Origin of the sequence: Pseudochryseolinea flava, from assembly GCF_003286915.1 — a bacterium.
Taxonomy (GTDB): domain Bacteria; phylum Bacteroidota; class Bacteroidia; order Cytophagales; family Cyclobacteriaceae; genus Ohtaekwangia; species Ohtaekwangia flava.
Genome location: NZ_QMFY01000004.1, coordinates 288358 through 403700, shown reverse-complemented (window position 1 = coordinate 403700; position 115343 = coordinate 288358). Strand labels below are relative to the sequence as shown.

The window sequence follows — 115343 nt, the reverse complement described above, 5'->3', positions numbered from 1 at the left end:
TTGGCTTGAAATATCGGAAGCGATCCGACCATACAGCAAATGCAAAAGAAGGCTGCTAAGAAATGCCAATCTTTGGAAAGTCCTTCGCGAATTACATACATAGGTCCGCCTTGAAGTTCGCCCTCTTGGTCTTTGCCACGGTAAAGGCAAGCCAGGGTGCTCGTAAAGAAATTGGTTGCCATTCCGATCAGTGCAGTAACCCACATCCAGAATAGGGCGCCAGGTCCACCGAGTGCAATCGCAGCGGCTACTCCCGATAGGTTTCCCATGCCTACCGTCGAAGCTAATGCTGTTGACAACGCCTTGTATGAACTGATTTGCCCGGGTGCATTTTGGTCGTCGTATTTTCCGCGAAGAACGTCAATGGCGTGAAAGAAATATCGGTAAATAATGAAGCGAGAGTATAGTAGAAAGAATACACCGCCGCCAATAATCAAGAATAAAACAGGCCACCAAATGTAACCAGCCAGTGCACCTAAAAACACATTAAACTCACTCAAAATCGTAACTGGATAAGGGCCTAAAAGTAGATAAAAAAATTGTCGGAACGATATATTTAAATTTTTCGATGCGCTACCTGCGCGTGCCGTTCATGGAGGTCGGAGTCATTATGGCATCGCTAAAACGATTGAATAAAATAGATGACGCAATTTGCAATGGAGCGGAAACCGATCGCTTGTCGCGTGTGTTATGATGATGCGATCTTAAACCTAGGCTCGTTTCTGTCGGATGTAGTATGCTGCCCTGCACATTTACTAAGGAGATAACACACCATCAACATGTTGGGGGTGTTTTTCCTGATCACTAAATAGGAGACACAAACTAAGTATCCAATTTTTAGTTTTTACGTTCAGTGTTGCAACTACGGCTTTAATCTTTTAAAAATGGCTTTTTATCGCAACCAGAGAAGATTTTTGGATCTAAACAGCATTCGTAACCGAGACTATGTGTTACATGACAAACGTATTGTGATGTTACTCAAACTGAATTGAGGGGTCTGATTTAAACTTTATCTAACGACATTTTGGTATGACAATGCTGGAACATGCGGAGGTAGCCGTGTGGCAAGATCTATTTACGTCAATTATAGAAGATGCCGATTCGAATATTCTCCTGCTCGACGAAGATTTTAAAGTGATCAATCTCAATGCCGGATTCTATTGGGTTTTTATGGAAACCTATGGAATTGAGTTGAGAAAAGGCGCGTCGCTTCTTGAAAGTATGGAAGCCGTGAATCATGAACTTACGCACGAGTGGAAAGATCGTTGCATGATTGCGTTGAGCGGAACACCGATCAAAGTTGAAGATGAATTTGAGATCGATGGCCGTATCTACTATTGGGAGATTCATTTTAAGTCGAGTACCCGACCTGATGGCGTTCAAGTCATCTCTGTTTTTAGCCGCGACATCACGGTTCGAAAGGCCTATCAGAAAAAAATTGTAGAGAGTGAGGCAAATCTTCGGTCAATCCTCAATACAATCGACGATAGTATTTGGCTCGTCAATGCCGATAATGAGTTAATCGATTTTAATAAAGAGTTTTACAAAAGATACAAAAGTGCATATGGCGTTCGTTTAAAGAAGGGCGCAAATATCTTGGCATTAATCCCCGACGGGCTTGTTGAGCTTCGCGAAACCTGGAGAGCACGCTATGAGCATGGTTTGAAAGGACGACCGGGGAAGTATTTTGATACTTATACGATTGAAGAGGAGTTGCGCACATTTGAAATTAAAACATACCCCATCGTGGAGAACGGAAAAGTGACAGGCCTTACGGTGTATTCGAGGGATATTACGAATCAAACAAAGGCAGAAGATTTATTAAAGAGACAAAATGAAGAGTTGATCAAAATCAACGCCGAGCTCGATCGATTTGTATATAGTGCTTCGCACGATCTACGGGCACCCTTGATGTCGGTGAAAGGGTTGTTGAATATGATCAAGCTTGATCCCGATAAAAAGAACCAAGAAAACTATCTCGCCCTCATCGAGAAGAGCGTAACCAAACTCGATAGTTTCATCTCAGACATCATTCTTTATTCACGCAATTCGCGCATGGACATCATGCCGAAAGAAATTGATTTCCACGAATTGCTACAAGAGTCGATTGATTCTTTAAAATACATGGAAGGAGCGGAGGCCGTGCGGAGTATTCGGAAGGTGGAAATTAAAGGGGCGTTCTATTCCGATTACAGTAGACTACTCATTATTTTCAATAACCTGATCTCAAACGCCGTGCGCTATCGCGATGCTTGGAAGAAGGATCAGTTTTTAAAAATTGAAATCACAGCCGATGCACAGAAAGCCGTGATCGCATTTACCGATAATGGTATCGGTATACAACAAGAATATTTGGATAAAATCTTTAAGATGTTCTTCCGGGCGAATGCCGACAGTAAAGGATCAGGACTAGGTTTGTATATCGTCAAGGGCGCTATCGAGAAACTTGAGGGCTCTATTCAGGTGCAATCAAAACTTGGAGAAGGAACGACATTCTCGATCGAAATTCCGAATCGTAAAGTGTAGCCATAAGATATTCAGTTTGCAGGGAAGTAAAAAGCCACCTCGATATTGAGATGGCTTTTTATATGGCCGAAAGATCGACGATTAATTAAAAGATTGATCGGAATAACAAGAACAATGTTCCCGCCATAATCATGACCACTGGCAATGTGAGCAGCCACGCCATCAGGATATTTCTGATCGTATCCTGCTGAAGGTTTTTAACACCTTTACTGGCCACCATACTACCTGCGATACCGGAGGAGAGTACGTGTGTTGTGCTCACCGGCAATCCGAATGATGATGATAATCCAATGGTACTGGCCGCAACAAGTTCTGCACTTGCTCCCTGCGCATATGTGAGGTGTTCTTTTCCTATTTTTTCACCAATCGTTTTTACAATCCTTTTCCAGCCTATCATCGTACCAAGCCCTAAAGAAAAGGAGATCATCAGAATCACACCCGTAGGAGCGTAATCGGTTATTCCGCGAAGTTTTTTTAGTTCTGATTTCACTTTGTCCTTATCACGTGAACTCAATTTCACTTCAGGTTTGGCAGTGATGGACGTTAACGTGCGATCCAACAGCATGATGTCTTTACGAACCTCGAATCGCTCTGCTTTAGGGATGTCTTCCACATCTCTTAACGTAGCGAACCGCGATTGTAACCTCGCATTCATCAATTTTGTTGCAGCAAGTTTTTCACGATCAGGCTTTGATAAAGACATCGAGTCGATCGATGATACGATGTATTCGATATTGGCCAAAGGCTTCGGAAGTTCAGTTGGATCAAATCGTGAGTCGAGTGCAAAGTACGCTGGAACGATACCAATGAGGATCAGCATCACAAGGCCGACACCCTTCTGGCCGTCATTCTGTCCATGAAAGAAACTAACAGCAGAACACGTAAAAATCAGGATTGCCCTGATCCAGGTTGGCGGTGGTTGATTTTTTTTGGGCTCTTTAAAAAGACTGTCTCCGTAAGATGTCTTCTTCGTGGTGATGCGAAGAAGATACATGATGATGATGGTCATCGAAAATCCGAACAGTGGGGAGAGGAGTAACGACATTCCTATTTTTTGAGCTTCTCCCCAGTTTACGGCATCGCCAAGCGACCCCGGGAGTAGTGAATAGGCCAAGCCTACACCTAAAATGGAACCAATCAATGTGTGTGAGCTGGAGCAAGGAATTCCGAAGTACCACGTAAGCAGGTTCCAGAAAATGGCCGTTCCGAGAAGTGCCATAACCATTGCCAGACTGTGACTTAAATTCTGGTCTACCAGTGTTTCGACAGGTAGTAAATTTATGATTTTAATCGCTACTGATAATCCAAAGTATACGCTGATGACAACACCGAAAAAATTACAGATACCGGATAGTATTACGGCGTACCAAGGTTTAAGAGAGTTCGTGTAGATGACAGTAGCTACTGCGTTGGCTGTATCGTGAAAGCCGTTAACAAATTCGAAACCGCAGGCTGCTATTAAACAAATTATCAGGAGTACGGTATACGACAAGTCTAATTCAAACATACCTTAAATATTCGAGCGCAATCTAAGCCGAATTCAAATGCCGCAGGTTATGGCTTTAATAAGTTTTTTTAATTATTACCGTACGAGTGTCCATTGATAATCTTGATTGTCAAGTTGTTATATGTTAAGATAATTTGTAAAAATGTTCTAAATCCGTTGATAATCAGCAAGGCTAGCGTTGAGACGACGCTGATCTGGATTATTTCAGGTTGTTTTGTTGTTCCGACGGCGGAAATAAACGTGACTGCTATGATGATATTTGGGTAAAACATCAAAACTTGTGTCCAGGGATCTTCACGCTATCTTGCCATGATGAAGTCAGTATCTGTTACAGTGAAAGAGGAAGTATTTGCGTTGTGGCCTGAGAAAGCAATTCACTGGAAGCGTATGAACGCGCTTCTAATTGCTGATCTGCACATTGGCAAGATCAATCATTTCCGGAAGTCGGGCATTCCTGTTCCGCGCAAAGCAAACGATCACAATATTGAAGTGTTGGTTGACCTGATCCAGAAGATCAAGCCGCTGCGTGTTATCTGTCTTGGCGATCTTTTTCACAGCCACTACAACTCGGAGTGGGAAGTTTTCGGAGAAATCACCAATCACTTCAAAGCAGTGGACTTCGAGTTAGTACTTGGGAATCACGACATCATGAGTGAACGTCAGTATGAGCGAAAGGGATTTCGTGTGTTCGACGAGTTACTGTTAGATAAATTCATTTTTACACATCATCCTTTAGAGACTGTTGCGCACGATCATTATAACCTTGCTGGGCATATTCATCCCGGTGTTACACTGCGCGGAAAGGGCAGACAATCGATGACGTTGCCGTGTTTTTATTTTGGTAGTCAGCAAGGATTGTTACCTGCATTCGGAGCTTTCACGGGACTTGCAACAATTCAACCCAAGAAGGACGATCAAGTTTTTGTGATTGCCGAAAATGCGGTGATGCAAATGTAATTTCGCTTTTACCGGTCGCAATGTGATTTGTGATGACCGCAACCAATAGAATATTTTTCATTAATTTCAGCGGCGTCAGATGTTCGAAATAAATACAAACATGAGAATACTTATACTACTTTTTTTAATCACAAGTTCCACCTTCGCGCAAGACACAACCAGACTGTCTATCATTTTTGGCGGCGACATTATGGGGCACGATTCACAAATTGCTTCCGCGTATGATCCAGTGAAGAAAGTTTATGACTATACATCGTGCTTTCAGTTCATCAAACCATATTTAGAGTCGGCCGACCTTGCGATTGGAAATCTGGAATTGACTTTCGCGGGACCACCCTATAAAGGTTATCCGCAATTCAGTTCTCCAGACGCATTGGGAAAAGGATTAAAAGATTCAGGTTTCGATGTTCTTGTGACAGCCAATAATCATTGTGTAGATCGCGGACGGAAAGGACTCGAACGCACCATCATGATGCTTGATAGTTTGGATATTCCGCACACCGGTACTTTTATCGATACCGTGAGTAGGCTGAATGACTCACCGTTGATCATCGAGAAAAATGGTTTTAAGCTGGCATTGTTGAATTACACTTTTAGTACGAACGGATTGCCAGTAACGAAGCCGAATATCGTTAATCGCATTGATCGTGCAATGATTAAAAAAGACCTAGATAAAGCGAAGTCGTTGAACCCCGATGCGATCATCGTGTTTACACATTGGGGCGTGGAGTACGAAAGTCTGCCCAGATCGGCAGATGTTGATATCGCCGAATATTGTTTCAAACATGGCGCAAAGCTAGTGATTGGCGCGCATCCACATGTATTACAACCGATGGAGTGGCGAAAAGAGAAAGATCAATTTGTGGTATACTCGTTGGGGAATTATGTTTCTGGTCAGCGCAAGCGTTACACGGATGGTGGTGCGTTGGCGGCGATTGAATTGGAGAAAATATCACGACAGCAAGATAGTACAACGCAGGCAACGAGTGTTACCAGGATCAGCAATGCTTCTTACTACTTGCATTGGATCTATCGCACGGTAGACGCACAAAAAGATTATTACATGATGCCTGTTCACAAAGTAGAGCACGATGCAGAAAGTTTCATTAAGGATGCTGCTTCAAAAGCTGCGTTTAAAGTGTTTGCTGAAGACTCTAGAAAGCTGTATCAGAAGCATAATAAAAATGTGAACGAAGGTCCGTTGTTGAATCAAATATCGGCTGTCGTTACAGAAGAGAAGAAGCCTTAGCAAAGACCTATTTTGAATTACCCATTCCAGGATTGAGAAATTAGCTTGCGCGAAATACATTCTATTTTCGTTTAGGAAACGGTGTGTCCGAGAAAATTGACAGAATTGGCTGATTCTGCTCAAACGGTGCATGCGCCATCATTGTGGCATCATTTTTCGAATAGGCCTCACCAAACAGTGAGGTTATGAATGATGTAGTGGTAATGTTTTTGGCCTTTGTCGCCACGTATTTTGTGTTCATGTATTTCGCATATCGTCTTGCGAAAGTGTTTTTCCCAACTGTCGATTACAAAGTTGATTACGTTGAGGAAGTGCGTGACAATGAAAGTGGAAATTAAAAAGCGCTTGTAATAGTTGCTTTAACAAAAGAAAAAGCCTGATGTAAACGTTCAGGCTTTTTTCATGGGTCTTTTGTAAGTCTTATTCTTCTGCACCGTCATAATTGAGGTTGAATGCGATGTAGAGTTGTGCAAATTGATTTTTTGCATTTCCAAACACATTCTTTGCAGATCTGCTTTTTGCAATTTCGTTTAGACCGAGGTTATAGCGACCGCCGATTTGAACGCCACCCAAGTTGAATCCAATACCGCCGAGTACCCCGTAGTCTACACTGTTGAAGTTGTCTTTATCAACTTCGTCGAATGTGTCGCCAAGGTCGCCATCAGAATCGATGCTTGCACCCAACAGATACGAACCATAAGCACCTGCGTGAATCTCCATTGCTTTACCAAGTTTGAAAACAGCAAGTACCGGCAGATCAAGATAATTCAAGTTGAATTTTGTTTCTTGATCGATGAGTCCATCTGTAACGGCTTTAGTACCCTTAGTAGAGTATAACAATTCGAGTTGTAATGCCGCTACGTCACTGGCTACGGGTTGTCCGAAGACCCCGACGTTAAAGCCATAACGTGCGTCTCTGTCATCAACATCACCAGTGTATAGATTGCTCACATTCAATCCCCCCTTAATACCAGCAGCAGGTCTATTACCCTGTGCGCTCGAATCGTAGGAAACCAACAGCGTCAAAACCACTACGAGAAATGCTACACCATATCCTACGAAAAAACGATTCTTCAATTTTCTTTTCATACGTTGTTAAAAAATTTGTTCTGCTGCGTCTCCTAAGAAGAAGATGCCAACGCGAGTAGGAGGTAGCAGCACCTTGCTGCGAGGGCCGCGGCGATTCCTATATATCTGCGTTGGAAACACCTTTTTGAGGGAGCCAGGAGATATTACAGCGGTGGGAAGAATGTTCAACAAGCTGTGGAAATATTTCACGACCGCGCGTAGAAAGTGACGACTTGTTGGCGTGAAAATCTTTGAATTTCGAAGATTCGGGCGGTCGCGCGCGCCAAAAAACTTTGGCTTTATTATTTCTCATCAACTCGGTAAAAACGAGTGTGTCCTATGAGTATTTCAGCGAAAAATTTAATCGGAGGGTTGGTAATAGGATCGGTCCTTGGAATTGTAACAGGTTTACTGGTTGCGCCGAGTAGCGGAAAACAAATGCGAAAGAAACTAAAAAGGAAATCTAAGAAGTATTCGCAAGATGCTATTCAGGCGGTAAAGCAATATTTAGAAAGCAAGAAAAAGTCTGAGGGAAAAGGTGCGTATTACAAAATGGAAGCGCAATGATCGGAAAGCTTTGTAAGCAGTTGACACAACAAATGCTTAGAAGAGTTCGATTTAGAAAAAGTGAAGAGACATCTGCTTACCAGGAAGTGCAAAAACAAAAGAAGGAAATTGTAGCCTTCATTAAATCAATAGAAAAGTTAAATCGATAGAACGATGAAAGTCTTTTTAAGAATTGCAGTGTCGCTTTTGTTGACTTATGGATTATTAAGTCTCACGAACTCGTGTACCAGTTCTACACGCGACAATGAAACACAAATATCAACAGATTCCGAAAGTGAAGACTGGAGTGAAGATCTGAAGGCAGAACGGGAACAGCTTAAACAAGACCTTCGGGAGCTCCGTGATAAAATTGATGAAAAGATAGAGCTTACCGATCAGCAACTGCAACGCGGTACGGATGAAGCCAAGCAACGCCTCACCGCTGTGCGTCGCGAATTGATCGAAGAGCGCGAGGAGGTTGAACATACTTTGAAAGATGTTGAAAAGTCTTCGAAAGAAACGTGGAATGAAGTCCGGGAAAGTGCGAGAAACACCTTCCAGGATGTGAAAAAAGAAATGAATGAACTAGGTGATCGTCTTGCTGATCTTTTTAGTTCCGTTTCTTAAATCATTTCACACCTTGATAACCGTCGCGCCCGCCTTCGTGACGGTTTTTTCTTTTTAACGACGTCTACGTTTAGCGCCACCACGCGGTTGACCTCCGCCACCAGAATTGAAGATTAAACCGATTGATACTTCAAGACCCATGAAGTCAATCTTTGCATCGTCGAAACTATCGCCAACATCAACGATTTCAAAACTGCCGTCATTGCCGCCAACATAGGTTCCCTTTAGCGGGAATTTTGATTCACCCATTAGATAGTTTCCTTCGAGTGAAATACCGAATTGATCATTGATGTACACGGTGAGTTCCGCGCCAGTATGAAATCCAAATCCAGGTTTGTTTTCAAATTTCAATTGGCTATTGGCCACCTGCCAACCTTCATAAGCTCGGATCGCCCGATCCATGTTCCCGTAATTGATACGCTGATCAAAACCGTAGAACCCAAACGCACCACCCTTGATGTCGAACTGCACACGGCTTCCTTTGAGCTCAATAACAAGCTCGACAGGAACGAGAATGGTGAAGTTCGGTCCCACTAGCGACTTCTTACTTTCAAATGGCAAGTCTTTCAAATTCATTCCCGACATGCGGTACAATGATGCACCCGTTTCCAACGCAAGAAAGTTCGTGATGTTGAACCCTAACCCGCGAATTGAAAATGGACTAATCGGTGTAGAGAACTCACCATTCTTCGGGAGGAAGTAGGAGAACGATAATCCAAACTCTTGCGCGCGACTGTTTAACGCAATAGCAAGGAATAGTAGGGCGATGCAATATTTTTTCATACGGGTAGTTTATCGACTATTGTAATCACTGAACAAGGTTTGTTGGTATGCCTGGCTCAAATCTTTGGTTTGATCATCAACGTTAATACCTTTCAAGAATTGTTTGCCGGGGTTGTCGTATACGACGTAACGGTTGGGCTGAAGAAATCCATAACCGTCGTTGAAGAAGTAGGTAGCAAAAGACACGACGTTCTTAGCCAGAAGATTTTTGCTGAATTTGAATTCAGGATGTGGCTTGTCTATTTGCGCCAATATTGTATTTGCAATATCGGTTTGTCCTCCCATCGTATGTATCGTCGTGTCTCCTTTAATTGCACCACCGAGTAATAGCAGCGGAATTTTGAAACGTTCTTTATCTTGAATCGCTTTGTTGCGTGGATGACGATGACCATGATCGGCTGTAATCACGACCAAGGTGTTTTTCCAAAAAGGTTTTTGTTTAAGCGCTTCAATAAAATCGCCGAGACTTTTGTCGGTATAATTGCATGAGTTAAGAAAAAGTGATTCTTCGTCGCTGCCTTGGATGTGGGATTTAAATGGAACGTCAAATGGCTCGTGACTACTTAACGTCAAAATTACTTTTGTGAATAACCCCGTGGTTGTGTCAAGTTCGGCTAGCGCTTTGTTGAACATGAAATGGTCATGAATACCCCATTTGGAAATATTCTTCGCATCATCAAAGTCGTCCATGGTGGTGATGTGATCGTATTGACCGACGGTGAAATACGATCGAAAATTCGCAAAGTCTATATCGCCGCCATAGATAAAGGAAGATCGGTATCCAAGTTGTTTTAGTAATGGATTGAGCTGTGGAAGCGATTGTGTCTTCGACGGATTTTTGATAATTGACGTCGTAGGTTGCGCGGGGTATCCACTTAAGATGGCAATCACACCTTTATCGGTACGATCTCCGCTGGCGTAGAATTGCTCAAAGAGAATACCTTCCTTACAAAGTTTGCTCAAGTTCGGAGCAACGCCAGCGACACCGCCCAACGGTTCAATAACATCGGCCGTAAAACTTTCCAAAATGATAAAAATAATATTGGGACGATTTGTATTGAGCAGCTGTACTGTTGAGTCTGTTGTTGGATAGAGTGATGTGAAAAGTTGCGCGGCTTTTTGCTTATCGAAAAAATTTTCAGGATAGTTATCGTTACTACCTTTTTGCAGGCTGTAAAGGAAATTCCAGATCACGTTGATGGCGACATGGTTTGCGTACGCCTTCGTCTTATGAAAATATACGAAGCCACTGTTCATCGGCGCAACACTGAAACTTCCACGTATGGGAATGAACATCAATGCTGAAAGAACCAACATGAAGAGCGCTGTTGAGTTTTTGGTCTTGGTGATTTCCTTTACCCTGGCGTGAATGGTTTTGAAATACATCCACGAAAAAAACGCGGTGAGCAAAATCCACGTGCCGACTAATTTTACGATGACCAAAAGGTCAACGCTTCCAACGGCGCCCGAACCCATGTAGAAGAAAGGAGAGTTGTTCATTCGAAACCCCCAGTGTCTGTAAAGTTCCATATCGGCGACAATGATAAGTCCAGCGAGTGCGATGAGCGTAATCGTTACTGCGGCCAATGTTACGGCAACCCAGCGCTTTGGAGAAAAGACGGATGCCGTTAAGAGTAGACCTGAGAGCGCTAGAAAGTAGCCGCTTATACTTGCATCCATGCGCAGTCCATTCAACATGGCAAGTAATATTTCTTGGGCAGTTAGTGATGCAGACAGTTCGATATTGTTGATTAAAAATATCACACGGCCAATTATCATGAATGAAAGCCAGAACGAGCAGAGCGCGAAAAATATAGAAAGCCTTTGACGCATGTGTTTATTTGAATCGACAAATATAACCGCTAAAATTTGTTGAACATGCGCGAGACAGAAAATACCGTTTGTCAAACGGCATTTGGGTAGCAACGCGTGATCGCTTACATTAGGGCATTAACCTGAACTGACTTATGCGCCTAAAGTTACTCTGCTTTATCGTCGGCATTCTCTTTTTTCAATGCACAAAGCAAGCTTCCGCTGACCTGATTATTCGTAACGGAAACATCTACACCATGGATGAGCAATCTCCTATAGTCTCTGTAGTGGCCGTGCGTGATGGTGTAATCGTGTATGCCGGCGACGAATCTGGTGTTCCCGAGATGACAGGAGAGGATACCAACGTGATTGACTTGGATGGCGCGACGATGACCCCGGGACTTATCGAAGGACATGGTCATATTATGGGGATAGGTTATAACGAAATGAACCTCGACCTGATGAATGCCGCAAGTTTCGATGAGATCGTATCGATGGTCAAGAATGCATCCGAGAAAGCGCAGCCAGGTGAATGGATTGTTGGCCGCGGTTGGCACCAAGATAAATGGACGACGAAGCCAACAGATTTAGTAAAAGGATTTCCCGTGCACAAGTTGTTAAGTGAAGCATCGCCGAACAATCCTGTGTTACTACACCATGCTAGTGGACACGCTGCCATGGCGAATGCCAAAGCAATGGAAATTGCTGGCGTTGTTGCTTTGCCGAAAGAGGGATTACAATCATCACCCATTGAGGGTGGAGAGATCATTCGTGACGACCGTAATAATCCCACGGGAATATTTGTGGAGCGGTCGATGTCCCTCATCACGAAACATGTGCCTGCCGCAAATCAAGCATCAGATCGAAAAGCATTGATGCTGGCCATCGACGCGTGTCATCGAAATGGGATCACTAGCTTTCACGATGCCGGCGCTTCTCGGACCGCTCTAGATTTGTTTCATAAGCTAAAGGCAGAGAAAAAATTGTCGTTGAGGTTATATGCGATGGTAAGCGGAGAAGATCCAGCACTGATGAAGGAATGGTTTCAGCGCGGCCCAGAGATAGATGCAGACCATTGGTTAACCATTCGATCGATCAAACTTCATTGTGATGGTGCCTTAGGGTCACGAGGAGCTTGGCTCTTGGAGCCCTACGCCGACCGTCACGAAACGTCCGGGATGCCAACCTATCCGATGGATTCAGTTCTTGCTGTGGCGAGGCTAGGATTGAAACATGGCTTTCAAATCTGTGCTCATGCCATTGGCGATCGCGCAAACAAAGAGATTCTAGATCGTTATGAGATAGCCTTTAAAGAGAATGCAGCAGGAGCGAAGGACCATCGTTTTCGTATCGAACACGCCCAACATCTTCATCCCAATGACATCGCTCGCTTTGGGCAGCTTAAGGTGATACCGGCGATGCAGGCAATTCATATGTCATCGGATAGACCTTGGGCAATAGACAGGCTAGGCAAAGCGCGTATAAAATCGGGTGCGTACATGTGGCAGGCGCTCTTAAAATCAGGCGCGCGGATTGTGAACGGCACCGATGCTCCTGTAGAACCCATTAATCCGATTGCGTCCTTCTATGCGTCCGTTGCACGCAAAACGTTGAAGGGCACACCACCGGAAGGTTACGAGTCAGATCAGCGCATGACGCGGGAACAAGCATTGCGTTCGTATACATTGGATGCTGCTTACGGCGCTTTCGAAGAAAATATCAAAGGTTCCATCACCGTTGGTAAGCTTGCTGATTTCACCGTACTAAGTCAGGATATCATGAAGATTGAGGAGGGCAAAATTTTGAAGACGGACATTGTGATGACTATCGTCGGTGGCAAGGTTGTCTATAAACGGAAAGTTTAAAGCGAGCCTCAGAACGTCGGCTATCGCTTACTACTTTTCTAACTCTTGCAACGTAAATACTGGTGTTTCGAGCGTATTGCTTCGGTTTTTCGCTCGATCTTTTACATAGATCTGAAGTTTAAATTCTTTGTCACGCAGCACATATGTATGGCCTATAGAATACATTGCGTATGCAATGCTTCCTGTGGTTTTTGACGTTCGTTTTACCCGGAAAGGTCCGCCGGCAGAAATCCATTCGTGATGTGTTGTATTCGGAATTCTGGGAAAAGTATTTGAGAACGCATTACATCTATCATCACGATAAAATGCTTCAATAAATTTATCGCCTTGTTTCTCTAAAATTTTCACTTCCAAATTATAGAGATGTTCGCGGTTGTAATAAATCTCGTCGGCGATTCGAACAATGTCTCCTTCGTCTTCAAAAGACGTATACTCCTGGTCAATAACGTCAATGTCTGTTATTGTGCAATCGATGTACGTGTAACTGCAACTCACGTCGGTTGGCAGCGTGGGCATGCCAGGTTTATCCCGCATGGATTTTGTCAAAATCTTACCTTTAATTTGTTTCGTGTCTAGTTGACCGAAACCATCGATGATGAGGGGCGTCGAATGAAGTTGATTATTGGCGTCGACATAGTAAATATGCATGTATCGTTCACCGGCTATGAAGTCCTTACCGAGGTCACCTTCTTTGTCTTTGAAATTAATTGTAAGGACTAATGAGTCTGCTCCTCCTTCTGCTATATTGCCGCGACCAAATGTAAGGTCTACGAAGCTAATGTTAGGCGTCGACGAGATTTCTTCGTTATCGTCACATGCGTTAAACAAACATAGGATTAGAATTGATAAGAAAATGACAGCTATCAGCTTAGATGGACAACGCATAAATCGGGGTTATGACTGGCGAAATTAGGTAAAATCATTGACAACAATTGCTTCTGAAACTTGGAGTTATGCGATGGCTGGTCAAGGTTAAGAGAAGCGTCCTTGGTGTTCACCCCATGACTTGGTTTGTGAGCCGCAGCTTCTCAAACCTGAAGTCTTGATAGTAAAGCTGCGAATTCCTACCCAAGATCCGCTATAGAAGCTCCAAAGAAGCGACCATTCGCTAGACACTATTAGTACAAGATGAGTACAGGATAAGTATAAGATGAGTACAGGATAAGTATAAGCTCTTATGGTACATGGTAGATTAAAGACAAGTAAAGGGCGGAGCTTTCAGAGGATCAATAGTCTTACACATCGAAAATATTGCAATGCCAGTGAAACGTTCTTTGTGAAAAATTTAAAATTGATTTGGGTACAGTTATTTCCTTTTCAAATCTGAGGACGTAATGCATTCTTCGGCCTGAACTGTTCGTAATTTGATTGCGGAGGAAATTCTTTCGATCGATGGGCAGTAGCACAAGGCAGAAGCTGAAATTGAAGATCGCGTTGCATCACGATCCTCAACTTTCTTGTGTAAGATCAACCTAATCCCACTTTGTTTAACATGTGGCGTTTGTGGGAATTCGTTACGACTAAAAGAACGCAGGAATGCCGGTGATGTTATTGCCCAGAATCAGCAGGTGAATATCATGCGTACCCTCATACGTTACCACAGATTCTAGATTCATCATGTGTCGCATAATCGGATATTCTCCTGTAATGCCCATGCCGCCGTGTATCTGTCTCGCTTCACGTGCGATCTCGAGAGCAACATGAACATTGTTTCGTTTGGCCAGTGAGATTTGTGCCGTCGTAGCTTTGCCTTCGTTCATCAGCGTGCCTAATCTCCAATTGAGCAACTGCGCCTTGGTAATTTCACTTAACATCTCAGCGAGTTTTTTCTGCACGAGTTGGAACGATGCAATCGGTTTTCCGAATTGAATACGTTCAAGTGCATAGCGTCGTGCAGAGTCGTAACAATCCATCGCTGCGCCAATAGCACCCCACGCGATTCCATAACGCGCGGAATCAAGGCACATTAAAGGCGCGCCAAGTCCACTTTTACCGGGAAGTAGATTTTCCTTTGGAACTTTCACATTGTCAAAAACGAGCTCGCCTGTAGCACTCGCCCGTAGCGACCATTTGCCATGTGTCTCGGGTGTTGAGAATCCTTCCATACCGCGCTCAACAACGAGTCCATGCACGCGGCCTTCTTCATTCTTGGCCCAAACTACCGCGATATCTGCGCGCGGCGAATTAGAGATCCACATCTTTGCGCCATTGAGCAAATAGTGATCACCCATATCTTTAAAGTTGGTAACCATTCCACCTGGATTAGAACCGTGATCAGGTTCTGTTAACCCGAAGCATCCGAGCCATTCACCTGACGCAAGCTTGGGAAGATACTTTTTCTTTTGCGCTTCACTACCGAATTTATAGATCGGATACATTACTAAAGATCCCTGCACCGATGCTGTTGATCGCATGCCGGAGTCACCACGCTCGATCTCTTGCATGATGATGCCATACGAAATATAATCTAAGCCGCCGCCACCATATTGTTCTGACACCGTTGGCCCAAAGGCACCGATGTCGCCAAATTTTTTAACGATTTCGTAAGGAAAATGCGCGCGTTGTGCCCAATCTTCAACGTATGGTGTAATTTCTTTTTTAACGAAATCACGTATGGAACTTCGAATGAGTTTATGTTCAGCGGTCAACAGATCGTCAATCGCGTAAAAGTCTGGGTGATCATAAACATCTTGTTTCAATGATTTTTTTGAGCTTGCGTCCTGTGCCATATACATTACGATTATTCCATTAACTTTCCGTTCAAATTTACACAAGTAATTCACATTCTGATTAAATAACAAGATGACTGAAAATCCTGTAGACCCGAATCTGATTGAACAACTGAAGAAACTGCAAGCGAAGTATGATGCGATGGGCCAAGATCTTTCGTCTTACCTCGATGGATTGCTATATTCAGACTATCTTACCTATTGGGATTATATACATTTGGATACGTTGTTAAGTCTGCAGAATCCGAAGACACAATTTCCCGATGAGAAGATTTTTATCATGTATCATCAAATCACCGAATTATATTTTGGATTGATTATTCATGAGCTCAAACAGATTGTTGCGAAAGAAAACATATCAGAACATTTTTTTATCGACAGACTCGATCGGCTTATACGCTACTTTAAGCAGCTAGAAAATTCATTCGACATTATGGCTGATGGTATGGAGAAAGAGCAATTCTTAAAGTTTAGAATGGCCCTGCTTCCGGCCAGTGGTTTTCAATCGGCGCAGTATCGTTTCATTGAGATTTATTCGACAGACATGGTGAATCTTGTTAATACAGAAGACCGTGATTCACTGGAGGGTGCCGACGTCGGAAAACTTGTTGAAAAATTATATTGGCGAAGCGGCGCGACGGAATTAGCAACGGGTAAGAAGACACTCACGCTTCAACAGTTTGAGCAAAAATATCTGAATGATTTTTACGACACAGGTGTCCTTGTCAAGAATAATAATCTGCGACGCCTTTATCAGCAGAATTTTATAAGCTCACCGCGCCAAGCAGAAATCGCTGAACGTTTACGTCAATACGATTCCTTGGCAAACGTCCATTGGCGTTTAGCCCACCTGAAATCATCAGGTCGTTACCTGCATAAAACACCTAAAGACATTCAGGCTACAGGGGGTACGAATTGGCAGAAGTATTTGCCACCGCGCTTTCAAAGAATAATGTTTTTTCCTGAGCTCTGGAATGAAAAAGAGAAGGCCGATTGGGGAAAAAATGCAGTTGTGGAGGCCATTACAGGGCATTCCTAAAATCAATTGTTTAGTGTAATTTTAGGATGCTAAATCCCTAAGTGTGCGCTTTGTCGTTATTATTTTGATCGTGGTTGGAATGCTGGGTGCTGTCGTCGCGCATGGCCAGGGCAAAACACGTCAGACGTATCACGATGCAAAAAAGCAGCACGTAAAAGAAATCTACCAGGTAAAAGACACTGTCCGCAATATTCTACACGGACGATACATCTCGTACTATCTCAATGGCAAGGTAGAGTCTAAAGGCCTATTTGAGAACAATGAAACCACCGGTGTTTGGGAATTTTATTATGAGACCGGCATATTGAAGATGCGCGGCATTCTTTTCAAAAGTTCTAACTATGGACTGTGGGAATATTTCTTCGAGTCCGGTAAGAAAAGTATGGAAGGGATCATCTACGGAAAAAATAGAGAAGGAGAGTGGAAGGTTTACTACGAAAATGGACAGATCAAAGAAATCGGCGAATACAAAAACAATAAGCGCACAGGCTTGTGGAAATTGTATTATGAAAGTGGTGCATTGAAAGGTGAGTGTGATTACAACGATGACTTTGGTCGCTACACGGAATACTATCATTCAGGTAAAGTGCAGGGCGAAGGTCCACGCAATGGCTCACGAAATACCGGACACTGGAGATTTTTCACAGAAGACGGAGTCCTTCAAAGTGAAGGTGATTTTGAAAACGGTAAAAAGCACGGCGATTGGAAGAACTACTACACGTCGGGTAAGTTATCGTCTCAAGGCAAATATGTAAATGATCAACAATCGGGGCCGTGGGAATATTATTTCGATACAGGGTCAGGTCCGACGGGCGTAACGCAGATTAGCTCGCGTGGCGAATTTAAAGATGGAAAGAAGCAAGGGCCGTGGAAATCTTTGAATATCAATGGAACGTTGAAAAGTGAAGCAGACTTTAACCTCAATAGCGGTGAGGTGAGGGAATATCACGCGAGTGGAAAACTGAAGTCGAAAGGGAAGGTTGTTGATGGTAAGAAGCAAGGTCACTGGGAATATTATGCCGAAGATGGGAAGCTTGAAGGAGAGGCTGAATTCGAGAAAGGGAAAGGAACGTATAAAGGATATTTTCCCAATGGTAGTTTACAAACCAAAGGGACAATGGAAGATGACTTAAAGACGGGTACGTGGGAGATTTACGAGAAGGATGGTAAGCTGTCGGGATACTACAAGCCTTTTTATGAAGACCGTAAACTCGGAAAGGAAATTGTTACGTTGGCAACGAAGAGCAACTATGCGAAGAAGGTAACCAAAGCAAAACGTTTCATGTACTTTGATGAACGCATCGGAGAATTTCGCGGATTGATATTCGCGTCCAATCCAGTGTGGATGGCGGCAGGTAGACTTCCCTTAAGTTTAGAGTTTTATCTCCAAGAAAGATTAGGACACGAATTCGAGTTTATTGGTATTCGCAATCCTTTCTTCAAAGCTGATATTGATGTGCCCGCAGGGAAGCAATTTGAGCGCGGTTACAGCGCCAGTATCAAACAAAAGTTTTACAATCCACTCAAAGCAGGGATGTGGTACTTTGGTCACGAAATCAGGTTCACCAACGTTGGTCATTTTGTAAATGAGCGGATTATGATTTCGCAAAATCAAGTTTTTACGTTCAATGCTGTAGAGCAACGGATTGAGTATGGACCTGTGTTAGGGTACCGTATCATGGGAAAGAACAACATCAGCGGATTTACCATCGATGTATTCGTTTCGTACAACCTGGGCTATCGCGGTTTCGATGTAGATCCAAATTTTGAATCCTACTTTGAAGATCTCAACAAAAAAGAGTTTTCAAACTCATTTCACTTTGGTTTAAATCTTGGCAACGCGTTTTCATTTCGAAACTGAAAATCAGCGTTTGCGCTAACAAGATTCGAAAACCTTTATGTTTCTTTGTAGAAAATGTAAGTATGACTGACGTCCAACGATGTCGTACTGAATCTGAGGGATAAAAACCTTCCAATATGCGCACAGTAGAAATTACACTTTCGCCACAAGAGGCATTCGATGAGGCTTTGTTCAATAAGGCCGTATATCACAAGCTTGGTTTCCGTGAAGATGATCATGTCTTCATTCATCCGATCAAACGGTCGATCGATGCACGTTCGCGTCAAGTGATCGTCAGGTTGCAATGCGAAATTTATGAAGGTGATAAGCCGCCTGCATTAACGTACAACAAGAATTTGCCTTCTGTGCGTGACAAGAAACCAGTAATTGTTGTTGGGAGTGGCCCCGCAGGATTATTCGCAGCGCTTCGGTTGATCGAATTAGGGATGCGTCCCATTGTTTTAGAACGCGGCAACGATGTGCAGCTACGACGCCGTGATCTAGCAGCAATCAACAAAGATCAAATTGTTAATCCAGAATCGAACTATTGTTTCGGTGAGGGCGGCGCAGGAACATACTCCGACGGAAAATTATACACGCGGTCCAAGAAGCGCGGCGACATCAGGAGAATATTGGAGATTCTTGTAGCGCATGATGCCAAACCAGATATTCTGTTCGATGCGCATCCACATATCGGGACAAACAAGTTGCCGCGAATTGTTGCATCTCTTCGCGATAGCATCATTGCCGCTGACGGCGAAGTTCGGTTTGGAACAAAAGTTACGGATTTGATTTTGCAGGGGAATCGTATCACCGGGGTTGTGACACAGCATGGCGAGAAGATTAACGGCGAAAGCGTAATCCTTGCGACGGGGCATTCGGCCCGAGATATCTTTGAATTGCTTCATGCAAAGAAAATCTTGATAGAAGCCAAACCGTTTGCTTTAGGCGTGCGTGTTGAACATAGCCAGACGTTGATCGATCAAATTCAATATCATTGTCCCATCGATCGCGGACCTTTTCTACCAGCTTCATCGTACGCATTGGTTCATCAAGCGAAAGTAAATGGGCAGGATCGCGGTGTATTTTCCTTCTGTATGTGCCCGGGTGGATTTATCGTACCAGCGGCTACCATGCCGGGAGAAGTTGTGGTGAATGGTATGAGTCCGTCGCGACGCGATTCAAAATATGCCAACTCGGGTATTGTGGTCGCAGTCGATGAAAATGACTTCAAGCCCTTTGCACATCACGGGCCATTGGCGGGCATGTACTTTCAGGCTTCCGTGGAAAAGCAAGCTTGCGCAATTGGCGGAGGAACACAAGTTGCGCCAGCACAACGTTTGGTTGATTTTGCAAATGGAAAAGTTTCATCATCACTACTGGATACCTCTTATCAACCAGGGCTAGCCTCTGTAGATTTAAAGAATGTGCTTCCCAAGGCTGTGCACTCGGCGTTGCAGCAGGGATTTAAAAACTTTGGCTCAAAGATGAAAGGATATTTCACCAACGATGCCCAGGTTGTTGGGGTGGAAAGCAGAACATCTTCGCCAGTGAAGGTGCCACGCGATAAGGAAACATTAGAGCATCCACAAATCGAGGGGTTGTTTCCTTGCGGAGAAGGGGCCGGCTATGCAGGCGGTATTGTGTCTGCAGCGATGGATGGCGAGCGATGTGCTGAAGCAGTAGTCAGTGTGTTGGGTATCAGAAGCTAACGTTCCGCGATCGACGTACGTGACCGGGCATGGGAATTTTCTGCTGTAATTTATGTTATAGCTTCAATCAAAAATTGTGAATCGTGAGTACAAAAAAAACAGCTATCATAGGCGCAACCGATAACCCAAGCCGATATGCTTATCTGGCTGCGAATATGTTAAAGCAATATCAACATCCAATCGTACCGTTGGGCATAAACAAGGGAGAGGTTGCTGGGACAAAGATTTTAGATCTTCGTGAGAAACCTCAAGTAAGTGATCTTGATACCATTACGTTATACATCGGGCCGCAACGCCAACCAGAGTGGTACGATTATATCATCGGTTTGAAACCAAAGCGCATCATTTTCAATCCTGGAACAGAAAATCCGGAGCTTGAAAACCTCGCGAAACAAAACGGTATCGAAACGTGGGAGGCGTGTACGTTGGTACTACTGAGAAGCAATCAATACTGATTGAGGTTTTAAGACACCAACCAGTGCAATCTTCCATACTTTTGTTTTCTTGTCGCGTTCGAGAATTCTAATCTCGGTTTGTTCAGGTCCGGCGAGACCGTTTGTAATCACACGTTGTTTGAAACGTGCGAAGGCACCGTCGCCGTAGACACGAATCTCCATCCAATCACGCTTAATTTCGATAGCCTGAGGTTTAGATGTGATGAAATAGTCGTTGAACCCAATTTCGATAGCACGCCAACCTTCGTATTGTGTTATACCCGCAGAATCGACGTACGACCAATAGGCGTAGGGTGAGTGCACCCAACTGTCGACCCAGGTTTTATAATCAATTTCAAAGTAGGCCTTCGTTTCTCTCTCTATCGAAGCTTTTATGGCGTCAATGTCATTGACTTTTTGCGCCATCACCGTAAACACCAAAAGCAAGCAAACAATGAACGTTAAGATGTACTTTTTCATGGCTGTGGACTTTTAAAGGTGGGTAATGAAATTTAACGAAAACGCGTTACATTTCATCGTCTAGAACAGGGGTATTTTCTTGATAAATATGTCACGAAGTTCCCAAACTGTATTAATTTAAACTGCATCATCATCATTGTATCAACCTCCAAGACGACCACACTCATAACTGATCTACCATGGTTTCAAAAGAACTTCTCGCACAGATTAAAAAACTAAAGGTTAAACCTGATCAGACTAAATTCAGTCTGAAAGATTATAAAACAGAATATAAAGGCGACGCGCTGGACAAGGAGCAAGGGCTTGCGCTCTTGGAAAAAGGTAAAGAAGACCTTGCCGTTTTGCAAGACAAGCTCTACGTACACAATCAATATAGCGTATTGATTATCCTGCAAGCGATGGATGCTGCGGGGAAGGATAGTACGATTAAGCATATTTTGTCGGGCTTAAACCCAACAGGTGTTTCGGTGCACAGCTTCAAGGCGCCAACGTCGCATGAGTTGGATCACGACTTTTTCTGGCGACATAGTTTGGCATTGCCCGCACGTGGTGAAATAGCCATTCACAATCGCTCACACTACGAGAATGTGTTAGTGACCCGTGTACATCCGGAATACATTTTGGGCGAACGATTACCGGGTATTCATAAAGTTGATGACATAGACGAAAAGTTTTGGGAGAAACGTTTGAAACAGATTAATCGATACGAAAAAAACCTGCATCAAAACGGTACAGTCATTTTGAAATTTTTCCTTCATGTTTCCAGAGACGAGCAGAAGAAAAGATTTTTGGAACGGATAGAAGACCCGACAAAAAATTGGAAATTCGCGATGGGAGACCTGAAGGAACGCGCGCGCTGGGATGATTATCAATACGCTTATGAGCAAGCCATTCAGGCGACGTCAAAAGATCATGCGCCGTGGTTTGTAATACCCGCCGATGATAAATGGTATGCTCGACTCGCCATTGCGACATTGATCTATGAGCAGTTTGAAAAACTTAAGCTGGGTTATCCTGCGGCGAATCCGGCACTCCAAGAAGAACTCATCAAGGCAAAAGAAATGCTAATGGCTGAGTCGGACAAAAAGAAGTAGTTATGGTTGCGTGCCTGAGTATTGTAGATAAATTTCTTTCGATTTAAAGTCTTCAAATTTATGATGAAGCAAATTCAGTGTGGTTTCATCGAAAGGATTGTTAACGAGCGTAATGATTTTTAGATTTGGAAATTCAAGAATATAGTTCGGTATCGAATTGAAGTAGTTATCAGAAAGGTCTATCTCCTCAAGCTTTGTTAGGCGTGATATGTTAGGAGGAAGTTCCCTTAGCATATTTAGATTGACCGCGTAACACCTTTAAATCTTTTAGTCGGGCAAGTTGTCGCGGCAGGTGTGTGAGCCGGTTGTCGTATGCGTATAATTCATTTAGTTTTTCCATTGAACTCAAAGTGTCGGGCAAACTGAAGAGCTTGTTGTGCGCGACGAAAAGAATTTCAAGTGATCGCCAATTAGCAATGTCATCGGTCAATGAATCAATCTGATTGAAGTATAGGTCAATAATCTTTAAACCTCGCAGTAAATAGACGCCGCGCGGTACAGTGGTGAGCCGGTTGTTGTATAACGACAAGAACTCAATGTCTTGGAGGGATGCGATGGCGGCATCAATCTCGACGATTTCATTGTGATTACAATTCAATCTGTTTAGCGATGGGAAGTTTGAAATTGAAGCTGGAATCTTGCGATGTTGTTGTGCTGTAGCCCAAGTCTTTTTAAGCTTTTGAGTTTGGGTAACATATCCTTTTCGAGCGTGATGGCATTGTGTTGGAGAATAAGTTCTTCGAGTTTTTTATTTTGTGAAATATCTCGTGGGAATTCGGTTAATGCACACTCGGAAAGATCGAGTGTCTTTAAGCTTGATAAATTTCTAAATCGTGATGGATGCGACCTCGTATTCTCGCCGTGAATTGTGAAGGACGAGATCGTTTTGTTTTTGCCGAACAACACTCGCTTTTGACTTGAATTATTTAAAATGGAAACCGTCGTCAGTTTTCTCAACGAAGGTAAACGCTGGATTTTTCTTAGACTGCAATTGACGATTTCTAATTGCTGGAGATTCTTGCAGTGGGACAAGATACGCGGAAGTGATTTCAGTTTCTTTCCCTCTATGCTCACAGCGGTAACGCGCGATAGATCGTTAATTAGAAATAAACTATCAATGGGTGTCTTGTTTTCATCGGCGTAGTAGAGACGTTTCATTTTTAAAATGGCTTGTCGGGCGAAAATTGTGCGCGCCTTTTCAAGACTGTCGATGTAATCAAGTTGTGGACGTGTTTTCTGATAGGCCATTTCAAGGAGCCTGTCTAGATGTGCGAGTTGAACCGAATCTTGAGTAGTTTTATAAATCGCAACAGTAGCAGGTTTGTAACGGTTTGGAGACTGCGCGTGAAGCGAAGTGCTCATCGTGATTAGGGCGTTAAGAAGAAGCACAAAATGAAGGAACTTTTTCCCGCGCATCATCAAAACTAAAAACTTAGTTATTAAAAGCAAAGGGGTGTCTAACGTGCTCTTTTTCAATCAAAAAATACTTTTAATTTTTCCCTGAAATATGCGGGTTGGGAGGCAAAAAAACTTATTTTTGACGGTTTCAAAAATTGATGATGAGCGAAGAGAAAGCTACAGTTCAGGCAAATTATTCAGCCAGTAATATTCAGGTTTTAGAAGGATTAGAAGCAGTACGGAAACGTCCTGCGATGTATATCGGTGACATCGGGATAAAGGGGCTTCACCATCTTGTATGGGAAGTTGTCGATAACTCGATCGATGAGGCACTTGGTGGCTACTGCGATACGATCCATGTAAAAATCCATGAAGATAATTCCATCAGCGTAGCCGATAATGGCCGCGGTATTCCTACCGATATTCACGAGAAAGAAAAACGTTCCGCACTTGAAGTCGTTCTGACGGTACTTCACGCGGGGGGTAAGTTTGATAAAGGCTCATATAAGGTTTCTGGTGGTCTTCACGGTGTGGGTGTATCCTGCGTGAATGCGTTATCAGAAATGTTGCACGTAACGGTTTATCGTGAAGGAAAAGTCTTTGAACAAGAGTACGAGCGCGGCGGGCCGAAATATTCCGTTCGCGTGATCGGGGAGACGGACAAGAGAGGAACAACAGTTCACTTTCTTCCGGATAAGCAGATATTTCCAATTACAGAATACAATTACGAGACGGTTGCGTCGCGCTTACGTGAGCTTGCGTTTCTAAACCCAAGAATTACGATCCACCTTACCGATCTTCGTGATAAGGACGAGAAAGGCGATGCGCGTGGAGAAACATTCTATTCTGAAGGTGGTCTTCGCGAGTTTGTCGATTATATCGATGCAACACGTGAGAAACTGATTCCAGCACCGATCTATATTGAAAACGATAAAGGCGAAATTCCAATTCAAGTAGCACTTAGCTACAATACTTCGTTCAGCGAAAACTTGGTGTCGTATGTGAATAACATCAACACGCACGAAGGCGGGACGCACGTATCCGGATTTAGAAGAGCGCTCACCAGAACATTGAAAGGATATGCCGACAAGTCTGGTCTTCTCGAAAAGGTGAAACTAGACATTAGCGGTGATGACTTCAGAGAAGGTTTAACTGCCGTTGTATCGGTAAAAGTTGCGGAACCTCAATTCGAAGGACAAACCAAGACAAAACTTGGTAACTCGGACGCGATGGGTGCAGTAGACACTGCAGTAGGTGAAGTTTTGCAGGCCTATCTTGAAGAGCATCCGAAGGAAGCTAAACTTATCGTCAACAAGGTTATTCTTGCGGCACAGGCACGCCATGCGGCGCGGAAAGCGCGCGAGATGGTGCAACGTAAAAACGTATTGAGCGGCACGGGATTGCCTGGTAAACTGGCGGACTGTTCGAGCACCGATGCCGGTATTTGCGAATTATATCTTGTTGAGGGTGATTCAGCGGGTGGATCTGCAAAGCAAGGTCGTGATAGAAATTTCCAAGCGATTCTTCCACTTCGCGGTAAGATTTTGAACGTCGAGAAAGCGCAAGAACATAAGATCTACGAGAACGAAGAGATCAAGAATATGATCACGGCACTCGGTGTAAGCTTTGGCACACCAGAGGACGATAAAGGTCTTAATATGACCAAGCTTCGTTATCATAAGATCATCATCATGACCGATGCCGATGTCGATGGTAGTCACATTCGTACGCTTATCCTGACCTTCTTCTTCCGATATATGAAAGATCTGATTGAGAGTGGTTACGTGTACATCGCGTTACCGCCGCTCTATTTGGTGAAGAAAGGGAAGGAAGAGCGATATTGCTGGAATGAGGAGGAACGTGAAGCACTTGTGAAAGAACTCGGTGGTGGTAAGGATGAGTCGGTTTATGTACAGCGTTACAAAGGATTGGGAGAGATGAATCCGGAGCAGCTTTGGACGACGACGATGGATCCTAGCAAGCGTTCATTGAAGCAAGTGAGCATTGAATCGGCTGCTGAAGCGGATCACTTGTTCTCGATGTTGATGGGAGATGAAGTGGCGCCACGTCGTGAGTTCATCGAGAAAAATGCGAAGTACGCTCGGATTGATATTTAATATTTGATACTTTCAACCGATTCGGTGCAATTGCCGTTGTGTTTAGGTATCGCATTATTTTTTAAACTTTTGACATGAGTGAGTCGTCTACTGTTTCTTCCGATCGCGTAGCCCATCAGATTGAGGGAAGCAATTACATCAGTCGTGATTTGAGTTGGATCAAGTTCAACTATCGGGTGCTGGATCAGGCCATGGTAGAAGAACGTTCTGTCTTCGATCGCTTGAAGTTCCTGTCCATTACGGCATCGAACCTGGATGAGTTTTGTACGATCCGCTTGGGAAGTTTGTACAACTACATCGACTACGGTAAGGAACGCTTCGATTATAACGGCCTTCGCGAAGAACCATTTCGTCGGTTGTTGATGGCTGAGGTTAAAAAATTTGTTGATGACCAAAACAATTGCTTTAAACAATTAAAGCCTCTTTTTCACGATAACGGTTTCAGCATTGCTACGTACGACGAGCTTTCGCTGGAAGATACGCAGCGGGTTAATGAGTATTTCAACAAGACCATTTTCCCGATGCTTACACCAATGGTCTTCGATAATTACCACACGTTTCCGATTCTGATGAACAACCGACTGTTGTTCGGTGTGGTGACGAAGAATCCAACGGATACTCAGAATCAATTCAAAGTTTCATTCATTCAAGTTCCGCAGAACCTTCCACGTTTTTACGAACTTGATAAAGATGATTTTATACAGTTTGTTCCGATCGACGAAATCATCCGGAATAATGTGCAGCAACTTTTTAGAAATGTTGAGATTGTAAGCACAAATCTTTTTAGGATTAATCGAAACGGAGATTTTACGCTCGAAGAAAGCGAAGATATTGAATCCAATTTCCTTGAAGACCTAAAACGGAAACTAAAGACGCGTCGCACTGGGCGTGTTGTACGTTTGGAGGTTGAGGAGAATCCAGATCCATGGATGATGCGATTGCTGAAGATCCAATGGGATCTTGACGATCATAATATTTTTTACGTTTCGAAGGACAGCATGCTCGATTTTACAGGCGTGCTTCAAATTATCGGGCATCAAGAATTCAAGAGTAAAAGGGCGCAACCTCAAACGCCGATTAAACCACTGAATTTCCCAGAGCAAGGTACGCGTGATTTGTTCGAGGTGTTGAAGGAGCGAGACATCTTGCTGCACCATCCGTATAATTCGATGGAGCCTGTGCTGGAGTTGCTCGAAAAGGCTGCAGATGATCCGTACGTACTTTCGATCAAAGTGACCATATATCGTGTGTCGCGCGATTCGCGCGTTACGAATGCGTTACTTCGCGCAGCTGAAAATGGAAAGCACGTTTCCGTACTATTTGAAGTTAAGGCCAGGTTCGACGAAGAAAACAACTTGCGCGAAGCGCAGCGTCTTCAAAAAGCAGGGTGCTTCGTGATATATGGTGTGAGTAGCTTGAAGACGCACACGAAACTGCTGCTCATTGTGCGTAAAGAAGAAGATGATAAAGTATATCGTTATGTTCATTTGTCAAGCGGGAACTACAACGAAACGACAGCACGCTTCTACGTCGACATTGGTTTGTTGACAACGAAGGAGATTTATGCGAATGATGTTTCTGAGTTCTTTAATGTAATTACGGGACATTCTCAGCCTTCAACTTATCGAAACTTGATTACTTCGCCACGTGATATGCGAATTCAGCTTTGTAATTTAGTTCGTCGTGAAGCAGAGCATGCGAAGAACGGAATTACGGCGGGTATTGTTGTAAAACTCAACTCTTTCCAAGATAAAGAACTCATTGATGAATTGTACGAAGCTTCTCGCGCTGGTGTACAGATCAAGTTGATTGTTCGTGGAATATGCTGTCTTCGTCCGGGCAGGCTAGGGGTGAGCGAAAATATCCAGGTTATTTCTATCGTTGGCGAATTTTTGGAGCATTCAAGAATATACTACTTCCACAACGGAGGTTCTCCGAAAGTGTACATCGGTAGCGCCGATGCCATGGTGAGAAGTTTTGATCGCCGGATCGAGTCTCTCTTTTTACTGGACGACGATTTTCTACGGAAGCAAGCTATCAATAACCTTCGCTATAATCTTCGTGATAACGTCAATGCCTATGTGATGCAAGAAGATGGTACCTACAAAAAACGCGATCGTAATGGTGATGAGCCATTCAACATTCACAAGGAATTTTTCCAGGTGACGCGTGAGGTGGTGATGGATGCGAGTCTGTTTTAGCGATCAGCCTTTGGCTTTTAGTTTTTGGGCCAGGTTCTCACTAATGGCTCTGTGCCTTAATCGTGCGATTGAATTTGTTAGCATTTTTCCTAGTATCTCTAGATTTCACTCAACGAATTATACAAGGCCTCATCTTTTAACGATTTCGTTTCGAATAAAACATTGGGATGATCCGTTGTGTCTAGCGTTGGGAAAGTTTCCAAACCTCTAAATTCGTAAAGCTCACAACGGGTAAAATTGGTTATTCTAAATAACCAACCAGGTATACCGAAACAAGCGATTGAATGTCAGAAAATCCGAAGCACAAGAGTCAAAAGCCAAATAATATTAGTGTCCGGAGAAAGTATTTTTATAGCGGCCGAAAAACCGGATCGCACTTACCTTATCAACTTTTTGAATGTTCTACTGAGTCTGCCTGATTCGTTCATGCATCAGCCTCTTCTTACTTTTCTTTTTGCTTCCCCAAATAGAAAAGTAACAAAAGAAAAAGGGGAAACTTAAACATGCTGCCCATCGCACATGCCGGGGCTCCCCCGCGTTTAAGTTGGGCCGCGCATACGATCTATCAAACGGATTTTCTCAAAACAAACCCCTGTTTTTTACGCACTTCAAAAACCATCGATTACTGATTAAAAGCGCGGGTTATTTTACCAAGCTAAGAATTCCCCGTACACTAGTAGCCAAAGACCACCTACCGATAGTTGTAGTACGATGGACATTCGGGATTTTTATGTACACCTCTAAAGATCGATCTAAAGTTGAGCATGAATTCATGAGATCCGTTTGAGAAGCGACTGATGTCAGATTGTGTCCAATCGTATGAGTAAGCAAAGTGAATCTTTTCAGAGATTTTTAAATCAAGAAACGTGATGAACGAGTCTCCGATCACATCACCGCTTCGCCATGCTAAACCAACACTGAGCAAATCATAGAAGATGAAAGCGTTGTTGATATCTAAACTTAATGGTTGACCTTCTTGAGAACGCAATAAGATCGACGGATTGAGTTTTACATTTCCGGCGCGGTCGAGCGGAAGGATTACCCCCGTGCGAAGCATGTAGTATCGTCTTTCGATCACTTCGGCAATAGCACTTTCGAAAGGTTGCTCATCCAATCTGTTGTTGAGAATAAATGGCACTGAGAATCCAACGAACCAGTTCTTTTTATTGTAATACAGACCTGCACCAAAGTTTGGTTTGAAATCGTTGATCGGTACGAAGCTAGCATCGCCGGGATCTTGGAGATTTAACTTGCTATAGTCGGCACCAATGAAATTAAATCCTGCCTGTAGTCCCATGGCCAGCGTGGCTTTCGGGAAATGAATCTTGTACGCATAGCTTGCGTACACGTTGTCGTTTCCGTAACTACCAATCTCATCGTGGTTAACCATCAGACCGACGCCGATTTTGTTTTTCATGAGCGCTACGTGAGAGCTAAATGAAAATGTGCGAGGCGCGCCTGGAAAGTTAACCCATTGGTTTCTGTACATCGCGGTGGCACTGAACTTCACATGCGCACCCGCATATGCAGGGTTAATGACAAGTTCATTGAAAAAGTATTGGGTAAACACCGGATACTGTTGAGCAGAACAGTATCCGGAGATAAGGACCAAGCAAAGTGTAAGTTTAAAAAATCGGGTCATGATCATTTTTTAGTTAACTATTTCGAGATAACCAGCTACAGGTTTCGAACCATCTTTCTTGTCGATAACATAGAAGTATGTTCCGTCTGGAAGGTTCGTACCTAATGGACTAATACCTTTGTTAGATACACCATCGAACAATACATCAGTGTTGTTATAGTTGTGCCCTTCAAAGACAAGTGTTCCTGCACGGTTGTATACTTTCACGACGTTCTTAGGGAAGTCGTCGATACAATCGATGTGGAAGTAATCGTTCTTGTTATCGCCATTTCTAGAGATACCATTGAACGGGTTGATGTCTGCCTCGAGTATAATAGAGCCAGTCGCTTTACAGTTTTCTAATGTAGAAACCGTAGCTGTATATAAACCTCCTGCGGCCTCGAACACAACAGGACCATTCTCAATCAGGATTTCAGGTGCTCCAATTGGATTTTTATTTCCATCAATCTCCTGGTATACCCATTCGATATTTCCGATTTCAATGTTGTTTGTTACAGTCAGGTAAATACTTCCGGTCTGGAGCATACATACAGTAGGATCCATATCCAGTACGAATTCAGGGTTTACCGTTTCAGTTGGTACAAACACAGTTTTCAAGGTAGAGCGACACAACGTGATTCGATTCGTAGCGACCACGGAATAGTAGCCTGTGTTCAAATACGTCAAGTCAACGTTGTCTGCAGAATCAGGAGGCGTGTTTTCCACCTGTCCGATAGACCAATCAAAGATGTAGTCAATTGTATTTTCACCATTTAAAACGCCTTCATCTGGAACAAAAGCTCTTACTGCGCCATTCGCAGGATTCTCGCCTGTGAGATCTGTCGGGTCGCAGATGGTATTTTTGGCAACCAATACAGCAACTGGATCTGGCGGTAACACCGGAACTCTTGGTACAGTTACCTGTGCAGTGCTATCACAACCCGTTACTAAGTTCGTGACAAACACGGTGTAGGTAAGATCGGTAAGGTTAGTCACCATCGCATTGTTACCATTCGGAATCATGTCAGCTGGGTTCGGAAGTGGTCTTTCAGGTAAAGCGCCTTCATACCATTCGAATTTGTAGTCAATCATTGCGCCATTGGTAACAGTCGCGAATGCAGAACCGTCTTGCTGAATCGGAATGTCATTACATACCGTAACTTCTCCTAACACACCGGCTTCAACTGTCGGACCTTTTGTGTCATTGATCAGCACAACTGTGGTTGTAGCAGCACATTGTGCATCTCTTCTATCAGTAGCCGTAAGTGTATAAGTAGTAGGTCCAGCGGCCGTTGTTACCAGGTAACTATCGGGATATGATGCCAACGGAGACGTCCAGTTAAAGATGTAGTGATGTTGCATAGACGGGAACACCGATGCATTCAACACACCATCCGGGGTGATACAGCTTGTAACGGGAGAACTTGTTGCTGTCACGACTACAGGCATTACGGTTTGTGGTAATGTATACTTTTCAGTGCGTGGGCAATTATTTGCCGTGTTGGTCACGCGAACGGTGTAGTCACCAGGATCCAGTGTTCGTACCGTTGCCAAGTTTGGATTAGCAATCGGACCAGAACCTGTCCACAAGAAGGTATATGTACCGCCGGCAGGAGCAGGGTCTACTGTTAAGTATCCCGCAAACTGTCCTGATACAGGATCATAAAGATCGAAATCAGGATCGCCAGGATTAAGGTCTTCAATTGACAAACATTTTGTCGGCGCACGGAATGCTGTAAGATTTACTGTAGGAGACACACGTCCGTCTTCAACGGTGACCAACATCAACGACGTTTTACATTGTGTGTAATCATTCGTCACTTGTACGTGATATCTGCCTTTGTTAATTGCTTCCAAGATATTCTCGGTGGCCAGATTCGAATCAACAATAGTAGGCGCAGCAACAGAGTCTAACCAAGTAACAGAATAGTTTGCTGGGTTATAAGCCAATGCCGGCGGTATTGTTCCGTTATCAGGAATTTCAGTTACTGTTGTCACTTCAATGCGGCCATCGAGAAGTACGCAATTGAGGCGCGGATCTTGATCCAATTCAGCGGTGATCGTCGCTGTGTTTTCTTCGACGAACACAGAACGGACATCAACGCAACCATTATCGGCAGTCATCCTGACGGTGTAAAAGTCTGTAGCCAAACTTCCCAACGAAGTACTTGCCGTTGATCCTCCAAGCGGCACATCGACTGAAAGGTTACCACGGAAATATTCGTAGCTGTAAGGGGCTGGACCGGTTTGCGTTGTTACTTGGATAGAACCATCGGCAGTACCTGAACAAATTGTGTTCGGCAGCGATGTTAAAGCGAACGTAGGTAATACGGTTTGATCTTCGATTGTCATTACATCGGTGAAGAAATCGCAATATCCATTTCCAGAAATATCCACCGCGCGAATGAAGTAGTCACCTACAGGAAGATTTGAGAATGTGAATAGGTCATCGTCCGTTCCTTTGGTGGGACCATTAATAACTTGTATTGGTGTAGCACCGCTGGTTGGCGTATAAAGTTCGAATCTGTAAGAATCTTCTGTTACGCCCGCGTTTTTAGCAATCAGTGTTGCTGTGATACTTCCGTTCGGAGTCACAGGTCCGTTAGTACATGCTGTCACGTTTACTGGAGCTACGGTCATTGAATCAGTATTCAACGCACGGAGGAAGTAGATCTTCGTTGCCTTACATCCATCAACTACGTTGTTAACATCAATGGTGTAATAGCCAGCAGGAACCGACGTGATGACATCAGACAATGGTGAGCCTGCATTTACTGTGACAGGTCCAATCTCTCTTTCAAGGGTTACTTTGTCGATAGGCGGTACTTGGCTCACAAGATCCGACCACCATTGAACGGTAAGCTCTGAATTTTTATTTACCGAAATCGCAGCACCGATCACACCTTTACGTTCGTTACAATCTTTTGGATAAGTAACTGTTGAAGGATCGATATTGATTGTAATTGCAGTCGTAAGATTTTGTACTTGAACGGTAACAGCTGGCGTCACGCATCCGGACAAAATGTGTGTAGCAAAAACCGTATAAGCGCCTGCTTTTACATCGGAAAGTACGTTGCCCGTTACGCCATTAATTTTTCTAGGATTGCTTACTAAAATGCCTGTATACCATGAGTAAGTATAATCGCTCACCGCGCCGCTTTGTGGTACTACAGTAACACCACCGTCGATAGGCTGACATTTTTCTTGGTGCTTAACTGTTGGCACGAGTGTAGTCACGCCTGATTTATTCAAAACGATTACAGTATCCATTGCCGAACAACCAGTTGCATCCTGTACTAACACCGTGTAAATATCAGCGACAAGATTATTGATGGTTGTTCCTGTGCCAACTTGATTAGCAGGGAGTGTATTCTGACCACGGAACCAAGTAATCGTAGTAGCACCGGTAGTTGTAGCCGTTACTGTAGCTGAACCTTTACCAGGTGTCGGTGTACAGGCGACGTGATTAACTTTTGTTAATGCCGTGATAGAAGGACCTGCAGCTTGTTTTACTTGCACGGTAGCAGTGCCCTCACACTTAGACGTTTTATCTTCTGCTTTAACGGTATAGAAACCAGCAGGAATTGGTGTGTATTCATGTCCTGTTGCGTCTGGCGTTGGTTTTACGGTATTACCGTTATACCAAGACCAATTGTAGTTGCCCGTATTATTGCTAACATGAGCAGACGCAGTTCCTGTTGAACCAGGAGCACAGTTAATCTCTGTGGCGGTTGCTGTAACCACTACAGGAGGGAAAGACTCTCCAACGGTTTCTGAATCGGCAGCAGGACAGCCTGTTGCTTTGTCGATTACAGTAACGGTGTAGTTACCCTTCGGAAGTGCGGCCAACGAATGGCTTACACCGATCACAGTCGTCTCACCACCTTTAGTCCATTGGTATGTGAACTTGCCTGTAGGTTCCGGAACACCGTCGCCATTTGTATCAACATTTACCTGAAGTTGACCATTGGGGTTTTTACAGTTTTCGTTATCTCTCAGTTTCACCACCGTAGCGACGACGTTCAAAGGTGTTTCATCAACAGTGATCACTTTCGAAGTGGTTTCGCAACCAATAGTTTTATGTCTAGCGAATACCGTGTAGTCTCCCGTAGGAAGATTGTTATACATGTGCCCGGTGTGATCAATCGCGCCAACAACATTTCCATCCGTCCAGAAGAAATCGAAATTGGTACTATCGCGGAAGCCACCTGCAAGCGGTACCCAAGCTCTTACGGCTCCATTGTCTACACTGGTGGCGCCGCATCGTTGATTACCACGGATTTTGATACCATCGATTGGTCCTAAACCAGGTGTTACCCTTACCATTCTAACGTTGTCGCCGTAATCACATTCAACAATGTTGGTGTTTGGCAATGAAATTGGTGTAGGGGTAGGTTTACCGGCATCATTTAATACAATGTATAAATCGAAGGCAGTACCAGGACCGGTGAAGTTGATACCGGAATTGATTGAGATTGAATCGCCAGGATTGAAGCTTGTTAAATCGTGGATGTATGTACCGAGAAGTGTTGCCCCAGCTTGAAGCGGATCACCATCATACATGGAAATTGGGAGCTTGCCGTCGATACCAATGTCACCAAGGTTTTTAAACTTGATTTTAATGTTGACGGTTGTGTTTGGACAGTTTCCGGCAGCGACTACGATGTCAACTTTCCCCGCATTATCAAAGGTACCCCATGAAAGGTTTGGTGTCGCGAATGAAGGACAGCCATAGTTGTCGAGGAATGGCGATTGGTTCAAGAACGAGTTCATCGGCTTCGTCGACTTGAACTTGCCGTCTTTACGACAGTCTACATTCTTAGCGTAGGTAAGGTGGTGTAGCTGTTGGTTGCGTGGAATCGTCAGGTTGTCATTAACGTTTACTACGAAGTAACCGTGCTGGTTCCAGACTTTACGCGCGGGCACCCATGGAAGGTTTGCGGATTCAAATACGCGAACCTCGGCGTCGTCCCAGATCTTGTGATTTCTTCCTACGACCGTTTCATCAATGGCACAAGTGACACAAATTTCAGTTGATCCGTCGCCGTCCATGTCTACTACTATCGGATACTCATTTGAAGTTCGCGATTTACAAGCTTGTTGCGTGCGTGTAACTGATCCATTAGGAGCCGTCGTGAGGATATAAATGTAATCTTCATCGCGATACACAATTTCAGAGTTGCCGTCTGCATCAAAGTCGAACATTGTACATCCAGTGAAACCAGATGTCTCTTCAACTACATTCTCACGCCAGAGTTGTGTGAAAGTAGATCCCGTTGCATTCGTTTTTAACGCGTACATATACTGTCCTGACACGTACACGGCATTCATCAACGTATCGCCATCAATGTCTGCAATGTTGATACGACCAGCACCGTTTTTCCACCCGTTCTTGTAATCACCAGTCCCGATTTTATCGATAAAGGTTTGGAGTTGATCATTGCGCACATCCCAAAAGAAAATGGTTGTGTTATCATCATAGTTGTCTTTTGAGCCCACGGCCAACACGTCGAGGTAGCCATCTTGGTCGAAGTCGGCAATACTTGTACTACTACCAGACGATTCTTTCGTTCTAATTTTGTACTCAGTTCTTTCCTTTGCCATCGTGATCGTTGCAGTCATAGCAGGACGATTGATGTTCACGGTATAAATTCGACATCCTGCAATAAGCTCAAGGTTGTTATTCGTAATATTCAGTGCCGCGTCCATGTCGACGGCCAACGACTGGCTTGTATTTTTTGCTCTCGACGTGGATGCTTTATTGTCAATGTCATTTTCACCCATGAACTTGCCGGTATGGGCGTCATAAATTTGGGTCCTGAAGTAAATTTCTATTTTACCATCATGATCGAAATCGGCAAGTCCAGCGGTTCCAGGATAACCCCAGTGGCTAATTGTCCAGAGTTCGTTCCCCGCGCAGTCGTATGCAATTGTCTTATAAGGACTTTTAGTGAGCACAAAAAATTCAGCGCAGCCATCACCATTGATGTCGGCCATCGCAATATCTTCATATGTTACAATCTGATTCTTTGCAAACAGATCGATTTCTTTTTCGGTGGTGAGTATTGTACCGGAAGCTGGCGCTTGTAGGATGTTGATAGAACTTGCGGTAGGCGTACCATTGTCATCGAGGGTAGCAACGGACCGGCGTGTAGTGACGATTTCCGGAACACCGTCTTTGTCAACATCACCAACGATGAGCCTATTAATGTGATTTGCCTTGTTTGGTTCAGATTTGAACTTCAGTTTCATAGCGAAAGGAGGGAACTCCATAGGAGGCAGGGAACATTCGTCGAGTGTTCCAAGGAAGAATCCATCGCATTCGTCAGTTAGTATAGTCTCCTTATCATAGCAGTCGATGAAATTGTCGCCGTCATTGTCGATGTTGTCACCAGGAATTTCGCAACCCTTAGGATGACCGTTTGGATCTTTTAATCCGTCACAATCGCCATCCAAACAATCGACTAGACCATCGCCGTCATCGTCAAAGTTGTTATTACATTTTGCCTTGGTGTTTTCTTGGCTGTAAGCCTGCCCAGCAACGAGCGCCAAAAAAGCGAACAGGATCAGTAACCTTTTCATACGTTTAATCTTTAGTCTATCTTCTTAAAAGCCGCATTACACAATCACCTGCTAAAATGCGGCTTACCAACGGTATATTTTCGATCGTATCATTCTGTAACCTTGTCATGTAAGTTTTCCCTATCAATTGTTTGCTTATTGGTAACGTTATCGATAAGGTGTCAAAAAGTACCGACCGGCTGCAGGTGCAAAATTATCTAATTAACGTGATACTCCCGGTTCTCGGAGAATTTTCCTCTCCCTCACATCGTATCACATAAAAGTATACACCGTCTGGTAAATCCTTGCCATTAAACTTGCCGTCCCAATCGTTGGCATAGGGCTTAGCGTCAAATACCTTCACGCCTTTATCATCATAAATCGTAACGGCACATTGTGGAAAGTCAGTAATGTTTTCGACCAACCAAACATCGTTCGGGCCACTGTTATTCGGCGAAAAGAAATTCTTTGGACCTAGTTTATTCACAATGGCCTCGCCAAAAACTGTCAGTGTAATTGTTGCCGTACCGATACAGCCATTCTGATCAAGGCCGCTCACGGTATATTCCGTAGTCTTGATTGGCTGTGCCACGGGATTAGGAATGTTAGACGCGGTTAAGGTTTCACTTGGCGTCCATGTGTAGTCGAGAAGTCCATCTGCATTGAGTTGGGACGTTTCCCCCTCGTTGATTTTTGCCGGCTCGGCGGTAAGAATGATGTTCGCGGCTGGTATTTTTACAATGGGTGTGCTTTGCGCTGTAAGTACGCAGCCATTAGCGGCCTTTGCTGTAACTTTGAAAATACCATCATCGCCAACGGTAGTAGAGAACCCAGTATCGCCATTGCTCCATACAGGATCGACAAATGTATTGGCGATCGTCAAAGTGATGGTTTCTCCAGAACAAATTTTGTAGTCTGGTGCCGTCGTCGAGATGGTCATCGTAGGCGCGTCGGTAATCTCGATCGTATGGGTATCTGCGGCTGGACAAGCGCCGGCAAAAGAAACCTTGAGCGTTACCGTGTATCCTGCGTTTGAATTGTTGTAGATGTGTGTCGGATTTTGAATGCTTGCGGTCTGCGAATCACCGAAGGTCCATTCGTAATCGGGGTCACCAACGTTATTCGTCGTTGTGAACGATACCTCTTGACCTTCACAGGCAGATGCTGGCGCCGTGATCGCCGCAACTGGTGGTTTTACCACGTTGATGACTACAGGCGCTGTTTCGACTTCTTTACCTACGCACGATGCACTTGTAACTTTTACGGTATATGATCCCGATTGTGAACTCACTGATGTTACATCGTGACTCGCGTCTGTATCGGCAATGTTAGCACCGTCTTTTTTCCATTGATAGTTAAATCCGGTAGAAGGAAATACAGTTAACGTTTTTGCTGGATCGCCTTCGCATAAATTATTTGAACCAGGATAGCCAACGGTAAAGGTCGGAAAGCTCGAAGCTTTAACAACAACGGTTTTTCGTGTAGCAACACACGTACCCACGGTGATAAAGACTTCATAAGTACCGGCGTTCTTCAATTCAAAGTTATCGAGCTCGACTGTAGCACCTTCTTTCGCGAAACCGTCTGGGCCTGTCCATGAATACTTAGTGGCCGATGTCGGTGATGCCTTTAACGTAAGTTTGCCTCCCTCACACAATGGGTTAGGGTCAGCAACTGCGGTGAACGTCGCAGCGGACGCTGCACCTACGGTGATGTCAACTTGGTTTGACTCAAGACTACATCCTGTTGCCGGTGTAGAAGCACATGTACTTCCTTCGGCCAATATTTTCACAGAATAAACGCCCGTACCTGTGCCAGCGGTGACATCAAATGTATATTGATTGAGCCCACATGAAACCTGCACGCCATTTTTGAGCCATTGGTAATAAGAACCTTTACTTGCTGTGGCGGTAAGTTTGTAAGGTAGAAGGTTAGCACAGATTGCGATAGGTGTTCGCTCCGGGTTGATCTTGGGAAGGACGCAAGACTTATTTCTCAAGATAGAAACTTTTGATGCAGGCGTACCCGGTTTATCAACACTACAAAAGCTAATCTCTGGTTTTCCATCGCCATCTAAATCACCAACGCGCATTTCGCGGGTAATAAATGTTACCGATTTTTCTACCGTTGTAAAAGAGACGTTGCCCGCTGAACTTTGATTGCTTGAAATCGAAATCTTAGTGTTTGTTGTCGATGAACTAACGATATCAACAAGACCGTCGCCATCTACATCGCCAACATCGAAGCCCCACACACCAGTTTGTACAGGGAGGTCAGCTTTTTTCACGATCGAAATAGCACCACCAACGGTTGCTGTTGTGTTGAGATACACCGCGATCTGTCCGGTAAGTACACGCGAGACAATCACATCCGGTTTACGGTCATTGTCAACATCGGCGATTTTCATTTCAAAGACTACGTCTGGAATGGCTAACTTCGTAAATGGATCGAAGCTGATGTTGCCGGGAGTACTCTTGTTTACGCTGATGTGGATCGCGTTGGTAGAAGAACCAAATTGACTTACTGCAATGTCGGGAAAATGATCGCCGTTAAGATCTTTTATGGCAATCGCGTCTGCAGATACTGATTCATTTACCGTAAGCGTCACCGGGCTTTCCATTACGATTGGTCCGTTGCTAATGTTCTTAAGGATGACAATCTTTCCGCCGCCAGGATTAACTTTTTGATCGGTCACAATGATTTCAGGTTTCCCATCGCGATCGAGATCGGCAATTTCAATTTTACCAGCCAATTGGCCTGTGAGCTTTATTTCTTGGTGTGTGAAATTCATGGCCCCATTATTTTGCAGGATGAAAATACGCGTGTCGCTTACAGCTGTGGTTCCTTCTGTAGCCACGAGATCAGGTCGACCATCACCGTTCAGGTCTCCACATTTTATTTGAAGTGTTGCGAAGTTTACGTTCTCTTCAGACTTTGAGAAATTAATGCTGCCAACACCGGTGCTGGTGTTTTGCAGAATGGAAATGTTGGTGTTAGCACGATTGGCTGCCGCGATATCAACGCGACCATCTGTATTCAGGTCGCATAAGCAATGATCATAGAGTCCGTCGGCTGCGTTAAAATCTTGTTGTGGACCAAGTCTGGTCACATCAAATGGACTGACGCCGCTAAAGCTCAACAGAAATTGTGGGCTGCTATATCCAGTAAGTTTGTTTGGTATGTGCGTTACGGAAATATTATCGTGTGTGCTGCCTGGCGGAACAGCGACTTCTAGTAACTGATCCGTGACGGTTTTTACGACACCTTTTTGTGCGCCAAAGTGTACCTCAACATCGCCGATAACGCTGCCGAAGTTACTTCCCTTTAAAGTGATGATGTCTTCCATGGGACCGCTCACTTTGTCGACCGCTACGATCTCAGGTTTTTGAGCCAAAGCTGATCCGGGAGCCATGGCGAATGCTGCTAGGATAAGTAGCACGTAGAGCAATATGTTCCGGTACTTTTTCATTGTGTTATAAATTCAGGTAGACATCAAAAACGTAACCTGGATGTACTTTTATTTCTCAGTATTAATCACCGTCAAGACTTTTGCATCTTTCAACTTCGTGAAGTTTTTCAAGTTCTTCACCTCTTCATTCGCATCGCTTGCCTTCGTTGTCTCTAACACGTGTACGTAATATTTTTTGTCTTTTTCATGGTAGAATACATCCGCGTTGAACTTCTGTTCGATCAATTTTTTCTTGTAAGTGTCTGCCTGACTGAAGTCACCGAATGAACGGATCACCACGTAGTACTTCTTCTTTTTAACCTCTTCGCGTGTAATATTATCAGGGTCTTCGATATCTTCTTGGAAGCGCGCGGTATGTCGTGTTTCAGCTGTCGACTGAATTTGTGACCGCAGAAGCGGCGCCGCTTTCTTAAAGCGTTTCTTCTGACCGATTTTCAGTCCAATGATCACGTCGTGCGTTCCATTAGAGAATCCGGTTTCGGGTTGCGTATTGGGTTCGTAAGAATATCCAAAGGTGAACTTGTTGATATTAATCCCAAAGTTGCCCGTGAATCCATAAGGCATCTTGTAGGAAGCACCAAGCCAAAAGTTCTGAGAAAGATTAAATTTGCCCAGTACTTCAAACTGACTATTACCGAGTGCTGAGTACTTGTAGTTAAGATAAAACTCAAGCGGAGCAATGGATTCTTTCGTTTTAACACGCGAGCGCATGCCGCCCTTTCTTCGGTTTACAATTTTGCCTTCTACTTTTCGCTTGTAGTAGGCCGTAATGAAAATGTTATCAAAAGGGGACACGCCCGTACTGCCGAAGCTTTGTGTGCTATTGAATTTCGGTGTGAACAACTGCGGCAGCGAAATACCAAGGTTTAAACCAGAAGCAGAACGTAGGAGCATTCCGAAGTTCGCCACAGGCTGAATATTGCTATTCAAATATTCTGCAATGGCAGGATCATCCGGGTCATCAACTTTGTTGAGGTCGATCGTGTTGGATATTGCGCCGCCGGAAAGGCCAAAGAATAAGAATGTTTTCTGCGATAGTCCTATGCCGTAGCAATAGGTTGCTGAGAAATCGGTGGTGTTTAACACGCCGCGTGAGTAGTTTGAGAAACGTACACCGTATCCCGCGCGCGTATCGTTGATCAATGAATTATAAGATAATCCGGTTAGCATCGGCGCGCCTTCGATTCCCATCCACTGTTGACGGTGCATGATGTATAGTGAGGCATTTTCTGTTGCGGCTTCAGCAGGATTGTATAGAAAAGGGTTTACATAGAAACTGTTATAGACGGCATAATTCTGCGCCAATGCACCGGCACAGCATGAGAGGGTGAGGATAATGGAATAAAAAAAATACCGCATTAACGTATTAATATTGGCAAAAGCATTAAAGTCACTCTAAAAAAATCAGGCTGTTCACCTGTTTCATGCCATGAAATCTGTTTGCCTTCGGTGAATTGTATCAGTTTAAAAAGTACGTTTACAGTAAACTCACGAATATACAGCGTTTTTTTCGTTTAATTGGTATGTTGTTGGCGGTAACTTGCTGAAAACCTTTTAATTTTGAAAGATTTTTTATTCCAAGGTATAACCAAAAAGTTTGCGTGAAAGCAAAGATAACAGGCCTGATCATATTGATTAGTTTACTTGCCAGTGTTTCTGAAGCACAGGTTTTAATTGGTCCCATCGCCGGTGGCAATTTTTCGTGGACCTCTTTTGGAGACAAGGACTTCAAAGATGATTTCAAAGTTTCGCCCGTATTCGGATGGCACGCAGGGGGGCACGTCTCATTTCGTGTGAGAAAACGTTTCTTTCTCCATACGTCGCTCATCTATTCGACCAAGGGTAAAGACATGGAGGGAAAAAGTGAGCTCTTTGATGACTTGACGCTAAAAATGCGCTATAAGTATATCGAAATGCCTATCGTTTACACGGTGAACTTTCGTGGTACAATAAACAAGAAGCCTTTTAAATATTTTCTTGGGATTGGTCCCAATGTGAGTTACTGGCTTGGCGGTAAAGGAACCATTGTAAATACTGACACGCATGAGTTCGCAGAAAACGGACCTGAAGTAGACTTCAAGATTAGTTTTAAGGGTGATCCCGTCGAAACAGCGGATGATGAAATGGTTGTTGAAAAGCCAACCCGCATTCAGTTGGGCTTGAACTTCACAACTGGATTTGTGTTTGAACCTGCCCGCGATCGTGAAATGGTGCTCACGTTCCGTTATGAGCTCGGACACAGCTACCTCAGTAGAGAAAGCAATGGTGTATTCGGACAATACATTACTTACTACGAAGATAACCTCAAGACCCGTAACATGGGTTTAAGAGTATCGCTTGCTTACATGATCGACCTTAAAGTTGACCAGCGTAAAAAGGGTAAAACAACTTTTGATAAGAAGAAATTCTAGGAATTATTTCGCTTTCGTTTTTCCTTTGTTTTTCTCGTAGAGGTGAAGCATGATACCATCCTTTAGCCCAACCTCGGGTACGAGTATGCTTGATGCATGCGCCCACTCCATCACCTGCATATAGATATTGCTTGCGGGAATAATCACATCTGCGCGATCTGGGTTCATCTGCAGTTTATAGATACGATCTTGAATGGAATATCCTTCGACCATGTCTCGAATCTGCTTTACTTTTCGAAGCGACATAGTCTTCCCTGCTTTCGTCTGAGCGAGTTCAAAGATCTTGCTAATGTTACCACCGGTACCGACAGCGGTTACTTTTCCATAGGATTTTTTTACATTTTCTTTCACCCAATCTTCCATGTCTTTCCAACTCGCAGGTGAATCAATTTGCTCCAGCACACGAACGGAACCAATCTTGAAGGATTGCGTTTTAATTTTATTTCCGGCGTAGTACAAGTTTAATTCTGTGCTACCACCACCTACGTCGATGTGTAGGTACGTCTTATCTGTTAAGAAAGAACTGATGGCATTGTTGATAAGCTCGGCCTCTCTGTTTCCATCGATGATGTGGATGGTCACACCAAATTCTTTTTGAATCGTTTTTGCAAGCTCAGCGCCATTTTCAGATTCACGCATCGCCGATGTTGCGCAAAACATGTAGTCGTCGACTTCGTAGAGATCAATCAAGAGCTTGTAGGCTTTCATCAGCTTGATGAATTTGTCTGCACTTTTGTGACTGATCCTTCCTTCGGTGAACACGTCGTGCCCTAGTCGCAAGGGAAAACGAACGTACTCTAGTTTTTTAAACAAAACATTCGGGCCTTCCAGCACCGTTGACACTTGAAAACGTATGGCGTTTGAGCCAATGTCTATCGCAGCTAGCTTCATGAGTTCGCAAATTTAAGCTATTGCCTTTTTATTTTAAGTGGTTATTGTTTTTCTTTGCACAGCTTATCCAGAAAGACCGAGGGTTTGGGCCCAGTGACGTCTTAGCATCCTACCTGGTTTCGATTGCATTGCGACTTGGTGTTGTGCTAAATCCCATCCCGACTTGTGCGGGAGAAGATAAGCGACCCACCATATAGGGCTCTCTGGAAAAGCACAACTCAAGCAAAGGAGGGCCAATGAATATCCAAGATATTTTGAAAGAACGCATCCTCGTGATTGACGGGGCTATGGGTACGATGATTCAGCGCTACAAACTCGAGGAAGAAGATTTTCGTGGTGAGAGGTTTAAAAATCATCAACATCCGTTAAAAGGTAACAACGATATATTATCGATCACTCGGCCCGACGTTATCAAGGCTATCCATGAGCAGTATTTGGAAGCGGGGGCTGATATACTCGAGACTAACACGTTTAGCGGTACAACTATCGCGCAAGCCGATTATCACTTGGAGGATGCCGTTTATGATATTAACTATCAGTCTGCGAAAATTGCACGCGAGGTAGCCGATGAGTTCACCAAGCGCGAACCACATAAGCCTCGCTTCGTAGCCGGTGCGATGGGCCCTACAAACAAAACGGCATCGCTGTCTCCGGATGTAAACAATCCAGGATATCGTGCGATTACCTTCGATGAACTCGCAATCGCTTTCAAACAACAAGCAAAAGCACTACTCGACGGAGGCGCCGATATTTTATTGCTGGAAACAATTATTGATACGCTTAACGTGAAGGCTGCGCTATTTGCCATTCAGGAACTTTTTGAAGAGATCGGAAGGGAAGTACCGGTGATGGTATCGGGAACAATTACCGATGCCAGTGGAAGAACGCTGTCGGGACAAACCACGGAAGCTTTCTTAGTGTCGGTATCGCATGTCCCGTTATTGAGTATCGGTCTGAATTGCGCGTTAGGGGCAAGTGCACTGCGCCCGTACTTGCAGGTGCTCAATGAAAAATCTCCATTCTTTGTCAGTGCTTATCCGAATGCGGGGCTGCCAAACGAGTTTGGACAGTATGATCAAACGGCAATTGAGATGGGGGAACAAGTTGAAGAATTTCTTCGTGAAGGGCTCGTGAATATCCTTGGCGGATGTTGTGGCACTACGCCAGATCACATTCGTCGTATTGCAGATCTTGCAAAAAAATATAAACCAAGGGAAGTACTCGCACATGCATAGTTTTCTACAGTTAAGTGGTCTCGAAGCGGTAACGATCACACCCAGCTCCAATTTTGTAAATATAGGTGAACGTACGAACGTAACCGGGTCGGCACGTTTCCTCAAACTTATCAAAGAAGATAAATTTGAAGAAGCACTTGAAGTTGCACTTGATCAAGTACGTGGTGGCGCACAGGTCATCGATGTGAACATGGATGAAGGTATGCTCGATTCGAAGCTTGCCATGGTGAAGTATTTAAACCTCATGGCTTCGGAGCCGGAGATCGCTAAAATTCCGGTGATGATTGATTCATCTAATTGGGATGTGATTGAAGCTGGACTAAAGTGTCTTCAGGGAAAAGGTATCGTAAACTCGATCAGCTTAAAAAGTGGCGAGCCTGAATTTATTAGACAAGCGAAGTTGGTGAAGCGCTACGGCGCTGCTGTCGTAGTGATGGCTTTCGACGAGCAAGGTCAAGCCGATACGTATGATAGGAGAATTTCAATTTGCCAGCGTGCATACAATATACTCGTGCACGACCTCAAGTTTCTACCACAGGATATTATTTTCGATCCTAACATATTTCCTGTAGCCACGGGGATTGAAGAGCATAGAAATTATGCGTTGGACTTTTTTGCCGCTACGAAATGGATTCGCACCAACCTCCCGCATGCACATGTGAGTGGTGGTGTTAGTAACGTGTCTTTCAGCTTCCGTGGGAATCAAAAGGTACGCGAGGCGATGCACGCGGCGTTCCTCTATCATGCTATTCAACATGGCATGGATATGGGCATTGTGAATCCAACCATGCTCGAGGTATACGACGAAATCGATAAAGAACTTCTTGTGCGTGTTGAAGATGTGTTGTTGAACAGACGCGATGACGCAACGGAACGTCTACTGGAATTTGCCGAAACGGTAAAAGGCGCAGCGAAAAAGAAAGAACAGGATGACGAATGGCGTAAAGGCAGTGTAGAAGAACGCCTGACGCATGCACTCGTAAAAGGCATTATTGACTTTATCGATCAAGATACAGAAGAAGCTCGTCAGAAGTATGGACGACCATTGCTCGTTATTGAAGGTCCTTTGATGGGCGGAATGAACGTCGTGGGTGATCTTTTCGGTGCCGGAAAAATGTTCTTGCCTCAGGTCGTGAAAAGCGCACGCGTGATGAAAAAATCCGTAGCCTATCTCACCCCTTACTTGGAAGAGGAGAAACGGCTTAGTGGATCCACGCAGCAAAGTGCGGCTAAAGTTTTGATGGCAACCGTGAAGGGTGATGTACACGATATCGGTAAAAATATTGTCGGTGTGGTCCTTGCTTGTAACAACTACGAAGTGGTTGATCTTGGCGTGATGGTGCCAACCGAAAAAATACTTGAAGCTGCGAAGCGTGAAAATGTTGATGTCATTGGCCTTAGCGGTTTGATTACACCATCGCTGGATGAGATGGTGCACGTTGCAAAAGAGATGCAACGTCAAAAAATGGAATTGCCTTTGCTTATCGGAGGCGCAACGACGTCACGTATTCATACGGCGGTGAAAATAGATCCTGTTTATGACGGCCCCGTAGTGCATGTTTTGGATGCATCTCGCTCGGTGCCGGTCACAAGCGAACTCATTAACAGACGTACACGCGATGATTTTAAAACACGCCTGAAGAAGGAGTATCAACAGCTTCGCGTAGATCATGAAAATAGAAAGGGAACAAAGAATTACATCACGCTTGAAGAGGCGCGTAAGAATAAAACGGCGATCGATTGGTCCACGACCACATATTACAAACCAAAGTTCACGGGCAGGAAAGAACTGATCAATTATCCATTAGAAGAGATCAGACCGTACATCGACTGGACACCATTCTTTCAAACATGGATGTTAGCAGGTCGTTATCCTGGTATATTGAAAGATTCTGTTGTTGGTGCAGAAGCTCAAAAGCTTTACAACGATGCCAATAAAATGCTTGATGAGATTATCCGTGATAAAAGTCTTCAAGCCAATGCGGTGCTTGCGTTTTTCCCAGCGACTTCTAAACTAGATGATGTGGTATTGCGGAGAGATGATTCTAGTGAAGCGGAATTGGCAACGGTTCATTTCCTTCGTCAGCAAAATAAAAAAGCGCAAGGACTACCAAATTTTTGTCTTTCCGATTTGATATCACCGGAAGCAGGCAAAGATTACTTGGGGATGTTTGCCGTTACAGCGGGCATCGGTTTGGAAAAGTTAATTGAGAAGCATCAGGCGAATCACGACGACTACTCGGATATCATGGCGAAGGCGATTGCTGATAGACTCGCGGAAGCATTCGCAGAATTGCTTCATGAAAAAGTTAGACGTGATTATTGGGGTTATGCATCCGAAGAACATTTGTCGAATGATGAATTGATTGATGAAGCGTATGCGGGTATACGACCAGCGCCAGGCTATCCTGCGTGTCCGGATCATACCGAGAAGAAATTACTTTTCGAACTCCTCGACGCAGGTAAAACCGGAATCATATTGACGGAATCATATGCGATGTATCCAGCGGCAGCGGTAAGTGGATATTACTTCTCGCATCCATCATCCAAATACTTCGGCCTCGGCAAGATTGAAAAAGATCAAGTTGAAGATTACGCTAAGCGCAAAGGAATGACAGTCGAGGAGATAGAAAAGTGGCTAGCGCCGAATTTGAGTTATGATGTTTGAGTGTGTTGAGGTGTTGACGTGTTGGTGTGTTGACGTTAGTAATAGAGATGCATTTAATTAACCGTTGTGTATATGACTAAAATTCAAAGATTTGAGGATTTGAAATGCTGGCAAGCTGCGCGGAAGCTGGTCAGAGAGATTTATTTGATGTCGGAAAGTTGAAAACAGATTTTGATACAAGAAGCCAAATTAAAAGAGCCGCATTGTCAACGATGAATAACATTGCTGAGGGATTTGGAAGGTACAGCGCGAAGGATTTCATTAGATTTCTCGATACGTCACAAAGTTCTGCGCAAGAAGTCAGCAGCATATTGTACGTCTTGGAAGACCTTCAATATGTGTCGGGAAAACGAATAGAGACCGCGAGGTCAATTGTAGAAGAAACAAAAAGCCTCACGTTAGGCTTGATAAAATATTTAAGAACAAAGTAAAAAATAGCAAAAAGTATGTGTGGCAGATAAGACGAACGTCAACACGCCAACACACCAACACTTCAACACATTTTAATAAAAATGAAAGTCTGCGACCATTTAGCCTCTGCCAACGGAAGAACACTTTTTACAATTGAAATTCTTCCGCCGCTCAAGGGAGAGAATATTAAGAATCTCTTTAAGAACATTGATCCATTGATGGAGTTCAAGCCTCCTTTTATTGACGTGACTTACCACCGTGAGGAGTACGTATACAAGAAAAAGGAGGGAGGACTTCTCGAAAAAAGTGCTACCAGAAAACGACCTGGTACTGTTGGTATTTGCGCTGCCTTGCAGAATCATTACAAAGTCGATACGGTGCCCCATATTATTTGTGGCGGATTTAGTCGCGAAGAGACAGAGAATGCGTTGATCGATCTTCACTTCCTCGGGATCGACAATGTATTGGTACTCCAAGGTGATGGCATCAAAGGTGAAGGTCGTTTTGTACCTGAGCCCGATGGACATAAGTTCGCTTCCGATTTGTTACAACAAGTTGTGAATATGAACAACGGGAAGTTTCTCGATGAAGATATCTCGAACACAGCGCCAACAAACTTCTGTATTGGAGTAGCGGGATATCCTGAGAAACATTTTGCTGCGCCAAACCTTAAGACAGATCTCAAGTATTTGAAATTGAAAGTTGACCTCGGTGCACAGTACATTGTGACGCAGATGTTTTTTGATAATGCCAAGTATTTTGATTTTGTCTTAAAATGTAAAGAGGCAGGTATCAATGTTCCGATCATTCCCGGGATCAAGCCAATTACAACGAAGACACAATCAAGCGTACTTCCAACAACGTTTCATATCGATTTGCCTGAGGAACTTGCTGACGAAGTTGAGAAATGCAAAGACAATGCGGCGGTGAAAGAAGTTGGGATAGAATGGGCAATTAAACAATCAAAAGAGCTCATTAAAGCAGGGGTTCCAACATTGCATTTCTATTCTATGGGCAAATCCGATCCTATTTATAGGATCGCAAAAGCGTTATTTTAAGAATAACTTGCTTTATTTGGGGTTTGATATGTGAAGTATGGCAAGGACCCTGATTTTTCTGGTATCTCTGTTGACAACAATTCATGGCGCCGTTGCGCAGCAACAGCGGATTGATTCGTTGTTGAAGGCATTGCCAAAGGCGGAAGCAGGGAAACTCCATGTAGACGCGCTAAATCGACTTGCATTTGCCTATACGCCGGTTTCTGTAACCGAAGCCGAACGGTTAACCAAAGAATCGATTCAAGAGGCCCGTGAGTACAACTACGAATCGGGTATCGCCGATGCTTATCGAACGCTAGGCGTGATCTATTACGTGCGCGGGGAATACCACCTGGGTGCACAATACTCTTACGAAGCATTAAATCTTTACGAAAAGCTGAAGGATAAGACTGGCCAGGCAAAGGTGCTCAACAACCTGGCGTTAATTTATCTTGAAGAGAAAGACTTTGAAAAAGTAAAGATGTTTTCTGAACAATCGCTAGCCTTAAAGCGAATGGCAGGAGATAGTGCTGGCGTCGCAAATTCTTATCTGGCACTTGCGGAATATCATTTAAATCAAAAGAATTTTGATCGTGCCATGAGCCTGTGTGAATCAGCAAGAACACTCTATGACCGTGCACATGATTGGCGCGGCAGTTATGCGTCATTCCAGATGGGAGAAATATTTCATGCGCAACAAAATTATACTGCCGCGCTAGAGAAATATCAAAGCGCGCTGACCGACTCTCAGCGCACACATGACTACGTAGCAACCATCATGATCAGTAAAAAACTCGGTCAATTGTTTCTCGAAACACAGCAACTTGACTCTGCCTATTCTAAATTGAACTACGCGAAGAACCTTGCACGTGAAAAAGTAAGCCGTCACAATGAAATGCAAATTGATCAATTGCTTGCCGATTATTTTACAGGCATCGGTCGTGTTGACTCCGCATTGTACTATACAAAAACAGCGATGGCGATAGAACGCGAAATCTTCAATCATCAGAAGTCTGAGCAGATCGCGATGCTGCAGATGTTATACAACTTTGAGAAGAATGATCGCGAACTAGAATTTCAGAAAAAGATTGTGCGGCGTCAATATGTGGCGATTATTGGCGTGAGCTTAATTCTATTGCTGACGACAATCTTCGGTGTCAAGTTTTATAAGCTCAACAAGAATAACCTTCAAGCGAAAGAAACACTCATTAAGCTGAATGAAGATATTCATAAGATGAATGAGAACCTTGAGGCGATGGTACAAGAGCGTACCGAAAAAATTAAGTTTCAAAATCAGAAGCTCATCGAATTTACCTTCTTCACGGCACATGAGGTCCGTGGACCTGTTGCGCGGATTCTTGGGTTGATTGAGCTTTCGAAACTTGATGAAATTCAAGCTGACGAGAAAATACAAATCTTAAAGCGTCTGGAAGAAGCTGGCCTTGAACTGGACGAAGTAATTCGTCAGATTAATCGTAAAATGGAGAAAGGGCAATTGAAAGCATAGTGCTTATACGGAACGAGTATTTACGACCAAGACTGTAATGCTTCCTCCAACAGCGGTATCTGTGCTGGCCGAATCATCTCTTTTGCCTTTTCGAGTGAAAACCACCCTGCACGATCATTCTCTGGTACATTAATTTTTTTGCCGGAGTGTGGTGGCCATTCAAGTTCAAATGTATTGCAAACAATACCCGCGGCAGGGTCCCACTTCCCTAAAAACGTCCAAGCATGTACAACTTTGCCGCTCTTCATTCGAACCGGTTTAAGCGCCTTAAAAGGTTTATGAGGTACGATACCCGTTTCCTCTTCGAACTCACGAAGGGCAGCATCTAATAGCGCCTCTCCGTTGTCAGGCATACCTTTAGGAATGCTCCACACACCTTCATTCTTTTTTGCATAGAAAGGGCCACCAGGGTGTACCAGAAAGAACTCAAGTGCGCCGTTTACTTTTCGACACATGACGAGACCGGCGGAAAGTTCAGGCATGCTGTGGTGGAAGTTTTGGTTTGAAACATTCGTGCACCTTTTTGACAGTTTCTTTTCTGTCGGCCATCATTAGCAAATGATCACCGGGGCTGAGAACCGTTTGCCCATTGGGAGAGAAATATTTTCCTTCGCGATGAATGAGCACAATGAACGATCCTGGCGGAAGTTTTAAGTCGACAACCGCTTTCCCTGCACTCGCGGAATTGTTCATAATGTCGAGTTCGATCAATTCGGATTTCGAATCATCGTTTAGTTCTATGTCGAGTGGGAACTTTCTTTTGATCTTGCCGGGGACACTTACGCGCAGCCATTTTCCAATGATGGGTAAGGTTGTGCCTTGCAGAAGTACCGAAGAAAGCGAAATGAAAAATACCAAATTGAAGATCATGGTTGCGCCTTGCATACCCGCGATGAGGGGATATGTAGCAAACACGATTGGTACGGCCCCTCGTAAGCCCACCCAGGAGATGAAAAGTTTTTTTCTGTAGTCCATATCGTGTGAAAAAGCAAGCGATATAAACACGGCCAGTGGTCGCGCAACAAATATCAATAGCGCAGCAATTAGAATTCCTTTTCCGGCCACGGGAATAACGTTGCTCGGAAAAACCAATAGCCCAAGCGTTACGAACATGATGATTTGCATTACCCAGGCTTGGCCATCATAAAATTTCATCATACTTTTTTTGTGGATGAAACTGCTGTTGCCGAGGACTAAGCCGGAAAGGTATACCGCAAGAAATCCATTACCACCAATAAAATCGGTAAAGGAGAACGTGAAGAAAACAAGAGAGAGCATGAGTACGGGATACAATCCCTGCACTTCTAATTTTATTCGATTGATTGTCCAATTCATGAAACGCCCCATGCCGTAACCAACGACAGCGCCAATAGCCATGCTGATGAAGAATGTGGGAAGCATCGAAAGCATGGATTTTTCTGGATGCAAGACCAGGTAGGTGAGATTCGTCGTGAGGAAGTACGCCATCGGATCGTTGCTACCGCTTTCAAATTCAAGAAGCGGCCGAATGTTTCCCTTTAACCCGATGTTGTGCGATCGGAGTATCGAGAATACAGCAGCAGCATCAGTAGAAGAAACGATCGCACCGATAAGTAGTCCTTCAATTAAACTGATGTCAAGTAAATAGCTTGAGAAAATACCGACGACGCTTGCTGTGATCAATACGCCGAGTGTTGCGAGCGCGATCCCATTTTTTAGTACAGGCTTTACACTTCCCCATTTCGTATCCAGTCCGCCGGAAAATAAGATGAACGTCAGCGCAACGACCCCGAGAAATTTAGCGATGTGTGGATCATTAAAATAAATTCCACCAGGGCCTTCTGATCCCGCTAGCATGCCGATGATGAGGAAGAATATAAGCACGGGAATTCCAAAACGAAAAGACGTCTTACTGGCTAATATGCTCACGAAAAGCAGTATTGAACCGACGAGGAGGATATTTTCATTTGATGGAATCATGACCCGATTTAGGCTTATCCCTAATTTCGTCATGTTCTTTCACATTGCCATGAAGCGGCTGCAGATAATCGCGGAAAAAAGTTGGTATATGGTACCGCGGTTCATTAGGGACGTTTACATTTCGTCCAATAGTCAAATATCATTCGTAGTGATTGTTCAATCTTTTCCATGCTGGTCTCTTTAAGAAAAAATCCTTGAACCGTGAGGTGGTACGCTTCACGAACTTGCGCTGGACTTGCTGCGGTTGAAAAGAAAACAAAAGGTATGCTTTTTTCTCGAAGCGTAACATCGTTGTGAATTTCGCGTCGCAGCTCAAATCCATTCATCAAGGGCATATTGACATCGCTCATGATCAAAAAGGGTCTCTCGGTGGTGCTTCGCAGATACTTTAAGGCATCGCGTCCGTCATCAAAGAAAAGTATTTCGTGGGTGACGCCGATCTTCTCACATACCTTCGCCAGCAAGAACTGGTCATCTTGGTCGTCGTCAACAATGATGATAGGATTCTTTACGCTCATAAAACATTATAAATATGAAAAAATAATGCCACACCATCGCCAGTAGCCAGTTCGTTGTATATTTTTGAAAACGATTTTAACCAATCTATTTCTCAAAATGAAAGCAGTTTATCTATTCGTATTCGTGGCTTTAATCACATGTGCGTGTGTGTCTAAACCAGCAGAAACTTTTCAATCTAAACTCATCGGAACATGGCAGCTCGTTGATGCGCTGCAGATCAAAAAAGATTCGACCATTCACACTACTGTACCGGGTAGAAAGATGATCAAAATAATCAATGACACACACTTCGCTTTTCTTAATCACAATGTTCGGGAGAAAGGTGACACAACGACAACTCATTTCTTTGGCGGCGGTGGCGGTAGCTACGACCTCGTTGACACACGGTATACGGAGCATCTCGAGTTTTGTACAGCTCGTGGATACGAAGGAAACGACTTCACATTCGATCTTGAAATCCGTGGCGATACCCTTATTCAGAAAGGCGTAGAAGCATTAAAGGATTTTGGAATCGGTGAAGAGAACCTTCAAATTGTTGAGGTCTATGTTCGTGTAACTCCTCCTGCGAAGCAATAACCTCTCAATCTACTTCATTAAAAGTATTTCCATCCTTGAGATTGCCAGATTCGAATCCACGCTTAAACCAGTACATACGTTGCTCAGATGTACCGTGCGTGAAAGCGTCGGGCACTACATATCCTTGTGATTGTTTCTGCAGATTATCATCACCAATGGCATTGGCGGCTTGAAGTGCTTCTTCAATGTCGCCAGCCTCAAGGATGTTAATCTCTTTGGCGTAGTGCGCCCATACACCCGCGTAAAAATCGGCTTGTAACTCAAGTTTTACAGAAAGCGCATTGGCCTCTCGTTCTGTCATACTTTGTTGTGCACGATGTACTTTTGTTGATACACCCAAGAGATGTTGCACGTGATGACCAACTTCATGCGCAATGACGTAAGCCATGGCAAAGTCGCCGGGTGCGCCGAAGCGATCTTTCAATTGGTCATAAAAGCTCAAATCGATATACACTTTCTGATCTGCGGGGCAATAGAAAGGTCCTGTTGCCGCAGATGCAAAGCCACAACCAGATTGGTCTGTATTGGTGAATAACACAAGCACAGGTTCTTGGTAATCTGCTCCGAGCTGCTCTTGAAAAATTTTACCCCAAGCATCTTCAGTATCTTTCAATACAACCTTTACGAAGTTGCCTTCTTCGTCTGCAGCGCCAGAGGGTACTGGTTGCTCGTAACTTTGTGTTGGTTGTTGACCGATATCAATATATTCTAATGGATTTTTACCCAGCAGGAGCGCGATCACCACGATCACAATGCCACCGATTCCACCACCTACCGCCATTCTACCACCACCGCCACCGCCTCTACGATCATCTACGTTACCACTTTGTTGTCTACCTAACCAGCGCATACATTTTGTTTTTTGAGTTTATAAAATGAATATACATAATGCGGGATACCCGTGCGATACCTTGAGATGATCAAAGCATAAAACCACAGGCCAATTACGGTGCTTCTCGCGCGGCCAAAGTTGTAGAATAAATCACCATCTGAGGTATTGTAAAAAGCCGTGATATTGTCTTAAAACGGCCTTATAACGATGGTATGAAAATTTAATCTACCAGATCGGCTTAATCTAAAGGTATGAAAAAAGTATTTCTAACATTCATGATGATGGTGACGATTTTAGCTGTTATCGGCGCAGGGCTCCATCATGGTTCAGTATCTCAACGACCTAAACCCAAGAAGGCTCCGTCCTGTGGTTATACTATTGTTGAATATGGTAAAGGCATCGATTGCAATGGCGATACGGTGAAACTTATTCGTGAGCAAGGGATTCAAGTATTGGCTAGCCGATAATGCAAATGAAAACAATTAACTACCGCTCATTATTTTGGATTTTCGTGCTCGCCATGTCGATGACGAGCTGCGAACTTGTCGGCGATATTTTTAGCGCTGGCGTTTACACAGGAATTTTCCTGGTCGTTTTTGTTGTTGTCATCATCATTGTGGTGATTGCGAGAATGGGCAAAAAGGGGTAGTGGATTTATCGAATAAGTTGTTGCAATTTGCCGCCGCATGAGTGATTTAAAACAACAACTTTATCAAGCAAGTCTCGCCCAAATTACCGCGCGGATTCAAGCTGTGGAAGAAGCGATGCAGGCCGTTCAAGCAGATGCTGCGGAAGAAACAAAGAGTAGCGCCGGCGATAAGTACGAAACTGGTCGCGCGATGATCCATTTGGAAATGGAAAAACTATCATCGCAGCTTGAGGAATTCATCAAGTCGAAAAAAACGCTCGAACAGATTGACCTCCAAAAACGTTCCGATACCGTCCAACAAGGTGCTGTCATTTTAACAGACGATAGTCATTATTTTTTAAGTGTAAGCCTTGGGCAACTGCGCGTCGGCGACAAATCATTTTTTTGTATTTCACCCGCGTCACCGGTAGGGCAAGCGTTGCTTGGAAAGAAAAAGGGCGATGTAGTATCGTTCAGAAATCAACGCATCGTCTTACGCGAGGTGTTGTAATGTGCGGCTTTAACGCCTCGTTAACAATTTTGTCCCAACCCGCACCACATTCCAACCGTTTGTCTTTTGTCGAATGAGGCCTGCTTTAAGCGTCCCTAACGTTTACTCGTTTGGAGGATAACGTCAAGCGCGTGACTTCTTGCTCGATAATTTCTTCGTAATATTGAACCTTAGTGCCGGAAATTTTATTTTGAGTTAATGAACCACCAATCATTTTTTCATCGTCTTTACACGTCTCATCAAGCGTGCCCCACATGCCCTTCACCAGAAGCGATTTCGCGCTTTTATATTGATTTGTTGGGCGCCCTTTTTGCAGACTTCACACAACTCTCGCACTTGAATGAGGCGGCTTTCTTTCAGCATATGGAAAAGCTTAAGAAGACGCTTGAATCATTACTTCAGAGCAATTCGCCTCGCATAGGTTCGCCTACAGCGATCGCTGACAATTTTTTTGAAGCACTGCCTACGATATATGACAAACTTCAGCGCGATGTTGATGCGATGTTCGAAGGTGATCCGGCTGCAAAAAGTAGGAGCGAAGTCATCAGAACATATCCTGGATTTTATGCGATCGCCGCATATCGCGTAGCACATGAATTGCACAGCCAAAATGTGCATGGTATTCCCAGGATTATTACAGAGCATGCACACAGTAGAACTGGTATTGATATCCATCCTGGTGCGCGCATTGGTGAGCACTTCTGCATCGATCACGGAACGGGTATTGTTATTGGCGAAACAACAGTCATTGGCAATCACGTGAAGTTATATCAGGGCGTAACACTAGGGGCCTTGAGTGTAAACAAGGAAGATGCCGAACGGAAGCGTCATCCGACACTTGAAGATAACGTTGTGGTGTATGCAGGCGCCACAATATTAGGTGGTGAAACCGTAATCGGTCATGATAGCGTGATCGGCGGAAACGTGTGGCTCACGCGTTCTGTGCCGGCGCATTCTAAATTGTATTACCAGGCAAAAATGTTCAACGGGGAAACGAATGAAACGGACCTCGTTGTTTTTAGACAAGATAAAAAGTCATGAAATTAACAGAACTCATTGGCAATACGCCACTCGTCGAACTTCAACGTATTCCAGTCAATAAGAATGTAACCATCTACGGAAAGTTAGAAGGAGACAATCCAGGGGGAAGTGTAAAAGATCGTGCAGCGTATGGGATGATCAAAGGCGCGCTTGATCGCGGCGACATCAAGCCTGGCGACAAACTGGTTGAAGCGACAAGTGGAAACACGGGCATTGCCTTAGCGATGATTGCAAATCTTATGGGCTTGAAGATGACGTTGATCATGCCTGATAATTCTACTCGCGAACGTGTGCTGGCGATGGAAGCGTATGGTGCAAAGGTAATTCTAACGCCGTCGGCGAAGACGATCGAGTATTCGCGTGAGCTCGCGGAGTCGATGGCCCAGAACGAAGGGTATCACATTCTCAATCAATTTGGCAACGCCGATAATTACGGCATGCATTACCGTACTACTGGGCCCGAAATTTGGCGTGATACACAGGGAAAAGTAACACACTTTGTTTCTGCGATGGGCACGACAGGAACAATTATGGGGGTCTCTCGTTTTTTGAAAGAACAAAATCCCAACATACAGATCGTTGGAACTCAACCAAAAGATGGCGCTTGTATTCCTGGGATAAGAAGATGGTCGAAGGAATTTTTGCCCAAGATTTTTGAGCCAGAACGTGTAGATCGTGTAATCGACATCGCCGAAGCTGACGCACGTAGTTACACCAAAAGACTTGCGAAAGAAGAAGGTGTCCTTGCGGGTATGAGTAGTGGTGGTGCGCTCACGGCAGCGTTGAAAGTAGCAAGCGAAATTAAAGAAGGTGTAATCGTCTTTATTGTGTGCGATCGTGGCGACAGATACTTAAGCTCAGATTTGTTCGGCGACTAGCTTACCGCTTTGACGGTTTCGCGCGATCATTCTTTTTTAAGTCTTCGGTGAACTCTTGAAGCTTGTCAATTTTATAAGCTGATTTGATTCCTGAGAAGATAGATTTCCACCAATAGTTAAATATCGATCGCTTCTGATCGCGATAAAAAAGTATTGTCCCAGTTTTGCTGTCGTCTTTGTCATCTTCTTGTGCATCTTTTTTTAAGATGAACGTATTCAGCAGGAGCGTTTTGATCATGCTGACTTTTATTTCCTTCTTGCTATTCTGGCGAAGGCTAATTATTCGAAGGTCTTCATAGTTCAATTCAACGTTACCGTCAGAACGATATACATTGTATTTGAAATTGAATTTCAGATTTGTCATGGTGCCTGACTCTACACGAACTTTGGCGGCTGGCCCGAGCATATCGTTTAACTTGACCATCGGGAAGTTCTTTAACGATCCTTTTGCCGTATAAGGTTTGGTTGTATCGGCAGGAAATGTAAAGTCGACAGATAATTCTCCCTTGCCCATAAACTTCGATTTCGCATGCATCACAGTCTGTTTGTCGGGCGCCTTGGTATTGCTAATGCCGATGACAGTTGCTTGAAGCTTGTCGAAGAAGACGGCACCAGAGGAGTCTCCTTTCTCTGGAAATTCTTCATAAGAAACAAGGCCTTCATCGAGACGTAATGTATCGATGTTCAAATCAAATGGCAGCCGTTGTACAAAATTTGAAGGGAGTGTAGTGCGTTTGTCTTTGATAAATGGAAGGCGCTTGTCGCGGTACACTTCCATGAATAATTGTGTTCTTATTTTCCGAATGTCGACCGCTATGCCGGGATTGCCACGCAGCGAAAAGCCACTGACTTTGATGTATGGAATAACAGCTTTAATGTAATCAATCTCTTTTCCGTTCTCACGCATGAATTGTTTTCGCGTAAGTTTTGGTGTCATCTTAAAAGTGTCAACTTCAAAGGTGTGTTTCTCGAGGTCAAGGCGCACATCTTTTACAGAAAAGGCATAGCGCTCTTTCGGAAGATCAAATGCAAATCCTTGAATATGTACACTGGATTGCCGCCACGCGAGCGAATCGTTGACTCGTTCGAGACCTAAGTGTTCAACAAAAAAGTCGGACTTCACATGCGCGATGGTATCCTGACTGACGGAATCTTTTAGTAAGAAAGACGATCCGGTGATAGTGATTCTGTTGATGTATAAGTCTTCGAAAAAAGCATTTCGTGTCTCAGATTCTGGTGCCTTCACATTGAGTCTAAAGGATAATGCGGGATCTTCGAGTGCAACGTTCTTGATTGAAATTGTCCTGTTCTTGATGAAAGGGATAATCTTGAATCCACTTACCTGAAGAAACGGGATAGCAGCGGAAAAATCTCGGTTCGTCGTATCAAGACCCACGCTCACCTGAAGGTCGCTGATGTTAAGGTCGCCGCTCCAAGTGTTAATTTTCGCCGATTTAAATTTGATGTAAATACCTTTACTGCGGAGGTCGCCTAAACGGTTATGTAGCGTGTCGCGAATCTTGGATAACAAAAGGTATCTGCCCCCGAAGAAAGCGATCACAACGAACAGCAATACAGAGGCTAAGATCCATCGAAACCTTCGGCCCGTCTTAAGCGCGGTCATAATATGTATGGGTTATGCTGCGGCTTCCACCGGAACTTCCCGCAGTTCTTGTTTTAATGCCTGACTAAGACCTTCGAACTTATCGAGGTTAACCAACTTGTAGAGATTCTTTAAGGTAAGAATGATTGCTGAAAGCGCATGTACTTCGCTCTTGAAAAGATTCTTTTTCGATTTTCGATCCCGTGCCATTACAAGGTTAACGAATTCATCCAGGTGATCAATTTTTACGATCTCTTCATCACGCTTCCAGTTTGCAGCAAACGTTAATTTCAAGAAGTCGGGGAGTTCGTTGATCAGCAAGCTTGCGCGGTCTAACGGCAATGTCTGTCGGAGGGCTTGGAGGACTGACGCGACGAGGATCACAACTTCTTTGGGTTCCTCGATCGATAGCTCTTTCGCGATCTGCCGAAAGAAAATCATTTCGTCATCTTGTTGTGGTGGTGTTGGATTGGAGGTGTCTTGTTTCATGTCGAATAAATTGTTGTATGTAATCGTCTTATACATTCTTGTACCAGTACATTTTTGTGAAAACATCCACCTTTTACCCACCAATCAGGCATATATCGGGCGCTCTGGTAGCTGTTGGTGTAGAGTTAATCCACGATTTGTCCATATTTTTCTACTGGCTCACTGAAATTCATTTGCCGCGCCGGTGGTATTTCCACTGGAATAGTTATTGAACAAGCATTGTCAAATAAACGACTATGCAAACCACTGAAAACGATATTCAAAATGTACCGCAAACCCAACTTGACAATCGGCTTGCGAAATCAAAGCCGATTAAACTGGGCTGGAGTACAGAGGAAACAGAACGCATTTCCATCGTGCTGAACGAACTGCTCGCCAATTACAGCGTCCATTATCAAAAACTGCGCAACTATCATTGGAATGTGAAGGGCTCAGATTTCTTCGACCTGCATCTTGAGTTTGAAGAACAATACAATGAGGCGCGTGAAAATATAGATGTCATCGCCGAACGTATACGCGTCTTTGGAAAAACACCATTAAGCACCATGAGGGATTATTTAGAGATCTCTGAAATTAAAGAGACTACTACCGATCTCAAATCCGATATAATGGTCCGTGAAATATTGAGCGATTACCGAATACTGTTACAATATATGTTTTCCGTTGTAGGTGTTGCCATCGACCAAAATGATTCGGGTACGGAAGAGATGACCAAAAAGTTTATCAATAGTATCGAGAAACATCATTGGATGTTGTCGGCCTTTTTATCAAAGTAACGTCTCTGGTGTTCGCTAGAATATTTTTAATGGTTTTTCCTAAAGTCTCATTTTATTTTGGGCATTAAATTTTCATGGTTGGATAAAAACCGACTCAGTTTAATGATGAAGCGATTTTTGGAGCAGGCACGCGAATACGTTAATAAGGCTTGGCAATACTTTAAAGGACAATCCATCAGCAGGAGAATTCTGATTGGTGGATGTCTTTTTTTTGGTGTTTTATTTTTATCAACATTTCTATTTGTTGGACTCGTGTGGGTTGGGGCATTCGGCTCGTTGCCCAGTAAAGCTGAGTTACGTTTAGTAGAGAACCCACTTGCAACAGAAGTGTATAGCGCAGACAGCGTTCTTCTTGGTAAATATTTCATTCAAGAACGTTCGAATATCCGTTATGAGGATGTACCGCAGCACCTTGTGCAAGCGTTGATCGCTACGGAAGATGTACGATTCTTTCAGCATGGTGGCGTTGATACAAAAAGTCTTGCGCGGGTATTGGTTAAAAGTATATTGCTGCAACGTGAATCGTCGGGCGGCGGTAGTACGATTACGCAGCAGCTTGCGAAGAACTTATATCCTCGGCGAGATTATTGGCTGTTATCATTGCCAATCAATAAAATTCGTGAAATCATTATCGCTCGCCGGTTAGAGCGTGTTTACGATAAAGAATCCCTGCTCTCGCTTTACCTCAATACTATTCCATTTGGTGATAATACTTTTGGGATTGAAACTGCTTCTCAAAGATTCTTCAGTGTACCTACTAAGAGACTCACGTTAGATCAAGCAGCTGTATTAGTGGGCATGCTTAAGGCTACGTACACCTACAATCCTCGGTTATTTCCGGAACGATCGAAAATGCGTCGTGATGTTGTGCTTGCGCAGTTGCAGAAGTATGAGATGATCTCAGAAGGACGGCGAGATAGTCTGCAAGCATTGCCCATCAAGCTTAACTATAGACGTACAACACACCATGAGGGACTTGCGCCGTATTTCAGAGACTACATTCGTGAAGATCTGATGACGTGGTGTAAGGCTAATACAAATGCGGAGGGAAAACCTTATAACCTCTACACGGATGGGCTGAAAATATATACCACCATTGATTCGCGGTTGCAACGTTATGCCGAGGAAGCTGTACGTCAACAGATGACGGTTATCCAGAAAAGTTTTCAATCGCATTGGGGAAAGCGTGATCCGTGGCATGCGCGACATGATGTACTTGAAGATGCTATCCATCGAACCGCACGCTATCGTGATTTGAAATCTCAAGGACTTCAGGAAGCAGAAATTACTCGCCTCATGTCCAAAAAATATTTGATGTCAGTATTCACCTGGGAAGGAGAGAAGGAGATGATGATGAGTCCGATTGATTCGATCAAACACTATCTTACTTTTTTAAATGCAGGCGTGCTTGCTATCGAACCGAGTGCGGGCGAAATCAAAGCGTGGGTAGGAGGAATCAATCACAACTATTTTCAGTTCGATCACGTGAGAACTACCACGCGACGTCAAGTTGGATCTACCTTTAAACCAATTGTCTATGCTGCCGCGTTGGAACAAGGCGCTGATCCATGCGACTACATCTCCGCGGAAAAAACGGTATACACAAATGCAGAAGGCTGGACACCCACCAATACTGGAGAAGATAACTATGATCTTAAATATTCCTTAGCCGGTGGACTTGCATATTCGGTGAATACGGTATCAGTGAAAGTGCTGGAGCGTGCAGGAATTCAGAACACCGTAAACCTTGCGCATAAGATGGGCATCAGCGCGACCATGCCGACAGTTCCTTCACTCGCGCTAGGCGTAGCAGACGTTTCGATGACAGAAATTGTAACCGCTTACTCGTGCTTTGCCAACAATGGAAAAGTAATAACACCCTTCTATATCACGTCAATCAACTCGCGACATGGAGAAACGTTGGAATCATTTCAACCAGAGAAGCCAAAGCAAGCGCTATCGCCTGAAACGGCAAACCTAATGTTGCATATGATGAAGCGTGTAATCGATGAGGGTACTGGTGCGCGACTTCGATCACAATACGGTATCGAAGGTGATGTTGCGGGAAAGACAGGTACAACGCAAGACAATGCCGACGGGTGGTTCATCGCCATATTACCCAACCTAGTGGTAGGCTCGTGGGTAGGTGCCGACGATCCGCGTATTCACTTCAGATCGACAGCGTTGGGCCAAGGTGCAAACACCGCCTTGCCTATCGTAGGACGCATGTTACGCAAAGCACAGCACGACAGTCAAGGAGAATACAAGGCGCAATATTTCCCTGCACTCAATGCATCATTACGGTCGCGTCTATCTTGCGATCTGTATAAATCTGATTCTAATTTTTTTCAGCGCCTTTTCGGAAAACGTGATCGTGATGAAGAGAAGCGAAAAGCATTTGGAGAGGCTGACAAGAAAAAGAAGAAAGGCTTTCTGCGAAAGATTTTTTAAAATAATCTCCATGAAAGCGGTTTTAATTGCATCGTTGTTTGTTTGCTCAAATGTAGAATAGTTTATACATCCCTTTGCAAATGCAGCTTTCTTCGCTTGCTCGCAGGGGCATAAGAATTTTTATTATTCCCTAATAAAAAACTATGTTATGAAAGCTGTAAAGGTTATGTTTTGGTTTATGATGGCGATCATGTTGCCATTGGCAACTATTCACGCACAAGATCAGAAAGGAAAGAAGGTTACAAAGAAACTCATCTCTGATGTGGTTGGAAAATGGGAATTGAAGGAGACAGTTGATCTTCAAAAGAAAGGTGCGATAAGAAAGGATACTCTCGGATTTGATTGGATCGAGTTCTCGGAAGATGGTAAATATTCCCTCGGTAGTGCTGGACAAAATGGTACTGTTGAGGCGATCGATTCAGGATCATATCGTGTGAACGAACAAGGAGGACTGTTGTACCTCGATAGTTCAAGTGATAATGGGCAAGTATCACAAGTTCCCTCAGAGTGGACTATTGCCGTAAAGGAGGCAGAGATGAAGATATCGAGTCGTGCCAGTGTACATGGAAAGCGATTCGAATATCGTTATCACCGCGTGAAGGAGGGCTTAAATAAGAAATAGGCTTTAATCCTAACTAAAATAGACTAGGAGAGATGTCTCGCAGCACTTTCTTCCTAGTCTATTTTTTTCTTTGATCGACAAAATTGACGCTCAAAGTCAACTAAAGGTACATGTGTCGCCGCTCATAGCTGTCTAATCCCGCTCAAGGATTGATTTTTCCGGTTTGATGACTATATTGAACATCCTTAAAGGTCGATTATGTCCAAATTATCAGGTGTCATCAGAACCGTCGTTATCATTGCCATTTTGATATCAAGTATTAGTTGTGATCAAATCACGAAGTCGATCGTCCGGAGTCAAGTTTCCAGTGATGAGCAAATCTCGATGTTCAATAATAGTGTAACACTGATGAGAGTAGAAAACTCCGGGGCATTTTTGAGCCTGGGTCACGCATTGCCTTCACTGGTGAAGCAGGCGATTTTAATTTTAATACCGGTGCTCGTTTTGTTGGCTGGAATTTATTTTGTGTTCAACAGAAAGGATATTCAGAGCACAACACTGATTGGAATTTGCTTTGTGCTCGGCGGAGGCATTGGAAACATATACGATCGTATCATCTACGGATCCGTCACTGACTTTTTGCATATCAATTTTGGCCTCTTTGAAACCGGGATCTTTAATCTCGCCGACGTCTCGATCATGGTCGGCATCTTCATCGTCATCTTCGATACCTACCGCACAAAAACACTAGTAGAATCGAATTAATGCTGATGTGTTGACGTGTTAACTGCCTTCTGACTCCCGACTTCTGTCTCCTGTCTCCCGACTTCCTGCTTACTTCTTACTTCTTACTTCTTACTTCTTACTTCTTACTTCTTACTTCTCACGTCTTCCCTTCCCCAGGCATCGTTTTGTTACCGCTCTTTCATCTAGATTATATCAACTACAATTAAACGTAATCGTTATGGCAGAGAATAATAGAAACCGCGGCTGGAATCGCAGTCAGCAACAGCAATGGAATGAAGGCAAACGCTCAAACAGAGATTACAACCAAGAACGTGACTACAGTGATTATGGTAATCGCTACGGCAGTAGTTCGAGCAATGATGATAGCGAATATGGAAGTTATGGCAGCTGGTCAGACCGATATGGCAACGAGGGATATGATCGGAATAGAAATCAGCGAAGCTCCTACGGCGGAAGCTACGGAAACAGTGGCAATCGATATTGGAGTGACAATCGTGACTATGCCAACAACAGAAATCGCGAGAACGACTATGAGAACAATCAAGGTTCGTCATGGGGAAGTTCTGACAGTAGCAACTTCAGAAGTTCATATCAGAATGACTATCCCGACTATGAAGACTACTCACGCGGGAGTTATGGCAACAGCGGCGAAGGATATCGTAACTATGGTGGTACCTATGGCAATGTAAATCGTGGAGGCTTCAGTGGTAATCGTTTTGGATCCGGAGGCGATTATAATCGGGGCCGTCAGAGCAGTCGTTACGCACAACAAGATTATTGGCCATATGAATATGCGCGTCAGGACTCCAATTATGGAAATAAATATGAGTCGCAGCAAGGAGAGCGCGATTGGTGGGATAAGACAACCGACGAGGTGTCATCTTGGTTTGGGAACGAAGAGGCAGAGCGTCGTCGTGAGCAAGATCGTAGACGTGAAGGTCGACATCGCGGCAAAGGACCCAAAGGCTACCAACGTTCTGATGAACGCATAAAAGACGATATCAACGATCGCTTGAGTGACGACGCATTTGTGGATGCAAGTGATATTGACGTTACTGTTCAAAATGGTGAGGTAACGCTAACGGGCACTGTGCAAAGCCGTAGTGACAAACGTAGGGCAGAGGATGTCGCAGAAGCTGTATCTGGGGTGAAGAATGTAGAAGTCAGACTTCGCGTGCAAGAAGGAAGTTATGATTCAGGCTTCGGGCGTAGTAGTTATGTTTCAAACTCGGCCGTAACAGGTACAACTAGTGCGACTGCCGATAAAAATAAATTGAAACAATCCTCTCTGACAGAATCTAAATAATTGATTAACTTCATAGACGCTCTTAAACGGGCGTCTATTTTTTTCTTTTGTCTATGAACGATATCCTCGAGAAAGTGAAAGTGTTTGCAGATCATGCACACGGTGATCAGCGCAGGAAGTACTCGAATGAGCGCTACATTTTTCATCCCATGCGCGTGATGGAAAATTGTAGAGACTACACGGACGATGTTGCCGTCTTAGCGGCGGCGTTGTTGCACGATGTGTTGGAAGACACGACAATTACCAAGGAAGAGATGCATGTTTTTTTGCACCAGGTTATGCCGGCATCAATGGCGGATCGCACATTGGCATTGGTAGTTGAATTAACCGATGTGTACACGAAAAAGAATTATCCTGAGCTCAATAGGCGCGCCCGTAAGATGCGTGAAGCGGATCGCCTTTCAAAAATTAGCGGCGACGCCCAAACTGTGAAATATGCTGACATCATCGATAACGTCACTAATATTTTTGTTAATGATCCTGACTTTGCCGTTGTTTTTATACACGAGGGTAGATCTGCTTTAAGGAAAATGACAGCTGGTGATGAAGAGCTTTTTGATAAAGCTGTGAAGATGATTGAAGATTGTTTGGACCTGATGCATGAACACGAGCCGCTCAATAAGCTTCGGCAATAAAAAAGGCTGTCGTAAAACAGCCTTCTCAAACAATGTATCTTGAAATTATTTCGTGCTATTCAGATAGCGCGTGCCGGTAGAATTATACTGAAGGTAGTTCACAGCACGATTCAGTGCGTCGACAATCTGACTGATGTATTCACGTTTCGTACTCACGATCGCGTCTTTCTCGCCTTCGGCAGTTGCAATTCTAACCGAGTAGCGTTCACGAACAGCGATCATTGAGATTACGCCCACAAGCGTTAGTGTGACACCTGTCCAAATCGCGATGGTGTTTGCACTTACCATCGAATCACCAATGCGGACATCAGCGATCATCGACGGCGTGATGAAATTCATCAACCCTACCAATAATACAACGAGGCCGACTAATAACAAGATCAAGCCTGGTAACCTATCTGGTCTTCTGATGAGCAAACCGAATTTGGTAATCCCGCGCAATTCATATGCAGTTTGTCTAACCTGAAAGGTAGACTCGGTAACGGTTACATCGTGCCCATCCGTATACAATATTTTATCCGGTATCATACTAATGTTGGTTTTGCTTTTCACTGTCATAATGATTTAAAACTATCAACAGAATTAAAAACGCCGTGCCACCCCGAATCGAGGATTTTTAACCTCTCGACATCGCTTGCATAATCCCGTTCATCACAAAATTTGATGACTATTTCCACGATGAGATGTTCGCTTGTACGGTTATTGTTTATCTTCACCAACTTTGAATAAAACAACCATGAAGAAAATATTGTTGATTGCTTCCTTATCACTTTCTTTTATCGTTCATACCATTCAGGCACAGGATCCGAAGCGCTTCCAAGGTGAGGTGGATAAGATCATCGCGCGTGACGCGAATATTGCGCATAGTGACTTAATCGTGTTCGCGGGTAGCTCTAGCTTTAGGATGTGGAATAGTTTGCAAGAGGATTTTTCGGATCGTCATGTTGTGAATCATGGTTTCGGTGGATCTGAGACCTCTGATCTTATCTTTTACGTCGACGAACTCATCACACGATATAATCCAAAGCAAATTTTTATTTATGAAGGTGATAACGATTTGAACGCTGGTAAAGATGTGAAGCGTGTGCTGGCTGATGCTGATAAATTGGTTGATGCGATTCGTGCAAAAGTACCTGCTACCGTTGAGATTGTGTATGTAACACCGAAGCCGAGCCCAAGCCGTTGGGCGTTGAAAAAAAAGTATCAACAATTTAATCGTAAGCTTAAGAAATGGGCAAAGCGTGAGGAGAACGTAAAAGTGTTGGATGTTTGGCCGGCTATGTTAGGGGAAAATGGAGAACCGAAGCCGGAACTCTTTATCGAAGATAAACTTCATATGAATAAAGATGGCTATGCGATTTGGACGAAGATTTTTCGCTCCTATTTCAAGTAACGTTCGAATACTCGGGCTAAGCTTTTTTTAACCTGATGCGTTGTTCTACGCGGCCACTCTTCATGTCTGTGACGCGATTGACTTGCGTGATGACGCCTTCTACACCAATACTCTTTGCTTCTTGATCGGCAGGAACGGTTACAAGTAGATCTGTAGCGGGCGAATTCTGAAAAACCATGACGTGTTGTCCTGGCTCCACTTTCTCGTTGAGCGAGACAAATGCGCTTTCAATTTCAGCGCCTGCTAGGTAAGCCTTGTACGTGTCGGTAAGATAAATTGACTTTAGATTCATAATCGTTGCAGCTAAATAATCGGACCTGCGAAGCTACTTCGGGGACAGGCACGCGAGTGGTTTATCCTCAAAGTAGCGTTCCAGGATTTCTACTCACCGGAATAGTCTTTTTGGGTAAACCATTTCGGTTCGTATTCTGCGCTTGGGCATGGCGTTGCTTTCAAGCGTGATATTGTTAGTGTTAATTTTGCTGATCATTAATCGTTGATCCATACGTTCCCAGAGTTGGATTCTGGGTTGACGAATCCTTCTCTTAAAAACTAATTCCAGCGGTCTGCAATTCAAAAATTGAATCGACTAGGGGACAATTATCTACAAAAGAAAAAAACGCTATCGTCGTTTTGTGCAATAGCGTTTTAAGTTTGGAAGCGCGGTCTAATACTCACATGCGCCAACGTCGTATACGTTGCCTTTCAATCGCGCACCTTGATAAAAATCTTTGGTGATATTATAAGCCTTAATGTTTTTTCCTTGATCAATTGCAGGTGATCCTGCGAGGAGTCTATAATTGTTTTTTGAAGGACTCACAAACTTCATGTGTGCAATATTTCGTGTAAACCGGTTGTTGGACATCTGCAGCTTTACATTTTTGCTGAGCTTATAAACGTATGAGTCTTGTCCCGTTCTTGGATATGGATACGTTCCGTAACTACCTGGGTTCACAATGATATTGTTGTAGATGCTATTCAATGGAACCAAGTCTGCATAAATTCTGATCCCATCAATTTTTGGATTGATGATCGTGTTGTTCAAAAATTTGAACCCAGGGCCTGGCGTATAACGCTCATCGCAGAATATTCCGCTGAAGCCTGCGTTCACAATGATGTTATCATGAATAACATTATCGCCGAGTCCGAGAACAACAATGCCATGGCCAACGCCAGTATGGATGAGGTTATTAAAACATTGCCCACCCGTACCTTCTCCGATTTGAATACCATTGCGTTGATTTGCGATATTCTTCCAGCCATAGTTTTCAACAGTATTGTCGTGGACGGATGCACCCACCGTGGCCGATCCAAGTTGTATACCTTCCCATCCTGAGTTTTTTACCTTGTTGTTGTAAATCTCAACACGATGGATTTCATGTGGCAGCCGAAGACCACAGGGTGTGATGACGCCATTCAGGAAGAAAGAGTTACCAATATAAAATGCTTCTCCGCCGGTGTCGTGCACATAGTTGTCGTGAATCTTGATGTCTTTCATGGTGAACTTACCGCGAGATGTGAGAATGTCGCAGGAGGGATCTGTCTTCGCCATGATACCCGCGAAATTTACATTGTATACTTCGATATGATCTACTTCGAAGTTTGTGCTCAGGTAGTCGAGCGTAACACCTAAACTTGTTCCTGTTATTCGGATGCCATAAGTGGCGCTGGATCCCGTGCCTGTAATTCGAAAATGTTTACTGTTTTGTGTTTTGAGTGCGAAGGTTCTTCCGAAGGGTTTCAAGTTTACAGTACCGCCACAATTCTTGATTATGATTGGCTTTGATGGTGTTCCCGTAAGGTTCACAAAAAGTAAATTCAAGTAATTGATCGATGAACTCAAACATATTACATCACCAGGTTTGATGCCTAATACATTCCCGTCAATGCGATGTATGTTGGCCGGGACGACGTAGGTGCATCCGCAGGCGGCATTGATTTTAGCATTTTCAGTTGAGTTTTCTTCGTCAACGATTGTCGTCGGTGATACGTTTAGTTCGGGCTCAGTGCAAGAGAAGGAAAATGCAATCAGGAGGCAGAGCAATTTTCCAACAACGAATGCGTAACGCAGTGAGAATAGGTCATATCGTGACCTTCTCCCACCAGGGGAAAGTAGAGGGTGCATAGCAGAGAGGGTATTAAGGTTACGGCCGCTAGTTACTTCTTCTTTCTTAATTATCACTGACGCACGCTACGCAAACGATGTTAATGTTCGTTAAAACGAATCATCGTTCGATTGGCTGTGACAGCATACGGCCAGGCAAAAGTAAAAAACCTCTATGCTTTTGAATCACACCAACTGATTTCTTGCAATATTTTTAATAAAAAAAGCTGCACGATCTCCGTGCAGCTCAAGTGATACTTTAGGTCTATCCGTAATATTAATATTCAGCAGCGCCAATGTCGTATGCTGCACCCTTCAGGCGAGTCTGCAGATAAAAATCTGTCGACACATTGTACGCTGAAATGCTCGCACCCGTATTGATTGCCGGCGATCCCGCGCTCAAGCGATAGTTGTTAGTCGAAGGACTTACAAATTTTACCGCAGCAATATCACGTGTGAAGTAATTGTTGCTTAGTGTCACTTTCACCGTGTTGCTCAATTTATACAGGTAAGCATCTTCGCCGGTGCGTGGCGATTTGTAGGTTGTATAGCTCCCCGGGTTAACGATGATGTTATTCATCACAACGTTCATGGCAACAAGGTCCGCATACAAACGAATGCCATCTTGTTTCGGGTTTACAATGGTGTTGTTGATGAATTTGAATCCACCGCCTGGAGTGTAACGCTCGTCACAGAAAATGCCGTGACTACCCGCATCAACAATAACGTTGTCATGAATGACGTTGTCTCCAAGGCCGAGCACGACCATCCCATTACCAGGACCATTTTTGATAAAGTTGTTATAGCAAACACCGCCAGTACCCTCGCCAATCTGCATACCGTTGCGTTGGTTTGTAACATTTTTAGTGCCGTAGTTTTCGATGGTGTTGTTGTAGATCGCAGCACCAACAGTAGCAGACCCAACTTGAATTGCTTCCCATCCTGAATTTTTCACAAGGTTGTTAAACACTTTTACATTTTCGATCGCGTGCGGAAGTTTAACGCCACAAGACGTTGATACGCCATTCATGTAGAATGAATTTCCGACATAAAAACCTTCTCCACCCGTGTCATGGATATAATTATGGTGTAATGAAATGTCACGCATGGTGAAAGCACCGCGCCATGTAGCCGCGTCGCATGAAGGATCTGTCTTTGCCATAATGCCAGCGAAGCCGATGTTGTATGCTTCGATATGATCGACCTCGAAATTTGAACTCAAATAGTCGAGTGTAATGCCAAGGTTAGCGCCGTATATTTTTATCCCATAGGTAGCGGCAGAAGATCCGGTAATGCGGAAGTACTTGCTCTTTTCTGTTTTGATACCGAATGATTTGCCAGTGCCGTTGATGTTAACCGTTCCACCACAATTCGTAATTGTAATGGGTTGTGTCGCGGTGCCATTAATGTTGACAAAGTACAAGCTTTTATATTGATTGATAGAACTAAGACAGATTACGTCACCAGGTTTGAAGCCGAGTGCAGCACCGTCAATTTTATAGGCGTTGGAAGGCACAACATACGTGCATGTAGCGCATGCTGTAGTCGTTGCGAGTTGAGAAATTTGCTGTGTGTCCGTAGTGTTAATGCTTTTATCAGCACCTGTCATTTGAAGTTCATCTTCGGTACATTGCGAGAATGCGCCGAGAAGTGTTACGAAACAAAATACCTTCCACAGGTTGTTGATCTTCAATGTTGATTTCATGTAGGCAATAGTGTTTAGGCCCAATGACGATAGTCATCGCGCACGATTAAAAAATAATTTTTCTGGATCCTACAGCAGAGTGTTGCTGTGATTGATCACGAAGATTAAGTCAAAAAAAGAATCCGGTTCGTTGTCGACAGTGCAAAATTACAATGAGCAGGAGCGATTGATACCGGTGTGTAATGAAATAGGCTTTTTAGATTTTCAATGACTGAAAAAATTATATCACCTCGTGTGCGCATCACGCTTGATACTATACGAGAATATACTGATGCGTGAAGTGGAAAATGGAGCATCATCATGACGTCGACATGTACTTCATATAGAATATCGTGACAATCGTTTTCTTATAGTTAAATCCGAATTGGCGGAGTGTAAATTCATGCTTGGACAATTTTAACGATGAGCGTATGTGACTAGCGATGAGTCGCAGGGGAGCAGCTTTACACGCAAGCAAAGCCGATCGGTATTGGCAAGTTTGATTCGCGGCAGTTGCAGCTAAGGAATCCGTTCGTCTTGTGAATAATACTGCGTATTGACACGCAGATGGCGGATGGACAGGCGAGAATGACGCGAGGGGCAATTTTGTGATGATGGAATTTTCTTACAGAACAAATGGTGTGTACTAAAATGGCGTTTTGGAAAAGAAACGTGTTCTATAGAAAGAACGCGGATGTTTTGAAGTAAAAAAGGAGATCTTTTATTGATCTCCTTTTATGAATGGTTACTGCAATTTGAGTTTTGATCGGAATTTAGCCCTTGCCGCGTCGGATATTTTTTGACGCTCCTTTGGCAGGTTCTGCATCAGCGTGGCAGGAAACTTCAATGTTGTTTCTTTGCTGAACGACTTCGCGCGTACGCGGCTACTTTCAGCTGCAGCGATGATCGTGTCTTCAGGCGTAAAGTTTGTAAAAATGTTTGATTCAATCTCAAAGTTTTGTGCGATCACAAAAGTTGGTTCTTCACTGTCTGCCCACGGATTTTTATTTACCGTCTCATAGATGCCTGAAGCTTCCATGAGGTTATTCGATTCATTGTAGTCGCCGTTTTCAAAGCGCACAGAATAAACGCCGAATAATAACGAGTCAACTTCACCCTTATAATACGTGTAGCTAAAGGCGTAGTCATTGTCTTCAAATTCAAGAATGTCTGGATAGAAAACGTACTCAAACGCATTGTCTTTGTAAGGGGCGCTAAAAGGAGGAGCGTCGATAGGTGTGAGTTCGCTCTCATCATTTTTTGCCCAGAAAATCAAGTCCATATCAACGGGCTCATTTTTTCCATCGTCGTCAACGTCCACCCACTCAAGGCCAACCAATGTGCCGTCTTCATTTACAAGGTTGATGGTAAGCTCATCGTCGCCCGAAATCGTGATGAGGTTATTTTCGCTGTTAACATCGTCGAGCTTGATCACAATCGTTTCTGCGTCTTCCTCAAGGATCCAGTCAGACCAAAACTTTATGGAAATCTTTGCCTCTGTTTCGCCTTCTGCGATTTCGATTTCACTTTCATCGCCAACCACTTCGAAATCGTATGGCTCCTGTTCTGGATTAACGTCTGTTAAATTTGTCGCGGTTCCTGTGATGTCAAACTCGAGTACGAAATCTTCCGGTGCAGGCTTATCCAAGACAATGGTGTATTCAATAGTACCTTCATCTTCATACACTGTTGTTTCCGACATCTCAAATGAGATTGCTGCTTTTGATGGCGGATCATCGTCGTCTTTCCCGCAAGACGCCATAACAAGGGGCATCGCTGCTAAAATCGCTGCGGAACCCATCACGAGTAGATTCTTTTTCATGACTTTTAATTTAATGTTGAATCAGCACCAACCCATAACGCGCACTTTCGGCAAAGATTAGGATTCGCAGATTTTACTTTAACTTATCAATTTGCCGCACCAAAAGCAATTCGCACGCTTGAATTTTTGTATTTGGTTATCGGTTATCTGTTATCCGTGAACTGTCATCCGTGAACTGTCATCCGTGAACTGTCATCCGTGAACCGTCATCGGTGAACTGTCATCCGTGAACCGTCATCGGTGAACTGTCATCCGTGAACTGTTATCCGTTAACCGTGAACTGTTATCGGTTATCCGTGAACCGACATCCGTTATCACTGCACAATTTCAAAGTAGAACCGCCACCCACTGCATGGGTTGTAGAGCTCGTAGAACGTATCGTTGTACGGATAAATATAGGTTTGGCCTCCCTGAGTTAAGCGGTCTATATAGGGCTGTATGTTATCAAGGTTCGCGTCTGGGTTCGTATTGCGAAACACGGTAAGTTCCGATGCAAAATCGTATGAAAGAATGTTGCCTGTGAATGTAGGCGTTCCCTCGAGCACAGCAATTGTATTTGATCCATCTGCGTTCTCTAAAAAGAAACCTACCGCGGTTAAATCATTGGTGTTGTAAATCAGCATTGCAATGGCGCCTTGAAGGTCAGCAGCAATGGTAGCATCAACGGCATCACCATTCTCGTCGAATATGTTTCGGATGTCGCCAAAGAAGATTTCTCCGTTTGTTTGAAACGATGCGCCTGCACCATTAAATAATGTACGCTCTAACGTTACGGCTTGATTAGCATTTGTTGCACCGCTGTAAATCGGTGAAGGTTCCGGTGTACCACATCGCTCGAGTGTTGATTCTTCGAAATCCTCCATTAATATACTCTTGAGTTTAATCGTGTTCGTTTTGAATGAAGTCTCCAGTGGTTTGTCGAATACAATAGAATCGCCACGCAAAATATATCCAGTCGTAAGGTCGAGTACTTTACCTTGAGACAGTGTAGTCTTCGCGGAAATGTAGTTGAAGTGTGCGGTTCTTCTAAATGTGTCGAACGAGAGATATACCGCTAAGTCTTTGTCTTCATAGACCAGACGTGACGCGGTGCTAAATTCATTTAAGTTCTCCCATAGCGCTGGACCAAGTAAATCTTCGGCATTGGCGGTAGCTTCTTCAAAGAAAAGAACCGTTGGGTTTGCACGATCTGACTTACTGCGAAATGCCAATGCATCGCTTGATGTTTCCCCCTGATAAATAAATTCGAACTCAGCACCGAACGAAGCACCGTTTTGCTCGAACAAGAAACTGAAGAAGGAGTAACTCTCAAATATCAATTCAAGGCCAAGTGCGTTGTCGATTCGATACGTGATGGTTTGATCATGAAATTTTCCTTCGCGATAGCCTACATCGGTTTTAATATTCACCGTATTGTCATCGTTGAATTTCAGCAGCACATGAAATGACCCCGATGCATTTTCAGGACGATACTTTAAGACCCAACCATTATCTGGAGCCGTAAGCTTTGACTTAAGTCCAGATATCGCTTCCGCCACACGTTCATCGGCGCTTTTGTCGAATTTGTTGATGTCGTCATCCTGACAAGAGGTGATGACAAGAAGCAGGGCAAGGCAGAGATAGAATAGTTTTTTCATTAGTTCAACTTGTCTTGAATGATTTCACGAACCTCTAATAATTTTACGCCGGTGTGCTGCTCGTAGTGTCTGAGTATAGAACTGTATTTTGTTTTGATCAAAGCACGACCTGCGTTACGCTCTAAACACTCAGCGTCACCGTTGCAAACTTCTAAGTCGAGATAGTTTTCATCAAAGTTTGGATCAAACAAGATGAAGGCCGCAGTTTCAGCAAAATCTTCATTGAACGAAGTAGTAGCATACGGTGATACAAAACCGCGTTTGAGCGCATCTTCGTTGCTCAATGTATACCATGATCCTGGGGAGGTGTAACCCCTCGGAGATATCTGCTCAAAACTGGCCGGTAAATCAAAAGTCTGATGCACGATGTGTGCAAACTCGTGATAAATGGTGTTGAGTTGAAGAAATACCCAATCTGGATTTTCTTCGTCAATTTCGTTTACTTGTGTAATGGTGATTCGGGCGCCAGCATCGGCGGTTCCCAACGTAATGGTCCCGTCGGTGTTAAATATCGGCGAGCCGATAAACACAACTTCTTTGGGGACGTAACGCTTGAAAAACGCTTCACCATTGTCGACGGCGAGAAAGGGCTGTATCCAATATTCATCAAGAAAATTCAACATCGGAATAACCAGATCACGGTCTGTAGGCACTACGCGCTTGTCTCCCTCTACATATCGATCTACGTACTTGTATCGGATAGCGACATTGTAGGGAGCAAGGAAATTCTCGCGAATGTAAATGTCGAGTGGATCGTTAGACAGCGGCACAGTTTTTACCGGTGCATCGAGTTTGTCTTCAGCGCAACCAACGGCCAATGCAATCAATGTGATGGCCAAGACGTATGTATATAATTTCTTGTTCATGGTGGTGGCTGGTTATTATCGTGGGTTCGGTTCAAGGCCGCCGATGTCGATGGCCGACTGTGGGATTTGTAATACTTTCCTATCATCGTCGCTGTCCAGTACAATCAGATCAAACTCTTGCGTGATGTGCTGTACAGGTATTTCGAATCGCTTGATGTCAAACCATCGAAGGCCCTCGTGTATAAACTCTTTGCGACGTTCATCAAGAATAAATTGAAATACAGCGAGCTGCGTATTTGTTGTGCCGTAAAATTCACGAAGCCGTTGTTGCGTGATTGGGCTACCGCCAGGGTAACGTTTGTTGGCGAGCGTTTGCAAATCGGTGATGGCATTAGCAACCCGGTTGTCGCGCACATATGCCTCCGCGCGATTAAGTAATACTTCTTCTCCTCTGAACACAGGATCGATGGTGTAGTTCAACCCAACATCTGACGTAAGACTAGAACGTTCAAAAAGGAAATCATATTTTCCAAAACCTAGGTTATCGGTGCCGCGCACAAAGATCGGATATCGGTCGCTGAAGCGTAAGTCAATCGGTAGCCATGAAGGCTTAGAGAAGATCTCTTGCGCCAATGCAGGGCTTGGCCAATAGCCCACACTGATATGAGCATTCGTGATGTTTCGAATCACTAACAAATTGCTAGCATCAGCCGTCGAGGTGAAGCTGCGGAGAAAATCTTGTGGCTCGATATATTCCTCTAAAAGCGTTTGCAAATCTTTGACATACGTACTTGGATCGTCGCCTAACATCTCGCTGCTATATTTGATACAGTTCGCCATATCGCCTTTAAACAGGTAGAATCGAGAAGCAAATGCGAGGGCAGATGTTTTTGTGAAATGATATTTGCCCGAGTTTGCCAAAAACGACTCATCCACCAATTCCAATCCATCCAATAGATCGCGTTCTACTTTTTCATAGACTTCTTCAACGGAATTACGCTCGTACTTCTTGATGAATTCCGTTTCGGGTTCTTCCACGTAAGGCACGCCGTCGCGACGTTTTGCATTGTCTTCATTGTAGTGTTCTGCGAAAATGTTGACCAGCATAAAATGGCCATAAGCACGGGCAAGTAGTGCTTCACCTTTCACCGCTCTTTTTAAGTCTTCATCACCCGCAAGACCGTCAATAATGGCGAGCACTTCGTTTGCATGTGCAATGGCTTCATAGGTAGCACTCCAGAAAAACGCTGGCGTGTCTTGATTTACACTCGTAACGTCTTCCCAAGCATAGAGCTGCTCGTGTTCAGGAAGGCGTGTGGTGCCTGCCGTGAAAGTGACATTGTCACCCATCCACTCAGTGAAATTATAACTTGCCGCACTGTATGCGTTTGTCAACAACTGCGCACACTTCTCTGGTGTATCCAGTGCAACGCGATTGTCGGGCGTCTCATCCAGAAACTGGTTACAGCTGTTTAAGAGGAGAAGGACAATGACGGGAATAGAAAATCGAATTGTTTTTTTCATATACCCTCAGAAGTTTAATGTGATAGACGTCGTGAAAAGCTTTGGCTGCGGTAAAGCAACGCCTCCTGCAGAGAAGAACTCCGGATCTTGTCCGTTGAGTTTTTTGTCTGAATAGAGCAGCAGCAAATTCTGCCCTTCAAAGGATATCGATGCATTGTTCGCGCCGATTCTACGGGCCAGCTGTCCTGGTAACGTGTAGCTTAATCGCACTGACTTCAAGCGTGCATAGGTTCCGTCAGCAACACGTGCAGTACTTTTGTTATAAAGGTCGTAGGCACTTTGATAATCGGAGGTTTCTTTTTCCAGGATTTCCTGATCGAGTATGACCGGGATATCTGTTACCTGCTCGTCTCCAGACGTTACCCAACGGTTGACGAAACTTCTGGACAGTGAGCTGAAGTCGGTATACCGGGGGCTAAATGCATCGTCAAGCCGGATCTTGTAATCGAACTTGTACGAGATAAAAATATTTAAAGCAAAATTTTTATACGTGAAGATGTTCGTGAAACCACCTGCGCCGCGCGGTTCTGCTGAGCCTTCATATTTCAGAACGTCTCTTATGTTTTCACGGTCTTGAAGACTATAGTTGTAAACAACTTCACCGTTGCCATCGTAGAATGCTGGAATACCGCGCGTATCCAATCCAGCGAAGCGCGTGGAGAACAAGCCGCGGCGTGGCCCACCGATCACGGCAGCACCACCTTGTACAATCGCATCGCCCAAACGTGGATTAAATTCCAAACGGGTTATTTCGTCGCGTGTATAACCAATGTTGAAGCTGGTAGTCCATGAGAAATCACGACTGCGCAACGCTAATGCATTGATGGCAAATTCGAAACCTCGTGCGGTCATGTCGGCATAGTTTCCATTCTTAAATTCGGCACCACCCACACCGCTGGTCTGAAATAAGCCGATAAGGTCATAACAATTACGATGATAGAAGTCGATCGTTCCCGTTACGTTATTGTTGAAGATACCATAATCGAAACCAACGTTAACTTCTTTAAGTTTTTCCCAAGTGAGGTCATCATTTTTGAGGTCCTGAATGTATAGGTAAGTTTCTACATCCGTTGGACGCAATGTCACGCGAGAACGAATATTCAACAATGCGCTCGTATTCGGACCGAGGTTTGCGGATAGGCCATACGTTGCACGGATTTTCAAAAAATCAACCCACTTTGGTTTGAAAAAATCTTCTTGATCAATATTCCATGCACCACTCACGTTCCAAGTCGGCAGGTAACGTGCTTGAATACTTTCACCGAGACGATTAGATCCATCGTATCGTGCCGTTGCGTTAAAGATGTATTTCTCTTTATAAGCGTACGCACCCGTAACATACAAGCCAGCAAACCTTTCTTTATCCTTACCAAGTGCATACGGGCTGATGCCTTGCCGCGCGAGGAATTCAATCATCGAAGGATCTGTTTGCACGACACCACCATTTTCATATACGACACCGATGCCATCCGCACGACGTGATGTGCGGTTGGTGTATTTGATCTCTTGCCCGGCCATCACGTTTACGCTGTGCACCGTGTTGAATACTTTATCCCAGTTGATGCTGTTGCGAATATAGAAGTATGTAAGCTCGTCTTCGTTGATGTTGTTGAAACCGCCGACAGGAAGAACGACCTTGGGCTGTGACGATGGGTCATCTGGATCGCTGTAAAGTAAATTATTCGCCGCTTTAATGAATTGTGTGCTATCGGCACGGTATGCTTCTGCTTGATTTGATTTTTCGTGAATGACGTGCTCGCGCTTCGTCGTTGCATATCGTCCTTGAATGGTGCTGCGAAAAACAATGTTTGGTTTTATTTCATAATTAAAATCTGCCTGCGTCGAAATATCGCTTACGTTGATGTTGATATAGTTCAGCGACAACTCGTCGAGAATGTTAAACGCTGCGAAATTGCGTCGGAAGTATTCCAACTCACCGTTGTCATCGTACGGACGAATGGAACGACTCGTATTGAGTGCGTAGCTCAGCGGGTTAATGTCGAAGTCGCGTTTAAATCGTCCTGTGATCGGATCGAAGTCGCGGTTCTGAGTGCCCGGTACTTTTTGATCGCGATAGTTTGCGTTCAACTTGAGGTCAAGGTGAAATTTGTCAGTGAATTGAAAAGAATTTTTTGCCGTCACCACATAACGCTTTACATTGTCTGCGATGGTTTGACCAGCATCGTCCATGAAGCTGAGTGAATAATAATTGCTCTGTTTTTCAGAACCGGAGGTGAAGCTCAGGGAATGTTGCTGTTGTACAGAGAAGTTTCGGAACAGGACGTCAAACCAATCTGTGTTGGCATTCTCATATTTGTTGAGAAACTCTTCGTTCAAGGTTCCGTCGCCATCCCAACGAAGTTGATTTCTATTCACCAGCACGAACATCTTTCCTATCGAACCATAGTTTTTTGCTTTCACGGCCGTGGTAACGTCAATCAACCCTTTATCGTACATCTCACGATAAACAGACATTTCATCATTGGAATTAAGGATATCAAACTGACTGTAGCTAGGACGGATGTGAAAGGAGAAATTGCCTGTGTACGACACTTTTGTTTGGCCACTCTTACCTTTTTTCGTGGTGATGACGATTACACCATTCTTCGCGCGAGTTCCATACTGTGCCGTAGCGGAGGCATCTTTCAAAATTTGCATCGACTCAATGTCGTCTGGGTTGATGCCGGCAATAGAAGAGGTCGTCAATGTATTTGCATTTCCAGTCATGATGTCGTCGGCCGTCGCGGCATTGAGGTCTTCTAGGATTACACCGTCAACCACCATCAAGGGCTGTGTGTCTCCATTGATAGACGTATTTCCGCGAATCCTGATCTTTGGACTCGCACCGAACGTGCCTGAGATGTTATCAACTGTAACCCCAGCGACGCGACCTTCAAGCATCTGACTTGCGTCTGTCATACCGGGAATTTTTGCTTCACTCATTTTGATATTGGCCGTTGACCCCGTGAACAACTTGCGTTCAACTTCTTGAAAACCTGTCACAACAACTTCGTCAAGCTCAGTCGTTTCTGTGTCCATCGGTACATTGATTACCGTGCGGTTTCCGACGATTTCATCGCGTGTAATAAATCCTACGAACGTGAATTGAAGTGTATCTGTAGGGGAGGCGTTGATGTCATAAATGCCATCAGTACTGGTCACGGTGCCTTGGTTAGTGCCTTTGATGCGAACGCTTACGCCAGGTAACTCACCGCCATCTTTAGCGGAATTCACTTTACCCGATACTTTTCGCTCTTGCGCTTGGGCACACACAAAAGCGATACAAAAGAGAGGCAAGGCAAGTAAAAATTTCTTCATGCTAGCGTTGTGATGAACAGGTTTTAGGAATAGATATTGAAATGTAGCCGAGATAGCTCAGTCTTGTTCGGTTCCGGTAGAGTCAGAGGCTCTTTTTCCTCAGACAATCGAAGGATGAGACCAATGTCGACGCCGACGCTTAAAAAATGAAAGATCGATAAAGCGGTTTTAGGTAGAACTCTTCCCATAGGCACATTCCAATGTTGTTAAAGTTAAAGATTTCAAGGAAAAAACATCTACCTGGATCGTATTTTAGGATCATATTTTTCAGCAAACGGTAACGTAATTTAGGTGATGCGTAAGGGGCGCTGGCTTCTGGAAGCTGGTTTCTGAATAAGAAGTAAGAAGTAGGAACTAAAAGTAAAGAAGATAAGGACTAAGAAGTAAGGGAAGCCTTTGCTTATTTCTTTTTAGATTTGTGTTGGTAACCCCGATGCCTAAACAGACGTTGTGCGCAATCAGGTTGCCGTTCAGTTCTTACAACGCGACATTTGACAACAATACACTACGTACTTTATCACTCCAATTACATGAAACGACTCACTTTGCTACTCGTGTTAACAGTGCTCTCATACCAAATTACTTATGGACAAGAATTAAAAAACGTTAAGAAGCGAGAAAAAACTTTTAGAGAGGAATACGCTGTGTTAGCATCCGATAAAAAAATTAAGCATGGCGATTATAAAAGATACTCAATGACGGATCAATTAACCATTGAAGGGAAGTACGAGAACAATCAAAAAGTTGGCGAGTGGAAGTTTTTCGTGGATGGAGAGTTGGAACAAACATTTGATTATTCAGCGCAACAAATGAAGTTCCATAAAACAATGGAAGAACCGTATATCGTTGACGTGAATGGAACGGAAAAGCTGTTGATATTAGACACACCACCTACATACTTGGGGGCTAAAGTTCGCCTGCATGACGAGTTAAATAGCGTTATGACCTATCCGATGCAAGCAAGACGAATGGGAGTCGAAGGCGTGGTTATTGCATCGGTGTGGATTAATCCCGATGGCACAATTGAAACCAAAATTGTTAGGGGAATTATGAAGGAATGTGACGCGGAGTTGTTGAAGGGGTTAAGTAAAGTTGAGAAAGATTGGGTTCCTGGGACCCTTCAGGGCGCTACTGTAAAATCTCAATATTTCGTTGAATTGGAATATAAACTCGATTTTAAGAGTGGTTCAGTTTACATGACGGTGAGATAGAATTCAGTGAGGAAGAGGTGGTAATTTCTATCGAGCGTATTTTGACGTTAAGAATGAAAAGGTTTGAGATTATATGGGATACGTTATTCGTACGACATGAAGCTGTACATCACAGACCAGTCTGATAATTTTAGCAGACTATTACGGCATCTGATGACGAAGCCAACAATGACGTTTGATAAAACCACGTTGCAGGAGAAGGTGACGATAATAAATATCAGAACGGCACTGCGCTTGGAAGACAGTAATGTTGATTTTTTATTCGACTACAATATATTCCCTTCCCATATCATGACATTCTTGACACAATGGTCGTCTGAAAAAAGGAGCATGAAAGTCGGTGATACGATTTTACAGCAGGTCTTTTTCCCCCCGGTAAAGAACTTTTCCCAGAAGATGATTTTTGGCGTTCGAATTAATGACGTGATCGATGACGCGAAGCGAAAAGGCTTTAGCTACGTGACCCTCGAAGGACATGTTGAGAAAGGAGAATCCATTTTTACATTAGAGGAAGCCGAGGCCGGGCTAATTTTTAAAATTAGAACATTTTCAAAGCCTGGGAATCTGCTGACAACATTGGTCGATACATTTCTGACGTCACCATACCAAGCGTATTGTACACGGGCAGCGTTAGCGAACATAAAGAGGCAGCTTGAGCAAATTTAAAGTACTTGGAAGTCGCATAAGTCGTGAAGGCTAAGTACGTGAAAACCGCTGCGTGGTAACTGCGTTGTTAAAAATGTACATTTGGACAGTTAGATGATGGGATACCATAAATTGAAAAAGTCTAATGAGATTATTACTTTTTTGTTTCTTGTTCCTGTACTCATTCGTCGCGTTGGCGCAGGGCAATATTCCGAAAGGTTATGGACCGTTGGTCAGCATCATACCACCGACGTCGTAACGGAAGTATATTGGCCCTATAACAATCAAAAGTTTTTGTTTGTCAAGTACGGTTACGATTGGAAGCATCCTAGAATTTTAGTCGTTGATACCGATACTTGGAAAAACGTTAACTGGTTTGCAACGCAGGAGAAATATTCACGATTTTACGGACTTACGGATGCCGGCCAAGTGTTGGTGTTCCAAAGGATAAGAACGTTTTTATTTTTTACATCGATCAAGTATCGGTTTGTAAAATTCGCGACTGGCGAGAACAAGGATTACAGTCGAAAGCAACTCCTTCAATACATTGAGCAGCATGGCAAGCTCGAATCGGGAAAATCTTTTCATCTGAACGATATGGTGCTTTCACCCGATAGGAACTATCTTGTTGCTCGATCTAGTTTGATTTCCAATTTAGATGATCTACCTCAGAAGAGATTTGAATTGAAGGTGTTTAAATACAGAGAAAATTGATCGGACAAAAAGCAGGATGTAGGACCAGAGAATTTATTATAGATGAAAGTTTTACGAATAATTGGATTGTTGATTTTACTATTCTTTGTACTTCAGGAATTTGCCAATGCATATAAGCAAATCGGGTGGGACGTGATATTTATAATCATACCGTTTGCATTCATCGTCGCGGGTGTAATTTATTGGCGACGTAGGGTAAAGCAGCACAAAAACAAGTTATAGTATCGGTGTTCCTTAAGATGAAGATTAGATCGAGAAGAAATGACAATTTACTGCTCCAACAAGTTAGAACTATTTCTAAGACAAACTTCTCCAGAAAATCATTCACAGCTACCTTCGTCACTTGGGGATTGGAACGGGCATCTATTTACAATAGACAGAAGAAAGTGTCTCCTCTTGGTGAACAACAAAACTTGTTATGCAGTGCTGATAGCAAACATTTTGAAGAAGGACGTCAAGGACTTTGTTCAAGTTTTTAAGGAAAGGCTTATCCGGCAACTGGATTATGATATAAAGATAAATGAAGCGCAAGAAATTAGGTTCAGAAACGAACTTGGCGGCTTGGTCATTAGTAAAACCAATAATGATAGGCGTATCATGGGAATCATCAATCATTATATCGAGAACTTAAAATATCCCAATTACCAAGGTGGGATTGAAAATTGGGACGAGGTAAGAGTCTCTCACATTCTCAACGACTTTCCGGTTCGCGCCGACATAAATGACGGGAAAGGACGGCATGGTAAGTATTCATCGCCGACAACGCTCATGCGTACGTTGATCAACAACTGACATACGAAGGTTCCTTATGCCACGTGTCATAATTAATGCTATTCTTTTTCTCGTGGTTATCGTTGCTTCATGTGAACATAAACCTTCAACCGTAGCACAGCAAAAAGATTTATTGACAGCTTATCCGATCAAAGCTGAATTGGGATTTGTAGGTGCGAATCAAAATGATCAGATAGCCCTCATTCTCCGAAGAGATTCGGTAAAAGTATTTTCGTATTGAATCGAATTACTTAGAAAATGGCGAGGTTTGCCCCACGACTTTGGTGTCTTGAGACTTCAACAAGTTGAAGCCGATAGCATTTACCACTTCGAAGGTGGGAATGCAGAGTGTAAAAGTAAGCATGGAGATTATATTGTGGGGATGAAAATCTCCCTGTAGGATATACCTTTATCGAGATTATCCGCGATTGTAAGAACAATTCTTTGAACATCATTCAGGATGAGTTTGCCAAGCTTCGACGGAAATGGTAAGACACTAAATTGCGTGTCTTTACAAATTGGAGAAAATAAATCGTTAAGGCATAGTATGAGTTTTTTACAAGCTTCGATTTTTGCACTGCTTAGCTTTACTGTCATTTCATGTGGTCAACGCGACGAGCGCAAAAAGCTATCATCTATCGATAGCATTTGGGTTAATTTCAAGACACAGCTGGAGAATAGAAACGTTAAGTTCCTTGTTGCGAATTCGCTGGACACAATTCAATGTGTGGATTGTGGTGATAGTGCAGGCGAGGAAACAGAATTTTATGATGCTCACTTCATTTTTCAGAACCGTCTGGATAAGGTGAAACATTTCAAAAATCTAAGTGACAAAGACTTTACCACTCACGAGTCTGATAATTTAGTTCGCGTGAGCTACAATATTCCCAGTTCACTTTTTCAAGATCATGGATACAATCTGATATTTACTTTCGTCAAGGTAAAAAATAAGTATCTATTTGCCGGGATGATCGTGACATAAGCAGGACTTCATTGACCGATGGTCGTCACTTTAAACTAATGCCCCCACAAACATGGGATGACGCCCGCCGCAGTCCCTGGGAAATCCATTATCTCAAAAGCTGTTCACGTATCCTCGCGTGCCCGTTTATCCGCATTCTTTGCGTGTTCATTCCTCACTTATGACTTTCATCGAACAGACGGGAAAAATCAGGTATTCCAATGGTTTCCTTTACGCAATCTTTGTGATATAAGCGATCACCGTGCTAGCTGTTGGTTTAAAGTCGGATTTTTTTTGGACCGATAAAAACAAAATGTTCTTGAATAAACTTTTACTCTTTTTTTGCCTTGTTTTTTGTCTTCACCAAAATGTTTTTGGGCAGTGTAATGCCTTGCAACCCGCTAGGTTTGTGGACTTTGACACCGATCAGAGTTGCGCGCCGGTTACTGTAACAAAATTCATCATCCGGTATACGTTCACGTCGCAGCAAAACCCGGATGATATCTCCATTGTGTACGAATGGAATGACCCTGGCGGTAATCGAACTGTTGTGAGTGGTGCCGGACTTACCGTGACGAATAACGACAGGGTGTATGAGGCTAACGCTACCTTCGTGTACAATACCAACAATGGCCGATGCAGCATTCAACCTTCTGCAACGTTGTACTTTAGAGGCGTCGCGTGCTTAACTTCGAGACAAGTACAGGCCGCGTTTTTTTGGTCTACAGACGATCAAGCCAATGGGGTTGTAGCGATGGCGCCAGATTCGTGGGATGTATGCTACGAAAACCCAATCGTCAACGCACAATTTCGCGACGCGTCGAATTTCAACTGTAACATCGTTGCCGAGCCCGATAACCCGAACAGGGAGACGCGACATATGCAATTTGTTTACGGAACAAACCATAATGCTGCGGCAACAATCCGAAATTTAACGTTGACCGATGGTGGGGCACAGCCATTAACGGACGGTGCTGGTAACCTTGTGAATGTCGAGACACGTGGCACAGGTGTGCCTGTCCAGGGCGCGTATTTTGGGCCTATCGTCACGGTCCCGGTGCCAGCAGATGCACCAACTGCTGTCTCGTTTCCGATGAATGCGCCGATGAATTTGGCCAACATCGTCGGCAACCAGTTTGAAGTAACATTGTATAACTGGAATGTTTGCAATCCTTGGAATGGTGATGCGAACAATCCGAACTACGAAGATGCCATTGCGACGACAGGATACATCACGATTGTTGCAGCGCCAACACCTGCATTCTTCACACGCGATGCACTTGGAAATGCGCGAACGAGTTTTTGTATTGGAGAAGATATCTCGTTTCGAAATCAAACACCCAACGTTGGCGCCAATGCCTATCGATGGGAATTTTATGACGACGCTGCGGGTACAATATTCCTACGGCGAATAACAAGTCAAAGTCCAACGTTTAGCTTTGCTACCGGCGGGCAAAAATTGGTGCGCCTCACCGCGATCAGTAATACAGCGCAAGGTACTTGTGAAGCGCAGACCACGCGGATCGTCAATATCACACCGGCATTGGTTGCCGATATCGCGATCACGGATCTCGCGAACAATCCGATTTCCGGAGATTTCTGTCAAGAAACGACTGCGCCGCTAACGCCCTTCAATGTTCGCTTCTCGGATGTCTCAGCTGGCGTTGCCACACCAACTACACGATGGCGATGGGAGTTCGTAGACCAAAATGGAAACGTCTCTTTTCAATTTCCGGCAGGAGGTGGCTACGCATCGACGCAACTCGGCCCATTCGATCGTGTGTTCACAACCCCAGGGCTATACAAAGTGAGGCTTTTTATTCGCGACAGCGACACCGGATGTGAAACCGATCATGAAGATACGGTGCGCATATTCGAGAAACCACGACCTGCGTTTACATTCAACCGCGTTTGTATCGGCAACGACACGCACTTCGAAGATGCATCAACCATTAATCCAATAATCCCTGAAGAAACAATCGTACTACGCGAGTGGGACATGAATTTCGACGGAACATTTGATGCTGATGCCAGCCTGAACGATGAAACGTCATTTGATTATACGTTCACAACGAGTGGCACCCATCGGGTTGCTTTAAGGCTAACAACGAGTGAAGGTGAGTGCCTGCAATATATTGAGCAAGATGTGTTGGTCGATCCGTTGCCCAACGCTAGTATCGCTGCCGATGTAACGACAGGATGTAGTGTACTGGAAGTGACCTTCACCAACAATTCGATTGTAGGTCAACCGGACGGTATCCGCGAATATTATTGGGAGTTTAAAGAGCAAAGTGAAACGAATTTTGAGGTAGAATCCATTCAACGTCCCACGGATCCGGGTTTCGGTAATACACATCAAATTGATTTTGAAAATACAACGTCAATCAACAAGGTTTACGATGTGCGTCTTCGTGTAGTGACTGTCAACGGATGTGAACAAATTTCAAATACAGTCGTCATCACGGTGAACCCCGGGCCCAACTCAGGATTCGCGTCACTCAATTATTCTCCCTTCGATAATAATTGCTCACCCGTGACCGTAAATTTTGCTGTCGATAATCAAACCCGTGCACTCAATCCTACCGACTACGAGTGGACCGTGAGCGACGCGAGTGGTGTGATTAGTCAGGTCAGTACAGGAACGATTCCGACCTATACGCATGTGTTTCCAAATACAGATCAAATCGTAAAAAATTACCAGATCACATTGAGTACGACGCTCGTGTCGGGATGTTCAGAAGATTCTACACGCATCATTCAAGTAAGTCCTATCCCTTCCGGCACATTCGTTGTGAATACATTGGATAATACCTGTCAAAAAACATCTTATAATTTTGAGGCTACTCAGAAAGGACTTGTTGAATATGAATGGACGATATTGATCAACAACGTTATTGTATTTAGTCAAATGATGACCGACGATAATATCGACTATGAAGTCAACAAGACCGGTGCAAATCAAAACTTAGAAATTCGACTTCGTACGAGAAATGTCACGAACTGTCAGAGTATTCAAGAATCAGAAAGCATTGTCGTTCCACGCAGTACAAATCTTGTGGCATCTTTCATGGCAACACCAACTGTGCAAACATTACCGAATGCAACGGTAACAATTACAAACACGTCAACCCCGGGACCATGGCAATACGCGTGGGACTTCGGTGATAACAATACATCGACAAGTCCAACCGTGTCGAGCCACACGTATACACAAGCAGGTACCTATGCGATCACACTCACGATAAGCGACAACTCTTGCTCGTCCCTGCAGACTGTGATGGTGCAAATTAATCCAACGCCGCCGATTGTAGATTTCAGTTACGATCCGCCACGAGGTTGCGCGCCCTTGACAGTCGATTTTACAAATTTGTCGCAATTTGCTGATCCTTCGACCTACGTTTGGCAATTTGGTGCTAACCAAGGTTCTTCAAATGCGGTCAATCCTAGCTACACGTACTTTGAGCCTGGCATCTACACGGTTTCGCTTACGGCTGCGAATACAACAGGCGACGTTGATACGGAAGTGAAGTCAATGATCATCGAAGTATTGCCTTCCGCTGTCGCTCAATTTTCAGTGTATCCGAATGTGCTGGATCTTCCAGGCGACATTCTGTATACCAATAATAGAAGCGCCGGTGCAACAGGATATCTGTGGGATTTTGGCGATAACACAACCTCGGATGCAGAGCAGCCAACCCATAAGTATGAGCAAGAAGGCAATTACATTATACAACTCATAGCCTATGGGCCGGATGGTTGCAATGACACCACGCAGATTGATACACCGGTGAAAGCCGTGATGAGTGGCCGTCTTGCAATTCCAAATGCGTTCAGACCGAACCTGTCTGGTCCGGGAAGCACCAATAAACTGAATAACGAGGTATTTATTCCATTGATGACCCGTGTTTCGAAATTTCAAATGCTCGTCTTTAACAGATGGGGCACGCTGATGTTTGAGAGTTCAGATCAAGAAGTAGGTTGGGATGGTTACTACAAAGGTCAACTATGCCCACAAGATGTTTATGTATACAAGCTCATTATTGAATATGATGATGGAAAGTCCATTACGCAAACGGGTGACATTAACTTAATTCGATAACACGGCGTGATGAAAAATACAATACTGGTTTTATTACTGTCGACAGTCAACGTATTGATTGCTTTGGGGCAAGATCCGGAGTTCTCTCAATACTATGCACAGCCATTATACTTGAATCCGGCGTTTAGTGGAACGTCTGTGGATCATCGCTTTCATGCGAACTACAGAAATCAATGGCCGAACATTACCAATGCATTTCAAACGTATGCTTTTTCATACGACTATAATTTAGATCAATACAACAGCGGGCTCGGTGTTTTGTTGATGGTCGATAAGGCGGGTTCTGCAAATTTGAAGTCCACACAAGCTAATTTTCAATACGCGTACAAAGTACATATCAATGATAAATGGGTATTGTCTAGCGGTTTGAATTTTGGACTAGGCTTTCGCAGTGTGGATTACACAAAGCTTCGATTCTATGATGAATTAGAATTTGATACGCCTGGTGGCCCACCGATCGTCAAGCAATCGGATACGCAGAACACGAGCTATTTCGATTTTGGTGGCGGGATGCTTGCATACAGCAGAAAATTTTGGCTTGGTTTTGCGATGTCGCATTTGAATCGTCCAAATCGGTCACTAGTAGGAGAAGAGTCACAAATTCCGATTAAGACTACAATACATGGCGGTGTGCGCATTCCGTTGTATCACGGTGTATTTAAAAAAGATCGTATTGCGGCTATTGCACCTTCGTTCGTTTACAAAACGCAAGGCGGATTCGATCAGTTGGATATCGGCACCTATTTCCTTTACGAACCTGTTGTGGTCGGCGTGTGGTATCGCGGCATTCCGATTCAGCAAAATGTTGATGATCACATCAGCCAAGACGCCGTCGTTGTGATTCTCGGATTTCAATTGGAAAAAGTGGAGCTCAGCTATAGCTATGATATCACGGTTTCTCAACTCGGACCGATTTCCGGTGGTGCGCATGAAGTCGCATTAAAGTTTAAGGTTGACCTCGCTTCACAAGTCAAAATCCGTAAGAAAGAACGGTTTATACCATGTCCGACCTTTAATCGGGATTAATTTTCCGTTTTATGGGCGATGGTCGTACTTTAGCCGGATTTTAATCCGGGAATGAATTTAACGCCATCTTTAGAGCATCCGATTTTCAAAATCGTAGGTACAGTCGCCGACCAACTCGGCGTAGACGCTTACGTAGTCGGCGGCTATGTGCGCGATCTTATTTTAGAACGCAAAGACAAACCTTTTAAAGACATCGATTTTGTCTGCGTAGGCAGTGGAATCGAATTGGCCACGGCTGTTGCCAAAGCCCTTAACCCAAGTATGCGGGTAAATGTGTTTAAGAATTTCGGAACAGCACAACTTCATCACGATGGTCTGGATCTTGAATTTGTAGGCGCACGAAAGGAATCTTACAATCGCGAATCACGAAAACCGATCGTAGAAGATGGAACTTTAGGTGATGATCAACGTCGTCGTGATTTTACCATGAATGCATTGGCAATTTGTGTGAACGAAAAAAGATTTGGCGAGTTGATTGATCCCTTCAATGGCATTGCAGACATGAAGAAAAAAATGATCCGCACGCCACTTGATCCCGCGATTACATTTTCAGATGATCCCTTGCGCATGATGCGTGCTGTGCGGTTTGCGAATCAACTCAACTATGATATCGATCCTGATACCTTTGCGGGAATTTCTTCACAGGCAGAACGGATCAAAATTGTTTCGCATGAAAGGATAACGGATGAGTTAAATAAGATTATTGCGTGCCCAGTGCCTTCGTACGGTTTTAAGCTGTTATTTCACAGTGGCATGCTTCAACGCTTCTTTCCGGAACTGGTCGCGCTGCATGGTGTTGAGTATGTTGGAAACAAGGCACACAAAGACAATTTTTTTCATACGCTTCAAGTCCTCGACAATGTTGCGAAAATGTCAGATGATTTGTGGCTCCGTTGGGCTGCAATTTTACACGACATTGCAAAACCGGCAACGAAGCGGTTCGATAAAGTACACGGTTGGACATTTCACGGACACGAGGAGCGCGGTGCACGCATGGTGCCCGGTATTTTTCGGAAGATGAAATTGCCAATGGATGAACGGATGTTGTTCGTTCAGAAATTGGTACGCTTGCATTTGCGACCCATTCCGCTCGTCAAGGAAGTGACAGACTCCGCGGTACGTCGTCTTTTATTTGAAGCAGGAGAGGCAACAGACGCCTTGATGAAGTTATGTCGCGCAGATATCACCTCGAAGAACAACGATAAAGTAAATCGCTTTCTTAAAAACTTCGATCTCGTTGAGCAAAAAATGGCAGAGGTAGAAGAGAAAGATCGCATCCGGAATTTTCAACCACCGGTGAGTGGAAATGAAATCATGGAAATGTTTCAGATACCGGCCAGTAGAATTATCGGCGACATCAAAGAAGAGATCAAAGAAGCGATATTGGAGGGCGTAATCAAGAACGATCGCGAGGAAGCATTGGCACTCTTGATGAAGATTGCAAAGGAGAAGGGACTAACGCAATAGGTTGCTAAGCAGCTCTATTTAATAACTCAGCAAATTTCTCGCGACTTACAGGCTTGATCACATATTCTCTAACATGTACGTTTCTTTTGGCTCGATCAATATCGCGTGGGTCAATCGATGAACTTACCATGTAAATACGGATTTGCTTAGTTAGTTTTTCCTTCAGTTCTGCATAGTCGTCTAAGAACATCCAGCCATCGACAAAAGGCATATTGATATCCAGGAAAATCACATCGGGAAGATTTTCACTTTCGGCGGCGTTGACTTTAAGAAACTGTAAAGCTTCTTCACCATTCTCGAACTGAAGTATTTTGTCAGTAAGATTTGCAGCTTTGATGGTACGCGAGGCAGTAAGTTGAAATACCTTGTCGTCGTCTACGAGTGCTATAATTGGTTGTTTATTGTCCATCATTCTGATGCTTATTGAAGTTAATGTAGAAGGTAGTGCCTTCATTTTCAATACTGGCGATTGAAATTTCTCCTCCCATGGCCTCAATTTGATTTTTTATCATGAATAATCCAATACCCCGGCTCTCTGGATGACGATGAAATGTTTTGCGTAACCTAAATACTTGGTGGCCATAACGATTCAAATCGATTCCCAATCCATTATCGCTTACTTCTAACATGGTGAAATGCCCATGTCTGTAGGTTCTGAATCGAATGACTGGCTTTCGTCGCGGGTAAACATATTTTAGCGCGTTGCTGAGTAAGTTCAAAAAGATGCTCTCCATGTAGATGTTCGGATAAAGCATTTCTGGAGCGTCGCTGAAGTCACCTTCAACATCGGCTTGGGCTTCCGCTATTTTAGCGACAAGCATGGCCTTCACCTGACTGAACACAGACTCAAAACGGATCAGTTGCTTTTCAATATTTTTTGTTTGCTTGATTTTAAGCACATCATTCAATTCGTGCAGTGTCGTTAAAATCAAATTGCCAGACTCTTTTAGGTAGTTGATGTACTCGCTTTTTTCTTCCGCGGTGGCGGCTCCTTCCAGGAAGTTCAAAAGCGTGAGAATGTTTCCCACTGGGGCACGTAAGTTATGCGATACGATCTGTGTGAACTCTTCCAACTGTTCATTATTACGTTTCAATTCTTCGGTAATGGCCAGAAGTCGTGTGTTCTGTTCGAGGATTTTTTCTTCTGCGCGTTTACGCTCCGTGATGTCGCGAAACTCTGTAACACGGATGTGTCTTCCTTCGTAAGGAATTTGTTTGCCATGAATTTCTAAGAAGAAGCGGGTTCCGTCTCGGCGAATCCCTTCCACATCGTATGGCTTTTCGTAGTTACCTCTGATTTTGTCGATCACGAAGGGGCGCCATTCTTCTGCGATCAAGTCGAGACCATTCTTACCAACTAATTCTTGGTGGGTATAGCCTGTAAGATCGCACAGTCCTTGGTTGCAGTCGATGATTACACCTTGATCGTGTAACCCGATGCCGCCGAAAGATGCTTGTTGAAGTGTGCGAAAACGTTGTTCACTTTCCTGTAACGCCACCATTGCTTCACGTTGCTTTGTAACATCGCGTGCTGTTGCAATGAGAATTTCTTTGCCGAAATATGAACCTTTGCTAAGTCGCACTTCCTGTAAGAATACGTCGCCATTTTTCCGTTTGCCCCACCATGCAAATAATTGGCCTTCTGCTGTTGTCGGAAAATATTCCTCAAACCAACCGCCATTGTTTTTGTTCGGTGCGCGAAGAAACTCTGTTGTTCTACCAATAAAGTCTGCTTTCTCATAACCATACATGGCGCAAGCGCCTTTGTTCACATCGGCGAAAGTGCCGTCGAGGTTGAGAATGAATATTCCTTCTCTTACGGTATCGAATAGTTCGTGATAACTTTTCTCGCGTTGGCGGAGTTGCTCCTCAGATTGCTTTCGCTCGGTGATGTCTTGCGCGATGCCAATGATCTGCGTGACAAAACCTTTCTCGTCGCGTTTAAAAACAGTATCGCGGCTGATGAACCATCGCCATTGCCCTGACTTGGTTCGCATGCGATATTGCGTTTCCTTCACAACGTTGTCGGGTTCATTAGTCCATTTCTCGAAGTTGTCGATATCGTCAGGATGCGTAACGGTGCGCGTGAAATCTACACCGAGCCTGTCGATCTCTTCCGGCGTGTAGCCCATGAGTGTTCTTGCATTTCGGTTTGCATAGATACTCTTGTCGTTGACTAAGTCGTACACGTAAAGCATTCCCGGCATGGCATTCTCGATGCTTTCCTTAAAGCGATTGTTCTGAGCGATCGTATCTTCCGCATTAACGCGGTCTGAGATATCTTGCATGGCACCCAGCATGCGGTAAGGCTTACCGGATTCATCGGTAACAAAAAAGCCACGGTCAAAGAGATTGATGTATTTTCCTTTCTTGTGCTTGAAACGATAGTAAGCGTTGTAAGGGCGCAATGCTTTTTCGGCTAACTCCAGTTCTTGAAATGCTTCATCGCGATCCTGCGGGTGTATCAAGTCAACCCATCGGTTAATGTCTCCCATTTCTTGTGGTGTGTAACCGAGTACTTCCTGCACCAATCCACTCCACACAATATTGCCCGTGCGAATGTCGTAGTCGTAAACGATTAAGCCTGCACTAGCGGTGACCAACTCATAGCGAATTTTCCAATCTTCCTTCTCAAGTATGCCCAGTTCGATCGTGGTAATGTCTTGAATGGATCCCATCATCCGCGACGGTGTACCTTTTTTATCAACGATGATCTTTCCGATAGCCTCGACCCATCGGATTTCTCCGTCGGGTCTCATGATGCGATAGGTCAATACAAACTTCTCGCGATTCGCGATAGCGTTGTCGATGTTGTCTAGAATTTTCTTCCGGTCTTGATCGACGATGAGTAACAGGAATTGATCGAGGGTGTTACCAAGTACTTTTTGATCGATTCCAAAAATCTCGTGTGTATTCCTAGACCATTTGATACGCCCCGACTTGACGTTGAAGTCCCACAATCCCATGTGCGCAGACCGTAACGCAAGGTCAAGCGAATCCTCATTTGCAGGGGCTCTCTTTTTCGCAGGTTTCTTCAAGGAAGAAGTACGACGAGGTGACGATGTTAGAGTTTTCTTGCGGGATCTAGCGGCCGGAGTAGTTTTCTTCGGTCCCTTTTTTTTGCCTGGCATATCCCAATGTTTGTTAAAAGATACAAATTATTGCTTGCCCGGAAAAAACAAGGTTTGTTCTAAAGCTGCTTGTGGCGTAAGATTTGAAAAACTATCTTAGAAAACTTAAAACCCCCTTAAACTATGCTGAAAGAATTTAAAGCCTTCGCCCTTAGGGGAAATGTAATGGACCTGGCAGTCGGTGTGATTATCGGCGCAGCTTTTGGAACAATTGTGAACTCGGTGGTGAATGACTTGATCATGCCGCTGGTTGGCATTTTCTTTAAAGCCGATTTTAAGAACCTATACCTACCGTTATCTGATGCTGTAAAGGCAAAAATGGCCGCTGTTCCGAACTTATCGCTTGATGAAGCGAAAAAAGAAGGGCCGGTATTCGCGTATGGCAACTTCATCACGATAGTCATCAATTTTGTCATCCTTGCGTTTATTATTTTCTTGATGGTAAAGGGTATGAATTCGCTCAAGAAAAAAGAAGAAGCAGCCCCCGCGCCGACACCAGAAACACCACAGGATATTAAGCTATTGACTGAGATCAGGGACTTGCTGAAAAAGTAGAAAGGTTAAGGTTGAAAGTTTAAAGTTGAGGATTGCTTGTTTTGAATGATCTCATCATCTTACGAAACTCGCAGCTCAAAGCTCGTAGCTATTTTCAAAATCCAATCAAAATAAACGGTGCCCAGTAATAGGGTGCGGTATACTTTTCATCTTTCACGAGACTTAACTTTGCTTGCTTAAGATTTTCAGAGAAGTTTGCTTGCGGGTGTTGCAGCATCTCTTGGTAAAAGTTTTTCATCAAGACAGCCGTAGACTCATCGGCGACGCTCCAAAATGAAACGATCAAGCTCTTTGCACCGGCGTAAACAAGCGCCCGCGATAACCCGATAACACCTTCGCCCTTGGATATTTTTCCCAAGCCAGTTTGACACGCCGATAATGTGACCAGTCGCGCGTTTAGATTCAAGTTGTAAATTTCACCAGCAAAGAGGTTGCCATCCTCGGAGCCTACATCGGACTGTAAGAAGATTCTTGACAGTTCAGGATTACTTTCGTCAACAATGCCGTGGGTTGCAAAGTGGATGTAGTCGAATGATTTAAGATCTGGTGATTTCACTTTCTTTTCATCGGCGTTATTTCGTGTAAGCAAACTACTTTTATACTGCTTTTGATTGAACAGACTGGCAATGTCGTTCACCTCAGACTCTGTTCCTGGTAAATCATTGAGGTTGTCTTTTGCGGGAAAAGTAACAGGCGCACACAAAAAAATACTCGGTTGTGCTGAGGTTTGCGCTACTTCTTTTTGGAGGATCAATCCTGCGGAAAATTCATAGCGAACATTATATTTTCGAATAAGGAATGGCATTGATGGGTAGGGTGTATCAGGCGTTATCGCATCTGTGACGAGTGCTTCAAAAGGAATGATGCCCAGTCTCCCGACAGGAAGAATGATTAAGTCTGAAATATTTTTCGCAATCCGATCGGGGATAAGAATCTCCGATAGGTTGTTAACAGCTTTTGTGAAAGACTTTTTTTCATTAAAGAAAATGCTGTTTCGAAGCCCTGTGATGTATCGGTCGAAGTCTTTCGTGATGGCGTGATCTTCAATGCGAAAAGTTTTCTCGGTAATCTGAAAGCTGTAGATTCGATTGTTTTTCTCATCGGTAAAGTAGCTGACGAGCATTGTTTTTTGATCCAGCTTTGCTTGAAGTTGGGGAATGGACGGTGCGGCCGCGTTGAACTTCAAGTTGTAATATGACGGAAATTCTTTTTCCATCTTCTTAACAAAAGCCTCATATTGTCGGTTCAAGTTGAAGGAAGCTTCGCGTAGGTACTTCTCTTCGTCAGCGGATGGTTTTTGCGCGAGCCCCTGAGCACAAAGCGCAATCGCGGATTTTAATGTCTTTTCTTCTTCCAATAGATTTTGTGGAATGCCAGCAAACGATTTTGCGTTCGCGTCAGAGATTGCTTCTAGGAGCACGGCAGATTTGCTCTTCTCGGCGAAGTAAAACGCGTGCTCGTAGTATGACTTCTTTTTAAACGCTACCTGAGATGCTTCATAGGAAATGCGGACGCCGTTAGCATATACTTCGGTGGCAATTGCGCCCAATGAAATCTTGTCACTTTCATTGTTAATCTGTTGTCGCAGTTTGTCAATCAAGGTGTCACAGCGTTGTAATGTTTGAATGGCCAAGGTAAGGTCTTCAAATTTCAACGTCTTTCCGTAATGGCGTGCTTCGAGTGCTTGCGCCTTCGATAGCATCGTGTTGAGTAGTACGTTACCGTCGTAGTAGTTTTTTAAATGCGGACTTTGTTTTGGATCTGAAGAATTGAAGTCAGCGACATTGGCGTGCAGCGAGCGCTGATACGTTGCGAGCGCATCGTCGAATTTGTTTGCGGCCAGGTCAAGGTCTCCGATGGCGTTTAATACACGCCCAGTCTCCGGATGTTTACGGCCGTAACTTTCTTCATACATTTTCAACGCGCGCTCATAATATCCGCGCGCGGCTTTTGCGTCACCCATTTGGTTGTATGTTACGCCAAGGTTGAAGAGTACAAAAGCTTTTGACGGATGTGCTTGTGGATACATTTTCTCCCAGATCTTTAACGATGCTTCGAAATTGTTTACAGCATCGCCGTACAGCTCCAACGTGCGGTAGATGAAACCAACATTGGTTGTTGCTGTGGCAATCTTAGGATGGTCTTTATCGTGCAGCTTCTTGTAAATGGCGAGTGCTTTTTCGTAGAAGTCGAGTGCTTTGTCCGGATCTGTCATGCTAAAGACAAGACCAAGGTCATTGTACGCTGCTGCCATTAATTCGGTGTCGTCTTTTAAAAACTTTTGACGAATCGCGAGTGCGCGGTTGAGTTGTTCTTCGGCCTGAGAAAACTTACCTGTTGCGCGGTATAAATTTCCAAGGTGGGAGAGTGCTTGTGCGGCTTCAAGTGTTTCAGATTTTCCACTTTTGTCAAATATGGTAAGGGCATCTTCCAACGATTCTAACGCGCGATCATTACGGCCCTGGATCATGTAAAGCAATCCGTAGTTGCTTCGCGTAATCCCTTGCTGGAAGGTTAGGTTTGCTGTTGCAGCTTGTTCTTGGGCGTTGTCAAGGATGCGTGAAGCTTCATCAAATTTGCCCAGCCGTACCAATGCTTCAGCGGTAATATTCTTCAGCGCTATGGCCGTTTCTGCGGGTGGATTTTTCGATAACGCTTTTTCACTTTCCTGAATGGCCTCTTGATATTTCGCTTCACTCAACAGCGACTCAAGCTGTTTAAGATCTTGCGCATGCAAAAATGAAACACTAACGATCAGCAAAAGTAGGAGAGAGACGTGCTTCATGTTGATTAGAATCGGTAAACGTAGCTTAAAGAAGAAACAAATTCGCGGGTGAGTCCATCGGGGTTAAAGTCGCGTTGAACAATCTTATGGCCGAGCAGTAATTTTACCCCGGACCGGACATTGAAGTTGTAGCCGGTGGTCAAGATGCCCGAGAGTGCCAATCCCGTTGTGCCATCGGGCTTTACACGTTCACCATTGCCCAATTGAATTTCATCTTTCGTAATGCGGTAGATGGGGAGTAATCCCAGCGTAAAGTTTAATCGTGAAAAGCGGAAGTTTCTTTCAACGCGAAGCATCACATCGGTACCGCGCTTGAGGTGTTTTGCGTTTGCATATTTTTGGATATACGCCACGCTGTTCGGACCACCTTCCCACGCCGACCAGAGGAACTCATTTCCATTTTCATTGAACGGATGTTGTATTCCCGTTGCGATAAGCCAGCGCCGAGTAATAAGTGATATGCCCGCAATAAGATCGTATGTGCCAAGGCTCGTTTGATAATACATCGGCAAAGGTCTTCCATCAATATCTTTGTCGCTGTTATTGGTGGGAATCTTGCTGCCTAAAGATAAGTTCACATCAAACTTTTCATTGCTATGAATAGCGCGTGTGACGCATAAAGAAATGTCACCAAGTCCAGATGTTTCAGCTAATGTACCCGTGACCGCTTGATAGGGTAATTTAACTTGAAGCGAAGTCTTCGCATTCAGACTGAAATTTAAATCCGCCGTTGCGACATAAACTACCGGGGTGAGTGTGGTTGTGCCACGATAAAAACTAAGCTCCATTGAGCGTAGGCGTAGTTCGATCTTTTTGTTGAAAGGCTGGTCCGGCTTCATGGCTCCCATGGTACAAAAACCAGCATCACTACAACCTTGAGAAAAGGCTGTATGGATAACGACAAGAAAAAACAGAAGTAATGAAAGGACAGGCCGGTGCATTCTTGGGTCAAGTTGATCTGAACGAAGATACTAAAAGTTATCGCCCGCCCGTCAATAGTAACTGAAGAGGTGACGGGAGCGGTTACAGTTTGCCAGTTTCCAATTGCTAGTTTTCCTAATGGGTATAATCAGTGGAAACAAAAAAAAAGGCCACCACACGGCAGCCTTCAACATCTTTGCAAAACCGGTAAACTGGTGAACCGGTAACTGGCACACCGGTAACTGGCACACCGGCAACTGGCTTCCTACATTCCCAGCGACTGGTTTTCTATAGAAGCAAGCTCAAGTACTTTCTCGTATTCTTCTGCGGAGAGATCGTTGTAGAAATAGTGAACCGGATCAACGTGCGCGCCATTGATCATCACTTCATAGTGTAAGTGAGGCGCTGTTGAGAGTCCTGTGTTTCCGACGTAACCGATAAGGTCGCCGCGTTTTACATTTTGTCCTGCGCGCACCGCGAACTCATGCATGTGCGCATAGCGTGTACGGTATCCGAAGCCATGGTCGATTTCAACCATTTTACCATAGCCACTAAATCTCACGTCGACACTCATCACTTTACCATCGGCAGTAGCATAGATTGGTGTTCCGATGGCGGCAGCAAAGTCAATTCCTGAGTGCATTTTCTTCACTTTATAGATCGGGTGTGTTCTCATCCCGAATCCAGAGGCGAGTGCCATCAATTGCTTGTTAGAGATCGGCTGAATGGCAGGGATCGCGGCATACAACTTTTCTTTATTGTCGGCGAGGCGAGAGAGCTCATCCTGAGATTTTGTCTCGATATAAAGCTTACGCTTGAGGAGATCAACTTTCTCAGAAAGCTCAATGACGAGGTCGCCATTCGCGAGTTTCTTGTCGCGGATGTCGGCATAACGATCAGAACCACCAACACCGGCATCCCGGACGGATTTATCGATCGGTTCAGCACCGAGAACAACGCGATAAATATTGTCATCTCTCGTTTCAACGCCTTCCACGATTTTCTTAAGATCGTTTACCTGGCGGTTCATTTCCGTGAGATAAAACTCCTGATCGACAAGTTTGTTCTTGAGAACCAACTCATTCGGTGTTGGGAAATAAGTGCGGCTCACGGCGAGGAGGCCTGCTGCGATGATGATCAGAAGTGAGAAAAGTCCGAGGGCGTTGAGAACAACGTCACTCGTCTTGGTCTTTACCCGCTCATATTTGCAGGTTTCCGTGTCGTAGTAGTACTTTATCCTTGCCATAACTTACAATTATACCGATTGAGGCCTAAATGGCTTGATGACCGCTTCATTACATTCGATAAACGGTCCGTCCAAGAGGTCAATGCAATATGGGATCGCTGGGAACACCGCATCCAGACATTGCCTGATTGCTTTTGGCTTGCCAGGCAAATTTACGATTAATGTCTGGTTTCTGATACCTGCAGTCTGACGTGATAGGATGGCGGTAGGCACGTATGTAAGACTTTTAGCACGCATGAGCTCGCCAAAACCGGGCATCATTTTGTCACAAACCGCTTCTGTGGCCTCTGGCGTCACGTCCCGTCTTGCTGGCCCGGTTCCGCCAGATGTAATAATTAAACAGCATTTCTTCAAATCCGCCATATCAATCATCGTTTTTTCGATTAATGGCTGTTCATCTGGTACTACGGCGTAATCTTTTTCCCATGGGCTTGTCAAATATTCATTCAGCGTGGCGACAATCGCCTTGCCTGGAATATCTTCGTATACGCCTTGGCTCGCCCGATCCGACACATTGATAATGCCGATGCGAATAACTTTGCTCATGGTATGTTGCTGGTTATTGTTGTTAAACTTCAATGCCTGACGGGCAAGCATTATTCGTCGACAGCGTTGAAACGGATATTCTCCGACCTCCCTTTTCGAAATACTTGCCTGCCCTTGTTCACGCCCTTCCGAAGTTCTCGCTGTGCTTCTTCCGGAAGAGTAATAACATGCGCACATTCAGGCGAACAACACCCGTTGAATTTTTCTGCGCAGGATTTACATTGAATGAATAACAAATGGCATCCGTCGTTTTTGCAGTTTGTATGGTCATCGCACGGCGCACCGCATTGGTGACACGACGCAATGATGTCGTCGGAAATTCGCTCACCTAAACGTTCATCGAATACGAAGTTCTTGCCGATGAATTTGTTTTCGAGTCCTTCAGCTTTTACTTCTTGCGCATACTTAATGATACCGCCGTTCAACTGAAATACATTCTTAAACCCTTGATGTTTCATCCAGGCGCTAGCCTTCTCGCAACGAATGCCCCCCGTACAATACATCAATAGTTGTTTGTCTTTGTGCTCCTTCATCAAATCTTCAACTACTTGAAGTTCTTCTCTGAATGTATCAACATCGGGACGTACCGCATTTTTGAAATGACCAACTTCGCTTTCGTAGTGATTGCGCATATCGACAATCACGGTGTTCGGATCATCGGCTAGTGCGTTAAATGTTTTTGCGTCGACGTGCGTGCCTTGATCGGTCACATCGAAGGAAGCATCATCTAGCCCGTCGGCGACAATTTTTTTGCGGACAAGGATCTTCAGCTTAAAGAAGGATTTACCATCATCTTGTACCGCGATGTTTAAGCGGACTTGATCAAGCCAATGGATACTATAGAGATATGTTTTAAAATTATCGAGTTGACTTTCAGGTACACTAATCTGAGCGTTAATACCTTCAAGCGCCACATAGATTCTTCCCATGACATCGAAAGACTCGAGACCTTTGTAAAGGGCATCCCGGAAATTTTGCGGATCGGTAATGTGATGATATTTGTAAAAAGAAATGGTGACCCTTTTCACGGGCGACGTGCGCATCTTCTCCTTGAGAAGTCGGCCGTCTTGACGATTGTGTAGCGGCATAAAAAGCTGATTAATTGCAGGTTAATCCAGACTTTAAACAATTGTGGCTACAAAGATAAGAAAGAGTCCGCGGGGGTGAAAGTCGAGCGCAAAAGTTCAGTATACGCACCGAGGCTAGGTACTGCTACAGCTTCGACTTAAGCTCACCGCGAAGAAGCTGGTTGTACTGTTCGCAGGTCAGCAGCCCGTGCTTGTTGCAAAAGCCACATGTTTTGTATTCGTCACCAAAGGCCGCCTTTTTTACGATCACGTGATCACCTTTACAGACAGGGCATGTCACAAGTCCAGATGGCCCACAATCGATGTCGTAGTCAACAGATAGGACCTCCGTTGCTTTTTTTATCTCGACAGATTTTTCTTTCAAATAGGCGGATTCAGCATCGCGCTTTATCGTCGTCGCTTCTTGATAGAATTGGCCGTTGGTACCCTTCAGTTGAATGTACTTATTGAGCCAATCGATAGCTTGTTTGTTTTTTGCCAGATAGAAAGAGTTTTTGCCAAAGTAAAAAGTGAGGTCGGACGGAACACCTTTGATGTTGTCGAGCACATATTTGAATTTTACTTCTGCTTCCTGGTAGCGGCCATTGTCCATAAGCACAACACCGGAATCCATTTGCTGAAGTAGTAGTGTCTTGCGTTGTTGTTCGTTCTGTTGTTTAAAATCCTGCACGCGCGTTTGTTCATCAGGTACTTGCGCATAGCTGATGGTGGTTGCCAATACGAATAGGAGGAGGGTATTTATCGTCGCTTGTAGCTTGTTCATTATAGACTTCCTTTAAATCTGTCTAGCGGCACGTTCAACCAATCTAGTGCAGCTTGGTAAAAAATATCTTGCTGTGTCTTCAGGTCAAGATTCATCTCTTCAATAAACTTACCAATTTCCAAATCTCCCAGCGGAAAAGGATAATCGGTACCCAAGGTAATCTTTTCGGACCCTTGTAATCTCAAAACGTATTCCAGCATCATCGCGTCATGTGTAACGCTATCGACCCAAAATTTGCCGAGATAATTTTTCGGCGGAACATTGTTGTCGATGGCTACAAGGTCTGGACGACAATCGAAGCCATGCTGTATTCTTCCAATGGTGGACAGAAAAGAACCGCCTGCATGTGCAAAGTTTACGCGCAGCGTAGGAAGTTTTTCAAAAATCCCGCCAAAGATCATGGAGCAGATGGCACGCGATGTTTCTGCGGGCATTCCCACTAGCCACGGTAGCCAATAACGTTGCATGGAGCGTTCACCCATCATGTTCCAAGGGTGAACGAGTATGGCCATGGCGTGTGCAGCACAGGCTTCGAATATTGGAAAAAAGCGATCTTCGTTGAGATTGAGGTCATTGATGTTTGAGCCGATCTGAATTCCCTGAAGTCCAATTTCTTTACAGCGTATCAATTCTTGCACGGCCAGTTCTGTATCCTGCATAGGGATGGTGCCCAGTCCCAAATAGTTTTGCGGATACTTCACAATTAGTTCAGCGATGTGATCATTTAGGAAACGGGAGCTTTCTAGCGCGTCAAGTGGCTTTGCCCAGTAGTTGAACATCACAGGAATCGTACATACGACCTGCACTTCTGTGTGAAACTTAGCGTATTCCTTAATGCGTAATTCGGCATTCCAACAGTTTTCATGGATCTCCCGAAAAAACTGATTGCCACGCATCATTTTAGCCGAGCCTTTTTTATGGTGCTGCAGATAGATGAAGTCGCCATAGCCAAACTTCTCCGTCCAGTTGGGTAGTTTCTTGGGAAGAATATGCGTATGCGAATCTATTTTTAGCATGCTTCAAAACTCAAATCTATTATTTTGGACCTTGCCGACTCGATCTTACGGAAGGATATTTTTTAGGAACAAATCGTTTCTTGGACTTAGCGGCTTTTGCTTTTGGCTTAATGACCACATATCGTGAAACGCCAACGGTGAGTTGTGCGAAAAATTCGTGTCTTGATCCAGGAAGGCTATAAAGTGTCTGGTAACGCGCGATTTTATCTTGATAGGAATTTGTGCGTGGATCGAGTAGTCCAAAATTTACACGCATGTCAAACGATACGCGCCAATCTTCAGAGGCGTTCCAGTCGGACCGAATACCGAGTAGAACGAAGAGCTGCGTGTTTTTAAAATCAGTTTTTTCAGCCATCGTGAAGCTATTTACTTTCGGTGCTTGTACGCCGTCAGCCATCGGCGTATAAGTATTAGGAAGGATGGGATATAACTCATCTTGAAAACGGAATAGCCCAGCATCATGTGTAATCAATTGACGACCGTTGAGCAATAGCGCCGCGGAAACACCAGTGACTGCGCTTACCTTGAAAAACGTAAGGTCAATCAAGTAGAACTTTGCTGCCAACGGTACGGCTAGGTATTGTAAGTTCGTTTTTTGGATACCCTCATGGCCACCGCGATTGTTCACGATAAAATAGTTTTGCCCAGTGTTCACAATGCCGGGGCTGAAGAGGAGTCCATACCGCGGAAAGTCGATGCCGAAACTCACGCCGATGGGAGCAAATTTAAGATCATATTTGGTGCGGTATCGGGGGTCGCTATTGATGCCTTGGTCAAAGCTGTACGGCGAAATAATCCCCGTAAAAAAGCCCAGAGAATATGTTTTTGATTGAGCACCAACGACATGCGCGACAAAGACACAACAGCAAAACAGGAATAATCGCAGGCGCATTGTATTGACCATTCAGGCAATCAGCAAAATAAGCATTAATCGCCAAATCATTAAAAAAGTGTGATTGGTCGATGGTTTCCCGGTCTTTGACATGATTACTATTCTGTAAATTTTCTATTAATTCGCACCATTAAAGTTGTGACGTGAAGAACCTCATCCAATTCGTTAAAAATATTCCTTTACGCGGTAACATCTATTACGTGTTGTTGCTTCGCTTGGTGGTAGTGATGTTTTTATTTACGCTTTGTCGAATTGGGTTCTATCTCTTCAATATGAGTTATTTTCCGGGCATGACCGCTGGGAAATTCTTTAGCATCTTCCTCGGTGGTATTAAGTTCGATATCACAGCAGTCCTCTACACAAACCTACTGTTCATCTTGATGATGATCGTACCACTTTATGTACGGTTCAAACAAGGTTATCAAACTATTGTGAAGTGGATTTTCTACATCTTCAATAGCCTCGCTCTGGCAATGAACGTTGGTGACTTTATCTATTTCAAATTTACGGGTAGACGTACAACGAGTGATATCTTCCAGCAATTCGAGAATGAAGGGAATATGGGAGGCCTATTCTTTAAATTTATTATCGACTACTGGTACGCCACGTTATTTTTAGTTGCACTCGTCGTGCTGATGGTGTGGCTCTACAATCAAATTGAGCTGCGTGGACCTGTTATGAAGAATAAAATTGTATTCTACCTCGCCGGCATAGTGGCACTTCCGCTGATCGCCTATCTTTTTGTGGGCGCTGCACGCGGAAACTTCCTGCACAGCACGCGTCCCATCACCTTGAGCGATGCCGGTAAGTATGTTCATGATCCAGGCGATGTGAGCATCGTATTGAATACACCTTTCGCACTTTATCGTACGTTGGGAAAAACTAAAATTAAAAAAGTAAAGTACTACGATTCCGAAGAGAAGTTAGCAGAAGTGTTTACGCCAATCAGACATGGAATCGACTCCGGTGAGTTTAAAAAGATGAATGTCGTTGTGATTGTGTTAGAAAGTTTTTCGAAAGAGTTTTTCGGTTTCTACAACAAGGACAAAGAGAATGGAACCTATAAGGGGTATACGCCCTTTTTGGATTCATTGATCGCTCATAGCCGTACTTTTCAGTATTCGTTTGCCAATGGTCGAAAATCCATCGACGCATTGCCGTCTGTGGTCGCGAGTGTGCCATCGATGGGGTTGCCCTATGTGTTGTCTCCTTTTTCTGGAAACAGGATTAATAGTTTGGGAAATATCTTGGCGAAGGAAGGCTACAACAGTGCATTCTTTCATGGAGCACCCAATGGCAGCATGGGCTTCGAAGCCTTTATGAATGTGGCCGGTATTCAATCATACTACGGCATGACTGAGTACGGCAACGACGCTGATTACGACGGATGGTGGGGAATATGGGATGAGCACTTTTTGCAATTCACGGCGGATACACAAAAGGATTTTAAAGAACCTTTCTTGTCTGTGTTCTTCTCCGTGTCGTCACATCATCCTTTCAGCGTTCCAAAAAAATATGAAGATGTATTTAAAGGCGGAAAGGAACCGATTCTGAGATGTATTCAATTTACAGATCACTCATTGAAAAAATACTTTGAGAAGATTTCAACGTACCCTTGGTTCAAAAATACATTATTCGTGATTACGGCCGATCATACCTCCTCGAATGTGTTGTTCGATCAAAGTAGAACTGCGAAAGGATTGTTTTCCATACCGATCATTTTTTATCGCCCCGATGATAGTTTATTGGGTGTGGATTCAACGTCGATCATTCAACAGGCTGATGTCATGCCAACGGTGCTCGGACAACTCGGTTATAAAAAGGATTTCGTTGCATTTGGTCGTGATGTGTTTCATTCGACATCACCATCATGCGCCTGGAATTATAAGGATGATGTCTTTCAATACTATGAAGGTGATTTGATGCTGCAATTTGATGGTAAACGGAGCATTGCACTGTATAATTTCAAAACAGATATTATGCTGTCGAATAATTTGGTGAAAGATCCTTCGTATAAGGAGCGTGTACTGCAACTAGAGCAGAAAATCAAAGCCATTATTCAACAGTACAACAATAGAATGGTCGATAACAACCTGACAATTCGTTGATAAATTTTAGGTATTATCGGTCATAAAAAAAAGCGGAATTAACGCCGCCTTTTTTTATGATCACTTCGTAAGGAGAAATTTTCTACGCGAGGTTGTGATACACAGTTTGTACATCATCATCTCCCTCAAGCATCTCAACGAGTTTGAGAACTTCGTCCGTTTCGGCTTCCGATAGTTCTTTTGTCATGTTGGGAATGTATTGCAGTTCAGAGCTTTTTGCATCAAGGTTTTTTGATTCAAGAAACTTCTGCATGTGACCGAACTCTGTAAATTTTGTATAGATGATGATCTCTTCGTCACCACGTTCGATGTCTTCAGCGCCCGCATCGATGAGGTCGAGTTCAATGTCATCGACGTTGATCTTTGATGGGTCGAATTTGAAAACACCTTTTCGCTCGAAAAGGAATGCCACGGATCCTGAATTTCCCATGCTACCATGGCCTTTGGAAAAATGAAGTCTGACGTTAGCGACTGTGCGTGTCGGGTTGTCGGTTGCGCATTCAACGAGGATCGGAACACCGTGTGGTGCATATCCTTCGTAAACCACTTCTTGGAAATCTTTTTCTTCTTTAGACGATGCTCGTTTAATGGCGTTTTCAACCTTCTCTTTTGGCATGTTCAACCCCTTGGCGTTCTGAATTGCCATGCGAAGCTTCGGGTTGTTTTCGGGGATCGGGCCACCTTGCTTTACGGCAATGGCAATATCTTTTCCAACGCGCGTGAAGGCCTTGGCCATCCGGTCAAAGCGCGCGAACATTTTGTGCTTTCGTTTTTCAAATATCCGTCCCATATCTAATGATCAGGTTTAAGCTTGTTAAGGGAGGCAAAATTAGGCGAGTTATGGAAATTGGCAAATTGAAAGTCACTTCTGGCAGTAAGCTTCGGTTTGGCCCGAAATACTGTTGCGTTCACTGACGCCCATGGGGAATTTATCGACGCAGCCATCACGCCCGATTCAGAATAAAAAATTCACATGCAGCAGGTTATACGCTATTACGCTACGGCCCGTTTCGATTTTTCCCACACAACAGATTGGTTGCCTTTTAGAAAGCGGCGCAGCCCCGCGTAAACAGAAAGATTCATGACCATGAAATAGTAGGGTACAAAGAAACCCTTAATCTTAATGTTCTTATCGCGTAGTAGGTATCCCGCAAAGGCAAGCGCGTAAAACGCAATTTGCATGAGTAGTATCATTTGGTAAATGGAGTATCCTTGGACTGCTAAAACGATGTTGCTAGCCAATATCAACGGAAGGAAAAGGGGCGCTAGTGTCCAACGCAGCACGCGGTGCGAAATGTACTGAAAGCTGAGCATGCCGTATCGAAATGGATTGAGTAAGTAGGAGAGTTTGCCCATGGCCTGAAAGGCCCCAGCACAGATTCTCACTTTACGCTTCCACTCCTCGTCAACAGAAGCAGATGCTGTTTCAATAGCATAGGCATCTGGTTCGTAACCGAAGCGGTGTCCGTTAGCGGCAATCTTTAATGAGATGTAGAAATCTTCGATGATAATGTTTTCCTCGGGCGACTCATACAACGCAGTACGAACAGAAAATAACTCGCCAGCGGCGCCCACGATCGAATGGACCTCAGCGTCTTTCTTTTTTAAGAATGACTCGTATTTCCAATAGATCCCTTCACCGGCACCAGAGGCGTTGTCTTCTGTTTTACTAAGAATTCTTTTCTCGCCAGCGACGCCGCCAATAGTCGGATCTTGGTAGTGGCGAACTAGATTTTTGATTGCATCGGTGTTGAGATTGGTGTTCGCGTCACAGAAAATAACGATTGGGGTCGCGACCATTTTCATCACCCGGTTCACAGCGTGGATTTTACCCTTTCGCTGATTTTCGTGGTGAACAGTAATACCACTATAATTTCTGGCAATTTCCGTAGTTCGGTCGGTCGAGCCATCCGTCACAACCCAGACATTCAACTTTGCCTTCGGATAATCAAGTGCCAGCGTATTGGTTAGTTTTTCATCAATGAATAGCTCTTCGTTATATGCTGCAATGATGAGGGTCACAGCTGGAAGTGATTCATCGGCCTGTACCGGTAAGGGCTGCCGTTTTCCTCTAAGCTTCGAAAAAATGTAAATAACGACGCCATACCCTACATAGGTGTAAAGTACGACCGCCACACCAACCCAAAAGATTAAAACCGCCAGACTTACCATTATTTTTGAAGGAATTAGAGTGATTAAACCACGAAACTAAGAGTTACAATTAAAATTCTAAGAGGATACAGGTACGATATATTTATTTATTTTTGCCGGTCTGTAGTTGTGAATATGCATTTTAATCCCAAAACATTACTCCTTGCTTTCCTCTTTGTGGGCCATTATGCCTACTGCCAGATTCCTATAACGTTACCGGACGTGGACTCTACCCCTGAGGACACACCCCGCGAGGTCAAGGTTCTCGTCAACGATACCGACTTGTTAGATACCATTGATCCGACCACGGTAGACCTCGATCCATCGACACCCGCCATCGATAACACCCTCATCAAAACGGGCGAAGGTACATTCTCGGCTGATGTAGACGGCGTAGTAACGTTCACACCAGAGCCTAACTTCTTCGGAAATTCTGTTGCCAACTATACGGTGGCAAATTTATCGGGCGTTACCTCATTGCCTTCGTTTATCTCCATTACGGTAACTGCCGTGAATGATCCTCCCGTTGCTGCAGACGATAACACCAATACGATGGAGGATTTTTCAACCTCTATGAACGTACTCGCCAATGACACGGATGTTGACAATGCATTGAATGATGATGCGGTTGATCTGAACCCGGCAACCCTTGGTATCGACGCTTCGGTTTCGGATGCATCGGGTACTTATACCGCAGCGAATGGAACGATTACTTATACGCCAACGGCAAATTACAACGGTCCCGCTAGTGTAAGCTATACGGTGCAAGATGCCAGTGGCGCGACATCAAACGTTGCTACATTTTCCGTTAGCATTAGCGCGGTGAATGATCCGCCAATAGCCGTTGCAGATTCGGAAACCACGGCTGAGGACACCGACGTTTCTTTAAAGATTACCTCAAACGACACGGATGTAGATGGAACGATCGACGACGCTTCTGTGGATCTAGATCTTGCGGCGGGTGGGATGCAAACAACGATTACTACTACGCAAGGTACTTTCACGTATGATGGCGCAGGGGTTGTAGACTATGATCCAGCCGCCAACTTTAACGGCATCGCTGGCATCCAATATACGGTACAAGATAATCAGGGAGCAACGTCCGCGCCAGGTGATATTACCATCACGGTAACGTCTGTGAATGATCCACCAGTTGCTGTTGCAGATGCCGCCTCAACCTCAGAAGGCGTAGCAATAAACATCGCTGTGTTAGCCAACGATACAGATCCAGATAACAACATCGATGTAAGCTCAGTCGATCTGAATACATCTATGTTAGGAATACAAAGCAGTAATACAACAACAGAGGGTACCTGGACGGCCAATGCTTCTGGCGTTGTAAATTTTGCACCCGTTGCTGGATTTAACGGTAACGCTGTTCTTAATTATACAGTTGAAGATCTTGGAAATATTACCTCGAACGTCGCGACGATTACCGTTTCCGTTTCCGTAGTGAACGATGCACCCGTTGCCAACAACGATAATGCAACGACACCCGAAGATGAAGATGTTACGATCAATGTGGTGGCAAACGACACAGACGCGGACGGAACTATTAATGCGGCATCTGTGGATTTGAATCTTTTAACTGCTGGAATTCAATCCACGATGACAACCACCAGTGGAAACTACAGCGTTAGCACAATAGGCATTGTGACCTTCACACCACTTTCAAATTTTCACGGCGTTGCAACACTTCCCTATACAGTACAAGATAATGATGGCTTAACCTCGAACAATGCAACCATCACGGTTACCGTAACCGATGTTAACGACGCACCGGTTGCCGTTAACGATGCTACATCGACGGACGAAGAAACATTGGTGACCCTCAATGTTGTATCGAATGATACCGATGTTGATGGAACGATCGCAGCCAATTCAGTAGACTTGAATGTTGCACTTGGCGGCATTCAAAATAATAATACCACGGCAGCAGGTTCTTACACCGTAAACGGCGCTGGCGTAGTGAGTTTCACACCAGCAGCGAACTTCAGTGGAGCAGCAATACTCAATTATACCGTAAACGACGATGATGGAACCGCTTCCAATCAGGCCACCATCACGATCAACGTATCATCGGATAATGATAATCCAGTAGCCGTTAACGACGCGTTAACTATCCTTGAAGATGCTGCCACAACGACATTGAATGTCGTCGCGAATGATACGGATGCTGACGGGACGATCAATATTGCCACGGTAGATTTGAATACAACGCTCGCAGGAATTCAGACAACAGCTACGGTTACTGGAGGAAGTTTTTCAGTAAGCGCAACGGGCATTGTGTCTTTTACGCCCATGGCAAATTTCAGTGGCGCAGCAACCGTGAATTATACAGTCAATGATAACGACGGCGCGACATCAAACGCGGCGACAATTACCATAACAGTAACATCCGTAAACGATGCGCCAGTTGCTGCTAATGATGCCGCATCAACAACAGAAGAAACGCCCATCACCCTAAATGTTGTTTCCAATGATACCGACATCGATGGTACCATAGCGGCAAATTCGGTCGATCTAAACATGTCAACCGCGGGTATTCAAGGAACGATAGTGACCAGCGATGGTACTTTTACGGTGAACGCAGCAGGTGTTGTGTCATTCACACCCGTCGCGAACTTCAATGGTATTGCCGTGGTGAGTTATACCGTCAATGACAACAACGGCTTGGCGTCTAATCAAGCAACGATATCCATCACCGTGAATGAAGAGAACGATGCGCCCGTTGCTGTTGCCGACGCCACGACAACCAATGAGGATACACCAGTGACCCTCAACGTGGTTACAAATGATACCGATAGTGATGGTACAATTAACGCGAGCACCGTTGATCTAAATACATCAACACCTGGTGTTCAGAGTTCAAATTCAAACGCTGCGGGAAGCTACGCGGTTAATGCAAGTGGTGTTGTTACGTTCACACCAACAACGAACTATAGCGGTAGTGCAACCATCCTATACACGGTGAATGACGACGATGGCGCTACATCAAACGCCGTGAGCATCAACATTACTGTAAACGCCGTGAATGATGCCCCTTCAGCAATCGCTGATGCAGCGAGTACTAATGAAGGCGTGGCGGTGAATGTAAGCGTATTGGCTAATGATTCTGACATCGATGGAACAATCGTCGCGTCTACAGTTGATTTAAATGTAACAACACCCGGTATTCAGACAAGTAACACAGCAACGGGAGGGACATTCACGGTAAATGCCGCCGGTGTCGTCACTTTTACACCGCTCTCAAATTTCAATGGAACGGCTTCTATTCAATATACTGTTCAGGACAATGGTAGCGCGGAATCAAATCCAGCAACGATCACGATCACCGTTAATTCGATCAATGATTTACCAGTTGCTGTTGACGACGCCGTCACCACAAATGAAGATGTCGTGGTCACGCTCAATGTAGTGTCAAATGATACGGATGCAGATGGAACAATCAACGTCGCCAGTGTCGACCTGAATGTTGCCCTTGCTGGAATTCAGACAACGAATTCAAATGCGTCCGGAAATTTTAGCGTAAATGCTTCGGGTGTTGTAACCTATACACCAACCGCAAATTATAGCGGTACAGCAACCCTTCAATATCGGGTTAACGACAATGATGGCGCGACTTCTAACAATGCGACAATAACCATCACAGTCAATGCTGTGAATGATGTTCCGGTGGCCAACAACGACGCCATCGTCACCAATGAAGACGCTGTTGCGACCATTAATGTGGTCACCAACGATACGGATGTGGACGGTACCATTAACGCAGCAACAGTAGATTTAAATCTGCTGTCGTCAGGAATTCAAAATACTGCGACAATCAGTGGCGGTACATTGTCAGTAAACACTGCAGGTGTGATTACATTCACGCCGACAGTTAACTTTTATGGTAATACATCGGTGACCTATACGGTGAATGATAATAGCGGTGCGACGTCGAACGCGGCAACCGTTGCCTTCACAGTAAATGCAGTGAATGACCCACCGATCGCTAATAACGATATCACGAGTGCAGATGAAAACGAAACAGTCACTTTAAATCTCGTGGCCAATGATGTAGACATTGACGGAACGATTAATGTAGCAACGGTGGATCTCAATCCTGCTTCGTCAACGATTCAGACAACACGAACAATCCCAGCCGGTACATTCACCGTTGATGCCGCTGGCGTTGTAACGTTCGATCCGGCACTTAATTTCAATGGCATTGCATCGATCACTTACACGGTGCAGGACAATGGGGGTACGACGTCGAATGCAGCCACTATCACGGTTACGGTGAACTCCATCAACAGCACGCCCGTTGCGAATAACGATGCAATATCAACCAACGAGGACGTCAACGTTTCTATGAATGTAACGACGAATGATACCGATGCAGACGGCACGATCAATGCAGCGACTGTTGATTTAAATACGACTACCGCTGGGATTCAAAACTCCCATTCAGTTGCCGAAGGTACGTTCACCGTAAATGCCATGGGCAATGTAACGTTTGCTCCCGTGGCCAACTTCAATGGTACGGCGACAACAACCTATACCGTGAACGACAACGTAGGCGTAACATCAAACACCGCTACTTTTACGGTGACTGTCGTTTCAGTTAACGATCTGCCCGTGGCTAACGAAGACGCTGCTACAACCACAGAGGGTATGCCAGTTACCTTGAATGTTATTGTCAACGATACCGATGTTGATGGTACCATTGACCCGGCATCCGTAGACTTAAATACCGCGACTGCAGGAATACAAAACGCCAACACAACAGCGGCAGGGAGTTTTACCGTTAACAACCTCGGTGTTGTTACGTTTACGCCGGTCGGAACATTTAGTGGCGCCGCGACTTTACCTTACAGGGTAAACGATGATAGTGGAGGAACATCCATTTCAGCAACCATTACGATCACCGTTACCGCAGTTAACGATGCTCCTGTTGCTGTGAACGATGCAACCACCACCAATGAAGATGCATCGGTGACATTGAACGTGGTATCGAATGATACAGATGAAGATGGCACGGTCAGCGCGTCAAGCGTAGACCTCAATACGGCGACTGCAGGAATTCAGAATTCGCTCAGTGTGGCGGAGGGTAACTTTACCGTGAGTGCTTCTGGCGTCGTAACATTTGCACCGGCGAGTAACTTCAATGGTACGGTACAGATCGTTTATACCGTAAACGATAATGGTGGTGCGACGTCTGCGCCTGCTACGATCACCATTACGGTTACCCCTGTTAATGACGCGCCCGTTGCTGTGAACGATGTCCTCACCACGGGAGAAGGCAACGACGCCACGTTAGCAATTCTCTCGAACGACACAGATATTGACGGCACCATCGACGTTGCTACTGTCGATCTAAATGTTGCGACCCCAGCGATAGAGAGTACACGCACCACGGCAGCGGGTAAATTTAGTGCAAGCGCTACCGGTGTACTGACATTCGAACCTACCGATAACTATGCGGGCAATACGTCGATCACCTATCGTGTAAAAGACAATTTGGGATTGTTTTCAAACAATGCAACCATCGCAGTAACCGTTAATGCATCTCCTGTTGCAAAAGATTTTGTGATGACGGCGCAAGAGGATATTGCCAAATCTTTATCGCAATCAGATTTTACAGCAGCCTTTACTGACAGCAATGGCGATGCGCTTGTGAAGATAAAAGTCACGACGTTGCCGCAACATGGCACACTTCGTATTGGAACGACACCGGTAACAATACAGCAAGAAATTTTGTACAATTCTATTCCCAACCTGAGTTATTTGCCAAGCATAGATTATAGTGGTACAGACGTATTTACGTGGCAGGGTTATGATGGATTTTCTTACAGCAACGCAGCTTCTGTAACGGTCACAATAAGTCCTGAAAACGACGCGCCAATGATAACGGCGATTGAAAGCTCAAAAATTACCTATGATCAAGGGGTGGGGCAACCAATTCTTGTGACCGAAACATTCGAGGCTGTTGACCATGACGACGAATTTTTGAGTATTGCGCAAATTAGCTTAGGTGAGAATTATCGTGTCGGTAATGACGTGTTGATATTTTTTGATACCGACAAAATTGTTGGCTCCTTCAATGCTCAGTCTGGTGAACTCACACTGGCCGGTGTTGCAACAGTGCACGAGTATGTTACGGCAATCAGATCAATACGCTACGATTTTGTGAATTCGGAAGAGATTGTGAAAGAGACACGCGTGATATCTTTCAAATTGAGCGATGGGGAGCAATTTAGCGAACCTAAAACGCGCGAACTCATTTTGGATTATTCACTCGAGGACCTGGATATCCCGAACGCATTCACGCCGAATAATGATGAAGCTAACGATACTTGGAAGATTAAGGCGTTAACGTCAGGGAACTCGGATGTTGGGCTCTTAAAAGATGCTGAGATTAAAATCTACAATCCGCGTGGCATGTTAGTTTACGAAGCCATTGGGTTCGATAACGCTTGGGATGGAACGATGAATGGAGAAGCGCTTCCGACAGGACCTTACTACTATACAATAGACTTGAAGTTCGACCAAAAAATATTTAAAGGTATTGTGACAATTTTACGCTAAGAATGGTAATGTTTAGATATATCGTACTGGCATTGCTGGTATTAGGGCTTCATCCACTACACGCGCAGTTCATGCCTAACACGGGCCAGAGCTTCCAATTCGCTTCTGGTTTTAATCCGGCATTCTCGGGCGTAGAATCTCAAAGCGATCTAAAACTCGGGTATCGCTATCAATGGGCAGGTTTTGGTGACGCAGCGCCAAGATTTATCAATTTAGGATTCAACACGCGCCTTAAACAACCCGTGGATTTGATTACCCATTCTCTAAGAATGAGTAATGCAAAAGACCTGAATTCCGCAGCTTTTATTCCCGCAAGAAAGAGAACGATTCACGGGCTTGGTGCGAATTTCTTTTACGAAAAAACGGGTGGATACTTTGTTCGTACCGGTGGAGCTGTTCACTACGCGTTCCATTATCCGCTTTCTCCGCAGCTCCGCCTATCGGTGGGAGGATCGGCACTCATTGAGAGTACAAAGTATGATGATTTGTATTTGGGCAAAGATGCCGATCCCGATGAGCTCGCAGGAAAATATGCAGGACAGGGAGAACTCTATTTCAATACGCGCTTAGGATTTTTATTGTATGGCAAGAACTTCTACTTCGGCGCCACGTACATGGATCTTTTCGATAAGGTAATCACGACACCAAGTGAGGAGACTTCGGCATCGGCGGCCATGTATAAAGGCTCTGCACAAGCAGGTGTGTCCTTTGAAGTTGCTCCTGCGGTGTTCATCAGACCAAGCCTATTGGCAATCATGAATTTTCAAAATAAATTATCATTCGATTTTAATGTGAAGGCTTACATTCAAGAGAAAGTATGGTTTGGATTCACATTCAGAGATGCGCAATCGCCCATTGGAAGTAATAAGTCATTGTTGGGCTTACTAGGTTTTAACGTTAACAAGACCTTTGCGGCGGCTTATTCTTATGAAAGGTCTATCGGTGGTATGAGTAAATTCCACGACGGAAGTCATGAACTTGTATTGGCAATCAGATTTAATAATTTAAAACGTCCAGGTCCAACAATATGGTAAAATACGCAATCATATTCTTGCTGCTTATCCCTGGCATAGCATCGGCA

General features: G+C 44.2%; 90 protein-coding genes and 1 riboswitch (2 of these 91 only partly in view). Of the genes, 47 read left to right on the top strand and 43 right to left on the bottom strand.

Annotated features, from left to right (window positions below; all coding sequences use genetic code 11):
- Window positions 1-500: the beginning of an alanine/glycine:cation symporter family protein gene (locus tag DQQ10_RS11120; protein WP_112746933.1), read on the bottom strand. It extends 886 nt beyond the left edge of the window; the window shows 500 of its 1386 coding nt (coding positions 1-500); it begins with the start codon at window positions 498-500; its stop codon lies beyond the left edge, outside the window.
- A 529-nt stretch (window positions 501-1029) separates the two neighbouring features.
- Here DQQ10_RS11120 and DQQ10_RS11115 point away from each other — a divergent pair.
- A complete protein-coding gene (locus tag DQQ10_RS11115) occupies window positions 1030-2526 on the top strand; it encodes a sensor histidine kinase (protein ID WP_112746932.1) in 1497 nt (498 codons plus the stop codon).
- An 85-nt stretch (window positions 2527-2611) separates the two neighbouring features.
- On the opposite strand, the gene DQQ10_RS11110 is transcribed toward DQQ10_RS11115, so the two are convergent.
- Window positions 2612-4033, bottom strand: coding sequence for an inorganic phosphate transporter (locus tag DQQ10_RS11110; protein WP_112746931.1), 1422 nt, complete (start codon window positions 4031-4033; stop codon window positions 2612-2614).
- A gap of 309 nt (window positions 4034-4342) precedes the next feature.
- On the opposite strand from DQQ10_RS11110, the gene pdeM reads away from it, so the two are divergent.
- The 3 genes from pdeM to DQQ10_RS27930 all read left to right on the top strand — a co-directional run bounded on the left by pdeM (window position 4343) and on the right by DQQ10_RS27930 (window position 6577).
- Window positions 4343-4990, top strand: a complete 648-nt coding sequence (pdeM, locus tag DQQ10_RS11100) for a ligase-associated DNA damage response endonuclease PdeM (RefSeq protein WP_112746929.1) — start codon at window positions 4343-4345, stop codon at window positions 4988-4990.
- A 100-nt stretch (window positions 4991-5090) separates the two neighbouring features.
- On the top strand, window positions 5091-6239 hold the full coding sequence (locus DQQ10_RS11095) for a CapA family protein (protein ID WP_165823896.1): 1149 nt from the start codon (window positions 5091-5093) through the stop codon (window positions 6237-6239).
- A 185-nt stretch (window positions 6240-6424) separates the two neighbouring features.
- Window positions 6425-6577 (top strand): hypothetical protein, encoded by a 153-nt coding sequence (locus tag DQQ10_RS27930; protein WP_165823895.1) that lies wholly within the window; start codon window positions 6425-6427, stop codon window positions 6575-6577.
- A gap of 82 nt (window positions 6578-6659) precedes the next feature.
- Here DQQ10_RS27930 and DQQ10_RS11085 read toward each other — a convergent pair whose 3' ends face one another.
- Window positions 6660-7328 (bottom strand): porin family protein, encoded by a 669-nt coding sequence (locus DQQ10_RS11085; protein WP_112746926.1) that lies wholly within the window; start codon window positions 7326-7328, stop codon window positions 6660-6662.
- 318 nt (window positions 7329-7646) lie between these two features.
- Here DQQ10_RS11085 and DQQ10_RS11075 point away from each other — a divergent pair, with 318 nt between their 5' ends.
- Together DQQ10_RS11075 and DQQ10_RS11070 are read left to right on the top strand one after the other, a co-directional pair.
- Complete coding sequence (locus tag DQQ10_RS11075) at window positions 7647-7874, top strand: YtxH domain-containing protein (protein ID WP_112746924.1); 228 nt, start codon at window positions 7647-7649, stop codon at window positions 7872-7874.
- A gap of 153 nt (window positions 7875-8027) precedes the next feature.
- The gene (locus tag DQQ10_RS11070; RefSeq protein WP_112746923.1) at window positions 8028-8480 is read left to right on the top strand and encodes a hypothetical protein; all 453 of its coding nucleotides are present in this window, start codon (window positions 8028-8030) and stop codon (window positions 8478-8480) included.
- A gap of 54 nt (window positions 8481-8534) precedes the next feature.
- Here the strand turns inward: DQQ10_RS11070 and DQQ10_RS11065 are convergent, their stop codons facing one another.
- Together DQQ10_RS11065 and DQQ10_RS11060 are read right to left on the bottom strand one after the other, a co-directional pair.
- A complete protein-coding gene (locus DQQ10_RS11065; protein WP_112746922.1) occupies window positions 8535-9263 on the bottom strand; it encodes a hypothetical protein in 729 nt (242 codons plus the stop codon).
- A gap of 9 nt (window positions 9264-9272) precedes the next feature.
- The gene (locus tag DQQ10_RS11060) at window positions 9273-11096 is read right to left on the bottom strand and encodes an LTA synthase family protein (protein ID WP_112746921.1); all 1824 of its coding nucleotides are present in this window, start codon (window positions 11094-11096) and stop codon (window positions 9273-9275) included.
- 134 nt (window positions 11097-11230) lie between these two features.
- On the opposite strand from DQQ10_RS11060, the gene DQQ10_RS11055 reads away from it, so the two are divergent.
- Window positions 11231-12940 carry an amidohydrolase gene (locus DQQ10_RS11055; RefSeq protein WP_112746920.1) on the top strand — a complete coding sequence of 570 codons (1710 nt, stop codon included), beginning with the start codon at window positions 11231-11233 and terminating at the stop codon, window positions 12938-12940.
- A 30-nt stretch (window positions 12941-12970) separates the two neighbouring features.
- Here DQQ10_RS11055 and DQQ10_RS11050 read toward each other — a convergent pair whose 3' ends face one another.
- Together DQQ10_RS11050 and DQQ10_RS11045 are read right to left on the bottom strand one after the other, a co-directional pair.
- Window positions 12971-13825 carry a hypothetical protein gene (locus DQQ10_RS11050; protein WP_165823894.1) on the bottom strand — a complete coding sequence of 285 codons (855 nt, stop codon included), beginning with the start codon at window positions 13823-13825 and terminating at the stop codon, window positions 12971-12973.
- A 635-nt stretch (window positions 13826-14460) separates the two neighbouring features.
- Entirely contained in the window at window positions 14461-15669 is a 1209-nt protein-coding gene (locus DQQ10_RS11045; protein ID WP_112746918.1) for an acyl-CoA dehydrogenase family protein, read from the bottom strand.
- Window positions 15670-15742: 73 nt separating this feature from the next.
- On the opposite strand from DQQ10_RS11045, the gene DQQ10_RS11040 reads away from it, so the two are divergent.
- From DQQ10_RS11040 to DQQ10_RS11025, 4 genes are all read left to right on the top strand, one after another.
- On the top strand, window positions 15743-16708 hold the full coding sequence (locus DQQ10_RS11040) for a tryptophan 2,3-dioxygenase family protein (RefSeq protein ID WP_112746917.1): 966 nt from the start codon (window positions 15743-15745) through the stop codon (window positions 16706-16708).
- Window positions 16709-16751: 43 nt separating this feature from the next.
- On the top strand, window positions 16752-18569 hold the full coding sequence (locus DQQ10_RS11035) for a toxin-antitoxin system YwqK family antitoxin (protein ID WP_112746916.1): 1818 nt from the start codon (window positions 16752-16754) through the stop codon (window positions 18567-18569).
- Window positions 18570-18685: 116 nt separating this feature from the next.
- A complete protein-coding gene (locus tag DQQ10_RS11030) occupies window positions 18686-20260 on the top strand; it encodes an NAD(P)/FAD-dependent oxidoreductase (protein WP_112746915.1) in 1575 nt (524 codons plus the stop codon).
- Between the two features lie 83 nt (window positions 20261-20343).
- Complete coding sequence (locus DQQ10_RS11025; protein WP_245970377.1) at window positions 20344-20715, top strand: CoA-binding protein; 372 nt, start codon at window positions 20344-20346, stop codon at window positions 20713-20715.
- Here the strand turns inward: DQQ10_RS11025 and DQQ10_RS11020 are convergent.
- Window positions 20692-21174 carry a hypothetical protein gene (locus DQQ10_RS11020; protein ID WP_112746913.1) on the bottom strand — a complete coding sequence of 161 codons (483 nt, stop codon included), beginning with the start codon at window positions 21172-21174 and terminating at the stop codon, window positions 20692-20694. The genes DQQ10_RS11025 and DQQ10_RS11020 overlap by 24 nt on opposite strands.
- Window positions 21175-21353: 179 nt before the next feature.
- Here DQQ10_RS11020 and DQQ10_RS11015 point away from each other — a divergent pair, with 179 nt between their 5' ends.
- Window positions 21354-22268 carry a polyphosphate kinase 2 family protein gene (locus DQQ10_RS11015; protein WP_112746912.1) on the top strand — a complete coding sequence of 305 codons (915 nt, stop codon included), beginning with the start codon at window positions 21354-21356 and terminating at the stop codon, window positions 22266-22268.
- Here DQQ10_RS11015 and DQQ10_RS11010 read toward each other — a convergent pair whose 3' ends face one another.
- From DQQ10_RS11010 to DQQ10_RS11000, 3 genes are read right to left on the bottom strand one after another with little or no spacing between them, the layout of a single operon-like run.
- Window positions 22269-22502 carry a hypothetical protein gene (locus DQQ10_RS11010; protein WP_112746911.1) on the bottom strand — a complete coding sequence of 78 codons (234 nt, stop codon included), beginning with the start codon at window positions 22500-22502 and terminating at the stop codon, window positions 22269-22271.
- The gene (locus DQQ10_RS11005; protein ID WP_165823893.1) at window positions 22480-22866 is read right to left on the bottom strand and encodes a leucine-rich repeat domain-containing protein; all 387 of its coding nucleotides are present in this window, start codon (window positions 22864-22866) and stop codon (window positions 22480-22482) included. The genes DQQ10_RS11010 and DQQ10_RS11005 overlap by 23 nt, the downstream gene beginning before the upstream one ends.
- A gap of 5 nt (window positions 22867-22871) precedes the next feature.
- Window positions 22872-23630, bottom strand: a complete 759-nt coding sequence (locus tag DQQ10_RS11000) for a leucine-rich repeat domain-containing protein (protein ID WP_165823892.1) — start codon at window positions 23628-23630, stop codon at window positions 22872-22874.
- Between the two features lie 197 nt (window positions 23631-23827).
- Here DQQ10_RS11000 and gyrB point away from each other — a divergent pair, with 197 nt between their 5' ends.
- Both gyrB and ppk1 read left to right on the top strand, forming a co-directional pair.
- Window positions 23828-25783, top strand: a complete 1956-nt coding sequence (gyrB, locus tag DQQ10_RS10995) for a DNA topoisomerase (ATP-hydrolyzing) subunit B (RefSeq protein ID WP_112746971.1) — start codon at window positions 23828-23830, stop codon at window positions 25781-25783.
- Between the two features lie 74 nt (window positions 25784-25857).
- Window positions 25858-27984 carry a polyphosphate kinase 1 gene (ppk1, locus tag DQQ10_RS10990; RefSeq protein ID WP_112746908.1) on the top strand — a complete coding sequence of 709 codons (2127 nt, stop codon included), beginning with the start codon at window positions 25858-25860 and terminating at the stop codon, window positions 27982-27984.
- 691 nt (window positions 27985-28675) lie between these two features.
- Here the strand turns inward: ppk1 and DQQ10_RS10980 are convergent.
- The 4 genes from DQQ10_RS10980 to DQQ10_RS10965 form a co-directional block, all read right to left on the bottom strand.
- Window positions 28676-29626, bottom strand: a complete 951-nt coding sequence (locus DQQ10_RS10980) for a PorP/SprF family type IX secretion system membrane protein (protein WP_165823891.1) — start codon at window positions 29624-29626, stop codon at window positions 28676-28678.
- Between the two features lie 9 nt (window positions 29627-29635).
- Window positions 29636-36187, bottom strand: a complete 6552-nt coding sequence (locus DQQ10_RS10975) for a T9SS type B sorting domain-containing protein (RefSeq protein ID WP_112746905.1) — start codon at window positions 36185-36187, stop codon at window positions 29636-29638.
- A 193-nt stretch (window positions 36188-36380) separates the two neighbouring features.
- The gene (locus tag DQQ10_RS10970) at window positions 36381-39635 is read right to left on the bottom strand and encodes an FG-GAP-like repeat-containing protein (RefSeq protein WP_112746904.1); all 3255 of its coding nucleotides are present in this window, start codon (window positions 39633-39635) and stop codon (window positions 36381-36383) included.
- Between the two features lie 48 nt (window positions 39636-39683).
- Window positions 39684-40994, bottom strand: coding sequence for a PorP/SprF family type IX secretion system membrane protein (locus DQQ10_RS10965; RefSeq protein WP_112746903.1), 1311 nt, complete (start codon window positions 40992-40994; stop codon window positions 39684-39686).
- Window positions 40995-41236: 242 nt separating this feature from the next.
- On the opposite strand from DQQ10_RS10965, the gene DQQ10_RS10960 reads away from it, so the two are divergent.
- The gene (locus DQQ10_RS10960) at window positions 41237-42046 is read left to right on the top strand and encodes an outer membrane beta-barrel protein (RefSeq protein ID WP_165823890.1); all 810 of its coding nucleotides are present in this window, start codon (window positions 41237-41239) and stop codon (window positions 42044-42046) included.
- A gap of 3 nt (window positions 42047-42049) precedes the next feature.
- Here the strand turns inward: DQQ10_RS10960 and DQQ10_RS10955 are convergent, their stop codons facing one another.
- Complete coding sequence (locus DQQ10_RS10955; RefSeq protein WP_112746901.1) at window positions 42050-42937, bottom strand: Ppx/GppA phosphatase family protein; 888 nt, start codon at window positions 42935-42937, stop codon at window positions 42050-42052.
- Window positions 42938-42997: 60 nt separating this feature from the next.
- Window positions 42998-43121, top strand: a riboswitch (SAM riboswitch).
- Window positions 43122-43173: 52 nt separating this feature from the next.
- Here DQQ10_RS10955 and DQQ10_RS10950 point away from each other — a divergent pair.
- From DQQ10_RS10950 to DQQ10_RS10930, 5 genes are all read left to right on the top strand, one after another.
- Window positions 43174-44172 (top strand): homocysteine S-methyltransferase family protein, encoded by a 999-nt coding sequence (locus DQQ10_RS10950; RefSeq protein ID WP_112746900.1) that lies wholly within the window; start codon window positions 43174-43176, stop codon window positions 44170-44172.
- Window positions 44165-46840, top strand: coding sequence for a methionine synthase (gene metH, locus DQQ10_RS10945; protein WP_112746899.1), 2676 nt, complete (start codon window positions 44165-44167; stop codon window positions 46838-46840). The genes DQQ10_RS10950 and metH overlap by 8 nt, the downstream gene beginning before the upstream one ends.
- Before the next feature lie 104 nt (window positions 46841-46944).
- The gene (locus tag DQQ10_RS10940) at window positions 46945-47271 is read left to right on the top strand and encodes a four helix bundle protein (RefSeq protein WP_112746898.1); all 327 of its coding nucleotides are present in this window, start codon (window positions 46945-46947) and stop codon (window positions 47269-47271) included.
- An 81-nt stretch (window positions 47272-47352) separates the two neighbouring features.
- Window positions 47353-48309, top strand: a complete 957-nt coding sequence (metF, locus tag DQQ10_RS10935; RefSeq protein ID WP_112746897.1) for a methylenetetrahydrofolate reductase [NAD(P)H] — start codon at window positions 47353-47355, stop codon at window positions 48307-48309.
- A 37-nt stretch (window positions 48310-48346) separates the two neighbouring features.
- Entirely contained in the window at window positions 48347-49795 is a 1449-nt protein-coding gene (locus tag DQQ10_RS10930; RefSeq protein WP_112746896.1) for a tetratricopeptide repeat protein, read from the top strand.
- 20 nt (window positions 49796-49815) lie between these two features.
- On the opposite strand, the gene DQQ10_RS10925 is transcribed toward DQQ10_RS10930, so the two are convergent.
- From DQQ10_RS10925 to DQQ10_RS10915, 3 genes are all read right to left on the bottom strand, one after another.
- Window positions 49816-50277, bottom strand: a complete 462-nt coding sequence (locus tag DQQ10_RS10925; RefSeq protein WP_112746895.1) for an NUDIX domain-containing protein — start codon at window positions 50275-50277, stop codon at window positions 49816-49818.
- Complete coding sequence (locus DQQ10_RS10920) at window positions 50270-51754, bottom strand: potassium/proton antiporter (RefSeq protein ID WP_112746970.1); 1485 nt, start codon at window positions 51752-51754, stop codon at window positions 50270-50272. Before DQQ10_RS10920 ends, DQQ10_RS10925 begins: the two co-directional genes overlap by 8 nt.
- Window positions 51755-51858: 104 nt before the next feature.
- Window positions 51859-52272: a response regulator gene (locus DQQ10_RS10915; protein ID WP_112746894.1), complete on the bottom strand. Its 414-nt coding sequence runs from the start codon at window positions 52270-52272 to the stop codon at window positions 51859-51861.
- A gap of 97 nt (window positions 52273-52369) precedes the next feature.
- Here DQQ10_RS10915 and DQQ10_RS10910 point away from each other — a divergent pair, with 97 nt between their 5' ends.
- Complete coding sequence (locus DQQ10_RS10910) at window positions 52370-52849, top strand: hypothetical protein (protein WP_112746893.1); 480 nt, start codon at window positions 52370-52372, stop codon at window positions 52847-52849.
- Window positions 52850-52853: 4 nt separating this feature from the next.
- Here the strand turns inward: DQQ10_RS10910 and ypfJ are convergent, their stop codons facing one another.
- Window positions 52854-53699: a KPN_02809 family neutral zinc metallopeptidase gene (gene ypfJ / locus DQQ10_RS10905; RefSeq protein WP_112746892.1), complete on the bottom strand. Its 846-nt coding sequence runs from the start codon at window positions 53697-53699 to the stop codon at window positions 52854-52856.
- A 233-nt stretch (window positions 53700-53932) separates the two neighbouring features.
- Here ypfJ and DQQ10_RS10900 point away from each other — a divergent pair, with 233 nt between their 5' ends.
- The 5 genes from DQQ10_RS10900 (at window position 53933) to cysM (ending at window position 56739) form a co-directional block, all read left to right on the top strand.
- Window positions 53933-54148 (top strand): hypothetical protein, encoded by a 216-nt coding sequence (locus DQQ10_RS10900; RefSeq protein ID WP_112746891.1) that lies wholly within the window; start codon window positions 53933-53935, stop codon window positions 54146-54148.
- Between the two features lie 5 nt (window positions 54149-54153).
- Complete coding sequence (locus DQQ10_RS27925; RefSeq protein WP_165823889.1) at window positions 54154-54330, top strand: hypothetical protein; 177 nt, start codon at window positions 54154-54156, stop codon at window positions 54328-54330.
- Window positions 54331-54367: 37 nt separating this feature from the next.
- Window positions 54368-54820 carry a GreA/GreB family elongation factor gene (locus DQQ10_RS10890; protein ID WP_112746889.1) on the top strand — a complete coding sequence of 151 codons (453 nt, stop codon included), beginning with the start codon at window positions 54368-54370 and terminating at the stop codon, window positions 54818-54820.
- Window positions 54821-55018: 198 nt separating this feature from the next.
- Window positions 55019-55861 carry a serine O-acetyltransferase gene (locus tag DQQ10_RS10885; RefSeq protein WP_112746888.1) on the top strand — a complete coding sequence of 281 codons (843 nt, stop codon included), beginning with the start codon at window positions 55019-55021 and terminating at the stop codon, window positions 55859-55861.
- Window positions 55858-56739 carry a cysteine synthase CysM gene (gene cysM, locus DQQ10_RS10880; RefSeq protein ID WP_112746887.1) on the top strand — a complete coding sequence of 294 codons (882 nt, stop codon included), beginning with the start codon at window positions 55858-55860 and terminating at the stop codon, window positions 56737-56739. The genes DQQ10_RS10885 and cysM overlap by 4 nt, the downstream gene beginning before the upstream one ends.
- Window position 56740: 1 nt before the next feature.
- Here the strand turns inward: cysM and DQQ10_RS10875 are convergent, their stop codons facing one another.
- Together DQQ10_RS10875 and DQQ10_RS10870 are read right to left on the bottom strand one after the other, a co-directional pair.
- Window positions 56741-58363, bottom strand: a complete 1623-nt coding sequence (locus DQQ10_RS10875; RefSeq protein WP_112746886.1) for an AsmA family protein — start codon at window positions 58361-58363, stop codon at window positions 56741-56743.
- Window positions 58364-58375: 12 nt separating this feature from the next.
- Window positions 58376-58867: a DUF2267 domain-containing protein gene (locus DQQ10_RS10870; protein WP_165823888.1), complete on the bottom strand. Its 492-nt coding sequence runs from the start codon at window positions 58865-58867 to the stop codon at window positions 58376-58378.
- Window positions 58868-59067: 200 nt separating this feature from the next.
- Between DQQ10_RS10870 and DQQ10_RS10865 the strand changes: the two genes are divergently transcribed.
- The 6 genes from DQQ10_RS10865 (at window position 59068) to DQQ10_RS10840 (ending at window position 65308) form a co-directional block, all read left to right on the top strand.
- Entirely contained in the window at window positions 59068-59607 is a 540-nt protein-coding gene (locus tag DQQ10_RS10865; protein WP_112746884.1) for a Dps family protein, read from the top strand.
- A 102-nt stretch (window positions 59608-59709) separates the two neighbouring features.
- Window positions 59710-62058: a transglycosylase domain-containing protein gene (locus tag DQQ10_RS10860; protein WP_112746883.1), complete on the top strand. Its 2349-nt coding sequence runs from the start codon at window positions 59710-59712 to the stop codon at window positions 62056-62058.
- Between the two features lie 148 nt (window positions 62059-62206).
- On the top strand, window positions 62207-62680 hold the full coding sequence (locus DQQ10_RS10855; protein WP_112746882.1) for a hypothetical protein: 474 nt from the start codon (window positions 62207-62209) through the stop codon (window positions 62678-62680).
- Window positions 62681-62878: 198 nt separating this feature from the next.
- Entirely contained in the window at window positions 62879-63385 is a 507-nt protein-coding gene (lspA, locus tag DQQ10_RS10850; RefSeq protein WP_112746881.1) for a signal peptidase II, read from the top strand.
- Window positions 63386-63584: 199 nt separating this feature from the next.
- A complete protein-coding gene (locus tag DQQ10_RS10845) occupies window positions 63585-64673 on the top strand; it encodes a BON domain-containing protein (RefSeq protein WP_112746880.1) in 1089 nt (362 codons plus the stop codon).
- Between the two features lie 53 nt (window positions 64674-64726).
- Window positions 64727-65308, top strand: a complete 582-nt coding sequence (locus tag DQQ10_RS10840; RefSeq protein WP_112746879.1) for an HD domain-containing protein — start codon at window positions 64727-64729, stop codon at window positions 65306-65308.
- A gap of 45 nt (window positions 65309-65353) precedes the next feature.
- On the opposite strand, the gene DQQ10_RS10835 is transcribed toward DQQ10_RS10840, so the two are convergent.
- Window positions 65354-65836: a DUF6232 family protein gene (locus DQQ10_RS10835; RefSeq protein ID WP_133259618.1), complete on the bottom strand. Its 483-nt coding sequence runs from the start codon at window positions 65834-65836 to the stop codon at window positions 65354-65356.
- 208 nt (window positions 65837-66044) lie between these two features.
- Between DQQ10_RS10835 and DQQ10_RS10830 the strand changes: the two genes are divergently transcribed.
- Window positions 66045-66701: an SGNH/GDSL hydrolase family protein gene (locus DQQ10_RS10830; protein ID WP_112746877.1), complete on the top strand. Its 657-nt coding sequence runs from the start codon at window positions 66045-66047 to the stop codon at window positions 66699-66701.
- A gap of 16 nt (window positions 66702-66717) precedes the next feature.
- On the opposite strand, the gene DQQ10_RS10825 is transcribed toward DQQ10_RS10830, so the two are convergent.
- The 8 genes from DQQ10_RS10825 to DQQ10_RS10790 all read right to left on the bottom strand — a co-directional run bounded on the left by DQQ10_RS10825 (window position 66718) and on the right by DQQ10_RS10790 (window position 79596).
- Entirely contained in the window at window positions 66718-66993 is a 276-nt protein-coding gene (locus tag DQQ10_RS10825) for a hypothetical protein (protein WP_112746876.1), read from the bottom strand.
- A gap of 375 nt (window positions 66994-67368) precedes the next feature.
- The gene (locus tag DQQ10_RS10820; RefSeq protein WP_133259617.1) at window positions 67369-68826 is read right to left on the bottom strand and encodes a right-handed parallel beta-helix repeat-containing protein; all 1458 of its coding nucleotides are present in this window, start codon (window positions 68824-68826) and stop codon (window positions 67369-67371) included.
- Between the two features lie 256 nt (window positions 68827-69082).
- The gene (locus DQQ10_RS10815) at window positions 69083-70510 is read right to left on the bottom strand and encodes a right-handed parallel beta-helix repeat-containing protein (protein WP_112746874.1); all 1428 of its coding nucleotides are present in this window, start codon (window positions 70508-70510) and stop codon (window positions 69083-69085) included.
- A gap of 724 nt (window positions 70511-71234) precedes the next feature.
- Entirely contained in the window at window positions 71235-72311 is a 1077-nt protein-coding gene (locus tag DQQ10_RS10810) for a variable surface lipoprotein (RefSeq protein WP_112746873.1), read from the bottom strand.
- Window positions 72312-72625: 314 nt separating this feature from the next.
- Window positions 72626-73948, bottom strand: coding sequence for a DUF4302 domain-containing protein (locus DQQ10_RS10805; RefSeq protein ID WP_112746872.1), 1323 nt, complete (start codon window positions 73946-73948; stop codon window positions 72626-72628).
- Window positions 73948-74814, bottom strand: coding sequence for a substrate import-associated zinc metallohydrolase lipoprotein (locus tag DQQ10_RS10800; RefSeq protein ID WP_112746871.1), 867 nt, complete (start codon window positions 74812-74814; stop codon window positions 73948-73950). Before DQQ10_RS10800 ends, DQQ10_RS10805 begins: the two co-directional genes overlap by 1 nt.
- A 15-nt stretch (window positions 74815-74829) precedes the next feature.
- Window positions 74830-76278: a RagB/SusD family nutrient uptake outer membrane protein gene (locus DQQ10_RS10795; protein WP_112746870.1), complete on the bottom strand. Its 1449-nt coding sequence runs from the start codon at window positions 76276-76278 to the stop codon at window positions 74830-74832.
- Between the two features lie 6 nt (window positions 76279-76284).
- The gene (locus tag DQQ10_RS10790; protein ID WP_112746869.1) at window positions 76285-79596 is read right to left on the bottom strand and encodes a SusC/RagA family TonB-linked outer membrane protein; all 3312 of its coding nucleotides are present in this window, start codon (window positions 79594-79596) and stop codon (window positions 76285-76287) included.
- A 530-nt stretch (window positions 79597-80126) separates the two neighbouring features.
- Here DQQ10_RS10790 and DQQ10_RS10785 point away from each other — a divergent pair.
- The 9 genes from DQQ10_RS10785 to DQQ10_RS10740 all read left to right on the top strand — a co-directional run bounded on the left by DQQ10_RS10785 (window position 80127) and on the right by DQQ10_RS10740 (window position 90490).
- On the top strand, window positions 80127-80807 hold the full coding sequence (locus tag DQQ10_RS10785; RefSeq protein WP_112746868.1) for an energy transducer TonB: 681 nt from the start codon (window positions 80127-80129) through the stop codon (window positions 80805-80807).
- A gap of 96 nt (window positions 80808-80903) precedes the next feature.
- Complete coding sequence (locus DQQ10_RS10780; protein WP_245970374.1) at window positions 80904-81473, top strand: DUF1990 family protein; 570 nt, start codon at window positions 80904-80906, stop codon at window positions 81471-81473.
- 111 nt (window positions 81474-81584) lie between these two features.
- A complete protein-coding gene (locus DQQ10_RS10775; RefSeq protein WP_133259616.1) occupies window positions 81585-82166 on the top strand; it encodes a hypothetical protein in 582 nt (193 codons plus the stop codon).
- A gap of 261 nt (window positions 82167-82427) precedes the next feature.
- Complete coding sequence (locus DQQ10_RS10765; RefSeq protein WP_394341972.1) at window positions 82428-82958, top strand: DUF6933 domain-containing protein; 531 nt, start codon at window positions 82428-82430, stop codon at window positions 82956-82958.
- A gap of 16 nt (window positions 82959-82974) precedes the next feature.
- Window positions 82975-83178 (top strand): hypothetical protein, encoded by a 204-nt coding sequence (locus DQQ10_RS10760; RefSeq protein ID WP_112746864.1) that lies wholly within the window; start codon window positions 82975-82977, stop codon window positions 83176-83178.
- Between the two features lie 306 nt (window positions 83179-83484).
- Window positions 83485-83919 carry a hypothetical protein gene (locus DQQ10_RS10755; protein WP_133259614.1) on the top strand — a complete coding sequence of 145 codons (435 nt, stop codon included), beginning with the start codon at window positions 83485-83487 and terminating at the stop codon, window positions 83917-83919.
- A 388-nt stretch (window positions 83920-84307) separates the two neighbouring features.
- Window positions 84308-87997, top strand: coding sequence for a PKD domain-containing protein (locus DQQ10_RS10750; protein WP_165823887.1), 3690 nt, complete (start codon window positions 84308-84310; stop codon window positions 87995-87997).
- Between the two features lie 9 nt (window positions 87998-88006).
- Window positions 88007-89023 (top strand): PorP/SprF family type IX secretion system membrane protein, encoded by a 1017-nt coding sequence (locus DQQ10_RS10745; RefSeq protein WP_112746861.1) that lies wholly within the window; start codon window positions 88007-88009, stop codon window positions 89021-89023.
- Window positions 89024-89074: 51 nt separating this feature from the next.
- Window positions 89075-90490 (top strand): CCA tRNA nucleotidyltransferase, encoded by a 1416-nt coding sequence (locus DQQ10_RS10740; protein ID WP_112746860.1) that lies wholly within the window; start codon window positions 89075-89077, stop codon window positions 90488-90490.
- A 4-nt stretch (window positions 90491-90494) separates the two neighbouring features.
- On the opposite strand, the gene DQQ10_RS10735 is transcribed toward DQQ10_RS10740, so the two are convergent.
- Complete coding sequence (locus DQQ10_RS10735) at window positions 90495-90902, bottom strand: response regulator (protein WP_221409709.1); 408 nt, start codon at window positions 90900-90902, stop codon at window positions 90495-90497.
- Window positions 90889-93621, bottom strand: a complete 2733-nt coding sequence (locus DQQ10_RS10730; RefSeq protein ID WP_112746858.1) for a PAS domain-containing sensor histidine kinase — start codon at window positions 93619-93621, stop codon at window positions 90889-90891. The genes DQQ10_RS10735 and DQQ10_RS10730 overlap by 14 nt, the downstream gene beginning before the upstream one ends.
- A gap of 123 nt (window positions 93622-93744) precedes the next feature.
- Between DQQ10_RS10730 and mscL the strand changes: the two genes are divergently transcribed.
- A complete protein-coding gene (gene mscL / locus DQQ10_RS10725; RefSeq protein WP_112746857.1) occupies window positions 93745-94176 on the top strand; it encodes a large conductance mechanosensitive channel protein MscL in 432 nt (143 codons plus the stop codon).
- A gap of 94 nt (window positions 94177-94270) precedes the next feature.
- On the opposite strand, the gene DQQ10_RS10720 is transcribed toward mscL, so the two are convergent.
- From DQQ10_RS10720 to DQQ10_RS10685, 8 genes are all read right to left on the bottom strand, one after another.
- Window positions 94271-96961 carry a CHAT domain-containing protein gene (locus DQQ10_RS10720; RefSeq protein ID WP_112746856.1) on the bottom strand — a complete coding sequence of 897 codons (2691 nt, stop codon included), beginning with the start codon at window positions 96959-96961 and terminating at the stop codon, window positions 94271-94273.
- A 5-nt stretch (window positions 96962-96966) separates the two neighbouring features.
- On the bottom strand, window positions 96967-97800 hold the full coding sequence (locus tag DQQ10_RS10715) for a hypothetical protein (protein WP_245970371.1): 834 nt from the start codon (window positions 97798-97800) through the stop codon (window positions 96967-96969).
- A 347-nt stretch (window positions 97801-98147) separates the two neighbouring features.
- Window positions 98148-99128, bottom strand: a complete 981-nt coding sequence (locus DQQ10_RS10710; RefSeq protein ID WP_112746854.1) for a M23 family metallopeptidase — start codon at window positions 99126-99128, stop codon at window positions 98148-98150.
- A 9-nt stretch (window positions 99129-99137) separates the two neighbouring features.
- On the bottom strand, window positions 99138-99674 hold the full coding sequence (gene mog / locus DQQ10_RS10705) for a molybdopterin adenylyltransferase (RefSeq protein WP_112746968.1): 537 nt from the start codon (window positions 99672-99674) through the stop codon (window positions 99138-99140).
- Between the two features lie 50 nt (window positions 99675-99724).
- Window positions 99725-100762 (bottom strand): oxygen-dependent tRNA uridine(34) hydroxylase TrhO, encoded by a 1038-nt coding sequence (gene trhO, locus DQQ10_RS10700; protein ID WP_112746853.1) that lies wholly within the window; start codon window positions 100760-100762, stop codon window positions 99725-99727.
- Between the two features lie 124 nt (window positions 100763-100886).
- Window positions 100887-101525 (bottom strand): hypothetical protein, encoded by a 639-nt coding sequence (locus DQQ10_RS10695; RefSeq protein WP_112746852.1) that lies wholly within the window; start codon window positions 101523-101525, stop codon window positions 100887-100889.
- On the bottom strand, window positions 101525-102541 hold the full coding sequence (locus DQQ10_RS10690) for an amidohydrolase family protein (protein ID WP_112746851.1): 1017 nt from the start codon (window positions 102539-102541) through the stop codon (window positions 101525-101527). The genes DQQ10_RS10695 and DQQ10_RS10690 overlap by 1 nt, the downstream gene beginning before the upstream one ends.
- A gap of 19 nt (window positions 102542-102560) precedes the next feature.
- Window positions 102561-103433 carry a hypothetical protein gene (locus DQQ10_RS10685; protein ID WP_133259612.1) on the bottom strand — a complete coding sequence of 291 codons (873 nt, stop codon included), beginning with the start codon at window positions 103431-103433 and terminating at the stop codon, window positions 102561-102563.
- Window positions 103434-103576: 143 nt separating this feature from the next.
- Between DQQ10_RS10685 and DQQ10_RS10680 the strand changes: the two genes are divergently transcribed.
- Window positions 103577-105541 carry an LTA synthase family protein gene (locus tag DQQ10_RS10680; RefSeq protein WP_221409708.1) on the top strand — a complete coding sequence of 655 codons (1965 nt, stop codon included), beginning with the start codon at window positions 103577-103579 and terminating at the stop codon, window positions 105539-105541.
- 82 nt (window positions 105542-105623) lie between these two features.
- Here the strand turns inward: DQQ10_RS10680 and DQQ10_RS10675 are convergent, their stop codons facing one another.
- Entirely contained in the window at window positions 105624-106331 is a 708-nt protein-coding gene (locus DQQ10_RS10675; protein ID WP_112746849.1) for a YebC/PmpR family DNA-binding transcriptional regulator, read from the bottom strand.
- A 203-nt stretch (window positions 106332-106534) separates the two neighbouring features.
- Complete coding sequence (locus tag DQQ10_RS10670; protein ID WP_112746848.1) at window positions 106535-107713, bottom strand: glycosyltransferase family 2 protein; 1179 nt, start codon at window positions 107711-107713, stop codon at window positions 106535-106537.
- Between the two features lie 114 nt (window positions 107714-107827).
- Here DQQ10_RS10670 and DQQ10_RS10665 point away from each other — a divergent pair, with 114 nt between their 5' ends.
- The 3 genes in view from DQQ10_RS10665 to DQQ10_RS10655 are tightly spaced (at most 8 nt apart) and all read left to right on the top strand, a layout consistent with a single transcriptional unit that may run on beyond the window.
- Complete coding sequence (locus tag DQQ10_RS10665) at window positions 107828-114262, top strand: tandem-95 repeat protein (protein WP_112746847.1); 6435 nt, start codon at window positions 107828-107830, stop codon at window positions 114260-114262.
- An 8-nt stretch (window positions 114263-114270) separates the two neighbouring features.
- Window positions 114271-115296 carry a PorP/SprF family type IX secretion system membrane protein gene (locus tag DQQ10_RS10660; protein ID WP_165823885.1) on the top strand — a complete coding sequence of 342 codons (1026 nt, stop codon included), beginning with the start codon at window positions 114271-114273 and terminating at the stop codon, window positions 115294-115296.
- Window positions 115290-115343: the 5' end (the start) of a PD40 domain-containing protein gene (locus DQQ10_RS10655; RefSeq protein ID WP_112746845.1), read on the top strand. 1239 nt of this gene lie beyond the right edge of the window; only the first 54 of its 1293 coding nucleotides appear in the window; its start codon is at window positions 115290-115292; its stop codon lies beyond the right edge, outside the window. Before DQQ10_RS10660 ends, DQQ10_RS10655 begins: the two co-directional genes overlap by 7 nt.

What these genes read in the sequence shown, in the direction of transcription:
- DQQ10_RS11030 (WP_112746915.1), top strand. Translation starts at nt 18,686, where the DNA reads ATGCGCACAGTAGAAATTACACTTTCGCCACAAGAGGCATTCGATGAG.
- mscL (WP_112746857.1), top strand. Translation starts at nt 93,745, where the DNA reads ATGCTGAAAGAATTTAAAGCCTTCGCCCTTAGGGGAAATGTAATGGAC.
- DQQ10_RS10970 (WP_112746904.1), bottom strand. Translation starts at nt 39,635, where the DNA reads ATGAAAAAGTACCGGAACATATTGCTCTACGTGCTACTTATCCTAGCA.
- DQQ10_RS11070 (WP_112746923.1), top strand. Translation starts at nt 8,028, where the DNA reads ATGAAAGTCTTTTTAAGAATTGCAGTGTCGCTTTTGTTGACTTATGGA.
- DQQ10_RS10920 (WP_112746970.1), bottom strand. Translation starts at nt 51,754, where the DNA reads ATGATTCCATCAAATGAAAATATCCTCCTCGTCGGTTCAATACTGCTT.
- DQQ10_RS11010 (WP_112746911.1), bottom strand. Translation starts at nt 22,502, where the DNA reads ATGCTAAGGGAACTTCCTCCTAACATATCACGCCTAACAAAGCTTGAG.
- DQQ10_RS10805 (WP_112746872.1), bottom strand. Translation starts at nt 73,948, where the DNA reads ATGAAAAAACTATTCTATCTCTGCCTTGCCCTGCTTCTTGTCATCACC.
- DQQ10_RS10790 (WP_112746869.1), bottom strand. Translation starts at nt 79,596, where the DNA reads ATGAAGAAATTTTTACTTGCCTTGCCTCTCTTTTGTATCGCTTTTGTG.
- DQQ10_RS10670 (WP_112746848.1), bottom strand. Translation starts at nt 107,713, where the DNA reads ATGGTAAGTCTGGCGGTTTTAATCTTTTGGGTTGGTGTGGCGGTCGTA.
- DQQ10_RS10925 (WP_112746895.1), bottom strand. Translation starts at nt 50,277, where the DNA reads ATGCCTGAACTTTCCGCCGGTCTCGTCATGTGTCGAAAAGTAAACGGC.
- DQQ10_RS10690 (WP_112746851.1), bottom strand. Translation starts at nt 102,541, where the DNA reads ATGCTAAAAATAGATTCGCATACGCATATTCTTCCCAAGAAACTACCC.
- DQQ10_RS10860 (WP_112746883.1), top strand. Translation starts at nt 59,710, where the DNA reads ATGATGAAGCGATTTTTGGAGCAGGCACGCGAATACGTTAATAAGGCT.
- DQQ10_RS11045 (WP_112746918.1), bottom strand. Translation starts at nt 15,669, where the DNA reads ATGGCACAGGACGCAAGCTCAAAAAAATCATTGAAACAAGATGTTTAT.
- trhO (WP_112746853.1), bottom strand. Translation starts at nt 100,762, where the DNA reads ATGCCGCTACACAATCGTCAAGACGGCCGACTTCTCAAGGAGAAGATG.
- DQQ10_RS10795 (WP_112746870.1), bottom strand. Translation starts at nt 76,278, where the DNA reads ATGAAAAAAACAATTCGATTTTCTATTCCCGTCATTGTCCTTCTCCTC.
- mog (WP_112746968.1), bottom strand. Translation starts at nt 99,674, where the DNA reads ATGAGCAAAGTTATTCGCATCGGCATTATCAATGTGTCGGATCGGGCG.
- DQQ10_RS10665 (WP_112746847.1), top strand. Translation starts at nt 107,828, where the DNA reads ATGCATTTTAATCCCAAAACATTACTCCTTGCTTTCCTCTTTGTGGGC.
- DQQ10_RS10810 (WP_112746873.1), bottom strand. Translation starts at nt 72,311, where the DNA reads ATGAAAAAGAATCTACTCGTGATGGGTTCCGCAGCGATTTTAGCAGCG.
- DQQ10_RS10950 (WP_112746900.1), top strand. Translation starts at nt 43,174, where the DNA reads ATGAATATCCAAGATATTTTGAAAGAACGCATCCTCGTGATTGACGGG.
- DQQ10_RS10870 (WP_165823888.1), bottom strand. Translation starts at nt 58,867, where the DNA reads ATGTATAAGACGATTACATACAACAATTTATTCGACATGAAACAAGAC.
- cysM (WP_112746887.1), top strand. Translation starts at nt 55,858, where the DNA reads ATGAAATTAACAGAACTCATTGGCAATACGCCACTCGTCGAACTTCAA.
- DQQ10_RS11055 (WP_112746920.1), top strand. Translation starts at nt 11,231, where the DNA reads ATGCGCCTAAAGTTACTCTGCTTTATCGTCGGCATTCTCTTTTTTCAA.
- DQQ10_RS10800 (WP_112746871.1), bottom strand. Translation starts at nt 74,814, where the DNA reads ATGAACAAGAAATTATATACATACGTCTTGGCCATCACATTGATTGCA.
- DQQ10_RS27925 (WP_165823889.1), top strand. Translation starts at nt 54,154, where the DNA reads ATGAAAACAATTAACTACCGCTCATTATTTTGGATTTTCGTGCTCGCC.
- DQQ10_RS10780 (WP_245970374.1), top strand. Translation starts at nt 80,904, where the DNA reads ATGAAGCTGTACATCACAGACCAGTCTGATAATTTTAGCAGACTATTA.
- DQQ10_RS10735 (WP_221409709.1), bottom strand. Translation starts at nt 90,902, where the DNA reads ATGATGGACAATAAACAACCAATTATAGCACTCGTAGACGACGACAAG.
- metF (WP_112746897.1), top strand. Translation starts at nt 47,353, where the DNA reads ATGAAAGTCTGCGACCATTTAGCCTCTGCCAACGGAAGAACACTTTTT.
- DQQ10_RS10820 (WP_133259617.1), bottom strand. Translation starts at nt 68,826, where the DNA reads ATGCACCCTCTACTTTCCCCTGGTGGGAGAAGGTCACGATATGACCTA.
- DQQ10_RS10685 (WP_133259612.1), bottom strand. Translation starts at nt 103,433, where the DNA reads ATGCGCCTGCGATTATTCCTGTTTTGCTGTTGTGTCTTTGTCGCGCAT.
- DQQ10_RS11040 (WP_112746917.1), top strand. Translation starts at nt 15,743, where the DNA reads ATGACTGAAAATCCTGTAGACCCGAATCTGATTGAACAACTGAAGAAA.
- DQQ10_RS11065 (WP_112746922.1), bottom strand. Translation starts at nt 9,263, where the DNA reads ATGAAAAAATATTGCATCGCCCTACTATTCCTTGCTATTGCGTTAAAC.
- DQQ10_RS10840 (WP_112746879.1), top strand. Translation starts at nt 64,727, where the DNA reads ATGAACGATATCCTCGAGAAAGTGAAAGTGTTTGCAGATCATGCACAC.
- DQQ10_RS10695 (WP_112746852.1), bottom strand. Translation starts at nt 101,525, where the DNA reads ATGAACAAGCTACAAGCGACGATAAATACCCTCCTCCTATTCGTATTG.
- DQQ10_RS11020 (WP_112746913.1), bottom strand. Translation starts at nt 21,174, where the DNA reads ATGAAAAAGTACATCTTAACGTTCATTGTTTGCTTGCTTTTGGTGTTT.
- gyrB (WP_112746971.1), top strand. Translation starts at nt 23,828, where the DNA reads ATGAGCGAAGAGAAAGCTACAGTTCAGGCAAATTATTCAGCCAGTAAT.
- DQQ10_RS11060 (WP_112746921.1), bottom strand. Translation starts at nt 11,096, where the DNA reads ATGCGTCAAAGGCTTTCTATATTTTTCGCGCTCTGCTCGTTCTGGCTT.
- DQQ10_RS10965 (WP_112746903.1), bottom strand. Translation starts at nt 40,994, where the DNA reads ATGCGGTATTTTTTTTATTCCATTATCCTCACCCTCTCATGCTGTGCC.
- DQQ10_RS11015 (WP_112746912.1), top strand. Translation starts at nt 21,354, where the DNA reads ATGGTTTCAAAAGAACTTCTCGCACAGATTAAAAAACTAAAGGTTAAA.
- metH (WP_112746899.1), top strand. Translation starts at nt 44,165, where the DNA reads ATGCATAGTTTTCTACAGTTAAGTGGTCTCGAAGCGGTAACGATCACA.
- DQQ10_RS11050 (WP_165823894.1), bottom strand. Translation starts at nt 13,825, where the DNA reads ATGCGTTGTCCATCTAAGCTGATAGCTGTCATTTTCTTATCAATTCTA.
- DQQ10_RS10980 (WP_165823891.1), bottom strand. Translation starts at nt 29,626, where the DNA reads ATGACCCGATTTTTTAAACTTACACTTTGCTTGGTCCTTATCTCCGGA.
- DQQ10_RS11095 (WP_165823896.1), top strand. Translation starts at nt 5,091, where the DNA reads ATGAGAATACTTATACTACTTTTTTTAATCACAAGTTCCACCTTCGCG.
- DQQ10_RS10940 (WP_112746898.1), top strand. Translation starts at nt 46,945, where the DNA reads ATGCTGGCAAGCTGCGCGGAAGCTGGTCAGAGAGATTTATTTGATGTC.
- DQQ10_RS10835 (WP_133259618.1), bottom strand. Translation starts at nt 65,836, where the DNA reads ATGATACCGGATAAAATATTGTATACGGATGGGCACGATGTAACCGTT.
- ypfJ (WP_112746892.1), bottom strand. Translation starts at nt 53,699, where the DNA reads ATGCGCTGGTTAGGTAGACAACAAAGTGGTAACGTAGATGATCGTAGA.
- DQQ10_RS10715 (WP_245970371.1), bottom strand. Translation starts at nt 97,800, where the DNA reads ATGAAGCCGGACCAGCCTTTCAACAAAAAGATCGAACTACGCCTACGC.
- DQQ10_RS10975 (WP_112746905.1), bottom strand. Translation starts at nt 36,187, where the DNA reads ATGAAAAGGTTACTGATCCTGTTCGCTTTTTTGGCGCTCGTTGCTGGG.
- DQQ10_RS10910 (WP_112746893.1), top strand. Translation starts at nt 52,370, where the DNA reads ATGAAAGCAGTTTATCTATTCGTATTCGTGGCTTTAATCACATGTGCG.
- DQQ10_RS27930 (WP_165823895.1), top strand. Translation starts at nt 6,425, where the DNA reads ATGAATGATGTAGTGGTAATGTTTTTGGCCTTTGTCGCCACGTATTTT.
- DQQ10_RS11085 (WP_112746926.1), bottom strand. Translation starts at nt 7,328, where the DNA reads ATGAAAAGAAAATTGAAGAATCGTTTTTTCGTAGGATATGGTGTAGCA.
- DQQ10_RS11075 (WP_112746924.1), top strand. Translation starts at nt 7,647, where the DNA reads ATGAGTATTTCAGCGAAAAATTTAATCGGAGGGTTGGTAATAGGATCG.
- lspA (WP_112746881.1), top strand. Translation starts at nt 62,879, where the DNA reads ATGTCCAAATTATCAGGTGTCATCAGAACCGTCGTTATCATTGCCATT.
- DQQ10_RS10875 (WP_112746886.1), bottom strand. Translation starts at nt 58,363, where the DNA reads ATGACCGCGCTTAAGACGGGCCGAAGGTTTCGATGGATCTTAGCCTCT.
- DQQ10_RS10955 (WP_112746901.1), bottom strand. Translation starts at nt 42,937, where the DNA reads ATGAAGCTAGCTGCGATAGACATTGGCTCAAACGCCATACGTTTTCAA.
- DQQ10_RS10900 (WP_112746891.1), top strand. Translation starts at nt 53,933, where the DNA reads ATGAAAAAAGTATTTCTAACATTCATGATGATGGTGACGATTTTAGCT.
- DQQ10_RS10710 (WP_112746854.1), bottom strand. Translation starts at nt 99,128, where the DNA reads ATGGCAAGGATAAAGTACTACTACGACACGGAAACCTGCAAATATGAG.
- DQQ10_RS10830 (WP_112746877.1), top strand. Translation starts at nt 66,045, where the DNA reads ATGAAGAAAATATTGTTGATTGCTTCCTTATCACTTTCTTTTATCGTT.
- pdeM (WP_112746929.1), top strand. Translation starts at nt 4,343, where the DNA reads ATGATGAAGTCAGTATCTGTTACAGTGAAAGAGGAAGTATTTGCGTTG.
- DQQ10_RS10915 (WP_112746894.1), bottom strand. Translation starts at nt 52,272, where the DNA reads ATGAGCGTAAAGAATCCTATCATCATTGTTGACGACGACCAAGATGAC.
- DQQ10_RS11000 (WP_165823892.1), bottom strand. Translation starts at nt 23,630, where the DNA reads ATGAGCACTTCGCTTCACGCGCAGTCTCCAAACCGTTACAAACCTGCT.
- DQQ10_RS10825 (WP_112746876.1), bottom strand. Translation starts at nt 66,993, where the DNA reads ATGAATCTAAAGTCAATTTATCTTACCGACACGTACAAGGCTTACCTA.
- DQQ10_RS10845 (WP_112746880.1), top strand. Translation starts at nt 63,585, where the DNA reads ATGGCAGAGAATAATAGAAACCGCGGCTGGAATCGCAGTCAGCAACAG.
- DQQ10_RS10720 (WP_112746856.1), bottom strand. Translation starts at nt 96,961, where the DNA reads ATGAAGCACGTCTCTCTCCTACTTTTGCTGATCGTTAGTGTTTCATTT.
- DQQ10_RS10660 (WP_165823885.1), top strand. Translation starts at nt 114,271, where the DNA reads ATGTTTAGATATATCGTACTGGCATTGCTGGTATTAGGGCTTCATCCA.
- ppk1 (WP_112746908.1), top strand. Translation starts at nt 25,858, where the DNA reads ATGAGTGAGTCGTCTACTGTTTCTTCCGATCGCGTAGCCCATCAGATT.
- DQQ10_RS10675 (WP_112746849.1), bottom strand. Translation starts at nt 106,331, where the DNA reads ATGGGACGGATATTTGAAAAACGAAAGCACAAAATGTTCGCGCGCTTT.
- DQQ10_RS10930 (WP_112746896.1), top strand. Translation starts at nt 48,347, where the DNA reads ATGGCAAGGACCCTGATTTTTCTGGTATCTCTGTTGACAACAATTCAT.
- DQQ10_RS10760 (WP_112746864.1), top strand. Translation starts at nt 82,975, where the DNA reads ATGCCACGTGTCATAATTAATGCTATTCTTTTTCTCGTGGTTATCGTT.
- DQQ10_RS10865 (WP_112746884.1), top strand. Translation starts at nt 59,068, where the DNA reads ATGCAAACCACTGAAAACGATATTCAAAATGTACCGCAAACCCAACTT.
- DQQ10_RS10890 (WP_112746889.1), top strand. Translation starts at nt 54,368, where the DNA reads ATGAGTGATTTAAAACAACAACTTTATCAAGCAAGTCTCGCCCAAATT.
- DQQ10_RS10745 (WP_112746861.1), top strand. Translation starts at nt 88,007, where the DNA reads ATGAAAAATACAATACTGGTTTTATTACTGTCGACAGTCAACGTATTG.
- DQQ10_RS10730 (WP_112746858.1), bottom strand. Translation starts at nt 93,621, where the DNA reads ATGCCAGGCAAAAAAAAGGGACCGAAGAAAACTACTCCGGCCGCTAGA.
- DQQ10_RS10885 (WP_112746888.1), top strand. Translation starts at nt 55,019, where the DNA reads ATGAACCACCAATCATTTTTTCATCGTCTTTACACGTCTCATCAAGCG.
- DQQ10_RS10785 (WP_112746868.1), top strand. Translation starts at nt 80,127, where the DNA reads ATGAAACGACTCACTTTGCTACTCGTGTTAACAGTGCTCTCATACCAA.
- DQQ10_RS10740 (WP_112746860.1), top strand. Translation starts at nt 89,075, where the DNA reads ATGAATTTAACGCCATCTTTAGAGCATCCGATTTTCAAAATCGTAGGT.
- DQQ10_RS11110 (WP_112746931.1), bottom strand. Translation starts at nt 4,033, where the DNA reads ATGTTTGAATTAGACTTGTCGTATACCGTACTCCTGATAATTTGTTTA.
- DQQ10_RS11115 (WP_112746932.1), top strand. Translation starts at nt 1,030, where the DNA reads ATGACAATGCTGGAACATGCGGAGGTAGCCGTGTGGCAAGATCTATTT.
- DQQ10_RS10815 (WP_112746874.1), bottom strand. Translation starts at nt 70,510, where the DNA reads ATGAAATCAACATTGAAGATCAACAACCTGTGGAAGGTATTTTGTTTC.
- DQQ10_RS10755 (WP_133259614.1), top strand. Translation starts at nt 83,485, where the DNA reads ATGAGTTTTTTACAAGCTTCGATTTTTGCACTGCTTAGCTTTACTGTC.
- DQQ10_RS10765 (WP_394341972.1), top strand. Translation starts at nt 82,428, where the DNA reads ATGACAATTTACTGCTCCAACAAGTTAGAACTATTTCTAAGACAAACT.
- DQQ10_RS10855 (WP_112746882.1), top strand. Translation starts at nt 62,207, where the DNA reads ATGAAAGCTGTAAAGGTTATGTTTTGGTTTATGATGGCGATCATGTTG.